At 53.8% G+C, this 95,297-nt stretch carries 116 protein-coding genes, 2 tRNA genes and 1 pseudogene; 55 read left to right on the top strand and 64 right to left on the bottom strand.

The features are described 5' to 3' along the window. The coding region (locus VGA14_RS09265; RefSeq protein WP_331003474.1) for a hypothetical protein at positions 1–190 on the top strand (190 nt) is incomplete at its 5' end. Position 191: 1 nt separating this feature from the next. Here VGA14_RS09265 and VGA14_RS09260 read toward each other — a convergent pair. Next, positions 192–1,025, bottom strand: coding sequence for a hypothetical protein (locus VGA14_RS09260; RefSeq protein ID WP_331003473.1), 834 nt, complete (start codon positions 1,023–1,025; stop codon positions 192–194). Positions 1,026–1,186: 161 nt separating this feature from the next. On the opposite strand from VGA14_RS09260, the gene VGA14_RS09255 reads away from it, so the two are divergent. From VGA14_RS09255 to VGA14_RS09240, 4 genes are read left to right on the top strand one after another with little or no spacing between them, the layout of a single operon-like run. Next, entirely contained in the window at positions 1,187–2,542 is a 1,356-nt protein-coding gene (locus VGA14_RS09255) for a nucleotide sugar dehydrogenase (RefSeq protein ID WP_331003472.1), read from the top strand. 33 nt (positions 2,543–2,575) lie between these two features. Continuing rightward, complete coding sequence (gene mtnA, locus VGA14_RS09250; protein WP_331003471.1) at positions 2,576–3,622, top strand: S-methyl-5-thioribose-1-phosphate isomerase; 1,047 nt, start codon at positions 2,576–2,578, stop codon at positions 3,620–3,622. Between the two features lie 40 nt (positions 3,623–3,662). Continuing rightward, on the top strand, positions 3,663–4,265 hold the full coding sequence (locus VGA14_RS09245; protein ID WP_331003470.1) for a PqqD family peptide modification chaperone: 603 nt from the start codon (positions 3,663–3,665) through the stop codon (positions 4,263–4,265). Next, a complete protein-coding gene (locus VGA14_RS09240) occupies positions 4,265–4,834 on the top strand; it encodes a methyltransferase domain-containing protein (protein ID WP_331003469.1) in 570 nt (189 codons plus the stop codon). The genes VGA14_RS09245 and VGA14_RS09240 overlap by 1 nt, the downstream gene beginning before the upstream one ends. Here VGA14_RS09240 and VGA14_RS09235 read toward each other — a convergent pair. Genes VGA14_RS09235 through VGA14_RS09225 form a run of 3 tightly spaced genes read right to left on the bottom strand, consistent with a single transcriptional unit; the run spans position 4,824 to position 7,130 of the window. Next, entirely contained in the window at positions 4,824–5,210 is a 387-nt protein-coding gene (locus VGA14_RS09235; protein WP_331003468.1) for a hypothetical protein, read from the bottom strand. The genes VGA14_RS09240 and VGA14_RS09235 overlap by 11 nt on opposite strands. Continuing rightward, positions 5,207–6,685 carry a glycine--tRNA ligase gene (locus tag VGA14_RS09230; RefSeq protein ID WP_331003467.1) on the bottom strand — a complete coding sequence of 493 codons (1,479 nt, stop codon included), beginning with the start codon at positions 6,683–6,685 and terminating at the stop codon, positions 5,207–5,209. The genes VGA14_RS09235 and VGA14_RS09230 overlap by 4 nt, the downstream gene beginning before the upstream one ends. A 37-nt stretch (positions 6,686–6,722) precedes the next feature. Beyond that, positions 6,723–7,130: an ester cyclase gene (locus VGA14_RS09225; protein ID WP_331003466.1), complete on the bottom strand. Its 408-nt coding sequence runs from the start codon at positions 7,128–7,130 to the stop codon at positions 6,723–6,725. Positions 7,131–7,192: 62 nt separating this feature from the next. On the opposite strand from VGA14_RS09225, the gene VGA14_RS09220 reads away from it, so the two are divergent. Next, complete coding sequence (locus tag VGA14_RS09220) at positions 7,193–8,371, top strand: aminotransferase class I/II-fold pyridoxal phosphate-dependent enzyme (RefSeq protein WP_331003465.1); 1,179 nt, start codon at positions 7,193–7,195, stop codon at positions 8,369–8,371. Here VGA14_RS09220 and pspAA read toward each other — a convergent pair. The 3 genes from pspAA to npdG form a co-directional block, all read right to left on the bottom strand. Next, entirely contained in the window at positions 8,368–8,766 is a 399-nt protein-coding gene (gene pspAA, locus VGA14_RS09215; protein ID WP_331003464.1) for a PspA-associated protein PspAA, read from the bottom strand. The genes VGA14_RS09220 and pspAA overlap by 4 nt on opposite strands. A gap of 184 nt (positions 8,767–8,950) precedes the next feature. Next, a complete protein-coding gene (locus tag VGA14_RS09210; RefSeq protein WP_331003463.1) occupies positions 8,951–9,262 on the bottom strand; it encodes a hypothetical protein in 312 nt (103 codons plus the stop codon). Positions 9,263–9,293: 31 nt separating this feature from the next. Continuing rightward, positions 9,294–9,968: an NADPH-dependent F420 reductase gene (npdG, locus tag VGA14_RS09205; protein ID WP_331003462.1), complete on the bottom strand. Its 675-nt coding sequence runs from the start codon at positions 9,966–9,968 to the stop codon at positions 9,294–9,296. Between the two features lie 77 nt (positions 9,969–10,045). Here npdG and VGA14_RS09200 point away from each other — a divergent pair, with 77 nt between their 5' ends. The 12 genes from VGA14_RS09200 to VGA14_RS09145 all read left to right on the top strand — a co-directional run bounded on the left by VGA14_RS09200 (position 10,046) and on the right by VGA14_RS09145 (position 18,336). Beyond that, on the top strand, positions 10,046–10,669 hold the full coding sequence (locus tag VGA14_RS09200) for a histidine phosphatase family protein (protein WP_331003461.1): 624 nt from the start codon (positions 10,046–10,048) through the stop codon (positions 10,667–10,669). Between the two features lie 44 nt (positions 10,670–10,713). Continuing rightward, positions 10,714–10,971 carry a heme transporter CcmC gene (locus VGA14_RS09195; RefSeq protein WP_331003460.1) on the top strand — a complete coding sequence of 86 codons (258 nt, stop codon included), beginning with the start codon at positions 10,714–10,716 and terminating at the stop codon, positions 10,969–10,971. Further along, positions 10,972–11,472 (top strand): hypothetical protein, encoded by a 501-nt coding sequence (locus tag VGA14_RS09190; RefSeq protein WP_331003459.1) that lies wholly within the window; start codon positions 10,972–10,974, stop codon positions 11,470–11,472. A 62-nt stretch (positions 11,473–11,534) separates the two neighbouring features. After that, on the top strand, positions 11,535–13,058 hold the full coding sequence (locus VGA14_RS09185; protein WP_331003458.1) for a cytochrome c oxidase subunit I: 1,524 nt from the start codon (positions 11,535–11,537) through the stop codon (positions 13,056–13,058). A gap of 12 nt (positions 13,059–13,070) precedes the next feature. Further along, on the top strand, positions 13,071–13,898 hold the full coding sequence (locus VGA14_RS09180) for a cupredoxin domain-containing protein (protein ID WP_331003457.1): 828 nt from the start codon (positions 13,071–13,073) through the stop codon (positions 13,896–13,898). 44 nt (positions 13,899–13,942) lie between these two features. Then, positions 13,943–14,344 carry a COX15/CtaA family protein gene (locus VGA14_RS09175; RefSeq protein ID WP_331003456.1) on the top strand — a complete coding sequence of 134 codons (402 nt, stop codon included), beginning with the start codon at positions 13,943–13,945 and terminating at the stop codon, positions 14,342–14,344. Between the two features lie 31 nt (positions 14,345–14,375). Continuing rightward, positions 14,376–15,398 (top strand): hypothetical protein, encoded by a 1,023-nt coding sequence (locus tag VGA14_RS09170; protein ID WP_331003455.1) that lies wholly within the window; start codon positions 14,376–14,378, stop codon positions 15,396–15,398. Between the two features lie 34 nt (positions 15,399–15,432). Then, on the top strand, positions 15,433–16,383 hold the full coding sequence (locus tag VGA14_RS09165) for an iron-containing alcohol dehydrogenase (RefSeq protein ID WP_349257160.1): 951 nt from the start codon (positions 15,433–15,435) through the stop codon (positions 16,381–16,383). 113 nt (positions 16,384–16,496) lie between these two features. Beyond that, positions 16,497–17,090 (top strand): SRPBCC family protein, encoded by a 594-nt coding sequence (locus VGA14_RS09160; RefSeq protein WP_331003453.1) that lies wholly within the window; start codon positions 16,497–16,499, stop codon positions 17,088–17,090. Between the two features lie 57 nt (positions 17,091–17,147). After that, positions 17,148–17,239: transfer RNA gene (locus VGA14_RS09155), tRNA-Lys, on the top strand. A 67-nt stretch (positions 17,240–17,306) separates the two neighbouring features. Further along, on the top strand, positions 17,307–17,594 hold the full coding sequence (locus tag VGA14_RS09150; RefSeq protein ID WP_331003452.1) for a hypothetical protein: 288 nt from the start codon (positions 17,307–17,309) through the stop codon (positions 17,592–17,594). 235 nt (positions 17,595–17,829) lie between these two features. Further along, positions 17,830–18,336 carry a hypothetical protein gene (locus tag VGA14_RS09145; protein WP_331003451.1) on the top strand — a complete coding sequence of 169 codons (507 nt, stop codon included), beginning with the start codon at positions 17,830–17,832 and terminating at the stop codon, positions 18,334–18,336. 23 nt (positions 18,337–18,359) lie between these two features. Here VGA14_RS09145 and VGA14_RS09140 read toward each other — a convergent pair whose 3' ends face one another. After that, positions 18,360–18,791, bottom strand: coding sequence for a hypothetical protein (locus VGA14_RS09140; protein ID WP_331003450.1), 432 nt, complete (start codon positions 18,789–18,791; stop codon positions 18,360–18,362). Between the two features lie 138 nt (positions 18,792–18,929). Between VGA14_RS09140 and VGA14_RS09135 the strand changes: the two genes are divergently transcribed. Then, positions 18,930–19,172, top strand: coding sequence for a hypothetical protein (locus VGA14_RS09135; RefSeq protein ID WP_331003449.1), 243 nt, complete (start codon positions 18,930–18,932; stop codon positions 19,170–19,172). A gap of 652 nt (positions 19,173–19,824) precedes the next feature. Continuing rightward, positions 19,825–20,412 carry a hypothetical protein gene (locus VGA14_RS09130; RefSeq protein WP_331003448.1) on the top strand — a complete coding sequence of 196 codons (588 nt, stop codon included), beginning with the start codon at positions 19,825–19,827 and terminating at the stop codon, positions 20,410–20,412. Between the two features lie 117 nt (positions 20,413–20,529). Here VGA14_RS09130 and VGA14_RS09125 read toward each other — a convergent pair whose 3' ends face one another. After that, positions 20,530–21,888 carry a dihydrolipoyl dehydrogenase gene (locus tag VGA14_RS09125; RefSeq protein ID WP_331003447.1) on the bottom strand — a complete coding sequence of 453 codons (1,359 nt, stop codon included), beginning with the start codon at positions 21,886–21,888 and terminating at the stop codon, positions 20,530–20,532. Between the two features lie 47 nt (positions 21,889–21,935). Here VGA14_RS09125 and VGA14_RS09120 point away from each other — a divergent pair, with 47 nt between their 5' ends. Next, the gene (locus tag VGA14_RS09120) at positions 21,936–22,061 is read left to right on the top strand and encodes a hypothetical protein (protein WP_331003446.1); all 126 of its coding nucleotides are present in this window, start codon (positions 21,936–21,938) and stop codon (positions 22,059–22,061) included. Here VGA14_RS09120 and VGA14_RS09115 read toward each other — a convergent pair. From VGA14_RS09115 to VGA14_RS09100, 4 genes are read right to left on the bottom strand one after another with little or no spacing between them, the layout of a single operon-like run. After that, positions 22,042–22,827 carry a uroporphyrinogen-III synthase gene (locus VGA14_RS09115; protein ID WP_331003475.1) on the bottom strand — a complete coding sequence of 262 codons (786 nt, stop codon included), beginning with the start codon at positions 22,825–22,827 and terminating at the stop codon, positions 22,042–22,044. The genes VGA14_RS09120 and VGA14_RS09115 overlap by 20 nt on opposite strands. Next, a complete protein-coding gene (cobA, locus tag VGA14_RS09110) occupies positions 22,808–23,581 on the bottom strand; it encodes a uroporphyrinogen-III C-methyltransferase (protein WP_349257164.1) in 774 nt (257 codons plus the stop codon). The genes VGA14_RS09115 and cobA overlap by 20 nt, the downstream gene beginning before the upstream one ends. Beyond that, on the bottom strand, positions 23,578–24,522 hold the full coding sequence (hemC, locus tag VGA14_RS09105) for a hydroxymethylbilane synthase (protein ID WP_331003444.1): 945 nt from the start codon (positions 24,520–24,522) through the stop codon (positions 23,578–23,580). Before hemC ends, cobA begins: the two co-directional genes overlap by 4 nt. Then, positions 24,519–25,799, bottom strand: a complete 1,281-nt coding sequence (locus tag VGA14_RS09100) for a glutamate-1-semialdehyde 2,1-aminomutase (RefSeq protein ID WP_331003443.1) — start codon at positions 25,797–25,799, stop codon at positions 24,519–24,521. Before VGA14_RS09100 ends, hemC begins: the two co-directional genes overlap by 4 nt. A 116-nt stretch (positions 25,800–25,915) precedes the next feature. On the opposite strand from VGA14_RS09100, the gene VGA14_RS09095 reads away from it, so the two are divergent. Then, on the top strand, positions 25,916–26,353 hold the full coding sequence (locus tag VGA14_RS09095; RefSeq protein WP_331003442.1) for a hypothetical protein: 438 nt from the start codon (positions 25,916–25,918) through the stop codon (positions 26,351–26,353). Here the strand turns inward: VGA14_RS09095 and VGA14_RS09090 are convergent. Both VGA14_RS09090 and VGA14_RS09085 read right to left on the bottom strand, forming a co-directional pair. Next, positions 26,346–27,050, bottom strand: coding sequence for a hypothetical protein (locus VGA14_RS09090; protein ID WP_331003441.1), 705 nt, complete (start codon positions 27,048–27,050; stop codon positions 26,346–26,348). The two genes, VGA14_RS09095 and VGA14_RS09090, sit on opposite strands and share 8 nt — an antisense overlap. A gap of 35 nt (positions 27,051–27,085) precedes the next feature. Next, positions 27,086–27,487 (bottom strand): EVE domain-containing protein, encoded by a 402-nt coding sequence (locus VGA14_RS09085; RefSeq protein WP_331003440.1) that lies wholly within the window; start codon positions 27,485–27,487, stop codon positions 27,086–27,088. A 66-nt stretch (positions 27,488–27,553) separates the two neighbouring features. Between VGA14_RS09085 and VGA14_RS09080 the strand changes: the two genes are divergently transcribed. Then, positions 27,554–28,801 (top strand): tRNA pseudouridine(13) synthase TruD, encoded by a 1,248-nt coding sequence (locus VGA14_RS09080; RefSeq protein ID WP_331003439.1) that lies wholly within the window; start codon positions 27,554–27,556, stop codon positions 28,799–28,801. Between the two features lie 37 nt (positions 28,802–28,838). Next, positions 28,839–29,495: a hypothetical protein gene (locus tag VGA14_RS09075; RefSeq protein ID WP_331003438.1), complete on the top strand. Its 657-nt coding sequence runs from the start codon at positions 28,839–28,841 to the stop codon at positions 29,493–29,495. A 6-nt stretch (positions 29,496–29,501) separates the two neighbouring features. On the opposite strand, the gene VGA14_RS09070 is transcribed toward VGA14_RS09075, so the two are convergent. Both VGA14_RS09070 and VGA14_RS09065 read right to left on the bottom strand, forming a co-directional pair. Then, on the bottom strand, positions 29,502–29,639 hold the full coding sequence (locus VGA14_RS09070) for a hypothetical protein (RefSeq protein WP_331003437.1): 138 nt from the start codon (positions 29,637–29,639) through the stop codon (positions 29,502–29,504). Between the two features lie 75 nt (positions 29,640–29,714). Further along, on the bottom strand, positions 29,715–30,257 hold the full coding sequence (locus tag VGA14_RS09065) for an LEA type 2 family protein (protein WP_331003436.1): 543 nt from the start codon (positions 30,255–30,257) through the stop codon (positions 29,715–29,717). A gap of 80 nt (positions 30,258–30,337) precedes the next feature. Here VGA14_RS09065 and VGA14_RS09060 point away from each other — a divergent pair, with 80 nt between their 5' ends. Then, positions 30,338–30,655: a hypothetical protein gene (locus VGA14_RS09060; RefSeq protein ID WP_331003435.1), complete on the top strand. Its 318-nt coding sequence runs from the start codon at positions 30,338–30,340 to the stop codon at positions 30,653–30,655. On the opposite strand, the gene pyrH is transcribed toward VGA14_RS09060, so the two are convergent. Genes pyrH through tmk form a run of 3 tightly spaced genes read right to left on the bottom strand, consistent with a single transcriptional unit; the run spans position 30,652 to position 33,200 of the window. Beyond that, positions 30,652–31,335, bottom strand: a complete 684-nt coding sequence (gene pyrH / locus VGA14_RS09055; protein ID WP_331003434.1) for a UMP kinase — start codon at positions 31,333–31,335, stop codon at positions 30,652–30,654. The genes VGA14_RS09060 and pyrH overlap by 4 nt on opposite strands. Next, the gene (locus VGA14_RS09050; protein WP_331003433.1) at positions 31,325–32,581 is read right to left on the bottom strand and encodes an HD domain-containing protein; all 1,257 of its coding nucleotides are present in this window, start codon (positions 32,579–32,581) and stop codon (positions 31,325–31,327) included. The genes pyrH and VGA14_RS09050 overlap by 11 nt, the downstream gene beginning before the upstream one ends. Before the next feature lie 28 nt (positions 32,582–32,609). Then, complete coding sequence (gene tmk / locus VGA14_RS09045; RefSeq protein ID WP_331003432.1) at positions 32,610–33,200, bottom strand: dTMP kinase; 591 nt, start codon at positions 33,198–33,200, stop codon at positions 32,610–32,612. Between the two features lie 168 nt (positions 33,201–33,368). Here tmk and VGA14_RS09040 point away from each other — a divergent pair, with 168 nt between their 5' ends. Then, positions 33,369–34,046: a hypothetical protein gene (locus tag VGA14_RS09040; protein WP_331003431.1), complete on the top strand. Its 678-nt coding sequence runs from the start codon at positions 33,369–33,371 to the stop codon at positions 34,044–34,046. Here VGA14_RS09040 and VGA14_RS09035 read toward each other — a convergent pair whose 3' ends face one another. Further along, positions 34,047–34,229 (bottom strand): zinc finger domain-containing protein, encoded by a 183-nt coding sequence (locus VGA14_RS09035; RefSeq protein WP_331003430.1) that lies wholly within the window; start codon positions 34,227–34,229, stop codon positions 34,047–34,049. It lies immediately after the preceding gene. 77 nt (positions 34,230–34,306) lie between these two features. On the opposite strand from VGA14_RS09035, the gene hsp14 reads away from it, so the two are divergent. Beyond that, positions 34,307–34,696 (top strand): archaeal heat shock protein Hsp14, encoded by a 390-nt coding sequence (gene hsp14 / locus VGA14_RS09030; protein WP_331003429.1) that lies wholly within the window; start codon positions 34,307–34,309, stop codon positions 34,694–34,696. Here hsp14 and VGA14_RS09025 read toward each other — a convergent pair whose 3' ends face one another. Together VGA14_RS09025 and VGA14_RS09020 are read right to left on the bottom strand one after the other, a co-directional pair. Then, positions 34,697–36,304, bottom strand: a complete 1,608-nt coding sequence (locus VGA14_RS09025) for an AarF/ABC1/UbiB kinase family protein (protein WP_331003428.1) — start codon at positions 36,302–36,304, stop codon at positions 34,697–34,699. A 6-nt stretch (positions 36,305–36,310) separates the two neighbouring features. Then, entirely contained in the window at positions 36,311–36,724 is a 414-nt protein-coding gene (locus VGA14_RS09020; protein WP_331003427.1) for a hypothetical protein, read from the bottom strand. 73 nt (positions 36,725–36,797) lie between these two features. On the opposite strand from VGA14_RS09020, the gene VGA14_RS09015 reads away from it, so the two are divergent. Then, on the top strand, positions 36,798–37,319 hold the full coding sequence (locus VGA14_RS09015; protein WP_331003426.1) for an NUDIX hydrolase: 522 nt from the start codon (positions 36,798–36,800) through the stop codon (positions 37,317–37,319). Here VGA14_RS09015 and VGA14_RS09010 read toward each other — a convergent pair. Further along, positions 37,305–38,291 carry a phosphosulfolactate synthase gene (locus VGA14_RS09010; protein ID WP_331003425.1) on the bottom strand — a complete coding sequence of 329 codons (987 nt, stop codon included), beginning with the start codon at positions 38,289–38,291 and terminating at the stop codon, positions 37,305–37,307. The genes VGA14_RS09015 and VGA14_RS09010 overlap by 15 nt on opposite strands. A 100-nt stretch (positions 38,292–38,391) precedes the next feature. Here VGA14_RS09010 and VGA14_RS09005 point away from each other — a divergent pair, with 100 nt between their 5' ends. Both VGA14_RS09005 and VGA14_RS09000 read left to right on the top strand, forming a co-directional pair. Continuing rightward, on the top strand, positions 38,392–39,435 hold the full coding sequence (locus VGA14_RS09005; protein WP_331003424.1) for an ABC transporter substrate-binding protein: 1,044 nt from the start codon (positions 38,392–38,394) through the stop codon (positions 39,433–39,435). A gap of 90 nt (positions 39,436–39,525) precedes the next feature. After that, on the top strand, positions 39,526–40,338 hold the full coding sequence (locus tag VGA14_RS09000) for an ABC transporter permease (protein WP_331003423.1): 813 nt from the start codon (positions 39,526–39,528) through the stop codon (positions 40,336–40,338). A 7-nt stretch (positions 40,339–40,345) separates the two neighbouring features. Here VGA14_RS09000 and VGA14_RS08995 read toward each other — a convergent pair whose 3' ends face one another. The 3 genes from VGA14_RS08995 to VGA14_RS08985 are packed head-to-tail and all read right to left on the bottom strand — an operon-like array spanning position 40,346 to position 42,292. Continuing rightward, complete coding sequence (locus VGA14_RS08995) at positions 40,346–40,546, bottom strand: hypothetical protein (protein WP_331003422.1); 201 nt, start codon at positions 40,544–40,546, stop codon at positions 40,346–40,348. A gap of 7 nt (positions 40,547–40,553) precedes the next feature. Next, positions 40,554–40,847: a 4a-hydroxytetrahydrobiopterin dehydratase gene (locus VGA14_RS08990; protein WP_331003421.1), complete on the bottom strand. Its 294-nt coding sequence runs from the start codon at positions 40,845–40,847 to the stop codon at positions 40,554–40,556. Between the two features lie 35 nt (positions 40,848–40,882). Continuing rightward, positions 40,883–42,292 carry a hypothetical protein gene (locus tag VGA14_RS08985; protein WP_331003420.1) on the bottom strand — a complete coding sequence of 470 codons (1,410 nt, stop codon included), beginning with the start codon at positions 42,290–42,292 and terminating at the stop codon, positions 40,883–40,885. Between the two features lie 398 nt (positions 42,293–42,690). Between VGA14_RS08985 and VGA14_RS08980 the strand changes: the two genes are divergently transcribed. Continuing rightward, a tRNA-Val gene (locus tag VGA14_RS08980) sits at positions 42,691–42,765 on the top strand. Between the two features lie 242 nt (positions 42,766–43,007). Here VGA14_RS08980 and VGA14_RS08975 read toward each other — a convergent pair. The 3 genes from VGA14_RS08975 to VGA14_RS08965 form a co-directional block, all read right to left on the bottom strand. Continuing rightward, positions 43,008–43,388: a hypothetical protein gene (locus tag VGA14_RS08975; protein ID WP_331003419.1), complete on the bottom strand. Its 381-nt coding sequence runs from the start codon at positions 43,386–43,388 to the stop codon at positions 43,008–43,010. A gap of 847 nt (positions 43,389–44,235) precedes the next feature. Then, a complete protein-coding gene (locus VGA14_RS08970) occupies positions 44,236–44,559 on the bottom strand; it encodes a DUF3574 domain-containing protein (protein WP_331003418.1) in 324 nt (107 codons plus the stop codon). Positions 44,560–45,325: 766 nt separating this feature from the next. Continuing rightward, positions 45,326–46,432, bottom strand: a complete 1,107-nt coding sequence (locus tag VGA14_RS08965) for a prohibitin family protein (protein WP_331003417.1) — start codon at positions 46,430–46,432, stop codon at positions 45,326–45,328. Between the two features lie 101 nt (positions 46,433–46,533). On the opposite strand from VGA14_RS08965, the gene VGA14_RS08960 reads away from it, so the two are divergent. Further along, positions 46,534–46,971 (top strand): hypothetical protein, encoded by a 438-nt coding sequence (locus VGA14_RS08960; protein WP_331003416.1) that lies wholly within the window; start codon positions 46,534–46,536, stop codon positions 46,969–46,971. A gap of 26 nt (positions 46,972–46,997) precedes the next feature. Continuing rightward, positions 46,998–47,183, top strand: coding sequence for a tautomerase family protein (locus VGA14_RS08955; protein WP_331003415.1), 186 nt, complete (start codon positions 46,998–47,000; stop codon positions 47,181–47,183). Here the strand turns inward: VGA14_RS08955 and VGA14_RS08950 are convergent, their stop codons facing one another. The 4 genes from VGA14_RS08950 to VGA14_RS08935 all read right to left on the bottom strand — a co-directional run bounded on the left by VGA14_RS08950 (position 47,184) and on the right by VGA14_RS08935 (position 49,582). After that, the gene (locus VGA14_RS08950; protein WP_331003414.1) at positions 47,184–47,708 is read right to left on the bottom strand and encodes a hypothetical protein; all 525 of its coding nucleotides are present in this window, start codon (positions 47,706–47,708) and stop codon (positions 47,184–47,186) included. It lies immediately after the preceding gene. A 49-nt stretch (positions 47,709–47,757) separates the two neighbouring features. Next, positions 47,758–49,080, bottom strand: coding sequence for a M20/M25/M40 family metallo-hydrolase (locus VGA14_RS08945; RefSeq protein WP_349257163.1), 1,323 nt, complete (start codon positions 49,078–49,080; stop codon positions 47,758–47,760). Between the two features lie 67 nt (positions 49,081–49,147). Beyond that, complete coding sequence (locus VGA14_RS08940; RefSeq protein ID WP_331003412.1) at positions 49,148–49,303, bottom strand: hypothetical protein; 156 nt, start codon at positions 49,301–49,303, stop codon at positions 49,148–49,150. 66 nt (positions 49,304–49,369) lie between these two features. Continuing rightward, complete coding sequence (locus VGA14_RS08935; RefSeq protein ID WP_331003411.1) at positions 49,370–49,582, bottom strand: hypothetical protein; 213 nt, start codon at positions 49,580–49,582, stop codon at positions 49,370–49,372. Between the two features lie 168 nt (positions 49,583–49,750). Between VGA14_RS08935 and VGA14_RS08930 the strand changes: the two genes are divergently transcribed. Then, entirely contained in the window at positions 49,751–51,853 is a 2,103-nt protein-coding gene (locus tag VGA14_RS08930; RefSeq protein ID WP_331003410.1) for an acetate--CoA ligase family protein, read from the top strand. Here the strand turns inward: VGA14_RS08930 and VGA14_RS08925 are convergent. Continuing rightward, the gene (locus VGA14_RS08925; protein ID WP_331003409.1) at positions 51,850–52,557 is read right to left on the bottom strand and encodes a zinc-ribbon domain-containing protein; all 708 of its coding nucleotides are present in this window, start codon (positions 52,555–52,557) and stop codon (positions 51,850–51,852) included. The genes VGA14_RS08930 and VGA14_RS08925 overlap by 4 nt on opposite strands. A gap of 103 nt (positions 52,558–52,660) precedes the next feature. Between VGA14_RS08925 and VGA14_RS08920 the strand changes: the two genes are divergently transcribed. After that, the gene (locus VGA14_RS08920; RefSeq protein ID WP_331003408.1) at positions 52,661–53,428 is read left to right on the top strand and encodes an ABC transporter permease; all 768 of its coding nucleotides are present in this window, start codon (positions 52,661–52,663) and stop codon (positions 53,426–53,428) included. Here the strand turns inward: VGA14_RS08920 and VGA14_RS08915 are convergent. Next, on the bottom strand, positions 53,425–54,363 hold the full coding sequence (locus VGA14_RS08915; protein ID WP_331003407.1) for an ABC transporter ATP-binding protein: 939 nt from the start codon (positions 54,361–54,363) through the stop codon (positions 53,425–53,427). The two genes, VGA14_RS08920 and VGA14_RS08915, sit on opposite strands and share 4 nt — an antisense overlap. A gap of 82 nt (positions 54,364–54,445) precedes the next feature. Here VGA14_RS08915 and VGA14_RS08910 point away from each other — a divergent pair, with 82 nt between their 5' ends. Then, positions 54,446–55,891, top strand: coding sequence for a hypothetical protein (locus tag VGA14_RS08910; protein WP_331003406.1), 1,446 nt, complete (start codon positions 54,446–54,448; stop codon positions 55,889–55,891). Positions 55,892–55,899: 8 nt separating this feature from the next. On the opposite strand, the gene VGA14_RS08905 is transcribed toward VGA14_RS08910, so the two are convergent. From VGA14_RS08905 to VGA14_RS08890, 4 genes and pseudogenes are all read right to left on the bottom strand, one after another. After that, positions 55,900–58,677 carry a DEAD/DEAH box helicase gene (locus VGA14_RS08905; RefSeq protein ID WP_331003405.1) on the bottom strand — a complete coding sequence of 926 codons (2,778 nt, stop codon included), beginning with the start codon at positions 58,675–58,677 and terminating at the stop codon, positions 55,900–55,902. Continuing rightward, positions 58,601–58,765 (bottom strand): hypothetical protein, encoded by a 165-nt coding sequence (locus VGA14_RS08900; protein ID WP_331003404.1) that lies wholly within the window; start codon positions 58,763–58,765, stop codon positions 58,601–58,603. Before VGA14_RS08900 ends, VGA14_RS08905 begins: the two co-directional genes overlap by 77 nt. Before the next feature lie 279 nt (positions 58,766–59,044). Beyond that, on the bottom strand, positions 59,045–60,022 hold the full coding sequence (locus tag VGA14_RS08895; protein ID WP_331003403.1) for a tyrosine-type recombinase/integrase: 978 nt from the start codon (positions 60,020–60,022) through the stop codon (positions 59,045–59,047). Positions 60,023–60,344: 322 nt separating this feature from the next. Beyond that, positions 60,345–60,755 (bottom strand): annotated as a pseudogene (locus VGA14_RS08890) (IS5 family transposase); the annotation flags it as partial. A 222-nt stretch (positions 60,756–60,977) separates the two neighbouring features. Between VGA14_RS08890 and VGA14_RS08885 the strand changes: the two are divergent. Next, the gene (locus VGA14_RS08885; RefSeq protein ID WP_331003402.1) at positions 60,978–63,206 is read left to right on the top strand and encodes a hypothetical protein; all 2,229 of its coding nucleotides are present in this window, start codon (positions 60,978–60,980) and stop codon (positions 63,204–63,206) included. A 20-nt stretch (positions 63,207–63,226) separates the two neighbouring features. On the opposite strand, the gene VGA14_RS08880 is transcribed toward VGA14_RS08885, so the two are convergent. From VGA14_RS08880 to VGA14_RS08835, 10 genes are all read right to left on the bottom strand, one after another. After that, entirely contained in the window at positions 63,227–63,577 is a 351-nt protein-coding gene (locus tag VGA14_RS08880) for a hypothetical protein (RefSeq protein ID WP_331003401.1), read from the bottom strand. A gap of 115 nt (positions 63,578–63,692) precedes the next feature. Next, the gene (locus VGA14_RS08875; protein WP_331003400.1) at positions 63,693–63,923 is read right to left on the bottom strand and encodes a hypothetical protein; all 231 of its coding nucleotides are present in this window, start codon (positions 63,921–63,923) and stop codon (positions 63,693–63,695) included. 3 nt (positions 63,924–63,926) lie between these two features. Further along, positions 63,927–64,538 carry a hypothetical protein gene (locus VGA14_RS08870; RefSeq protein ID WP_331003399.1) on the bottom strand — a complete coding sequence of 204 codons (612 nt, stop codon included), beginning with the start codon at positions 64,536–64,538 and terminating at the stop codon, positions 63,927–63,929. 865 nt (positions 64,539–65,403) lie between these two features. Further along, the gene (locus VGA14_RS08865; protein WP_349257162.1) at positions 65,404–66,438 is read right to left on the bottom strand and encodes an aldo/keto reductase; all 1,035 of its coding nucleotides are present in this window, start codon (positions 66,436–66,438) and stop codon (positions 65,404–65,406) included. A gap of 88 nt (positions 66,439–66,526) precedes the next feature. Then, complete coding sequence (locus tag VGA14_RS08860) at positions 66,527–66,991, bottom strand: hypothetical protein (protein ID WP_331003397.1); 465 nt, start codon at positions 66,989–66,991, stop codon at positions 66,527–66,529. After that, on the bottom strand, positions 66,988–68,034 hold the full coding sequence (locus tag VGA14_RS08855) for a tyrosine--tRNA ligase (RefSeq protein WP_331003396.1): 1,047 nt from the start codon (positions 68,032–68,034) through the stop codon (positions 66,988–66,990). The genes VGA14_RS08860 and VGA14_RS08855 overlap by 4 nt, the downstream gene beginning before the upstream one ends. A 24-nt stretch (positions 68,035–68,058) precedes the next feature. Continuing rightward, on the bottom strand, positions 68,059–68,772 hold the full coding sequence (locus VGA14_RS08850) for a SprT family zinc-dependent metalloprotease (RefSeq protein WP_331003395.1): 714 nt from the start codon (positions 68,770–68,772) through the stop codon (positions 68,059–68,061). Positions 68,773–68,782: 10 nt separating this feature from the next. Further along, entirely contained in the window at positions 68,783–69,889 is a 1,107-nt protein-coding gene (locus VGA14_RS08845; protein WP_331003394.1) for a hypothetical protein, read from the bottom strand. Next, entirely contained in the window at positions 69,890–71,812 is a 1,923-nt protein-coding gene (locus tag VGA14_RS08840) for a DNA topoisomerase VI subunit B (protein ID WP_331003393.1), read from the bottom strand. A 67-nt stretch (positions 71,813–71,879) separates the two neighbouring features. After that, positions 71,880–72,038: a hypothetical protein gene (locus VGA14_RS08835; RefSeq protein ID WP_331003392.1), complete on the bottom strand. Its 159-nt coding sequence runs from the start codon at positions 72,036–72,038 to the stop codon at positions 71,880–71,882. Positions 72,039–72,112: 74 nt separating this feature from the next. Here VGA14_RS08835 and VGA14_RS08830 point away from each other — a divergent pair, with 74 nt between their 5' ends. After that, the gene (locus VGA14_RS08830) at positions 72,113–72,415 is read left to right on the top strand and encodes a SemiSWEET transporter (protein WP_331003391.1); all 303 of its coding nucleotides are present in this window, start codon (positions 72,113–72,115) and stop codon (positions 72,413–72,415) included. Here VGA14_RS08830 and VGA14_RS08825 read toward each other — a convergent pair. Further along, positions 72,397–72,600, bottom strand: coding sequence for a hypothetical protein (locus VGA14_RS08825; protein ID WP_331003390.1), 204 nt, complete (start codon positions 72,598–72,600; stop codon positions 72,397–72,399). The two genes, VGA14_RS08830 and VGA14_RS08825, sit on opposite strands and share 19 nt — an antisense overlap. Positions 72,601–72,652: 52 nt before the next feature. On the opposite strand from VGA14_RS08825, the gene VGA14_RS08820 reads away from it, so the two are divergent. The 4 genes from VGA14_RS08820 (at position 72,653) to VGA14_RS08805 (ending at position 76,181) form a co-directional block, all read left to right on the top strand. Continuing rightward, on the top strand, positions 72,653–72,850 hold the full coding sequence (locus VGA14_RS08820; RefSeq protein WP_331003389.1) for a hypothetical protein: 198 nt from the start codon (positions 72,653–72,655) through the stop codon (positions 72,848–72,850). A 35-nt stretch (positions 72,851–72,885) separates the two neighbouring features. After that, positions 72,886–74,028 carry a hypothetical protein gene (locus tag VGA14_RS08815; RefSeq protein WP_331003388.1) on the top strand — a complete coding sequence of 381 codons (1,143 nt, stop codon included), beginning with the start codon at positions 72,886–72,888 and terminating at the stop codon, positions 74,026–74,028. Positions 74,029–74,155: 127 nt separating this feature from the next. Continuing rightward, a complete protein-coding gene (locus tag VGA14_RS08810; protein WP_331003387.1) occupies positions 74,156–75,838 on the top strand; it encodes a radical SAM protein in 1,683 nt (560 codons plus the stop codon). 37 nt (positions 75,839–75,875) lie between these two features. Next, positions 75,876–76,181 carry a hypothetical protein gene (locus VGA14_RS08805; protein ID WP_331003386.1) on the top strand — a complete coding sequence of 102 codons (306 nt, stop codon included), beginning with the start codon at positions 75,876–75,878 and terminating at the stop codon, positions 76,179–76,181. Here the strand turns inward: VGA14_RS08805 and VGA14_RS08800 are convergent. Together VGA14_RS08800 and VGA14_RS08795 are read right to left on the bottom strand one after the other, a co-directional pair. Further along, a complete protein-coding gene (locus VGA14_RS08800; RefSeq protein ID WP_331003385.1) occupies positions 76,178–76,798 on the bottom strand; it encodes an HD domain-containing protein in 621 nt (206 codons plus the stop codon). The two genes, VGA14_RS08805 and VGA14_RS08800, sit on opposite strands and share 4 nt — an antisense overlap. 81 nt (positions 76,799–76,879) lie before the next feature. Further along, complete coding sequence (locus VGA14_RS08795) at positions 76,880–77,419, bottom strand: methane monooxygenase/ammonia monooxygenase subunit B (protein ID WP_331003384.1); 540 nt, start codon at positions 77,417–77,419, stop codon at positions 76,880–76,882. A 135-nt stretch (positions 77,420–77,554) separates the two neighbouring features. On the opposite strand from VGA14_RS08795, the gene radA reads away from it, so the two are divergent. The 6 genes from radA to VGA14_RS08765 all read left to right on the top strand — a co-directional run bounded on the left by radA (position 77,555) and on the right by VGA14_RS08765 (position 81,091). After that, on the top strand, positions 77,555–78,535 hold the full coding sequence (gene radA / locus VGA14_RS08790; RefSeq protein WP_331003383.1) for a DNA repair and recombination protein RadA: 981 nt from the start codon (positions 77,555–77,557) through the stop codon (positions 78,533–78,535). A 65-nt stretch (positions 78,536–78,600) separates the two neighbouring features. Beyond that, positions 78,601–78,900 carry a hypothetical protein gene (locus tag VGA14_RS08785; protein ID WP_331003382.1) on the top strand — a complete coding sequence of 100 codons (300 nt, stop codon included), beginning with the start codon at positions 78,601–78,603 and terminating at the stop codon, positions 78,898–78,900. Further along, entirely contained in the window at positions 78,897–79,229 is a 333-nt protein-coding gene (locus VGA14_RS08780) for an RNA polymerase Rpb4 (RefSeq protein ID WP_331003381.1), read from the top strand. Before VGA14_RS08785 ends, VGA14_RS08780 begins: the two co-directional genes overlap by 4 nt. 57 nt (positions 79,230–79,286) lie before the next feature. Then, the gene (locus VGA14_RS08775; protein WP_349257161.1) at positions 79,287–79,874 is read left to right on the top strand and encodes a DUF655 domain-containing protein; all 588 of its coding nucleotides are present in this window, start codon (positions 79,287–79,289) and stop codon (positions 79,872–79,874) included. Further along, entirely contained in the window at positions 79,875–80,576 is a 702-nt protein-coding gene (locus tag VGA14_RS08770) for an rRNA adenine dimethyltransferase family protein (protein WP_331003379.1), read from the top strand. Continuing rightward, entirely contained in the window at positions 80,576–81,091 is a 516-nt protein-coding gene (locus VGA14_RS08765) for a HemK2/MTQ2 family protein methyltransferase (RefSeq protein WP_331003378.1), read from the top strand. The genes VGA14_RS08770 and VGA14_RS08765 overlap by 1 nt, the downstream gene beginning before the upstream one ends. Here the strand turns inward: VGA14_RS08765 and VGA14_RS08760 are convergent. Together VGA14_RS08760 and VGA14_RS08755 are read right to left on the bottom strand one after the other, a co-directional pair. Then, the gene (locus tag VGA14_RS08760; RefSeq protein WP_331003377.1) at positions 81,081–82,100 is read right to left on the bottom strand and encodes an isocitrate/isopropylmalate dehydrogenase family protein; all 1,020 of its coding nucleotides are present in this window, start codon (positions 82,098–82,100) and stop codon (positions 81,081–81,083) included. The two genes, VGA14_RS08765 and VGA14_RS08760, sit on opposite strands and share 11 nt — an antisense overlap. A 39-nt stretch (positions 82,101–82,139) precedes the next feature. Next, positions 82,140–82,709, bottom strand: coding sequence for a hypothetical protein (locus VGA14_RS08755; RefSeq protein WP_331003376.1), 570 nt, complete (start codon positions 82,707–82,709; stop codon positions 82,140–82,142). 157 nt (positions 82,710–82,866) lie between these two features. Here VGA14_RS08755 and VGA14_RS08750 point away from each other — a divergent pair, with 157 nt between their 5' ends. From VGA14_RS08750 to VGA14_RS08740, 3 genes are all read left to right on the top strand, one after another. Further along, complete coding sequence (locus VGA14_RS08750) at positions 82,867–83,613, top strand: metallophosphoesterase (protein WP_331003375.1); 747 nt, start codon at positions 82,867–82,869, stop codon at positions 83,611–83,613. 408 nt (positions 83,614–84,021) lie between these two features. Continuing rightward, positions 84,022–84,585, top strand: a complete 564-nt coding sequence (locus tag VGA14_RS08745) for a methane monooxygenase/ammonia monooxygenase subunit C (RefSeq protein ID WP_331003374.1) — start codon at positions 84,022–84,024, stop codon at positions 84,583–84,585. Between the two features lie 115 nt (positions 84,586–84,700). Beyond that, positions 84,701–84,832: a hypothetical protein gene (locus VGA14_RS08740; RefSeq protein ID WP_331003373.1), complete on the top strand. Its 132-nt coding sequence runs from the start codon at positions 84,701–84,703 to the stop codon at positions 84,830–84,832. Position 84,833: 1 nt separating this feature from the next. Here the strand turns inward: VGA14_RS08740 and VGA14_RS08735 are convergent, their stop codons facing one another. From VGA14_RS08735 to VGA14_RS08725, 3 genes are read right to left on the bottom strand one after another with little or no spacing between them, the layout of a single operon-like run. Beyond that, positions 84,834–86,084, bottom strand: a complete 1,251-nt coding sequence (locus tag VGA14_RS08735) for an ABC transporter permease (RefSeq protein ID WP_331003372.1) — start codon at positions 86,082–86,084, stop codon at positions 84,834–84,836. Beyond that, positions 86,081–87,820: a hypothetical protein gene (locus tag VGA14_RS08730; RefSeq protein WP_331003371.1), complete on the bottom strand. Its 1,740-nt coding sequence runs from the start codon at positions 87,818–87,820 to the stop codon at positions 86,081–86,083. Before VGA14_RS08730 ends, VGA14_RS08735 begins: the two co-directional genes overlap by 4 nt. Further along, complete coding sequence (locus VGA14_RS08725; protein WP_331003370.1) at positions 87,817–88,548, bottom strand: ABC transporter ATP-binding protein; 732 nt, start codon at positions 88,546–88,548, stop codon at positions 87,817–87,819. Before VGA14_RS08725 ends, VGA14_RS08730 begins: the two co-directional genes overlap by 4 nt. A 123-nt stretch (positions 88,549–88,671) precedes the next feature. Between VGA14_RS08725 and VGA14_RS08720 the strand changes: the two genes are divergently transcribed. Then, positions 88,672–88,812 carry a YHS domain-containing protein gene (locus VGA14_RS08720; protein ID WP_331003369.1) on the top strand — a complete coding sequence of 47 codons (141 nt, stop codon included), beginning with the start codon at positions 88,672–88,674 and terminating at the stop codon, positions 88,810–88,812. Here the strand turns inward: VGA14_RS08720 and VGA14_RS08715 are convergent. Genes VGA14_RS08715 through VGA14_RS08695 form a run of 5 tightly spaced genes read right to left on the bottom strand, consistent with a single transcriptional unit; the run spans position 88,804 to position 92,921 of the window. Continuing rightward, complete coding sequence (locus VGA14_RS08715; RefSeq protein WP_331003368.1) at positions 88,804–89,760, bottom strand: asparagine synthase C-terminal domain-containing protein; 957 nt, start codon at positions 89,758–89,760, stop codon at positions 88,804–88,806. The genes VGA14_RS08720 and VGA14_RS08715 overlap by 9 nt on opposite strands. 26 nt (positions 89,761–89,786) lie before the next feature. Continuing rightward, the gene (mce, locus tag VGA14_RS08710) at positions 89,787–90,194 is read right to left on the bottom strand and encodes a methylmalonyl-CoA epimerase (RefSeq protein ID WP_331003367.1); all 408 of its coding nucleotides are present in this window, start codon (positions 90,192–90,194) and stop codon (positions 89,787–89,789) included. Positions 90,195–90,226: 32 nt separating this feature from the next. After that, positions 90,227–91,801: an acyl-CoA mutase large subunit family protein gene (locus VGA14_RS08705; protein WP_331003366.1), complete on the bottom strand. Its 1,575-nt coding sequence runs from the start codon at positions 91,799–91,801 to the stop codon at positions 90,227–90,229. Between the two features lie 10 nt (positions 91,802–91,811). Next, entirely contained in the window at positions 91,812–92,735 is a 924-nt protein-coding gene (gene meaB, locus VGA14_RS08700; protein WP_331003365.1) for a methylmalonyl Co-A mutase-associated GTPase MeaB, read from the bottom strand. 36 nt (positions 92,736–92,771) lie between these two features. After that, positions 92,772–92,921, bottom strand: coding sequence for a hypothetical protein (locus VGA14_RS08695; protein ID WP_331003364.1), 150 nt, complete (start codon positions 92,919–92,921; stop codon positions 92,772–92,774). 109 nt (positions 92,922–93,030) lie between these two features. Here VGA14_RS08695 and VGA14_RS08690 point away from each other — a divergent pair, with 109 nt between their 5' ends. Then, complete coding sequence (locus tag VGA14_RS08690) at positions 93,031–93,444, top strand: cobalamin B12-binding domain-containing protein (protein ID WP_331003363.1); 414 nt, start codon at positions 93,031–93,033, stop codon at positions 93,442–93,444. Between the two features lie 8 nt (positions 93,445–93,452). On the opposite strand, the gene ilvC is transcribed toward VGA14_RS08690, so the two are convergent. Further along, positions 93,453–94,454 carry a ketol-acid reductoisomerase gene (gene ilvC / locus VGA14_RS08685; protein WP_331003362.1) on the bottom strand — a complete coding sequence of 334 codons (1,002 nt, stop codon included), beginning with the start codon at positions 94,452–94,454 and terminating at the stop codon, positions 93,453–93,455. A gap of 100 nt (positions 94,455–94,554) precedes the next feature. On the opposite strand from ilvC, the gene VGA14_RS08680 reads away from it, so the two are divergent. Both VGA14_RS08680 and VGA14_RS08675 read left to right on the top strand, forming a co-directional pair. Beyond that, positions 94,555–94,758, top strand: a complete 204-nt coding sequence (locus VGA14_RS08680; protein ID WP_331003361.1) for a C2H2-type zinc finger protein — start codon at positions 94,555–94,557, stop codon at positions 94,756–94,758. A gap of 74 nt (positions 94,759–94,832) precedes the next feature. Further along, positions 94,833–95,162: a hypothetical protein gene (locus VGA14_RS08675; RefSeq protein WP_331003360.1), complete on the top strand. Its 330-nt coding sequence runs from the start codon at positions 94,833–94,835 to the stop codon at positions 95,160–95,162. Positions 95,163–95,297 lie beyond the last annotated feature (135 nt).

Here is a 95,297-nt window from a genome sequence, read left to right as displayed (position 1 = left end):
GGTCGGCTCTGGAAGGTACGCTAGCGGCCAGAAGCGCTGTCAGATCTGCGAGATATTCATCAAGTGGGACGGCCTCTGGTGCCCATGCTGCGGCTACAGGCTTCGCACGAAACCGAGGAACCTGAAGTACAAGGCAAAGCTCCGTGCCAAGGTGGCGCCGGCTCCGGTCCTCACGGTCCGCAAGAGATAATCTACGACAGGGCTTTTTTTGCAGCCCGAGACAGATTTTTTTGCAGCTTTTCAAGCCCCTGCTGGTCTGCCGAAAGGTCGAGCGCAAGCTGCGCCAGCTTGGCATACCTGCTGTGGAACGCATTGTTTTTTGACGCGAGGCTCTCGCAGGTAGCCCTGCCAAGAAAATAGTAGCAGTCTGCAAGCATGCTTTTTTCAAGCAGCCAGTCCGCCTTGGACTGCACGAGCCTGGAGTCATAGTCGCCGCTTTTCAGTTCCGCGACTGCCTTGACCGACCTTGCTATCGCCGGTCTGGTAGCCCGCTCTATCCCTATGCATTCAAGCGCCGCCTGGACGCCTTCTGCCATGCCAACAAGCTCGGTCTGCCTCACCTGCCCAAGCTCGTGGACAGGCATCGGCCTTGCGCCGGCAAGGGCGAGCGCTCCTCTGACAAACTTGTACGCCCCAGCCTTGAGCCACATGGAGGCAAGCAGCGGCTGCTTTGCGTCCTTCATCCTCTGCTGGTACATCAGCGACGTGACAAGGGCCCTTCTGCCAGAGGCGCGGAGCGCCTTTCCGCGCTTTTCCTGCGTCGCCTCTTTTACCCTGGAAGAAAGGGAAAACGACTTGGAATCTTTGATGATTTCCATGTCGCCAAATTCAAGAACGTGACTCTTTTCCACGTACATCAGCTCCACCGCGTGGTCACCGATCTGCACCACGCTGTTTGCGCCCGGCCCGAACAGCGCGACGTCGTACTCGCAGCAAGGGAACGGTTGTCCGCCCGCCATGCACCCTACCAAGGCCGAGGGGCCCGGGAGGCTCTTGACAAAGTCCCTCACCACTGCAGGGATCATGGTACAGTTGGCAGGAAGCTTTGGGCATTAAACCTGTCTGTGCTAGAGTCTTTGTGTAAAAAGTCGCCTGCTTGTTAAGAAAGTATCGGTAATAACTGACTTTTTACACATAGCCTGTCACAGACAAGAGTTTATAGCCGAAATCACATCCTGACATCGTCATGAAAAAGGGCGGGACCCAAACGAGCGCGGTTTCGGACCTTGCCGGCAGGATAAAGTCGGGCAACGCCAGGATAGCCGTCTACGGCCTTGGCCAGGTGGGCTCGCCCATTGCCGCCGTGTGGCTCAGGTTCGGCGCCCACGTAATCGGCGTTGACAAGTCGCCCCCGGTCCTCGCAAGTGCAAGAAAGGGCAGGACGCGCATACAAGAGCCGGGAGTCAGTGAGGCATTCTCAAAGGGCCTGAAGGAAAAGCGGTTTTCCGTTTACAACAACCCTGTAAAGGCGTCGCAGGATTCTGCGATAAAGATGATCTGCGTGCCCGTGCTCACTGCCGGCCAGTCGCTCTCTCCGGACCTCGGGTCAGTCAGTCAGGCGGCCTCGTCGATTGCAAAGGGGTTGAAAAAGGGCGACACGGTTGTTTTGAACCCGAGCGTGCCCCCGGGCACGTCAGAAGAAGCCCTGATTCCCGTGCTTGAAAAGGAGAGCGGCCTGAAAGTAGACCGGGACTTTTTCATGGTCTACAACCCGGAGCGGATCTACGAGGGCAGAGCCATCAAGGATATTGAAGATCATTATCCGGCAATCGTGTCGGGCGCCGGCCCGGCGAGCCTTGCGGCCGGCTCAAGGCTGTTCTCGCTTGTTTTCGGAAAAGGCGTAATTGCCGTGAGCAGCATGAGGACTGCGGAAGCAGAAAAACTCCTTGAAGGCGTCTACAGGGACGTCAACATCGCCCTAGCAAACGAGCTTGCGCTTTTCTGCGAAAAGGCGGGCGTGGACTTTTGGGAGGCACGAGAGGCGGCAAACTCGCAGCCCTTCTGCCACATTCACAGGCCCGGAGTCGGGGTCGGCGGGGCGTGTATACCTGTCTACCCCCAGTTTGTGCTGCATGCGGCAGAAATGGTCAAGGCAGAGTGCAAGATCACTAGGCTTGGTCGGAACGTGAACGACTCGATGCCCGCCTACTGCGTGAGGCAGGCCCTCGCTCTTCTCGGCGGCTTGGAGCCTTCCCATTGCACCGTCGCAATCCTGGGCCTTGCCTTTAGGGGGGGAGTCTCTGACACAAGGCTCTCGCCCAGCTATGTTGTCATCTCCGAGCTGAAAAAAGTCGGCGCGAAAGAGATCCGCGTGCACGACCCTGTGGTGAAAAGCGACCCCGCGCTGCCGGCCGAAGTCACGCTCACGCAGGACCTTGCAAAGGCGGTCAAGGGCGCCGATCTCGTGATTTTGTCTACAGACCACGCCGAGTACCGCAACCTTTCGCGCAAGGAGCTCGGCGACGCTCCGGTGTACGACGGCAGAGGTATGCTCGACAGAACAAAGTTTATCAAGTTTGCCTCGATAGGGCGCAGAACATAGGTTTAATACCGCCACGATTGGGAATTTTTCTGCTTGGCACGCAAGAACCTCAACCTTTTGCTGACAGTCGAATGGAAGGATCATGCAGTGGTCATGATAGACCAGACAAAGCTCCCAAACAAACTCGTTTACGTAAAGTGCACCGACTACCAACAGGTTGCAGACGCGATAAAGAAACTGGTAGTAAGGGGCGCGCCGGCAATCGGAGTCACCGCGGCGTTTGGGCTTGCGCTTGCCGCGCAGTCGAGCAAGGCCGGCACTCTTGCAGAACTTATGACCGACCTTGACGCCGCGTTTAAGGTGCTCAGGGCCACCAGGCCCACTGCCGTCAATCTCTTTTGGGCGCTAGAGCGGATAATGGCAAAGGCAAAGGGGGCCAAGAGGCTCGATTACGCCCGTAATGCTGTGCTCTCGGAAGCGAAAAAAATGTGGGAGGAGGATGTTCAGGCCAACAGGCAGATGGGAGCGTTTGGCGCAAGCCTGTTCCGGGACGGCGACGTGGTGATGACGCACTGCAACGCAGGATCGCTTGCGACTGTCGCGTACGGCACGGCACTTGGAGTCATACGCGCGGCCAGGGAGCAGGGCAAGCGCCTGAGTGTCATTGCAACGGAGACAAGGCCGGTCATGCAGGGGTCAAGGCTCACCGCGTTTGAACTTCAACACGACGGGGTGGACGTTTCGCTGATACCCGATACCGCGGTGGGGCATATGATGTCAAGGGGCGCTATAAAGCGCATCGTAGTTGGGGCCGACAGAGTGCTTCGCACCGGCCACGTTTTTAACAAGATTGGGACATACCAGGTGGCGACGCTTGCCAAAAGGCACAAGATCCCGTTCTACGTTGCGGCGCCGCTTTCGACTTTTGACTTTGAGAGCAGCCCGGAAGATGTGGTCATAGAGGAGCGCTCGGTAGACGAGGTCGTCAAGGTGGGCAGAAAGAGGGTGGCGCCAAAAGGCGTCAGGATATTCAACCCCGCGTTTGACATGACGCCTCCGGAGCTGATAACCGCCATCATCACGGAAAAGGGCGTGCTAAAGCCGCCCTTTGAAAAGAACCTGAAGGCGATGCTTGGCTAGACAAAGTATTTATCGTGTTGGCATCAACTTTATCACGCCCATGTCAACTGCAAAGCAGGTCACAGAGGACAAGGTTTACAGTGCGCTCCGCAAGTGCATGGACCCAGAGATCCCGGTAAACGTCGTGGATCTGGGCCTGATCTACGGAGTCAAGGTGGCCCAAGGCAAAGACGTTGACATCAAGATGACCATGACCACCCGGGGATGCCCGCTCCACGACACGCTTGTCAGCGATGTCAAGCGCTACGTGGGCAAGGTGCCGGGGATAGGCAGCATAAACGTCGAGATAGTGTGGGACCCGCCCTGGAGCCTCGAAAAGATGAACCCCGGAGTACGCGACCAGCTTGGCTTTGGAAAACCCAAGCTCCGCTTCCAGATTGACTATGAAAAGTCGATGCCCCTGAAGCAGGGCAGATTCATCAAGCAGGAGGACGGGTCGATGATCCTCGCAAACGAGAAGGAGCAGGGTTTCATGGTAAACGAAGCAATCGTCGAGTTCTGGAAGACCTGCGACGGCACCAAGACCATAACGCAACTTACAGACCAGTTCTCGGCCAAGCTTGGCATGCCTAGGCAGCAGGTGGAGCAGGAAGTCGTGCAGCTCGTCCAGCAGCTGCTCGAGTCAGAGCTTTTGAAGGCGTAATGTCCAAGCCCTTCATAGTTCCACCACATACGCGAACAATAGTGGAGCTTGGGATGGGCGACGGAAGGGTGCTGGGGGCGCTTGCAGAAAAAGACCCCGAGACCGTCTACATTGGCATCGAGCTTGACGAGGCGCAGTGCGCGCAGGCGAGGTCGCGGCTCAATCTGCAGAACGCCTTTGTAATACAGGGCTCGTTTGGAGACATCGTCCCCCGCTTCCCCGACGATTCGATAGACGGGTTTATCGCAATCCTGCCCGACCAGTCTTTCATCGACGAGAAAAAGGAGGGGCAGTGGCACCCATTTTACGAGGCGGTGCACGCCAAGCTGAAAAGGCCGGGGGCGTTCAGGCTCGTGACGGAGATGACAGATGAATTGCTGCAGCCTGTAGGCGACGATGCCGTTGACCTGTGGACTGTTTGGCTGGTGGAGACGTTCCGGTCGATGGGATTCAGGGTCGCCGAGCTGAAGGAAGGGTCGCCGGCGGAATATTCGTCGCGGTGCTTGGACCAGTTCCGTGGCGACCCAGAGCGAATAAGGATAATCACGGTTGACTTTGTCAAGTCCTGACCCTGTGCTTGAGCGTCGCATGTTCGTCCATGCAATCTCTGGAGCAGAACTCTGACTCGCAGCCGTCGCTTGCGCATGGCACGGGCTCGTGGCCGAATTTTTTGTTGCAGTACGTGCACCTTGACTCAAGGCCGGGGTAGTTGCGGTTCATGTAGGGGCCGCAGCTGTGCTTTTCCCGAAACCAGATCACCTCGAGGTTCATCCTTTCTGCATGCGTCAATACCATATCGTAGGCCTCGTAATAACCTGCCGCGTAGAACTGCCTTACAAGGGTCGAGCCTTCCGGCCTCTTGTCAGACGACGGGTTCCTGAAGGCGGCCAACCACTTTTCGGCAGGCAGGTCTTCCTCTTTTGCCTCCTCTTTCTTGCGCGTCATTTTATCAAAAGCGAGTCGCGCAGAAACTGCGCAAGGTCTGCCGCCTTGACGCGCACTTGCAGCATAGAGTCGCGGTAGCGCACCGTCACCGTGTCGTCCTGCATGGTAGTCTGGTCTATCGTAATGGCAAAGGGCGCGCCAGCCTCTTCAAGCCGCCGGTAGCGCCTTCCAATCGAGCCGGACTCGTCATAGAACGCGTCAAAGTCGCGCTTAAGGTCAGAGTGGATCTTGCGTGCCTTTTCGCCAAGGCCGTCTTTTGTCATCAACGGCAGTATCCCGACTAGCACCGGCGCCAAGTACGGTTTTAGCCTCAGGACGGTCCTCGTCTCGTCCTTTGCAGGCTCTTCGTAGTACGAGTGCTCCAAGATGGTGTAGATGCTCCTGTCAATGCCCATTGATAGCTCAAACACGTGCGGAAGAACCTTTTGCTGGTCAACAGGATCCACCACTTCGAGTTTTTCCTTGCTGATCTCTGCGTGCCCTTTCAGGTCATAGTCGGAGCGGTAGTTGCACGCCACAAGCTCGAGCCATCCTGTGCTCGTTTCAACTTCAAAGTCAAACGCGACCGACGCGTAGAATGCCTTTTCCTCGTCGGAGAGCCTCCTGAACCTGCTCCTTGAAATGTCGACGCCGGTTTTTTCGTAAAATTCCGTGAGGAGCGCAAGGTAGTACGCGACCAGCTTGCTAGGGATGAGGCCCTTTGCCACTGCTTCATCCGCAGTGACTGCAGTCACCGTTCCGTCGCCATCCTTGAACAATCGTAACGTCGTGCCCTTGACTTCGTCAAATCTGGGCATGTCGTCAAGGCGCTTTGGGTTGCAGAACACTTCAATCTCTGCCTGGTAGAACTCGCGAAGTCGAAGAAGGCTCTGCCTTGGAGCTATCTCGTTTCGAAACGACTTGCCCACCTGCGCGATGCCAAGCGGCAACCTGCCGCGCATGGTCTTGAACACGCGGGAAAAATCAACAAAGATGGACTGGCAGGTCTCAGGGCGCAAGTACGCCTCTTCGCCTGCAGGCCCTATTCCAACTCGGAACATCATGTTGAACCTGCTGACGGCTCCAAAGTCGCCCTTGCAGTTCGGGCACTTCAGGTCGTGAGTCTTCAAGAGCGCATCCATATCTTCATTTGAGAGCCTCTCCGGCACACGCTGACCGGTCTTTTCCTCGATGAACCTGTCTGCGCGAAAGATAGAGTTGCACTTTGTGCACTTTATTATGGGGTCCGTAAAGTTGCTGATGTGGCCGGACGCGACAAAGACGCTCTTGCTCATTATCTGGCAGCCGTCGACTTCCATCATGCCGTCCCGGCGCACGAGCTCCCGGCGCCAGAGGTCGATGAACTTGTTCTTTATGGCGACGCCTGTGGGCCCGTACTCCCAGAACCCAGCAGGCGCGTCGTGGTAAATCTCGCAACTCGGAAAGTATAAACCCCGCTCAAGGGCCAGCTTCATTACCTTGTCGTAGTCTGACATTTGACACAAGCAGGGTGCGCTGACATGCTTTTTATTGTTACTTTGTGCCCAGCTGCTGCATGAGAGACAGCATGTCCGCCACGTTCCAGCGCTCAACGCATTTGTCGCCGACAAAGCGCAGGATGGTCATGCCCGTTACTTCAACGCGCTTGCCAGTCGCCGGAACGCCCATGAACTCGCCCTGATGCGTCGCAGTGAACGCGTACATCGTTGCGACCCTGTCGCCCTGCGCCACCACGTTGCTCAGCTCAAGCCGGCCGTCCGGGAACGCCTTCCACAGCCCGCTGTAGAACGCCTTCAACCCCGCCATGCCCGGGAGCAGACCTGCGGGAAAGCCGTGGAGCAACACGTTTTCGTCGTACAAGTCAAAGTACCCTGTCCTGTTATCTTTATTGTTGAACGCGTCTATCGCGCGCTTGACGGCCGGCCCGATTTCTGAAGACATGAGATGGTAAACAGTACCGTGATACATAACAATTTATCTCGGTAGGGCACCCAAGCTTGCAATTGAAAGTCTCCGACAGGACACACGGCGTCGAGTACGCGATTCGCGATATCACGGCCTTCGCCAACAAGTACTTGGCGCAGGGCAAGGAGATAATCTACCTTAACATAGGCGACCCAGTCAAGTTCGACTTCAAGACGCCCGACCACATAAAAAAGGCGCTAGTAGACGCCGTGAACCGTGACGAGAACTTTTATGCTGATTCAGAGGGGCTGCCGGAGCTTCGCAAGGCCATCGTAGAAAAAGAGTCGGAGAAAGGCCTCTCCGTGACTGAAGATGATGTTATTGTGACAAACGGCGTGTCGGAGGGCCTGGACATGACACTCGCGTCTATAGTCGACCCGAACAGCGAGGTGCTTATGCCCGGCCCATATTACCCACCGTATGCGTCGTACGCCAAATTTTACGGAGGAAAACCCGTCGAGTTCCACCTGCACGACGACGGCCGGCCCGACCTTGAGGACCTGCGCAAAAAGATAACTCCCCGCTCAAGGGCCCTCTGCATCATCAGCCCGAATAACCCCACCGGCGAGGTGTTCGACAGAAAAAGCCTGCAGCAATTGATAGACATCGCGACGGAGCATGACCTCTACGTCATATGTGACGAGATATATGACAGGATAACCTTTGACTCGCAGTTCACCGGCATAGGCAAGGTGGCCAAGGACGCACCGGTGGTTCTGTTGAACGGCTTTTCCAAGGCCTATCTGATGACCGGGTGGCGTTGCGGCTACATCTGCATGAACAGCCAGTCAAGGAAACTCGATCAGTTCAGGGAGGACGTGCCCAAGCTTGCAAGGGTCAGGATAGCCTCGAATCTGCCAGTACAGCATGCAGCAATCCAGGCATTGAGGGGGCCACAGGATCACATACCGGCAATGGTCGACGAGCTGCGCAAGCGGCGCGACTATGTGTTAAAGCGGCTGGCCGGTATGGGGATACAGTGCAGGAGTCCCCGCGGCGCGTTCTACGCGTTTCCGAAAATAGACCTCCGGGGCCGTTGGAAGGACGACAAGCAATTTGTCATTGATCTCTTGAACAGCACCGGCGTGCTGACCGTGCATGGCTCGGGCTTTGGCTCGACCTACGGTTCTGATCATTTCCGCATAGTCTACCTTGCCAAGGAAGATGTCCTTGAAAAGGCAATGGACAGGCTAGAGGGCTTTTTGCGCATGGCCTAGTTCGGTATTACTCCCTCGCCCCTGAACAGCTTTTTGGCTTCATCAACGGGCAGGTCGGCGCTTGGCAGTATGATGTCAGACCTCACTATCTCTCCACGCTCGACTGCCTTGCCGCGCTTTGCGGCAACGTGGTTGAGCTCGGCAAGCATGGCCCGAAATTCGCCGTCGTCTGCCTTTTCGCTTGCGACCAGCTCCACCAGCGAGTCGTCTATGGCGTTGAGCTTCTTGAGCGTGACTGAATCAATGTAGAATTGGCCTTGGCCCATTATCCGGACAACTTTTTTCATGCCAGCGGAAGGCGTTTCCTTGCGAACCCGCGCAACCTTTCGGACTTTTCTTGTAGTTTTCGTTTTTCCTGCTGCCTTGGCCTTTGATTTCGCGTGCTTTTTCTTCATAATCCGGACTTTTTCTCCAGCTTGTACTGCATCATGCAATCCCTGACTTTAACTTTGCTAATTCCTTCTCAAAACGGCCCGAAAATGCGAAATTCTTTTATTTAAGTGAGATTTCTCGATTTTTTGATAGGGAATTTATATAATATTGAGAGCATATTATTCGACAATCGACTTATTTTAGAAATTATTTGTTGAACCTGCGCCATTCGTGCTCGTCGGGCGGCCCATACTCCTCCTTCTTTTTGAAATATCCCCAGTAAAGCAGGAACCCGCCTATCGCAAACATGGCAAGCACGAATTTTTCGTTAGTAAGTTCTGCGTTTACAAAATTGTCGAAAAAGATCTGCGTGCCGCTTTCCACCAAACCAGACGCCGCTCCAAGGCTGTAAAGCACAAGGTTCCTTATCGCGATTATTCCTGCGGCTACAAAGAACAGTATGCCCATCGCGGACATCCAGTTGTGCCCGCGCCCCGGCCCTCGCTCCTGCCGCCGCATGGTCTTATGCCAACACCAGTGCTCATAACGTTTACGTCAGTTTCACGCCGGGGTGCTTCATCTTGTTGTGCTTGGCGGCGTTTAAGAGCATTGGGGTGAGTACCTCTGCTTGGTAGGTGAGTGAGAGCGGCCCCAGGTAGATGGGCCTCAAGCCCTGTATTTCTGACACGAGCTCGCTCAGCTTTGCGACGACATTTGCGTCGTCGCCGCAGATGAACGTGTCTGCGTCGAGGCCCGCGCCGACGTTTTTCAGCTTTACTTCAGATATCGTGTGGAAAGCAGAAACGACCCTTGATCTTGGCGCCATTTTCTCGGCGACAAGTTCGGCTGCCGGCTTTTTGCCATGCTCGATAGGTATGTAGACAAAGCCGCTATCCGTCCGTGTCATGGGGACGATTGGCGACACCACTATGCAGTCGCTTTTTGCCCGCGCCGCCAGTTTCGAACACATGTCGTCGATGAACTCGTACGGGATTGAAAGTATGAGCACATCAGAGTTTTTTGCAAGGGAGATGTTGTCGTCGCCGGTGATGCTCCCGGCGATCGAGCTGCCATACGCCTGCTTTGCAGCGTTTGCATAGTTTGCGGCTGCCTCCTGCGCCTTCTTTGCCTCCCTCGAGCCAACGATAACGTCATGCTTGACACACCACCTGAGGGCAAAGCCCTCGCCCATGCCGCCGGTGCCGCCTACTATTCCAATGTTCATGTACCCGGTTGCGAGAAGTTTGAATATTAACTTTCACATTGTAAATAATTAAGTAGCGGCCAGGCAACTCCATCCCTGTGCGGCTAGTCATCTTTATGCGCCACGGGCAGGCCGACAACAACGTCAACCGCATGCTCGTAGGCCGCCACCTGGAGTCGCACTTGACTGAATTCGGCAGGGAGCAGGTGGCCGACGCGGCGAAGCAGCTGAAAAACGTCCCCATAGACAAGGTGGTAGTGTCGCCTGTCATGCGCGCGCTGGAAACTGCAGAGATTGTCTGCGATGCCGTCGGGGCCTGCTACGAAGTTGACGAGCGCCTGTACGAAATAGAGCTTGGTAAGCTGGTGGGGATGAACTATGAAGAAGTAGTGACAAAGTACGGCAACCTATTTTTGAAGTTCTACGCCGAGCACGACCCGGTCCTTGAGAGCTTTGGGGTCGAGCCTTTTCTGGAAGTGAAGAGACGGGTCAAGAGCCTGCTCGACGAAGTCGCCCACAGGCACGCGGACAGGAACGTGCTGTGCGTCACGCACCTTGATCCAATAAAGGCCGCGATTTCTACTCTTTTGGATCTAAAGCCGGAGGCGCTCTACCGGTGGCACATCCGCAACGCGTCGATGACTATTTTGAAACAGGAAAGCAGAGAGTATTCTCTTTCGGGCGTCAATGTGATGGCGATGCACCGCTACCCGCATGAATAAACTCCCAAAACCTTAAATAACATATCTTGTCCAAATCGACGCGTATGGGAATCTCTCTACGGCATGCCGTACTCCTGATCGTTCCCGTGGTAGTCTTTTCTATAATTCAGCCTGTGTTCGCGCAAGAGTCAGACAATATAATCATCAATCGCGTTGAGGTGTGGGGCCTGTTCTACAAGGGCATGGTAGTCGCGTTCACCATAGGCGCAGTCATCATGGGCGTTATCGCTTATGTCGTTTTCCGTTTCCGCGAGTCAAACCCCAAGAACATTCCGAGGGGTCCGCAGGAGGGACACCGCTAGATGGGCCACGGGATGATAGAGTGGGTCTACGTCGGCGTCGTCATCATGCTCTTGGTGTATCTTGGCGCCGCGGCTTGGGACGTCGAGCGTCTCCTAGACCACCCTCCAAAGGACTCAAAGGTGGTGAGGGTCATCGCCCAGCAATGGTTCTGGACCTTTGAGCACGAGGATGGGACTCGGGAGGTAGGCGAGCTCCACCTCCAAAAGGGCGTCCCGTACAAGTTCGAGGTCACCGCAAGGGACGTGAATCACGCCTTCAACATACCTGACCTGACAGTTCTCATAGACGCCATACCCGGCAGGATAAACACCGTCTGGGTCATGCCTGATGCAACCGGCGAGTACCTTATCCAGTGTAGGGAATATTGCGGCTTTAGCCATTACCAGATGCGTGCCAAGCTGATCGTTGAAGAGGGAGTATCAAACGTTAGCGCTAACATAGACGCAAAGGATATACCGGTCGTTCTGCCAGAGACAAAAGCAGCGGTCGTGAGCAACTAGATGATTGCCAAAATCCTTTTATTTGCAACGAGCGGCATAAAGCAGCAAGCGAGGGATTTTGATTGGTTCTAGAAGTTAAGAAACCTCGTCCAATGTGGGAGATACTCTTTTCGACCCACCACACAGACATCGGGCTTCTCTACATCATACTCAGCCTCGTAGCCTTCATGATAGGAGGCGCGCTTGCGCTTGTCATACGCACAGAGCTTTTCCTGCCCGGCGCGCAGATAATCACCGACCCGAACACCTTCCACAGGATCTTCACCACCCACGGGACCAACATGCTATTCTTGTGGCTGCTCCCCTTTGCGGCCGGCGTGGGCAACTACCTGATCCCCATAATGGTCAAGTACAAGGACATGGCCTGGCCGAAGCTGAATGCAGTCGCGTTCTGGATGATACCAGTAGGCATGGCCTTGGTCTGGCTTGGCATGGCCGACTTTACCTGGTACGCGACCCCCCCGTACTCCATCCTGAGGGCGCCCGGGCCGGCGGCCGAGATGTGGATATTCGGACTCAAGATACTCGGACTTTCGTCCATACTTGGGGCCATCAACTTTATCGTGACAATACTAAAGATGAAGCACCCTGACCTGCCGCTCATGAAGACCTCGCTGTTTGTCTGGGGCACGCTTGTCACGTCAATCATGATACTCGTCGCGCTGCCGACATTCACAGCCGCGCTCATCATGCTGTTTACGGACAGGCTTGGCGTCAGCGGGTTCTTTAACCCCAACATGGGAGGCGATCCCATAGCGTACCAGCACCTGTTCTGGTTCACGTTCCACCCTGAGGTGTACATATTTGCGATACCTGCCATCGGCATGGCGTACGAGTTGATACCTAGGTTTGCAAGAAAGCCGCTGTTCAGCTACCAATCAGGGGTTACGGCGTTCGTACTCCTGGCCATAGTCGCGTTTGCATCATGGGCGCACCACATGTACGCGACAGGCATGGACTTTACGATGAAGACCACGTTCATGGTAGGTACGCTCGCAGCAGTGCCTGCGTCTGCCCTGCACGTCTTTAACTGGATAGCCACGATGTGGGGAGGCAGGATCAAGTTCTCGACTCCGATGTCGTTCGTGGTGGGCGGCCTGGTGTTGTTCTTCTACGCGGGAGCTGGAGGAGTGGTTAACTCCATGATGCCGCTCGACTTTCTCACGCACGACAGCTACTGGGTCGTGGGACACTTCCACCTGTTCGTCATGGGCCTCATCACGTTCGCATTCCTCGGCATGATACACTACCTGTTCCCGCTGATAACCGGCAGGATGTACAACGAGAGGGTTGGCATGATCACATTCTGGCTGCTGTTCGTGGGCGTGTCCATGGTGTTCCTCACGCAGCATGTGCTGGGACTCTACGGTCAGCCAAGGAGGGTCTTCGACTACGTGCCGGTGGAGCCGCTGATAATCATGAACCAGATAGCGACAGTTGGGGCGATGATCTCAGGCTCCGGAGCCGCGCTGTTCATGGCCAACATGATCTACAGCGCCGGAAAGGGCAAGCCTGCAGACATGCGCGACCCGTTTAAACTGGGCGAACAGTACTTCGACTACACGCGGAAGGAGCCGCACCACTAGGGGGCCCTGAAAATGACAGAGCATGAACACGGAGAGGAGCCAGTGGTGTTGACCTCGCCGGGAAGGATGGCGAGGGGCATTATAATAGTGGCAGTTACGCTTGCGATAGGCGCGGCGGTAGTCGTGACGCAGTTTGAGAACTTTTTCTCAAACGCGCCGCCCGTGACAAGGCTCCAGACTGGCCCCCCGCCTCCTCCACCGCCTCCAGCTGCAGGCGTCACGACGATAGCGATACTTGCCGGCGCGGCTGGGCAGGGCAACCCGGATTACGATCCCGACGATGACGCGACCGTGCCCATGGGCAACAAGGTCGTGTGGATCAACCATGACAACGTCCCGCACACCGCGACTTCGGGCACAGGCACAGACGACCAAGACTCGGGCGTGCTCTTTGACACGGGCATCGTAAACGACGGCGAGTCGTCAGACGAGATAGAGATTGACGGCGAAGTGGGCGATACAATCCCATATTACTGCTTCATTCACCCCTATATGATCTCGCAGCTGACGATAGTAGAGGCAGAAGAAGGTGGAGGTTCAGGACCGACGCTGACTATACTTTTAGGCTCTTCAGTTCAGGGCAACCCAGACTATAACCCCGACCCGATGACCGTAACTGCTGGCGACGTGATAACGGTCTTTAATGCAGACAACATCCCACACACGGTAACATCTGGCACGGGACCTTCTGACCCTGACACGGGGGCACTGTTTGATTCCAGCATACTCAACGGAGGGGATACAGCCACGATAAATACAGCGGGACTCGGCGCAAGAGAATACGACTACTATTGCATCATCCATTCGTACATGACTGGCAAGCTGCAAGTGACAGAATGATCCTGAGATCGCTCTCATTTACAACTCTCGCCGTCCTCTTTTCTTTGATTTTTATTGGTGGTTACGTCAGCGCGTCGGGAGTCGGGCTCACGTGCCCCGATTGGCCGCTGTGCCCACAGGGGTTCTTGCCACACGAAGATTTCATCATAGAATACATACACAGGTCGGTGGCCGCAACCACAGGCCTCCTTGTAATGGCAACTGCGGCGTTTGTCCTAAAGTCAAAGGACGCGCCCAGAGGAATGAAGATAGCATCGCTGATAGCCACCGGCGCGGTAATAGGCCAGATAGCACTTGGCGCAGTCGTCATAGTTGAGCGTCTGCACTCATTACTGGTCACCGCGCACCTAGGACTGGGCCTAGTGCTGTTTTCGATGGTGCTCATGACGGTGGTTTACTCGCACAGGATGCCCGCGAAAATGGCCGTCCCCGCCGTAAGGGATTAGGTTTATACTTTCAATCGATGGCTTTACCCACGTGGCTCCGTGGCCGTTCCTGCTGGCTGTTGCGGCTCTTCTTGCGTTTTCAGCGCCGCAAGTGTTTGCCCATCTTGACCACCTTCCGCACTACAACGGGATGCAGAGGGGTGTAGAAGACTACATCATCCACCAAGCGCTAGAGCCGGAATACGCCGGGCCGGGCCAGCTGACCGCCATAATCTTCAGCATCCAAGACTACGACGGAAACGACGTTCGTGATGTCGAGACTATGGCCGAGATCTATTCAAGCACGGGTGAGCGCGTAAAGGCGTTCCCCTGGACAAAGCACGACGTCGGCGATTTTACGCTCTACTACACGTTCCCGCAGGCCGGCAACTACCACCTCATATTCAGCGTGGCAAACGGCCCCGTCAACTCCAACTCAATCGACTCCCCGAGGGGCACGCTCTTGAGCACACTTGGCTGCAACTGCGAGCGCGTGGTCTCTAACCTCAACATCTCGGTGAGTTTTGGCGACATATTCACATACACGGTGCTTGGCGCCATCTTTGTGCCGCTTGGCGGCCTCGGCTCGGTATTGTGGCTCAGCTACCGGAAAAAGAGGAACATAGGCCAGCTGCGCGACACAAGCGAGATAATAAAATACGCGGTGATGCTCTCCGCGGTCGGCGGCGGCATAGTGCACTTTGCCGTGTTTTCAGAGCACGCCTCGCTCAGACTAGAGTATCCGATATTCCTGATTACGGCAGGTGGCATGCAGGTGAGCTACGGCATGCTCTACATCATGCTGACCCTAAAGTCGGAAACAGGCCTAGAGAAATCGCAGTACTACCGCAAGACGGTTGCGCTCAACCTTTTCGGCATGGCCGGGACCGCGATACTGGTCGGGCTCTACACGTATTCTGTCATACTCCCGCCGCCGCTCTCGCCTACCAACCAGCCTGAGGCAGTGTCTATCGCAGGGATACTTGCAAAATCGGTCGAAGTGTTCCTGGTAGGCGGCATAATCTACCTGATGCGGTACGAGAAAAAGAAGCTGCAGGCGCAGGTAACCCAGTAAGACATAAAACCCCCTGCAGGGACATGGCTTTTCCATGTGGAAAGTATTGATGCCTAGGAAAATAGCCTTCGGCGAGAATGCCGCCAAAGAGTTCCAGTATCCGAAAAATTCTCTCGTGATAACGACCACGACCCCCGACATCTACGACAAGTGGCTCGACTACATGGGGATAAAGAACTATGAAGTCTACGACAAGGTCACGCCTGACCCTGCCATCGAATCAATCGAGGCGATAAAGAAGCAGTACGAGGGCAAGGAGATCGGCGCCTACATCGGCCTTGGCGGCGGGAGCTCGATGGACGTTTGCAAATATCTAAGCAAGCTGACCAGCATCCCCAAGATACTCATCCCCACCACGTTTGGCACGGGCGCGGAAATGACAACGTATGCGGTCATCAGCTTTGACCACAAGAAAAAGCTCCTGCAGGATGAAGCGTTCCTTGCCGACGCGGCTATTGTTGATCCGTATTTTCTACCCGGCACGCCGTTTAACATCATGCGTAACTCTGCCTGCGACGCCGCGGCGCAGGCGTCGGAGGGCTATGACAGCAGGGCCGGCAACCCGTTCACCCAGCTCTTCTGCAAGGAGGCGTTTGACATCCTCTATGATGCTATAATAAACGACAAGCCCAGCCTGCTCCCGTACGGCGCAATGCTTTCAGGCATCGGCTTTGGCAACTCGTCGACAACACTGGGACACGCGCTGTCGTACGTCTTTTCAAACGAAGGTGTGCCTCACGGCTACGCGCTCTCCTCGTGCACGACCGTCGCGCACAAGTTCAACAACTCAATCTACTACAAGCGCTTCAAGGAAATAGCGCAAAAGCTAAAGTTCGAGCCACTGAAGCTGAAACAACCATTGGACGCTGCCGCTGACGTCATCATGCCGGACAAGGGGCACCTTGACAACAACCCGATACCTGTCACAAAGCAGGACGTCATAAAGTGCCTCGACGAGATAGTGAACGCAAACCCGCTGGCCTAAAAAGCCGCGGGCTGCAAATATTTCACAGCAGGCGCGTTTCCAGTAATGCAATGCAAGACTGAAATCTTAGAGCCCAAAACCTTTAAATTCAGAATGCCAGCGTCATTTTCACGATGACCGTTATCAGAAAGAGTGTGGAAATCAATGCTCCTGTCACCGAGGCATTCACTTATTTTGCAAGGCCGGAGCACATGGCCGACCAGTTCCCGGAGAACATGGGATTGAACATCGTGCCGGTTAAAGTAAAGGAAGCCTTTGGCGTCGGCACAATATTCAGGATTAGCGGTGATTTCGACGGCAAGAGGCTCGAGTGGGACTGCGAGACCACCGAGTACGTGCCCATGCGCAAGATAGTGGCCAAGATGATAGAGGGCCCGTTCAAGCGCTGGGCGATAACGGTCAACTTTGAGGAACTGGGCGAGAAAAAGTCCAAGGTGTCGCTCGACGTCGACTATGACATGCCGATGGGTCCGCTTGGCGGATTCCTCGACAAGGTCAAGCTCTCCAAGATCGCCGAGCGGGGAATGGAAAACGGCCTGCTCCGCGTAAAAGCGTTGCTTGAGGGCACCGGCTCCATCCCTGTCTACATCACCCTTGACGCCTACAGACACATCCTGAAGGAGAAGCAGGTAATGAACTGCTCGACTTCGGAGGCAATCGTCAAGATAATCAAGGACAGGCAAGAAGCTCTGGCCAAGACGGCCTGACTCTTTTCCATTCCCTCTTTTACGTTTAAATAACGCATTTCACACGAGAAGTTTTGCGGGTTCGTAGCTCAGCCAGGCAGAGCGTTTGGCTCTTAACCAATCAGTTCAACTGGGTTAAAATGTCGTGGGTCCGAATCCCACCGAACCCGCTACTTTAACCAGCTTTATTTTGGACTACAACCGTGAGGTATTGGGAAGCGGGAACAGGCAGTCTCAATGAGGGACCCACTCGGGCTATTTCTTGGCTCTATTGCGAGTCCAGAGACTAGACGACAGTACAGAAGCAAACTGGACCTTTTCCTGACCGGTATTGGAATGCAAGGCTCTCTAGAAGACAAAGCCAGGCTATTTGTTGAAAGGGGCAAAAAGGACATCGATTGGGCGTTTGATATGGCCTTCAGGTTCATGGCCTATCAAAAGATGCGATGCTCTCCGCTCCTATCTGACTGGGGTAGGAATCAGTCTGTACCCAGTAATTCTAGAATTTTGAAAAATATTGTGTAGGGTCCAGTCCTTACGTGCGATGGGGCTCTTTTGGGCACAGTTAACTCCCATCTTAACCTTAACCGGCACCCTTTTGGCAGGATCTGGGAGTATAGGCCCCCTGGGAGGAGCCAAAATTTTGAGGGGTCTTACTTTATTTCGCGAATGGAGTCTTTTCGGGCTAGTATCCTTTATTAGATACTTCATATGTTACTTTAAAGATAGATTTAAATGATACCACTACCTATAGAGCCTAATGAAGACCGAGCAAAAGGATATCTTGATTGAAGAGGAGACCGTTGAATCGAACGTAGAGACCCCGAACAACGCTCCCAGGTCAGGGTATGAACTCCTGCAAGAACTGCAGAGGCTTGGAATCAACGTCGGAGCGCTCGGATCCATGTCTATTGAGGCTCTTGAACAATTCCTGGTCGGTGTTCGGTCTATGGTTGCTACCCACTCAAATGTTTCTTCCATGGTCCTCTCTCGCGAGAATGTGGCGGGAGTGTCCGACGTATCGGAAGAGATGCGCAAAAAAGGTCCCAGTAGGTCAAGAATAGCAAGAGGCTTGGCAGCCGAATATCTCAAATCTGGAAACTCTGGTACCGGAGCCTTTGCCGAGGTATGTCACGGTTGGACATCTGAATGCAAACAAGAGATATTGCATCTTCAGAAATCTATGGAAATGATCGACGATACATATTTTGAATATCTCAATCTGGGCCACAAGGAATTCATCAAAAAATACTGCGAGAATTGCTAGATCATTCACGTGGATGCTAGGGCCTAGATTAACAGTAGCACCTGTCTCAAATTCTTGAGACCCTCAATGCATCCATTGGACACCATCGAGTTAGCAATTATAGAAGCTATGGAACTGGTCATTCGGTCAGGGTCCCTTATATCGGCTATTGCAAGTTCTATGGATACTATCCCTGCGACGGCCACATCCCTTGAGTTAAGAATGCTCTTGCCTACCACTTTAGTCAAAATATCTGCAGCCCTTTTCGCTTTCTCTGGGTCAGTACCGGGCTCTGAAAAAGCGAACTTCAGAACAGCGGCATTAAACTCGGTTAGCACTTCGCGCAACTCGACCAAGTCCTTTTTCAGTTCTATTATAGGTGTTTTGTCCGTTTCTTTTCGAGTAACGTCAATATGAATCTCCAACAATCTATCGACTGTAGCAATAAGGGAATCTTTGGGGCTATCCCTACTCAATCAGGCGAGTTATCTGGCTTGCAAGTTAAAAGGATATCTGACCTAGGCTTTGTTAACTTGATGGGCGATAAATGTCCGTATTGACTGGCAGGTGATAGGAACGAAAAAGGTAAATCCCTGATAGATAATCATGTTGTAATGGTTAAGAAAGAATTTAGCACGTTAGAAGAGGAATTTCGAGCGAAAAGAAGCGAGCTGGAGAAATACCAGAAAATACTAGAAGAATTTGCCACCAGATATCCCCGAGATGAATTTCTAGGGTCTAACGCAAGATTATTTGTAAGCTATGCGACTATTCTAAAGGACGTTTACGGCTACATCGAGGACCTGTATGTAGAAAACATAGCATTGAAAAAACAGATTCAATCACTGAAGGATTGACCAAATACATCATTTACAGAATTATGTATCTGCTTAGAGAGGTCCACAAACTCTAGAATAGCTTGTCCGCTTGCGGTTAGCCCCATCGTTTCATAGCGCTCTGAATTTTTGATAGCCATTTGTTCTTACCCTCTACTGTTATCCCACATGTTTCGGAGGGTGTCTTTCCTTTCAACCCTTCATGCGGTCTAACGTAGTTACGGTATGACTGATAACCCGCTAATATAGAAGTTTCTTAATTAGAAATCCTTACAGATCTGTTTTGTCTATCAACATACGATGATTAAATCCAGCGCCAGGTCTTCCAAATAACCCCGAATCACCAAATCTGCTTTCTGATGTGTGCTCTCACTGGAAGGGAAAGAACAGAAAAAGAATACGCGGTATTGCTAGAGAAAGCAGGGTTAACATATGTACAGACGCATGTCCGCAGTCAAAATCGATAGGAGTGGTTGCAGGGAACAAGCGATGACTTTATAGCTACATTTATTGTTGTAACGTTCATGGTAACAGAATCCAGAACGTCACGCTCTGGAGATGTACTAACCGTAGGACCATGTTTATCTGATTCATAGTTTTCAGGGTCCAGCCTAGTCAACTTTTGTGCTATCTGGAGCGCAAGAGATAATAGTTCACGCCATGAACGAGCGTTATGAAGCCTGGTATCCCTCTTCTCATTATTGGCGGAGTATTGTTGGCAGTAGGTCTAGTCATTGCAGGAGTCTCAACCTTTAGCGTTACTAAACAAGTCTTGGAAGGATCGACCATCATCGACAGTACTTCACTGGAACCTAATCTTTCAATTGTAGCAGTATTAGCGGATCTTCCAGCAGGTCAACAGCTCTTACTCTCACTTTCAGGTGATCCTACCGATGTACCCCTTCAGGCTCGGCTAACCCAGCCAGATGGGACGGTGTTGACGACATACGACATAAATGAGACTCCTTTTACTGGCCCAGCAACAACCGAGATTTCTGGCGACCATACGCTAGAAATAAAGAATGTCGGTTCGCGCTCTGTTACCATTAGCGGCGCACTGCTGAACTTGCCAATCGGTCAACAAGGTGGTGGTGTTAGTGTACAAGATAATCCAACAATCCAGAATCTTATCGCCTATGGTATTGGAATATTGGTGGGAATAGTGCTTATTATTGCCGGAATTGTGTGCCTAATAATTGGAGCAGTAAAGTATGTCGGAGCAAGAAAGACTCCGCAGGGAACCAGCAGCACGACTCATTAACTGCCTATATATCTAGAAGCTATCAACCTCGTGGTAAGGCTTATAGATCTGTCTGCCTATTCAGAATCAATGACTGATCCAGAGAACAATACTCAGGAAAAGTACCAGAACCCACTATCATTCAATAGAATACGACGCTCTTGCAACCACCTCCGATAGCGCGGGGTGTATGTGCACCGTGTTGGCAATGACATCTACTGTTAATCCAGCCTTTATGACCACTAACACCTCGTGTATAAGCACCGACGCGTCGCTCCCGATTATGTGGCAGCCTAGGATCTTGCGGTCGTGAGACACCAAGAGCTTGACAAAGCCGTCCCTGTCCTCTAGCGCCTCGCCCATCGCCGTATTAATGTAAGGGTAAACGGCCTTGGAATAGTGCACCCCTTTTTCCTTCAGCTCCTGCTCGGTCTGCCCTACTCCGGCTACCTGCGGCGACGCAAACACCGCGTGGGGCATAGCCGTGTAATCCACTGCTACCTTTTTCTGCCTTGCTAGGTTGTTGTACGCGTATTGCGCCTCGTGGTTTGCAGAGTGTTTGAACATGTACCGTCCGACGGCGTCGCCAAGCGCAAATATCCCCTTAACATTTGTTTCAAGATATTCGTCGACTTTGACAAACCCTGCCTTGTCGGTCCTGACGCCGGACTTCACAACGTCAAGCGTGTCAGAGTTTGGCACCCTGCCGGTAGCAATCAGGAGCTGGTCCGACATTAGCTTTATCTCCTTTCCTTGCTCGCCCTTTGCACTCACCACAAAGTTGCCGCTCTTTTTTGAAACCGACGTGGGGTTGTAGCCGGTGTAGACTCCATGCTTCATTGCAAACACCTCGGTGAACCTCTTTGAGACTTCCTCATCTTCGTCTGCTAGGAGTACGTCTCTGTGCTGTATGATATTCACCTTGGTGCCAAGCGCGCCGAAAAAGTGCGCCAGCTCGCAGGCGATGTACCCTCCGCCAATTATGGTCAGGACCTTCGGTTGTTTCTTTATCCTAAGAGCCTCGTCGCTTGTTATGAATCCCAACCCGTCAAGCCCCTCTATCTTGGGCACGCCCGGCCTCGTACCGCTTGCAATCAGGATCCTGTCTGCGGTTATCGTCTTGCCTGCGACTGCTATTTCTTTTTTGCCGACGAACTTGCATTCTGCGTGGAAAAGCATCGGGTTGTCGATGCTGCCAAACGCCTGGCGTATTCCTTCCGCGTCGGGATCGACGATGCCGTAGGTGCGCCGCATTATCTTTTCAAAATCTACTGCCACGCTCCCGACGTTTACGCCAAAAGTGCTGGCGGTCCTGATGGTCTCCATCACGTCTGCGCTGTGCAGCAACAGCTTGGACGGTATACAGCCCCTGTTGAGGCACGTGCCGCCCATCCTGTCCTTTTCTATTATGGCCACCTTCATTCCTCCCCGCGCAGCCGCGTTTGCGACGTCAAGGCCGGAGCCGCTGCCGATTACGATGAGGTCAAACCTTTCCAACGGCCCTTATCGCGCAACAGGAAAGATAAAGCTGGCGGTAGCTTTTAATGAACCGGCGCGAAATCAAGCGCATGGTCCCGGCCAAGAAAAAGTTCCTGCTTGCAGCGGCAGCAGGCGCGGCCATCATAATCTTTGCTGTAGTAAAGCTTGTCTTTACTTTTGCCGGCTTGTAAACAGTTTCCTTGCCGCTTCGACGGTTCCCTTTATCGTGTGGTCCTTGGCCTCGTGGCAGCCGACGCCCTTTTTCGCAAGCTCTGCCGTCGTGAAGGGGCCGATTGAAATCGCCCTGACGCCCCCTGGCAGCTCTGCGCCCATTCTGCCCATTATCTCAAAGAACGACCTGACGTTTGAGGCGCTTGTAAACACCACCGCGTCTATTTTTTTCTGCGCCAGCAAGTCGCCAAATTCCTTCCACCTAGGCGTCACGCCGGCAGTGCGGGCGCTGTACAGGAAAACCTCGTCCACCCTTATTCCAAGGTCTGACAGCGCCTTTGCGGCAAACTCCTTTGCCTCGCCCGAGCGCGGTATGATTATCTTTTTACCTTTTGGCTCCTTTTTTGATAGCAGTTCTACAAGGCCGATGGAAGAAAACCTGCCGGGCATCATGTCTGCCTTTATGCCGTGTTTTTCAAGCTCCTGCCACGTCTTTGGGCCCACAGTTATCACTGCAGTCTGCTTCAGCGCGCCGGCGACCTCCTTTTCGCCTACAAGGCCAAATAGCACCCTGACTGCCTGCGCGCTCATGAACGCGCAATAGTCGTGTTTTTTCTTTTCCAATAATGCGATGAACTTCTGCGCGACCTCTGGGCCTGCTGACACTATCTCAATGGCCGGTATCGCGACAGCCTTTCCACCTTCCGTGCTTACAAGCTGGAAAAACTCGCGCGCATCTTCCTCGCTTCTCGTTATCGCTACGGTCTTATTTCGCAGACCTAGCATCCCTGTCACCTTTAAACCACGCAATCTTGTTGTGCAACGAAGCAACGTTGCCGATGACGACTATGGCCGGCGGCCGGACATCGTTATTCTTGGCCGCCTTTGCTGCCGTTGCAAGCGTCGCCGCAAAAACACGCTGTTTGTCAGTCGCGCCGTTTTCTATTATCGCCACCCTAGTCCTTGGCTTCATGCCACCCCTTATCAGGTCCTTGGAAATCTGCTCCAGCTGACCTATGCCCATCATCACGACGATGGTCTCAACCGCTCCGGGCAGCTTTTTCCAGTTGACCGCGGCCTCGCCCTTGTTGTCCACTCCTTCGTGCCCAGTCACTATTGCGACTGAAGGAGAGTAGCGCCTATGCGTGAGCGGTATGCCCGCGTACGCAGGGCCGGCAATGGCAGAGGTTATCCCGGGCACTATCTCAAACCTGATGCCGTACTTTAGCAGGTATTCCGCCTCCTCTGCCCCCCTGCCGAAAATGAAAGGGTCGCCGCCCTTGAGCCTGAGCACACTCTTGCCTTTCAATGCGTATCTTGCCATCAGCTCATTCGTACGCCTCTGGTGCGTGGTGGGGTCGCCCACGGCCCTCCCGACGTAGACCTTCTCGACACCGTCAGGGAACTTGTCTATTATTTCCTGCCCAACGAGCCTGTCGTACAGTATAACGTCGCATTTCTTCAAAAGCTCCATTGCCCTGACCGTCATCAGCTTGGGGTCGCCCGGGCCGGCGCCGCAGATGTAGACCGTGCCTCTCATGCCTTCTTGTTCCACTCTTCCACGGCGTTGCGCCATCCTTCGGCAAGCTCTGCCGCTCCCTGCGACAAAAGCTCGTCCGCGACTTTTATCCCGAGCGTCTCCGGGTTTTTGGCGCTGCCTGTAGTCTTTGTCCGGATACCCCTTGAGCCATCGGCTGAAAAGATGCTTGCGTAAAGTGTCATCTCGTCGTCTTTTGATATTGCGACTGCGCCAAGAGGGAACCTGCAGCCTCCCTCGACCTTTTCGATGAGTGCCCGCTCTGCGGTTATCTCTGCCCTGGATCTAGGATCCTCAATGCTTCTGAGGATCTCCACAGTCTTGGTGTCGTCGCGCCTGCACACGATGGCGATCGCTCCCTGCCCTGGTGCCGGCACGAACTCGTCGACTCTGAACCGCTCGACTATCACGTCCTTCATCCCTATCCTTGTCAACCCTGCCTCCGCAAGCACGATCGCGTCAAACTCGCCTGAAATGACCTTTTTTACGCGAGTCTCGACGTTACCCCGGATCGGCTTGACCCTCAGGTCCGGCCTTGCCTTCATCAGCTGCACCGCCCTGCGCAGGCTGCTGGTGCCTACAAGCGAGCCTGCCGCCAAATCCTTTAACTTTCGTCCTTTGTCGTTTACCAGCACGTCGTTCGGGCTCGCCCTCTTGGGTACGCAGGCGACTACAAGCTCGGGAGAAAGGTCAGAAGGGACATCCTTGAGGCTATGCACTGCAAAGTCGACCTCGCCCTTCCTCACGGCCTCGTTGATCTCCTTTTCGAAGATGCCTTTTGCGTCCATCGTGAAAAGCGGCCTCTTGTCAACGTCGCCCTTGGTGCTTATCATGAGTATCTCGAATTTCGCGCCGGGGTGAGCTTTCCTTAACGCGCCAAGCGCAAGCTCTGTCTGGGCTACTGCCAGCCTGCTGCCCCTCGTGCCTACCCTGATTGTCATCATTTCTGTTCCTTTATCTTTTTGAAAGCCTCACCGTACGCCTCGATGGTTTTGTCGACGTCTTCTTCCTCGTGCGCATACGAGACAAAGCATGTCTCAAACTGCGACGGGGGTATGAACACGTTGCGCTTCAAAAGCTCGTCGAACAGCTTTCTGAATTTCGCCACGTCGGCCTTTTTCGCGCTCGCCTCGTCGCGGACCTTGTCAGGAGTGAAAAAGAGCTGGAACATCGAGCCTATCGAGTTGATTGTGCATTCGATGCCGCCCATGTCCTCGATTTCCTCCTTCACGCCTTCCACTATGCTGTCGCACGCCCTGGCGACCTTTGGATAGATGGCCTCCTTGCCCGATGCAAGAAGTTCGAGCGCCGCAATGGCTGCTGAAACTGAAACGGGATTGCCGGCAAACGTGCTTGCCTGGTAAACGCCGCCTGAAGGCGCAAGCTGCTTCATTATCTCTTTTCTGCCTGCTATGACGGCGATGGGAAAGCCGCTCCCTAGCGCCTTTGCGAACGAAGCCAAATCCGGCTTTATTCCAAAGAACTCGCCGGCACCTCCGGGCGCAAGGCGAAAGCCGGTCACCACTTCGTCGAATATGAGAACGACATCATTTTGCTGCGTTATCTTTCGGACGTTAGACAGATAGCCCTTGTCGGGCAAAACGAGGCCGATGTTTGCAATCACCGGCTCGATTATTACGCACCCAGCGTCACGGTTCTTTTCAATCGCGCGCTCTAGCGCCGGCGCGTCGTTGTACGGGACGACGGAAGTGTGTGCGGAGGCTTCGGCAAGCACGCCCTCTGACGCCGGGGCGCTTACCGCGCCCGAGCCGGCCTTGGTAAGCACGTAGTCGTGCGCGCCGTGGTACCCACCTTCAAACTTTATCACGCCCCTCTTCTTTGTGAACGCCCTTGCGAGCCGGATCGCGTGCATCGTGGCTTCAGAGCCCGTGTTCACAAGCCTGACCATCTCGGCGCAGGGGACCATCTTTGTAATCATCTCGGCAAGTTTCACCTCGCGCTCCGTGGGGACGCAGTAAAGCGTGCCCCTGTCTATCTGTGATTTCGCGGCTTCTACCACTGATGGGTAGCCGTGGCCAAGCAAGAGCGCGCCGTAGCCCATGCAATAGTCTATAAGCGTCTTGTGGTCAGCGGTGACCAGCTTGCTGCCCCTTGCAGACGCCGCAAAGAACGGGTACGGCTCGTAAAAGCGCACCGGGCTGTTTACGCCGCCGGGGATAACCTTGCCCGCCCTGCCAAAAAGCTGCTCCGATCTGGTCACAGATAGATGTCACTCCACGAGGCGCTATAATAAAGTCACGCTAATTAGTCCGCACGTGCATTTCTTGTGCGTTGGCGACTACGTTTTCTGCGCTAATGGATGATTTTCGCTTAAACGTGGCGCAAAACCGCGACGTGCTGCTGGCCATTGCGAAAAAGAATCCACACGCGGCGTACCAGAAGGTGAACGAGCTGGCGCTCTTTGTGGGCTCCCGCCACGGCGTCAACCTACAGCTGCACTTCCCGGTGCCGGCCAAGATAGCAGACGTCGACGCGTACGGTACGGAGAACATCGGCATCATCGTTGACAAGTGGCGCAAGACCTTCCCTGTTTCCCGGGAGCAGGTCAAGCAAAAAGCTGCAGAAATGCTGCCGGGCGCAAAGGCGCAGGACGCTTACATGTACGAGGGAAAGGAAGGAGTCAAGGTCGTCATGGAAGGAAGCAGGCTCGAGGTGCTGCCCGGCTCGATACACCTCTGGTGCAAGGCCGACGACAAGGTACGCCAGTACGCCGACTGGCTGATGGAGAACGTGTATTTCGCCCGCACTAGCTGACAACCCGTCCAAGGCCGACTAGCTCGTACTGGTACAGCAACTTGTCGCCAGGGTCGTACACTTCTGCCTTGACGGGGAACGGCAGGTTCTTGACCACCCATATGATGCTGGTTTTTTCGCCGAGCTTGTAGCTCAGCACGAAGGCGTCAAAAGTACCCGCCGGCGTCTGTACGGCCTCTTGCGCAGTGATGCGGACTATGGTTGACGACGAGGAGTAGAATATCGTGTTCCACGGTGCGCCGACCACCAGGTACTTGTCGGCAGCTTCGTAGGTCATGTCCCTTATCGCAAGTATCGACGACTCGACGGGCTCTAGGAACGGCCTGACCTGCGCGTCTACCTGGCCCTCCTTTGTCAGCTGGCTTGAAAGCATCATATCAAAATCTGACCGTGTGCCCGTGCCGTTTACTATGGCAAAAGAGGTGCGCCACGAATCTTCCTGCCTGTCAAACGCTATCGTGACGTCCGCGTTGACAAGCGAAGTGCTCGGCCCCATGCCGGTGAGAGTGTATACAAACTCGGCGCCGTCCTCGACCTGCGCGCCGACAACATAAATGTCAGAGTCAGTCGGCGGGTTGAACAAATTTCCGCCGGTTCCGGAAAAGCCCCCTCCCAAGGCGATTATCCCAATGCTCACGCCTATGCCGAGCGCGGAAAATCCCCCTATCATGACTGCCACCTGTCGCTTTGGAGTCACAATTTTACCAAGCTCCAGACCTTATTTATAGAATCTCACTTGCCAGACATCTCCATTATCCTGTCCCACAGCTTTTCCGGCACGGGCATCACAGACAGCCTGGAAATCCGTACAAGCTCCCACCCTGCAAAGGTGGGGTCAGCCTTTATCTGCCCAAGTGTCACGGGTCTGTCCATCCTCCCTGCGGGTTTTACGTCCACTACAACAAGCGACCTATCCTTCGGGTCGGGGTACGGGTCAGACGTTATATCCATCGTGCCTACTGCCTGCTTTTCATCGCCTGTGTGGTAAAATATGGCTCTGTCACCCGTACTGACTGCGCGTAAGTGCTTGAGCGCCAGGTTGTTTGAGACCCCGTCCCAGACTGTCTTGCCGTCCTTTTCAAGCTGCGAGTAGCTGTATGTGGATGGCTCTTGCTTGAACAGCCAATATGCCATGCGCAGAATCAGTGGGCCGGCAAATATAAGTTACAAAGATAAGCAGGGCCGGGCCAAGCAGAACCATTGAAGCCAGTCCCCGATATAGACCGCATGGCCGGGATAGAGTGCTACTGCACCGACTTTTCGGGAACCGGAGGCTCGATAAAGCAAGAAAGCGGGGGGTTCAAGGTGTCAGAGCTCGTGGAGGGCTCGTTTCTTGCCGGCGTGTCGCCCGCGTTTGGGGGCGCGCACCGCTACCCGCTCTATGTGCTTGAAAAAGAAGGCCTGGACTCGAACCACGCGCTGATGGAGATAGGGAGAGTCCACAGGCTGAGGCTTCGTGTGATGGGGATAAAAGATGCCAAGGCAGTGACAAAACAATACGCCGGCGCAAGCCACGCGTGGAATGACCCGCCCAAAAAACTCCAGACGCGGCATACCGTGCTTTTCCTGCAGGGGTTCACAAAAAGACCGCTTGGAAAAGAGTCTCTTGCCGGGAACGAGTTTGATATAACAATCCACGATGCAGCCGGCGACACCGGCTGCTTTGCGCAAGAAATAAGCAAGATAGCCAACTTTTACGGCCTGCAGAGGTTCGGGAGCGAGCGACTGGTCACACACCTTGTAGGCAAAGAGATGGTCAGGCGGAACTTTGTCTGTGCAGTCCGGCTCTTGCTGTGCCACACGACGCAATACGACTCGGAGTCAAGTAGGGAAATAAGGAAAAAATGCGAAGACCCTGCAAACTACCGAAAAGCCTTGAAGGAGATGCCCCGGGGCATGGACATCGAGCGGCAACTGCTCGGCGCGCTGGTAGAGGGCAGAGAACCAGTCGCGGCGTTGCGGGCAGTGCCCATAACAATCCGCCGGCTCTTCGTGCAGGCCTACCAGTCATTTCTTTTCAACAGGTGCCTGAGCCTGGCAATAGCGGCAGGGGAGGACATCGCCAGCCCAAGGGAGGGCGACCTATGCTTTGAGATGGAAGGGCCCGCCACATTTGGCAGGATAATTAAGTTCAATTCCTCAGGCAAAAAGATGGTTCCGGCCGTCAGGATGGCCGGCTACACTTTCCAGCCGGGGAAGGGCAGGTTTGAAGCCATAACAAAGGAGCTCCTGGAGCAAGAAGACGTGGTCGCCCAAGACTTTTACATAAAGGAGATGCAGGAGCTCAGCCAGCAGGGCGGCTTTCGGCAGGCGCCGCTCTGGTGCAGGGACTTTGCGTCTGCGCAAAATCCACTGCGCGTGTCGTTCAAGCTGCCCAAGGGCTCGTACGCGACCACGCTTTTGCGCGAGCTGATAAAGCCCGAAGAGCCGATAAGAGCGGGTTTCTAGCAGTCAATATATACCGCCGGGTGGTACAGCGCGCGAGATGCTTGGAGACCGCAACCTGCGCGACATAATTGAAAAGACGTTTGACAGGTTGTACCAGGACTTGGACGTCAAGATAGACAAGGCAAACCCTGACCAGATCCACGCAATCGAGGCATCGCTGTGCATGAGGCTTGCCTACTATGAGCGCCGCGACCCTCTACCTGCAGACAACATAACGAAAATGTCCATACTCTTGAGCCACGGGATGCGAAAGGCTCTGAATAACGCGCACGGCGAGTACAAGATGGACAGCCTCGCGCTGCAGGTGGACGCCGACATGATAATCGCCGACGAGTTCGTAGTCCGCTTTGAAGTGGTGCCCGAGCTCCCTGAGGTTCCGCATCCGAGGCACATGCTCTACCTGAACGCATGCCTGTTTGCGCTTGGCAAGCAGGACGGGTTTTTGATATACATGACGGGCGACGGCAAGACCGCCGAGTTCTCAATAACCAAGAGCAACAAGATGTTTGAAGAGATTGTCCGCCGGGCAAGGGTGCTCAGCACGTTGCTCAAGGAAAACAAGGTGCCCATAGTGGAGCCGTCAGACCTGTGCCTGAACTGCAAGTATTATTCGCGCTGCTACGCGAGGGAAAAGCTAAAAGAAGGGAGCGGCGACTTGCTTGATGACCTGTTCGGGAAGCTAAAAGGCAAATAAAAAAGATCAGCCGCCGTGGCTTTCCACGGACGAAGTGTATCCACCACTGTACCGCCTTGCCCTCGATCCAAAGAGGATGGCAGCGAGGAAGATGAATACTCCGACTGTCGAACCGAATATTATTGCAGCTGCTGTTTCCGCCATGCCGATGCGTTTTTTCCCAAACTTATTATCCTTATTGGTATGGGAAATGGCAGCAAGTGATATTATCATAAAACGTTATGGAAATGTCAAATCAAACGTCTCTGCATTGGCAGTAGTCTGAAGGTTTGCCCCAGTCAGCCTGTACGTGGACCTGCCGCTTATAGTGTACGTGGCAGTCCCGTCAACCATGCTATCCCACTCGTCCGCGTTCAGGTTGCTCCTTGTCACAGTCGTTGGATCTGGCCTTAGGGAAGGGACACGCCCTTCTGAGGGGATAAGTGTCAACGTGTCTGAGCCTGCCAAAAAGCCCTCCGGGATGCCTCCCCACTGGCCCAGCCCCATGGGCTTGTCATTTACAAGCAGGTCGTACTGTATCTCCTCAAGGTACATCGGCCTCTGGTTGGGATTATCAACTGTAAACACCACCCGCACTTGCGCCCTGTCACCTTCGCTTGTCACCGACACGTCCCTGACTGCCACGACCGGCGGGATGACCTGTGCCTCGGGACGCTCCTGCGGATCAGGCAATGCTATTCCCGGTCCAAGAAGGAAAAACACTGCGACTGCCGCGACGGTGATGCCGCCTGCTGCGGCGTAGACGAGCATGTTCACTGTCAAGCTCTGTTCAATTTCTTCTGTTTAAATCTGTCGATTGCCTGCGCAAATGCTTATACTCATCCAAGTTGTCACAGCTTTTGTTGCAGTACCACAAGGCCGCGCACCTTGGCAAGCAACGCGCGCAAAAGGCGCAGATGCGACTGTTCGACTACGCAGGCTTTGCCATGCTCACCTACACGATAAAGCAGTCGGGGGACAGCTTTGAGCCGGTAGGCGAGGAGGAGCTTGCTGGCAAGATGACCCGGGGCGACGAGGCGATGCTCTTTGTCTGCGACAGTCAGGGGTACGCCAAGGCCCAGTCAAAACCGATGGCCCTGCAGCAAGGAGAGGAGATATTCAAGAAGATGCTCGCCGACGGGATGCCCGAGTACACGGGCGAGATAAAGACCGTCTCTTAGGCTACTATCCTGGTTCCGAAAGCCTTGTTTTTCAGCACCGCGTCCTTGATTTTTGACGGTTCTGACATTATGACCACCGTCGGGATTTTTGAGCGCTCTATCACCTTGAGCGCGACAATGTCCATCAGGTCGTAGCCTCCTGCCATCGAGTTCTCGCCGCCAAGAAGCGCGCGGCACTTTTTGACTGTTATGTCTTTGAACATCCTGGCCTTCTTGTTCGATCTCGGGTCAGAGTCGTAGATGCCGTCGATGTCGGTCGCATTCACAAACCTGATAGCGCCAACCTTCTCGGCTATGAGCGCGGCAGTCGCATTAGTGCTCTGTCCAGGGTGCAGGCCGCCTGTCACCACTATCCTGCCGGTGGCCGCCGCTTGAGTGACCTGCTCGAGGTCCTCCGGAATTGCGGGGTGGGCCTTTTTGCCAAGTGCCGCCACCAAAAGCCCTGCGTTGAGCCTCGATACATGTATGCCAATGATGTCAAGCGACGCCTCATCAAGCCCAAAGCCCCTAGCAATCCTGATGTAGTGGCGCGCCATCCTGCCGCCGCCTGCGACGACGACTGGCTGCACTCTGGAAGATATCTCAGCAAGCATCTTTGCATATTTCTTTATCTCAGAGCCCGTGTCGCCGGAAAACACCCTGCCACTTAATTTGATGACGACACACTCCTTATCGGCCAAGCCTTCCCGCCCCCATTCCCAGTGTCTCCTTTTCCCCCAGCACCTTTTTAACAGATCGCTCCACCTTGTACCGGTTTTCAACCGTCGTGTATACTCTGAGCATGTCAAAGAACCCCGATATCGAGTCGACCAGCGGGATTTCCGACACTGGCACCTCCTGCACGCCGCTCTTGTCGGCTACGAGCACAAAACTCATCTCCTCCTTGCTTGGAGTGAGGGGCATCGACGACGCCCTGGACGCATCTGCAAAAACCAGCGACCTGTCAACGCCGGCAAGGTGAGCTATCTCGTCTTCCATTTTCGACAGCGCCTTTCGGTCCATACGCTTATTCCGGTCGCGCTTGTGCAGGAACTTTTCGTACACACACTTCAAAAGCCGCCTGTCGCGGTAGTCGCAGGCCAGCATGCCTGCTATTCCTTGCAGCGAGCAAAGCCTTTCAAGCGTCGCCTCGTCAGTCAGCGAAAGGTAGTTTTCAAGCGACGTGTCGGCAAGCCCGAGTGCATCGTCGCCGGCTATCATGGACTGCAAAAGCATGACCTCTGCAGACCTGACCGTCTTGTGGAAGTAAACGGCCTTGAACATCTCGTACCTGGATATGAGCATCGACTCCAGAGAGTTGAGCGCAGACCTGTCGATGGCAAGCTTGCCCTTTGCGACTTCAAAGGAGCTTACCAGCCTATAATAGTCCACCTTGCCGTATTCTGCCCCGGTGAAATACGCGTCGCGGGGGAGATAGTCCATGATGTCCGCCGAATGCCCGCCCGATATTATCTCGTTCAAAAAGCCGGTCTTTGACTGCCCGAACGAGAGCCTTGCGATGTGGTCCGGGCTGTAGCCGTTCTTTGCAAGCGCGTCGGCCAGCTCGCTCTTTGCAATGATGCGCCTGCCTATTTCTTCGTGGCTCGTGCTCGTCTTTGTTTCAAGCACTTCTTCAAACAGATGCGAAAAAGGCCCGTGGCCAATGTCGTGCAAAAGCGCTGCCAAACGCAATTCCTGGACGACTTCTGCGTTGTCGATGTAGCCCTTGGCAAGCAGGCTCTCGCCTGCAAGGCCTGCTATGTGCATGGCCCCAAGCGAGTGCTCGAACCTAGAGTGCTGAGCGCTTGGGTAGACTAGGTGCGCGCCTGCAAGCTGGCGGATCCGGCGCAGCCGCTGGAACACCGGGCTGTCGATGATGTCCCTTTCGGCCCCTGAAAACCGGATGGAGCGGTGGATGGGGTCGGTTATTTCACCTTCAAAATCCAAGAGTAAGATGCAGAAGGGAGGGGTCGAATTAAACTTTCACTACTTTCCTGACAAGCTTCAGGATTTCTTGGTGGACCTGCTCCTTGCTCCTAGAGCCGTCAATGACCTTCCACTTGAAGGCCTTTGCGTATTTGATGTAGTTCTTGTACGCAGCTATGGCGAGTTTTTCGTCGGTCTCAAAGGCGTCGGGCACTTCTACCCTCTTTCTCGAGGTGGCCGGGTTGACGAGAAGCACTATCACCACGTCCTCCTTTGGCAGGCCCTTGTCAAGACGCTGGAGCCACACGGCGTCCATACCGTTTGACACGCCGTATACCAGGTTTGACTGCCAGTACCTGTTCATGATGACGATGGTGCCATTTTCCACCATACTCTCTATCTCCTTCTTCTTTTCCCACCTGTTTGCGGAAAAGAGCAGGTGCTTGGCCTCGGCAGGGTAGTCTCGTCTGCCGTCAAGGAACGCCCGTATCTCCATGCCGATGGGCGTCGTGTAATCGGGAAAGTCGATAACCACGCATATCTTGCCGAGCGCCTTGAGCGCCTCCTGGACCATCCTTGACTGGGTAGTCTTGCCTGCCTTATCCGTGCCTTCAAGGACTATTACTTTGCCTTTTGCCACCGTCGAAGGTCAACGCATGCATCAATAAAAAGCTGTTGAATAATTGACACAAGAGGAGGTTAGTGAGATTTTGCACGGCGTACTGGTTGAGAATTTAATCCATAAAACCAACAAATTAAAATATTATCTGCTTTATAAAGAGGTGAACGTGCTTGGGGGGAAGCTTTTATGAAGGATGACAAGTCGAACATCGCGATATTTGACACCTTCAAGACGCGCCGGAACAAGTTCACCGGCGAGGCCAAGAGGCAGCGGGGGATAATAGCGCACCTTGCGACCGAACAGAGCCCCGAGCTCCGCACCAGGACGTCCATCGCGCACGCAATCGCGGAGCAGCACGGCATACTGTGGCAGAACATATACTCGGGGATCTTCCGCGACCTTGACGAAGTCCTCATACCTGCGGGTGTGGTCAAGGAGGGCGGCCGGCTCCCTTTGAGGCGCGGCCCAAAGGCGCTCCAGCTAGAGGGAGTCCCATTCTACGAATTGACTGACACCGGACTTTTGGTGGCGTCGTCGATAGAGGAGCTTGGCGACAAGCGGATGCAGCTGTTCAAGTCCTACGTCTCGTCGCTTCCTTCGTCCGACACCCAGTGCCGTGCCATGAAGGAAGGCCTGCTTTTGATGATAGACCGAGCACCTTCGTTTGTTGCAAAGATGATAAACGAATACATCTACGCCTACAGTACGGGCGAGATAAACAACATAGCACCCCTTGAAACGAAAAAGCTCAGGTCTGTCATCTCCAAGCAGATAGCGGTTGAAAAGGAGCTTGTAGAGGCGTTCATATCTTTTGCGGATGAAGAAAAAGACCTGGTAAGGAACTTTTTCAAGGTCCTGACCTAGTCACTTGCCCCTGTGGCCGCATGCAGGGCACTTGTATTCCTTGGACCTCCCCTTACAGCCCTCGCAGCGCCAGATCCGGGCGTTCTTGCACTTGGGGCACGAAAAACTCTCTGACATCTCGCCAGGATGGACGTCCCTACCGCACGCGTTGCACTTGGGCATGTCGTACGAGCCGGAGTACATGTACATCCGCTACCCTATTGGATTATTTTTACTTTGTTGCAAATAAAGGATTTATACCGAGTGCACGGATTTACGCCATGGGCATAGGAAGGTATATGGTCCGGGAGCTTGCGCGCGAGCTTGACAACAAGTCAAGGGAGTTCTACGAGTTTGCGATGCCTGCAATAGACATGGTGGCAGAGGACAGTGAGCTTATCGTGACCATCGATTTGCCGGGATTTGCAAAGAAGAACATCAACCTGCAGATTAAAGGCAACATACTTGCTGTAAGCGCCAAGAGGGACGCTCCCGAGGCAGCAGGCACCGTCTACCAGAGGCACAGGCCGCAAAAGATAGAGAAGAAGGTCGTGTTGCCGCTGCGCGTCAAGGAAGACGAGAAGGTACTCGGCAAGGCCACCTACGTGGACGGCGTCGTTACGCTCAGGATACCGATGCCTTCTGGTGCAACCAACATACCCATATCGTAACTACCTTCTTGCCGCGCCGACGGCTATTGCTACAGCGGCTGCTGCAAAGCCGGCGTACGAAAAGAGGGAATTATGTGGGAGCATCAGCGCAGAGCCGACAAATAGCGCGGATGCAAATATGCTCGCCGCAAGCATTGGGCTTTTCCTTTCCTGCCGGAACGCCTGCTGGTTCTCGAAAAACGACTTGACCATCGGCGCCACGTCGACTGACGCCTCTATGCCCTTTGCTATCCTCTTTGCCGATGCCTTCACTTCCTCAATGTAGGCGTCGCGGATGAGGCCCTCTTCCTCGAGCAGGTTTGCTAGCACCCTGACGAACTGGAAGCTGACCTTGTGGTGCTGGTAGATCCCTTCCAGCAATGATGCCATGCGCATGTACAGCGCAAGGTTCTTTGGCAGCCTGAACGGAAAGCGGCTCATGGTCTTGTTCGCCAGTTCCATCAGTGCCTTTACCTCCATCCTGTCGACCTGCTTGCCAAACATCGACTGGATTGAAAGGTCGATGCCCTTTTCCACGACGTAGCGGTTGACAGCAGGCTCGAGCGTCCCAAGTTCTATGAGTACGTTTACCGTGCGGGCGGGGTCCTTATCCAACAGTGCAAGGTAAAGCCGTATGAGCTTTAGCCTCGTCTCGTTGTCCAGCCTCCCTACCATCCCAAAGTCGTACAGTATCAGCCTTGCGTCCTCGCTGTCTTCGACAGAGATGTTGCCCGGGTGGGGGTCGGCGTGGAATATGCTGTGGCGCAGGAGCATCTTGAAGAACAACCGGTGAGCGCGCATTACGAGCATCGATCTGTCGATACCTCTTGCGTCAAGTGCCTGCACATCGGTTATCTTGATTCCAGGCACGTACTCCATAGTCAGGACGTGTCTTGACGTCCTCTCCGCTATCACGTCGGGGATTATGACTGAAGGGTCGCTGGCCAGGTTGCGCTTTATAGTTATCAGGTTCTCTGCCTCGATCCTGTAGTCCATCTCCTCGCGTATCGTCTCGGCAAACTGGGCAAGCATCCCTTCCGCAGAAAAGCGCAGGTTCGGGTCGATAAAGCGGGTTGCGACCGGCATTATCTTTTTCAGGACGTAAATGTCGTCTGCCATGACGCGCTCGATGTTGGGTCTGCCCACCTTGACTATGATCTGCCTGCCCTGGTGCCGGGCAAGGTACACCTGCCCTAGGCTTGCCCCGGAAAGCGGCTCTTCGTTGAACTCTTCGAACGCTTCATCAATCTTGCCGATCTCTTTTTCGATGGTGGGCTTGACCTTGGAAAAGGGCGCAGGGGGAACGTCGTCCTGCAGCCTTGCAAGGACCTCCAGGTATGGCTCGGGAAGCAGGTCCGCCCTGGAAGAGAGCCACTGGCCAAGCTTTATGTACGAGGGCCCGAGCGAGATGAAGGTCTTTAATGCGCGCTCTGCGTGGCGACGGTACTTGTCCTCGTCGACGCCCCTGCCTTCTTTTCTTACCCACTCGCGCCTGTCGCGCCGAAGCGCTAGCACCACAGGCAATAGCCTGAGCATAACCTTGGCGACATGCAGCCTTGACGGGCTTGGGTAAACTGGGGCTTCTTCTGCAACGCTTTGGGCCTGCTCGCCAAACCGGGGCGCCGACAAATTCAATCAACCTCCATTTTTTGCAGCATTTACTGCCCCAAAGAAGATCTCGCCTGCGGTGGACCCTGCAAGGCAGCCTGCAATGATGGCGTCAATTGCTGCATCTTTGCCGGTCTTGCCATCCTGCTTGCGCTTCTTGTATACTGTTTTCCCGACGTGCCGACCCACCAGAGCGACAGCTGCCGCACCCACCAGATATTCTGGCGCGTCGACAAGCAGGTGGCCCAGTGGATTTTTCCTCGGGTCCACCTTGTCCACGTGGACTGTGTAATGGCTATCGTAATCGCGTATGTGGAGGTTTCCATAGCGGTACTGCCTCTTGGCACCCTTTTTGCTTCCAAGCGCCGTCTCGCCCATATCTATTATCGGCCTGACTGCCCTTGGGACGACGATGTTGCCGTCGCCATCGACAAACTCCACGGGAAAAAATAGTGCCAGATCGGATATAAAACTAGCGAATCGATAATTAACCCGCGCCTCATGTACAGCGGCGTTGCGGGTAAAACTGATTGAGAGCAGAAAGGTGTACGACGGTGAGGTCTCGATGCGCCTTGAAAGGTTCTCGATAAACGGCAGGACAGTGGACAAGGAGATAGTCGAGCACAGGCCGTCAGTCGGCATAATAGCTGTCGAAGACGACCGCATATTTCTGGTGAGCCAGTACAGGCGGGCTGCAGACAGGGCGCTTTTGGAAATACCGGCAGGCAAGATAGAGGAGGGCGAGACTCCGGTTGCCGCGGCAAAAAGGGAGATGGACGAGGAGATAGGGTATTCGGGCACGCTGAAGCCGTTTCTGAAGTGGTACCTTGCGCCCGGCTACGACACGGAGCTCATGCACCTGTTTGTCGCAAAGAACCTGCACAGGATACCGAGCAGGCGCGAGATGGATGATGACGAGGACATCGCCGTTAAAAAAGTCAGGCTGGATGCTGCAGTCAAAAAGTGTTTTTCAGGCGAGATAACAGACGCCAAGACAATTGCCGCGATCCTAGCGTACAGGTTAAAGCCAATCTGAGTGGACCGGCTGATACACCTTTTTCCTCGCGTCCTCGAGGCTGTTGCGCTCGACTATCAATCCCTGCCTCTTCAGGTCCTCGACTGCCGCCTGGACTGTCCTCCTCGGCAGGTGGCTCAGGCCCATCAACTCGCCCTGCTCTACGGGATGCTTGGTCTTGATTATGTAGTAGATGAACTTGGACGCCGGCCCGCCTTCCGGATCTTTGCGCACGTACGAGACGCCAAAAGCCGACTTTGCCAGAAATCCCCGTCGCTGGGACTCTACCGACGTAATGGCGTCGGGCTGTACTTCTGCAAGGTTTACGCGCTGGCCAAACTCGGCCATGAGCGCGGATTGCTGGGATTCAAGCGGCGCCTCGAAAATGAACGTGCTTGGCGGGTGCTCGTTTGTCATGGCGCCGACAAAGCTCCACTTAACCAGCCCCTTCTCGTCGTATATCCCGACGTTGTACCCCTCGTTTGCCTCGATAACGACCTTCTTGGAGCCCAGTTTCACCGCCTCGTCCACCTTGTGCAGCGTGTCGTCGAGGTCCAGCTGGTGGCGGGGGTCCTTCTTGCCCACCTTCCACTGGGATTCCAATCCCGCGGCTTCGACGACTTGTGTCACCTTTTTCTTTTGCGCCATTGATAGGCTAATGCCGCTCTCGCCTATCTCGACCACATCAAAGCCGGCCTCAGCGGCCTCTTTTGCAAACCTCTCAAGCGAGCTCTCGGCAATCGCAAACTCGGTTATCGTGCTCCCTGTCGAGACTCTAATGCCAAGATCGTGGTAGAACTTTATCTTTCTCCTTAGCGCTTCGTCGGATACGAGCATCGGCAGCGCCCCATACACCTTGACAACGTCGATGAACGGGGCAATTACCTTCAAGTTCTCGCTGTCGACGCCCTGGAACTTGTCTATCGTGCACGTAAGGCCCTCCTTGCGAGGCTTTTTTGCGTCTATTCTGTTCCTTGCAAGGCCGTCCAGCATAGATATGATATATGCAGGATTTGCGTATATTTCTAGGTTGTTGCCGCCTTCCCTGCACCTATGCCGTCAATTATATTGCGCCCCCGGCCCAGAATAAAAAATGGACTTTAGGGTCAAGCTGGGCATAGCGGCGTCCCTTGTCGCGTTTGTAATAGGCACGTCGGCCGCGCTTGGCGACGGTCACCTCTTTTCCCGGGACGTGGGCGGCTCGGAATCCGACACGCTCAGGCTTGGCTACTTTCCTAACATCAACCACGCGCAGGCAGTCATCGGCTACGGGAACGGGGACTACCAGGCGGCGCTCGGGCAGATAAGACTTGAGAGGCAGATATTTAACGCCGGCCCCTCCGCAATCGAGGCGCTCTTTGCCGACAGGGTAGACTGCACCTACGTGGGACCAAACCCGGCTATCAACGGCTTTTTGCAGTCCGAAGGCTCGCTCCGGGTCGTTGCCGGGGCGTCAAGCGGCGGCGCGGTATTCGTAGTAAGAAACGGAGCAGGCATAAATTCCGACTCAGACTTCGCAGGCAAGAGGCTTGCCTCGCCGCAGCTTGGAAACACCCAAGACGTGGCGCTGAGGCACTATCTGCAAGAGCGTGGCTACGACGTCAGGATAACCGGCGGCAGCCCCGAGATACTCCCGGCAAAGCCTGCCGACATCGCAGTGCTGATATCCAAGGGCGAGTTGGACGGCGCGTGGGTGCCCGAGCCGTGGGGCGAAAGGCTCGTGCGGGAGTCAGATGCGCGCATTTTCCTGGACGAGCGGGACCTGTGGCCGGACGGCAAGTTCTCCAGCTCGTTAGTCGTGTGCCGGACCGACTACCTCGAGGCCAACGTCGAAACGGTCCAGAAACTCCTCCAGGTGCATGTCGAGATGACTGCGTGGATAAACGACAACAGCGACGAGGCAGTGACTGTTTTCAACAGCGAGATTGAAGAGCTGCTTGGCTCGGGGTTTAACGAGGGTGACCTGAGGGCGGCGCTTGGGCGCATGGAGTTCACCTACGACCCGCTCAAGGAGACGGTAGAGCAGTCGGCGCAGGACGCGTATGAGCTCGGGTTGCTTGCCCGGGAGCCGGACCTTTCCGGCATGTTTGATTCAAGCTACCTTGACGATGCCACACGCGGACAGCTGAGGGAGTGAAATGTGCCAAAAGATCGCCTAACGCCCGCCAATTGCGCATATGGCGTCAGTTATATTGCGTGCACAGCCCAAGTGTCGTAATCCACAGGCATGATGCTAAAGCCACTTGTACAGACGCGGGGGAAAAGCGGAAGCACCCTAGAGGACGTCGCAAGCATCGCGCTCTTTTTGGCGGCGTTTGGCGCGGCGTGGCAGGTAGTCTATCTTGCCGGTGTCTTTCCGGAGCAGTCGCTCCCGTCACCCATAGCGGTGGCCCGCTCGTTTGCCGACCTTAGCGCCGAAGGCTCGCTTGGGATAGGCGTTGCAGTCACGATGAGCAGGCTTGCGGTCGGCTTTGCAATAGCAGTTGCACTCGGCGGCGCGGTTGGCCTTGCGATGGTGCGCTTCAAGGATTTTGGCAAGACCATGAGCTCGTTCTCAGTGGGCCTACAGTCGTTTCCAAGCATAGCCTGGGTGCCGTTTACAATCCTGCTCATCGGCTTTAACGACTTTGGCATCCTGTTTGTCATGGTGATAAGCTCGGTGTTCTCGGTGATGATGTCGACGTACAGTGGCATACGCAACATACCGCCGATATACATGCGCGCCGCGCGCAACATGGGCGCAAGCGGGTCCATGCTCTTCCGCCACGTGATGATACCGGCGGCGACACCTACTCTGATAATCGGCCTGCGGCAGGCCTGGTCGTTTGCCTGGCACGCGCTTGTGGGCGCCGAGATCCTAATTTCGCTTGTAGGCCTCGGGCACATACTGAGCGTGGGAAGGGAATTTCTGCGGATGGACTGGATAATGGCGACTATGATAGTGATATTTGTGATAGGCATGGTGGTGGACAGGGTGATATTTTACAAGCTTGAGGAGCGCATCCGCTCAAGATGGGGCCTCAATCAACACGCGGAGTAAGAGATACTTACTTGCACCTGTACAGCGAACCTAAAAAGCGCCGGCCGCAAGAGGAAGGCATGGCAGCCGAGCCGCAACTCACGGCTGCCCGGGGGAGGGCCAAGCACTTCATTATCTGCGACTCGTGCTTCTGGTGCGCCTCCATTATCACCACGAAATTCGTCAGGTCGTGCCCTGCCCTGCCTGCAAGAGCCGCAGGCTGGCGCACGTGCAACCTATTTGCCGTAGATCTCGCTTATCTTTCCCGCAAGGGCGGCGTCAAACGTGCTTATCTTGTTTCCAAGGTCGTGCGTCACCAAGCTGATGCTCACGCGGTTATAGACGTTTGACCACTCTGGGTGATGCCCAGCCTTTTCTGCCTCTATCGCTACGCGGGTCATAAAGGCAAACGCCTCGGCAAAGTCGCCAAATTCAAAAGTCCTGCTCAACTTGCCGCCTGCGACGGCCCAGCCCTCGAGGTCAGACAGCGCCTTTTCAAGCTCCTGCTTTGATAGTTCCCGGCGTTTCATACGTCCTTTTCAAAGGCGCAACTAATACGCTTTGCCTAGGCCCTGCTGAACAGCCCACGGAACCTGCCGTAAGCTACTGCGCCGGCGATGCCAAGCGACGCGGCAAGGGCTGCGACCGGGAACTCGGGCACCACCTGTATGCTCGACTGGACCGACTCGTTGGAAGAGTTTATCTTTTCCACTCTGACTGTAAACGAGCCCTGCGCATCAAAGGTCACGTCCTGCGACGACAGGCCCTCCGGCGTCGTCGCGCCGCCGCTCCTTAACAACACGCTGCCGTTGCTATCCTCTATGACTAGTTCATAGGTTGCAGCAGACATGGGGTTGCCCTGTCTGTCGCTTATCCTGACGCCAAATGGCGCCGGCTGCTCGGGGAATATCGATTCAGGTATCGTGAGGCTGACAGAGTAGCTGGCAGATTCTGCTTCAAACTGCATCACGCCTATCTCGCCTTCCGGGTCGGGCGGGCTCAGCGCGAACATCGCCTCGCCGGGCGACCTGTTCTCTGCCCTTATCTTTCCCGCAAGGTCTTCAAGGTTCTTTCTTGATATCGTGAAATGGACTACTGTTTCTTCCTCTCCATAGTTGTCCACGAACACGGGGACGCCAAAGCCGTTGACGGTACCCTTTAGTGATTCGCGGTCAAAGTCGGACAGCTCTTTTGGTATGAACACTTCGGTGTGCAGCATGCCTATCCTGCTTGCTAAATCGGACCGCCAGTCAAATGGCATGGAAAAGTGTATGGTCTTTGTGGACTCGTCGTAGCTTGACGAGTCGATTGCGCCGTAATAGTTGCGCACTATTATTTCCTGCATCGTGTCTGTCACGAATAATGTCTCTTCCCTGCCGGGAGTCACCCACACGTCGTATGAGATTATTGGCTCGACCTGCGTCCTTGTCGTCCCCACGGTGTGTATTTCCACAAACAGGTTGTAGAGCCCCGGCTTGTTGAATATAGGACCCTCGACAACTACCGGCTGCCCGTAGTTCCAAATGCCGCCGTACTGGATCTCAGATATACCCTTTGCAGTTGCAACCGCGGTATCCTTGGGCATTATTTTTATCATGAGGTCGCCTTCCGGGTCGTAGAACAGACCCTGACCCCCAAAGGCGTCGCCGCCTTCAGTCTGGATGGGTATCTCCTGGCCGTCCTTCTTGAAAAAGATCCTGTACGTTACTTCTTTGAAATTCTCGTTGGTGTTTTCGTCAAAGAACCTCGCGCTGATGAACACCGGCTCGTTTGCGCTTGTCACCACGGGCGGGTTGACGCTCAAAAATATGCTGGCCTTTTTGCCACCAAAGTCTGCAGCAGGTGGCTGGTGGCCTCCGTGGGCAGACGCGCCCGGAAGCGCCGGGATAGCCAGCATCATTGTTGCAAAAAATACGAATGCAAAAACCGCGCGCAGGGAACCCTTCCCAGTCGAGCTGGAAAACATCTCAAGCATGATTTTCGTCCGCCGTATATAATCCTAATTTCAGATTCACAAATACTATTGATACCGTCCAGCCGAACTGTCCGGCAATCGCCGGAGGGGTTGTCTAGACTGGTAGGATACCTGTCTTGCACGCAGGTGGTCATGTTTTTTTGTGCTCAGCTTCGCTCGTCATTGCTTTTTTTGCATGCGTTCTGTGTACGTTTCGCATCCGTCTCGTGTACGGTTTGTATGTCTGCAGCATGCGCTGTGTTTGTATCAAGAGCGGCTAACATCGTATTACTAAAACGCATGCGGTCAATAAAGCTTGTATGGTTACGAGCCTTGCCCAACCATTATTTGCCGGCACATACGTAGTAAAGAGCTGCTATCGTTTGCAATTTATAAGGCCATACGAATTTGCAATCATCGGGCGGCTGGTCTAGCTCGGTTATGATACCGCTCTTACACAGCGGTGGTCGGGTGTTCAAATCACCCGCCGCCCACTTATTTCATATGCGTTCTGTAATTAAATACCATATGCGTGGCTTACGCTCCATAACACGGCCAGCCAATTAATCTGCACCTGTTACCTGTAGCAAGCATGTCCGCCTCTGCGCGCTATCAGGTAAATACCGCCTTTGTCAGAAAGGCGAGCTGCACCAATCTTTGAACATGAGCAAGGCACAGTGATGCGAGAAACTTTGCCTTAACAAAGTTCCCTGCAATCAAGCACTGTTGCCTTATACTACATAGCAAGCTGTTCTAATTCTGGCAATATCTTCGTAAGAATAATCGGCTCGTGGTCTACGTTTATGTCAAAAGACGCCATGAGAATGTGAGTAATTTTAGACGACCTTCTTAGTGGTACCGCCACCCTCTTGACTTTCTTGTACATCGCAAACGCATAGACAGTTTCACCCAGCTTTTTTTCGAGTGTTTCGCGAGTGCCCATTCTAATTATAGACTGCAAAATTGACATTTCAGTCTCACTAGGGTTCAATAATGGTCTCAAGCCCTCTCGGTAGGCACTACCAATCATCTTGGCTTCTTTGTTTGCTACGCCAACAAACCTTATGCCCTTGTCTAGGGTTAACATGCGAGCACAGAAATTGTCAATGTTTGTCAAAGTTCGTGCAGAACTGCTTAGATAATGCTATTAAAGATTCTGTAGTTCGCATCGACCGCTAGCGGCGCGCCGGGTATTGATACATTATAGTATGTCTTTACTACATCATAATGTTTTTTTACACAATATACTGCTCTGAATTGACATAATTTGCAACACTGCCCTTTGACTGAATTGTGCCGAGGTTTAGTTCATGGCTGGTAGATCATGTAGCTGTGGTATTTGTGGGCGCCTTTTTGGCTCTTTGAAAGACCTAAAGCTGCACAAGAGCGAGATGCACCGAATAGCCGATGAGATGATGCAAAAACGTTTCTGTATGATATTTTCAATAGCAAATACTCATTGCACAAATACGGTCTGAAGAATAGCTTAACTCGTGCCCGCTTGTGGGTAAAAGACCCCGCGCGCAAGGTTATGGCTTCGAATGACTTTATGCACGTCGAAATACCGCATAGCGCATAAGCACAGATGTTGTATAATTAAATAGCATATGCATTGCTCATGTTCAATTGAGGCCGTAGCCGCTTCTTAATGTCATGACAAGCGGGATACTTTCAAATGCAATTATCATTAATCTGCCGGTGACGTCGCGCGACGTCTTTTAATGTAGTTCATTAAATCGGTGTTGGCTGAATCTTCGACGTTGTAGTACCGCTTCAATGATTCTACCGTGTCATCGTCAAATTCGTTATAGTATTTGCGTAGAATGTCATTCTCTTTAGATTTGTTGGCCTTTTTAGACGACACATTGAGAATTACAAGTTCATGATAAATAAGTGTTATAGCTGACCTGCAATTTACAACCTACGAAATTATGCACGGCGGGCGAAAAGCTACGGCCGCTAATTCAGCAAACTTCTTCTACATAATGCCAAGTTATTAGCACCGCCTCTTGATGCAATTCTTCTCTTATCTTTTGTTTAAAATGCTGTAAGTGAAGATTGGTTGTTTTATCATGTTCTGTAATTATTGACAGCACATAACTATCTGTAATTTCATCTTCGCCTGACTTTGAACGGAAATAGCCAGTGCCCCTCACTTTTGTAGCGCCTTGGTACTTGGGCCAAATCTGATCTATAATCTTGTCAACCCTCTTGGGGTCTATGTCTTCGCCGCTTTTGGTTCTTGTTGGTATGTAAAAATCAATTTTTATCGCTTTAGAGTTGCCCAACTTATGCACGCAATAAGGCGGTACTTGTCTATAAATTTGCATAACCTACTTTCTTGCTTTACCTATCTAGACATTGTACAGTGGGCTAAGGCGCTGCAACACGGCATAAGACATCTCTGCTCATATGTATTGCCTATAAGAAACACCTAGGCCAACCTGAACGTGGATTCTGTACGTAATTTGAAACTTATCAGGGTGTTTTGACGCTCGATTCTTGCAGAGAGGGATCGTGCCACGGTTGCCAGTGTGTCTAAGAGCGTGTATGTATGCACTCAAACATATTTATCAAGATGACAAGCGAAGCATGGGGCCATACGATTTACTAATTTAATCACGTGGGTTGTGTGGGCGGCTTTGCCGACATGGGGGAGCATAATGGTACCAACTTCATTTCACCTTTTTGCCCGTTAGCCTCATTTAGTACTTCTGAGAGAATGAGTCAATGACCGAATACGAAGGTCAATGTGAAAAGTGCAGCGTCAAGTTCACAATCACCACAGATAGTCAAATTCAGTTATTTAACGAGAAGGGTGGTATGCGTAGGTGGCCGTGTTACAAATGTGGAAACTGCGGTACCATAAACAGATACGCTCGGTTTAACAAACAAGACAACGTACTAGTAGTATTCGCTGAATCGCTCTAGCCGTAAAAATTGGCAGATTTTACAAGAATGAATCAATCGTGATTTTAGACTTCTTCTTACACGCAGGCGGTAATGGGTTCGAATCCCAACCCCTTCACCTTTCCAAAAAAAGAGAAAGGAGGATTACTGTTCCTGCCGATCTTCTGTCGGTATGGAGATGAACGGCGTTCCTCCCTCTCCAACCACGAGCGGTAGCCTGCCGTCCCACTTCTGGGCCTTGAGCCACTCTAGGTAGCTTGGGCTATCCCTGAGCCGCTGGTCGATTATCTGTATCGCCTGGGCCTCGCCCTCTGCCTCCAGTATGTTTGCCTGCCTTAGGCCTTCAGCCCTTGCGATGTTGGCCTTTTGCTGGCCTATGGCCTCTGCCTCTGCCTGCTGCGCTTCAATCTCTATCCTGCGAAGATCGTTCGTCGCCTGAAGCGCCCTCTGCTCGGCCTCCACCTTAGATTCTACTGCCCTGGTGAACTGATCCGAGAACTTGAACTCGGTTATAGATACAGCCTCGGACACGACGTTGTAGACTGCCAACCTCGCCTTGATCTGTTCTTCTATCTCGGTCTTGACCGTCTCCCTTCTCGTGATGAGCTCTTCCGCGTTGAACCTTGCAGTCACCTGCTTGACCGATTCCTGTATTGCAGGGCTGATTACTCTTTCGGAATAGCCAAAGCCAAGCTGCTGGTACAATATCTGCGCCGCGTCGGGATTGATGTGGTAGTTGAGCGCCACCTGCGTTGATACGTCCTGCAGGTCCTTGGACGCCGATGCCGCGTTTTCAATGGTTTTTTGCGTCCTAACCTCCATCTGTATCACGTTGTCTTTGAACGGCGTGACAAAGTGCAGCCCTTCTCTAAGAGACACGTTTGTGTCTACAGCGCCAAATTCCAAGAGCACGCCCCTGTATCCTGCCTCCACTAACTTGATGCTCGACGTGACGACAACGACGAGCACTATGAACCCGATGATCGCCGGTATAATGATGCGCGTAATTCGCCTAGGTATCACGCCGCCGGGCCCACCAAAAGATCCCGGGCTTTCGAGCGGCTCGCCCTCGGGGGTCACCCTGCTGCGGCCAAACGACGGCCTCTTGTAACCCCTTGCCTCCGAGATGCGCCTGTACACGACAAGCCCGACGATGCCGAGGATTATCACGGTGAAGACGATGCCAATTATTGTGCCCACTTCGACTTGTGGTGCCTGCCTCATTAGTTCTCCTACGAGTATGCCTGCCATCGGTTATGATAATGCAGGAACCCTATATAGTATTTTATATTGAGAGGGCATTTTCAGCAGCTGATCGGTAGGTTTACATCGGAAATAGCCGTCGCGCACTTGTGACCGAGACCCTGATCATTTCCGGCGACGGAATAACCGCCAAGATAGCGATATTCCAGTCAAACATAAGGAACAGCTGGTGCGCCTGCGTTGACTCGTCCATTCCCGCGTTTTCGATGAGCGACGCCGTAAAGAAGGGCTACGCCGACGCGAAAAAGCGTGGCGTCAAGATACGGCATATCACGGAGATAACCACCGGCAACATGCGGCACTGCAAAGAGCTGATGCAGTATGCCGAGCTGCGCCACCTTGGCGGCGTGCGGGGCAGTTTCGCGGTGAGCGAAGGCGAGTTTGTGGCCGGCATCCGTGGGCAGGGTTCACTTGAGAAACTTGTCTACAGCAACGTTCCAGAAGTCGTGTCGCACCAACAGGATATCTTTGAGACGGTGTGGGCAACAGCCGTGCCAGCCGAGGAAAAAATGAAAGAGCTTGCCTGAAATACCTGCCTTTTGCATAACAGTGCATGCCAGTCATACAGGTGACGATGAGCCAGGGCAGGACAGTCGAACAAAAACGCGAGCTGGTGAAGGTCCTGACAAGGGAATCTGCGCGCATACTTGTGACAAAGGAGGACGCCGTCAGGATACTCATCTACGAAGTTTCAAAGGAAAACTGGGGCAACGCCGGCGTGCTCGGGCTTGACACGTAGCTATTTTTTGTGCCTGTCTAGCACTGTTACGACTATGCCCCCGACCATAGCCATAACGCCTATTATGATTATTGACGCGCCGGTGATTACGCCACTAAATGCGCCTACGTCAACCGTGTCCTCGCCCACACCTGGTATGTGGCCAAACACGACGTCGACCGTCGTGTCAGTGCTGCTCTCGTTTGTTATGGTAAGCTCATAGGTGCCGGTGGCGGCGGGCCTGGCGCCCTCGGCAAATGTCTCATTGAACTCTCTATTCATGATCTCCCTGCCGTCCGGGTCGACTAACACCGCGCTCATGGCGATGGGGTTACCTGCTGAAATGACAATTGACAGCGGCTTTGCCGTGTCGGTGACTTCAAACTGAATAGTGGTCGACTGGCCGGTCACAAGCGGAAAACCTTGAAGGATCCTGGTGTCCCTCTGTAGCTGCTCAGCTATGGGAAGTGCCCAAACTAATGTAAGCGCGATGCCTAGTGCAAAAATCACGGCACCCGCTATCAGGATGTAATAGCCGCGTTTCAATGGCCGATATTTGCGGTCATCCGTTATTAATCTAGTGTAGGTAAGTGGCCTATGCAGCAAACTTCTCTAGTATTCTTGCCATGCACTTGGTGCACCTGTTCAGGAATTCAATGCGGGCAAACTCGTTTGGCGAATGAATCCTGGCAAACAGGTACGTGCTGCCGATGGAGATGCAAGGCGCCTGCAGCACCTTGACAAAAGAGTACATGGGGCCCGTGCCTGCCGCAGACACGCTCAAAACATAGTTGCCGAAGGATTCTTTTGCCGCTTCCTCGACTACTTTTACGAACGGGTCCGAAAGCGGCGTCCTTGCGGCCTCCTCACCATGGATGAATTTCACCTCAATGTCAGAAAAGCCCCTGTCTTTCAGGTGTTTTTTCAGGCGCGCCAGTTGTTTTTCTGGCACCATGCCCGGGACCAGGCGAAAGTCTATCTTGACCCTCGCCTTTGCTGGCAGCACAGTCTTTGCGCCTTCGCCGATGTAGCCAGAGTCAAAGCCGGCGATATTGCAAGTAGGCATGCCTACAAGGGCCTTCTTCACGTCGGTTCCAGTGGCGTTGTTCACGAACCTCTTGACGCCGTACTCCTGCTTGAACTCCTGCACGTCAAAGGGCTCCCTTGCAATAGCCGCAAGCTCCTGCTTTGCAAACGGCCTGGCTTCCTTGTACCAATCCTTTATCAACACCCTGCCTTTACTGTCACGCATCGTGGCAAGCGCCTGGACGAGGCGCCACGCCGGGTTTTCGATTAGGACCGCAAGGCTCGAATGGGCGTCCCTCACAGGGCCAGCAGCCAATAATTCGACGTAGAGCAGGCCCTTCATCCCCAAGGATATCACCGGCCTCTCCTTTGCGTCGATGTAGCCAAACTCCCATATGACGCCGTCGCACGCAAGCTTCTCTTTGTACTTTTCAAGGTACTGCTCGACGTGGATACTCCCGATCTCCTCCTCGCCTTCGACCATGAACTTGACGTTGCACGGCACGTCGCCTGTCGCCTTCAGGCAATACTCTACTGCCTTTATCCTGGTTATCAGCTCGCCCTTGTCGTCTGCTGAGCCCCGACCATAGACCTTGTTGTTTTCGACCTTGCCGGAGAACGGGTCGTCATCCCACAGCTCGACAGGGTCTTCCGGCTGCACGTCATAGTGGTTGTAAAACAAAAGCGTCCTGCTCGGGTTTACCTTTGACCTCACCTCGCCGTACACGATTGGTGGTATGCTCTGGTCGTCAAGATACAAAACTCCTGAATTGATACCGGACCTCTGCATCATCGAGGCCACCAGGTTTGCGCACTCGACCAGCCCTGTTTTCTTCGCAGAGACGCTTGGCTGCCTGATCAATGTCTGCAGGTCTGATACTAGGTTATCCATTCCGGCGTCGACGAGGGAGTCTATCAACAGCCGGTAACACTTTGGCTAGCGGAAATAAAGGTTGCTTTCAACCTCCGGGCACGCCTAGCCTTACACGGTCGGGGAAGCCGTAGTAATAATCAAGGCGTTCCTCCACGTCGGCAAACGCATAGTACGCCACGAACACCGCAAAGATGAACGCAAGCACCGCCGGTATCACGACGAGGAAAAGTATGCCCGACATAGCATACGTCTGCACGCGGGCCAATAAGAATTCATCCCAAGCCGATGTACTTTTGTGAAGGATGCGTTAGGGAACAGGTATTCCGCCAAATAGCAGGATCATCAACACAACAGCTATCACGACCGCTATTATGAGCGGTATTAGGAATCGGAAGATAGCGAGCGCGACGATAGCTATCGCCGCTATTATCAATAGAGTGAGTGTTGACCCTTCAAATGGCAGAATATCGACCATCGCGACCAAGAATAACAGTACAGCAAAAATTGCGAGCTCGATCATGGCTCTGATGCACTACACAATGATGTTATTTAGCCATTATGCAACCACTTCTGGTATCATTCACTGAACTGTCCGGGGCATAATAGATCATCTCGCAGTTGCACCGGCAACGAGTCTCCTGTCTCAGGCAATGAGCTATTTATAAACACCCAAGCTTTTTTCATTCTCATGTCCAACTCGATCTTCTTTTCGCCCAGGTCCATAGCAGTCATCGGGGCTTCTGAAAAGCCCGGCATAGGCAAGACCATCTTCAGCAACATCGCCAAGCACTTCAAGGGCAAGATATTCCCCATCACCCCGTCAAACCCCTCGGTGGGCGGGCTTCAGGCTTTCAAGAGCGTGCTTGACGTGCCGGAAAGCATCGACCTCGCAGTAGTCGCCGCGCCAAGCAGGTTCACGCCAGCAGTCATGGAAGAGGTTGGCAAGAAGGGCATCAAGGGAGCTATCATCGTATCTGCGGGCTTTAAGGAGGTGGACGAAGCAGGCGCCAGGCTGGAAAAGGAGGTCGGCGAGATTTCCAAAAAATACGGCATCAGGGTCATCGGCCCAAACTGCCTTGGCATCATGAGCTTTTCAAAAGAAAACATCATGAACTCGACGTTTCTAAAGATAACGCCCAAGTACGGCAACGTCGCGCTCGTATCTCAGAGCGGCGCCATCTGTGCGGCCACTGTGGAGGATGCAGAAGCTCAGAACATCGGCTTTTCGAAGGTCATCAGCATGGGCAATAAGGTGGACATGGACGAAAGCGACGTGCTCGAGCTCCTTGCCGAGGACGATGACACGCGGGTAATCGTCATGTACCTTGAAGACATTCGCAACGCGCGGCGCTTCATGGACGTAGCAAAGCGCATAACGACGGAAAAGCGCAAGCCGGTCATCGTTTTGAAAGCGGGCAGGAGTGTAGAAGGGGCCAGGGCAGCGGCCTCGCACACGGGGGCACTTGGTGGCTCTGATGCAAACTATGAGGCCGCGTTTGCGCAGTGCGGAGTCATCAGGGTGGACACTATGGGCGAGCTTTTTGACCTTGCCACAGCATTTTCAAAGCAGCCGCTGCCTGAAGGCGGCGTGGTGATAGTGTCAAACGCCGGCGGGCCTGCCATCATCTCGACTGATGCCTGCTCAAAGTACGGGTTAAAGATGGCCGACATCTCGTCGATACGCGACTCGATAGCAAAGGTGATACCAGCATACGGCTCGCCGAGAAACCCCGTGGACATCGTCGGCGACGCCGACTTTAACAGGTTCGAGCAGGTCCTGGTGCAGGTGCTTGCGCACCCTGCCGTCGGCTCTGTCGTCACGATGTGCACTCCGTCGGCGACTTTGAACTACGACGACCTTGCGCACGTGCTCGTGAAAATGTCTACGCAGTTCCCGAACAAGACCTTGCTTGCGTCGCTCATGGGCCTTGCCGAAGGCGTGGAGAACAGAGCCATAATGTCCGAAGGCGGCGTGCCTTATTACCTTTATTCAGAGCCTGCAATAAGGACGTTAAAGGCCATGTACGAGTTCAAGGCGTGGGTTGAAGGCGCAAGGACAAGGGCCGGAACGCTCCAGTTCTCAAAGGACGCTGCAAAGGTCAGGTTGATATTTGAAGGAGTGAAAAAGCAGGGCAGAAACAACCTGCTTGAAGAAGAGGGCTATGAAGTCCTGAAGGCGTACGGCTTTCCCACTCCAAAGAGCATTCTTGGCGTAACGGAGGAAGAGTGCGTCAAGGCGGCAAATGAAATCGGATATCCTGTGGTCCTGAAGATAGCATCGGCGGACATCATCCACAAATCTGACGCCGGCGGCGTGCGCGTGGGGATAAAGGGCGATGACGAACTGAAAGCGGCGTTTCGGGCAATAATAGAGAGCGCGAAAAAGTACAAGGCCGACGCCAAGATAAAGGGCGTGCTTGTCCAAGAGATGGTCAAGTCCGCAAAAGAGACGATACTTGGCGCAAGCCAGGACCCTACCTTTGGGCCCGTTATAATGTTCGGGCTTGGGGGCATCTATGTCGAAGTTCTCAAGGACGTGGTGTTCCGCGTAGCCCCCATAGACGAGCGGGAAGCCGCCAAGATGGTCGAGTCGATAAAGACCATAAAACTGCTAAAAGGCGTCAGGGGCGAAAAGCCGTCCGACCTGAAAGCGATAGCGGACTCGCTGCAGCGCCTGTCGCAACTGGTCGTGGACTTTCCGGAGATAAAGGAGTTTGACATCAACCCGCTCCTTGTGCTTGAAGAAGGCAAGGGCGCCAGGGTGGTCGACGCCAGGATAATCCTGAACTAGTGCAGCTTGCTACCGCATTCTTCGCAGAACAGCGCCTCTGCTTCGTTCTGGTGGCCGCAGGACGCGCACCTGGCAGCTGCTGTCTTGCCTGTAGAACTCAGGAGTATGATGTCGCCTATCTTGGAGATGCCGTTCCAATCGACTTCCTTGTGGCCCGAGTCGGAGGCTATCCTGACCGATATCTGGGCGCTCCCGCCGGATCTATGCAACCCCACTTTTTGCACCTTGCCTACAAGCATCGCGTCGCTGTCGTATGCAGCCATTCCAATCAACTGATCAATTGCTACAAAGCCGTCGTCAGTAGTTGCCGCGGGCGCGTCTGTCTGCTTTTCTGCTGCGGGTCTGGGCTCGGCTTTTGCCGGAGCCTGCTTTTGCTCCTGCGCCGGCGCGTCAAACTTGCGGTACTGCGCTATCGTCGCACTGCAGGCCTTACACTTGTATTCGCCCTTTTCGACAAGAGTAACCCCCTCACCCAGGTCTTCGTTCGGATTCTCGAACTTGAGCCCAGGCGCCCCTTCGAACTCTTTTTCGCACCTGTTGCAGAAATACTTGGTGAACCTGTCCTCGTCGAGCCTGCCAATGCCGGCAAGGAAGAGTTCAGGCCCGCCCAGGTTAGCCATCTTTTGCTCGTCGTCTGTAACCCTCGCAATAGCAAAACCGCCTGAGCCGCGCAACTTTTTCTCGGCCATGTCTTCTGCCATCATGATGACAGTTTGCCGCTTGCTAGTTATTTAAATCGTGCACGTGCGATGATGGTTAACGTGCGATGATGGTTAATATACCAAAACTGGTCATCTGCCAGCGTACTTGAACGCCGTTACGATGCTGCTTTACAGGAACCTTGTAGCGTCCATCGACAAGGTGTTCCTGATATGGCAGATTGTCTTCCCGATAATCTACATCTTTGTCGCCGGCTATGCGTATTCGGCGCTGATAGGCGAGGGAGGTGTCACGATAGGCACTGCCGCAGTTTCGTATCCCGCGTACCTTGCAGCCGGCATGATAGGCTTTAACATGATGAACTCGAGCACCGCCGCCGGGAGCATCATCTGGAACGACAAGAAGAACGGCATGCTCAGGCAGATACTCGTGATGCCTTTCGCAAGAATGGAGTACATCATCGGCAACATCCTCACGGTAATGCTGATGGGGCTTGCAAGCGCCGGCCTCATACTGCTCGCCGGCTCGCCCACCTTGGTGGGCAATGCACAGCCGACGATAATAGGCTCGCTTTACGTTCTGTACGCCTTGATAGTCGGCGCGATATTCTTTGGCTCCATCGCAGTCATCATATCTACACGATTGAAGAGCAGCGAGGGCTTTAACGTCATCGTGAACAGCGTATTCCTATTCTTTTCGTTTGTCAGTTCTGCATTCTACCCTGCAGAAGGTGTGCCGGGGCCCCTTGGCGCGGCGTTTTACGCAAACCCGCTGACTTACATTGTCGACATTACACGCGCCGGCATATTCAACCAGATAACGTTCTTTACAAACGTCGAGGTAGGGGTGATAACCGCCCTTACGGCCGGGACTTTCATGCTTGCGACGTTCTCGCTTTTGCGCATGAGGATCTAACTTCCGCCGTTAACGACCGTCAGGAAAACTTCCTCAAGGGTGGGCGAGTTGACAGACACGCTCTCTATCTGGACCGAGTTTTTCGCAAGCGCCTGTATCATCTTCACCAGCATGTCCTGGGCCTCCGCTGAGCTTACCCTTATCGTGTCTTCTGCCGGGATTTCGATGGCAGAGCCTTCAGCAAGCGGCTTTACTATTTCCATCACTGACTTCGCCTTTGCCCCACGCAGCTTTATCTCGACTGCTTTCACGCCGCCGTACTTTTGCTTCAGCCCTGCCGGGGTGTCGATGGCCATTATCTTGCCCTTGTTGATGATTGCCATCTCGTCGCACAGGTATTCCACCTCTTCCATGATATGCGTCGTGAAAAACACCGTAAGGCCGCCGTGCACGTGCTTTTTCACGTAATCAAGCAGGGTCCTCCTTGCGGCAGGGTCAAGTCCTACCGTCGGCTCGTCTAGGAATAGCAGATCCATGTCGTGCATGAACTCTCGGGCGACCTGCACGCGCCTCCTCTGCCCTATCGAGAGTTCGTCGTTCTTCTTACTTCTAAGTTCCGCAAGGTCAAACCTGTCGAAAAGCTCCCGCGCCCTGTCGCGCCTGCGCTCGCCTGCAACTCCCCACATTATGCCGTACAGGTCAAGCGCCTTCTCTACCGTCAGGTTGCCCTCAAAACTCGGCTCCTGCAGGACGACTCCAATGCGCTTCTTTATCTCCCTTGCATTCTTTACGACGTCCTTGCCAAATATGCTGACGTTGCCAGATGTTGGATGCACGAGCGTCGTCAATACTTTGATGGTCGTAGTCTTGCCGGCGCCGTTTGGGCCCAGAAATCCAAAGACCTTGCCGTAGTCCACGTCAAACGACACGCCATCGACTGCGGCCACATGCCCGTAGTTCATGTGCAGGTCAGAAACGATGATGCAAGTCTCCACCTTTGTTACGGTGTCAAAGCCGGCTAATATTCGCTCTCAAGATATATTAGCAAGTTCTCTCATTGAGATTAGGGGACTGCACTTGTCGCTCAGCTTTATGGACATGGTCAACGTGCTGCTGAAGAAAAAGCCCGACCTTACTGCCGAACAGGTCCGCGACCTAGTGGACGAGAAAAAACGCAAGGTGGGAGCCGGCTATTTGACCGACCAGGGCGCGCTATTCCTTGTAGCCGCGGACCTTGGCATATCCTTTGACAGCGCGCCAAAGCCGCAGTCTGGATTGAAGGACCTGTACGTGGGCGCCAAGGAAATCACCGTTACGGGCAGGATAATGAACATCTACCCCGTCCACAACTTTACCAAAAAAGACAGCAACGAGCAGTCTTCCACCCGCACAATAGTCGTGTTTGACAAGGACGCAAAGGTGCGCGTGAAACTTTGGGATAAGCAGGTCGGCGCTCCGGACGAGATGGGTCTTCAGGCCGGCGACCTTGTAAAGATAATCAAAGGGTACGTCAGGGCGGGGCTTGACGGCAAGCCCATAATCAACCTGGGAAGCTACAGTGCGCTCGAGGTGCTGCAGGACGAAAAGGACATCCCCGGCATCGACTCTATGACGATCACAATAGACGACGTGAAGGATACCCAGGACAGCGCCGTTATCTCGGGGTTCGTTAATGCAAACCCTCGCATAAGCGAATTCGTGAACCAGCGTGGTGAACCCAGCAAGTCGCTCCAGATGCAGGTGTCAAGCGAGGCAGGCACCCGGACGCTCAGGGCCGTGATATGGAACGTCGACGAGACGCGGATACCAAAGGTTTTCAGGACGGGGACAAGGGTGCGCCTCATCGGCGTGCGGGTAAAGCAGGGCAACCCGCAGTATGGCAACGGCGACTTTGAGCTGCACGGCGACGAGGGGACAATATTAGAGTTTGCCGGCTCGCAGGAAGATGTCGAAGTGATGCCGCTCCGCATAATATCGGTGGGCGAGGAGACCGGCAGAGGCCGTTTCGTGTGCCTTGCAGTAGACAGGGGCGGGCGGTCATTGACGCTGACGGTGGACAGCTCGCTTGCACCTTCCGGCACGCTTTCGCCGGGCATGATGGTCGAGTGCATTCCGTCGAGGGTATTCGGGAACGCAATTACGCTTTCAAAGGAAGACTCGTACGTCCGCGTAATCGACGATGACCCGTCTTTTCCCAAACTCGAAAAATTCGAGACCAAGATAAAGGACATCGTTGCAACAAGCGAACCAACGCCGGTGGTAGTCGAGGCAATAGTGCTTCAGGCTCCCGAAAGCGCTGATGTGAGCACGAAGACAGGCGAGATGGTGCCGGTGTCATCGACGCTTCTGGGAGACGACACAGGCGAGATACGCCTAGTTGGGTGGCGCGTCCAGAGCTCGCAGGTGGGCAAGCTGAGCGTCGGCGACAGGATACGGGTCATCGGCGCGACCGCGGGCGCGGGCAGAGAGAACAAACCCGAGCTTACCCTGCGCTCTTACTCCTCAATCGCGCACTTGGGCTGAGCGCAATCCTAGTCGTTCCAAAAGCCCCGCGTAATGACGTACTGCCTCTCGGCCTCGTAAATGCTGCGGTACAACTGCTCGTCGTCGATGTAGTTGCGCAGTATCCTCGCTGCCGTGTCAGCGCCGACGCCGTGGCCTGCCAGGACTATCACAGCTTTCCTTCCAAAGTTGTTGACAAGTGACGCCACTTTCCACGCGCGCTCAAACCGGTGGTTCTCTTCGTCGCTCAGCTTGCCGCCGGCAAGCCTGCGCTGTATCACTTTTGACAGGTCGTAGTCTGACCAGAACGTCGCCGTTATCAATTTTGACCTGCACGACGGGCATGTTATGACCTCTGGCACCTCTCTGGTTTCCATGACACGCTCCCACTTGCCGCACCTTATGCAGACAAGCCTGTGCTTGGTCTTCTCAAGCCTCTCTTTTACAAGTTCGATGACTCCCTTTTCTATGCTCTGGGGCGCCGCCGCGGATTTTGCGGAATGCTCCATGATGGGCTTTGCAAGGTCGGAGAATTTCTCCACTTCAAGCCAGTGGAGCTTTATCGTGCCGTCCTTTATCCTTGTAAGCACTTTTGCTGCCTGGGCCATGTCGTACTTGTCGTGCGCAAGCTCGCGGATAGACTCTGAACTGACGGGCGTCTTGGCGTACCTGTCGTATATCATGCGCGCTATCTTCTTGTCGTATACAGCCTCCCTTGCTATCATGCCAAACCTCTTGGCCACCATCCACACCCTCCAGTTTATCTGGTGCGTGCCTGCAAGCGAGGCTATTATCACCGGCTCGAGGTCGTAGACATCGTTCAACGCTGCTTCGATCCTACCCCTTGACATCCTCGCGCTTGAGGTGAGCATTATCCTGTAGGCATCGGCCCTGGACTCGACCATGTAGCCGAGCTGCGACGAAAGTATCGTCGACAGAAGGGATGCAAGCGTGTTATTCACCTTGGAGCCGAACGCGACGTGCACGACTAGCATATTCCTTGCCAACACACTTTCTACCACGATGTTTTTCGCGTCCGGTATGACGCCAAGAGCGATTTTCGTATCGTCCATTATGGTTGTTGATAATGTGACGTGGCCTTTTGCGGCCCGGTCGCGGATTATGCCGACTTGCTCTGCAGTCTTGAAATCTACCGGTATCATTTCGCCCACCCAGTAGGGGATGTTGATTGCCGCGCCGCGCAATGGCTCGACATTTACCACCATCCTGCGCTCGTCGACTGCAAGGACGCGCCACTGCGAGCCCTTGAGAACAAAGACGTTGCCCCGCTCGCCATAGTCGCCGACAAACTGCTGGTCAAGCGTCCCTATCCTGCGCTTGCTTATCGAGTCGACGACTTCGAACTTTAGCACGTGCGGTATCATCGAAAGATTCTCGAAATAATACTTGTAAGCCTTTATCTTGCGGCTATACGTCCTTGCGTCCCTGTCATATCTTATCACGTTGTGCCCCGCAAGGATGTCCAGGCAGCTTTCGACGTCAAACAGCGTCACGTTGCGGAACGGGTGCGCCCGGGTGACAAGTTCATACGCCCTGTCGACGCTGACAGGGTCGCGGGTCTGCATCGCAAGCCCTACCAGGTGGTGCGCCATAGCATCGAGCGCGCCTTCGTGCATCTTTTGCTCTTCAATCGACCCGTGCTTCATGCGGTTGATTATGGCAAGCGCCTCAATCTCGTCGTCGGGGTTGTTTGTCACTATCAGCCCCTTGGCAAACTCGCGCTGTTTGTGGCGGCTCCGGCCTATCCTCTGCATCAGTTTCGAGACCTGCCTTGGCGAGCCGTAGTGGATGACAAGGTCGACTGCGCCGATGTCAAGTCCCAGCTCTAGCGAGCTGGTGCACACGACTATGCCTGCCTCGCCTGCACGCAATGTATGTTCTGTTTCTTCGCGCATCTCCTTTGACAGCGAGCCGTGGTGGATGTCGACTTTGATCTCCGACTGGTCGTTCAGCACGGTTCCAAGGTACTCAGCCTCGTCGCGTGTGTTCGTGAACAGGAGCACCGAGCCTTCCACCTTGCTTTTCTTGATGTACTCGACCACGAAGTGCGCCACGTTGTTCAGCGACCCCTTGACGTATTTCACCTCAATGTCGTAGCCCCTGGCGGCAGTGTCTACAAGCACGGCATGCCGCCTGCCCGCACCCGCCACAAACTTTGCGGCCTCTTCCAAGTTGCCGACGGTTGCGGAGAGCCCTATCCTTGTCAGCTCGTGGCCTGAAACTGCCTGCAGCCTCTCCAGGCTTATCGACAGGTGCGACCCGCGCTCTGACGGCACAAGCTCGTGCACTTCGTCGACGATGACGTAGCGCAATCCCTTGAGCGCGGCAAGCATCTTGTCGTTTGTAAGCACCACTCCAAGCGACTCGGGCGTGGTTATCAGCACGTCGGGCGGGTTGTCAACTATTCTCTTCCTTGCTGCGACAGTCGTGTCGCCGTGGCGTATCTCGACCCTCAGCCCTTCAGACTCTGCGTACCTCACAATCCTTCTGAGCACATCGTTGTTAAGCGCGCGAAGCGGCGTGATGTAAATCGCGCGTATGCCGTTTCTGCCCTCCTGCGCAAGCGCCGTGAAAACGGGCATTACTGCCGCCTCTGTCTTTCCAGAGCCGGTGGGCGCTACTAACAGGCAGTTGACCTTCCTTGCAATTACTGGGAGGGCCTTTTTCTGTATCGTAGTTAGCCTGGCAAAACCTTCCCGGGCAAACTTTTCATTTACCAGCCAGTCCAGAGCCTCGCTTGTCTTCTGCAGACTGGGGCTGCTTGGCTCTTGAGCTTGTCTTTTCATAAACCATTACTGCAAACAGGCCGGCCACGAACAAACCGACTGCGACGTAAACATACGAGTCAAAGTTTGCAATCGCCTCGCCTACCATGCAAGCGTAATTTGCCCTGCGTCAATAAATACGTTTAATGCGCATAATACAAAATCATTGCATCTAAAAATCGACATATGTCGAGATTCATGCGTGCTTTCGTACCAGACTTGGTAGACTAATGCTGAATAATAAGTTTCAACTGCATTGTTGCATGATTAGCCAAGATTCCGTTTTCCATATTCAGAATAAGCAACGTCGATCTCACACCCGGCGAAATCTGGATTTCCGGATTTGAGCCGGGCTAGTCGAAATGACCAAGCACGATCTTACAGACAATTAGGACGTATTCGTGCCCGTAGTGTCTCGCTGGAATTTTATTACAAGACTCGGCTCAACTTTCAAGAACAGTTCTAACTTCTGAACATCGTCCTTTCTGTCATACATATCAAGATACGGTGTGTGACCCACCATTGCATGCGCTATGTCTGTATCATGCACTCGTCTCGCTCTTGTGAAGAAATACGATCTGAACGAATGAAGCGTAATATGATGACGATTTGCGGATGAGTACTTGTCCCTCAGCCCTGCACTGTCTCGACATCTTGTAAATGCCTCGATCTCAGTCATCGAAGCATGATAGGGATTTTCGTTGGTGGCAAAAACAAGATCATCTGATTGAAGCGAATCTAGATACGGAATAAGAGATTTTGATGCTTCCTTGCTAACGAATGTCGTGTGCGCGGCCTTGGTCTTGGTGTTTTGGGCGGGAATGTCTATCTTGATTCTTTTCGAAAAGTCTAGATCAAAGTCCTTCTTCCGTAAAGACACAGATTCTCGAATGCGCATACCGCTCCCAATCAAGACGAGATAGAGCATCCTGCGTTTTGGGGTGGAACAGGAAAAGAGTCTGTGAATCTCATCTAGTGTTAGGGGATGCAGTTTTTCCTTGATTTCTTTTGGTCTATTGACATTCCGCCGCAAATCTGCCGGAAAAGCCCTAATTCCATGAAAGTTGAAGTAGTGATTTACTATCTTGAAGTGATTGTTTACTGTCTTATGTGATAAATTGCGTTTCAAGAGCCAGTTTACATAACCTTGCAATACTCCGAAATATGCATCATCCCTATGCTCTATGGGAATAGATTTAAGTTCAGTGACGATTTTATCCGAAGTTCTTCCCTCGTAAAAAAATGCGCAAAATTCTTCAAATCGATTCAATGCAGACTGATAACTCGCTCTTGAAGAAGCCGCGTACGACAGCAATGATTCAAGATATGTCTTTCTTGTCTTGTTTCTTAGAAGAAATGACTGCAACAGCGCTTTTGACTAACTAATCATAAAACGATTCATGTTGGTACTTACAGCGTATTAGGCTTTCTAAGTTCCGCCTGCGAATTCGATCTTGCTAACATTTGTTGGAAAAACGACTATCAATTTGCCAACTTTCGAGTATCTCTCCATTTGATTGACTAATGTCGAACCGCTTTTCTCCTTCTCTACAATTTCGACAAGTACTATGTCTCGCCTGTCTATTGGATATAGCCTACGCAATTCGTCTCTTGGCGGATCGCGCTTATTCGTAAGTAACCGCTTAAGTAGATTCTCATATGTCTTTGAACTTAGCGCGAATAAGAGCCTATCCCAAAATTAACCTCCTGTAAACAATGATGCAGCAGGCCAACTGCACCAGCCCCAGGTAGTTCTCCGATTTCTTCTCGTACCTGACAAGCAATTTTCTAAACCTGTTATGCCAGGAATTGGTCCGCTCTACGACCCACCGCCTCCTTTTGTATCGCCGCTTCTTTCTCTTCTCACCTCTGTGGCGGATGTGCGGCAGGTACCTTCTTTTGACAACCTCCCGGGCTATCTCTGGAAAGTCGTACCCCTTGTCAAGGCACAGGTTCTGCCTCCTGTACTTCCTTGGACGTGGCCTCTTCACTACAATGCTGTCCAGCGTTTCCACAGCTGCTTTCATGTCATGTGTGTTGGCAGCCGTGATAACGGCGGACAATGGAACTCCTTTCTGGTCGGTCAGTACATGCCTCTTGGTACCTGACTTTGTAGGTACATTCTATCAACGTCTGCGATCTTATGCGCATAGCGATAGAATGTACGTTTGAAATGTCTAATGAACGCAGAATATCGTCTTTAGACTGACCTTGATACAGTAGCTGACGAATCTGTGTCAGCAATGAACCATTCGTTTTGCATTCTAGGCTGCGAAAATCGGATCTTAGCTTTATAAGCAATTCATGGACCGTGAGGGTTTATGCACAAAGCCAAGATCACCAGCGGGACCCTGCTGGCAGCTATTCTTGTCTTCTCTATAGCATCGATAGCCATGGCCGCCAGGCCAGCGTTTGCTCAGGGCGAGACTAGGGGTCAATCCTGGAGCTCGATAAACACCGCAGTAGGGGACGCTGAAAAGACTTTTGAAACGGACGCAGCGGGGGCGCTTGCAAAGGTTGACCAGGCACAGGTAAAATACGAAAGCGTATTTCGAAGCGTCGCGTTTGAAGTAGACCAGGCAACAGGCGAGGCAATAGACCAGGCCTTTGTCGACATTCGCGCTGCTATCAACAGCAATACCAAGATAGACGTGGTCTTGAACAAGCAGGTAATCGACAAGCTCATCTACAAAATAGCTTTCATGAAGATAGAAAAGAGCCTAGACGAGGCGACCTCGGAGGTTCTCAGGCAGTCAAAGGTGCAGGAAGCCGGCCAGTGGTTCACAGTCATGACTGTCAAGTTCGGCTACACCCAAAACCCATCAGCTTCTTCGCAGGCGATGGCGGGACTCCAGGCCAACCCGAGCAGGGTGCAGGAGCTGACGCCGGTCATACTCGACAGCCTGAAAGCGCAGTTCCTCATAAAGGTAAGGGAGGAAGTCATAGAGGCTGTCGGCGCGCTTGAAAAGAGCCCAGCGGACACGCTGAACGCGCAAAAGTTCAGCCAGGAAGGAACCATGTACTACCGCACGCTCCAGCCAGATGTCGCGGCAAAGATTGGTACCGAGTACGAGGCCGACCTGTCCCACGAGCTTGAGGAGCTGATGGAAGCGTCAGCCGCAGGTGACCTTGCAAACGCGAACGAAGTGGCGGCAGAGATAAGCGCGCTTCTTGACGCTTACGAGGGCAAAGAGTCGACGGGCATAGCCGGTGCGCTCAACACGATGAAGGACATGCTAACGCTTGTCGACATCGAGTACACCGACGCCGTGGCAAACGGACAGATAGTGGACCAGACAGAGTATGATGAAACAATCCTGTTCCTGCAGAGAGCGACTGACACCTTTAAAGCGGCCAAAGCCGCGCTGATGGAAGTCGGCTCGGGCGCGGCGGGCGAATTGGAAGAAGATCTTGCAACAATTGCGACATTGGTGCAAAACAAGGCCGATCCTGCAGAAGTGAGGACAGTTGTCCAACACGCGTTCGTTGAAATCGAGGCAATACGCGCCGTGGCGGGAGGCAGCGCCGACTTCGCTACAAATATCGAGTTCATACGCGGGCACCTTGAAATGGCGGTCGCAAACAAGAACGCCGGCAACATAGAGCTTGCACTCGCACACGCAGGCCATCCTGTTGAAGAAGTGTATTCGCTCATCACGGTGCAGCTGACAAGCGCCGACTTGGAGCTTGATGCAGAGCTCGAAAGCGCGATGACAACGCTTGCAAACCAGATAGACACCATGTCGGCATCGCAAGTAGAAAGTACGGTGGAAGACATCAACGTACTTCTGGATGACGCGATTGTTGCAGTCGTCGGAGGCGAGGTCAGCGACCCCGTGTTCGCCGCGATGGTGATGGTGCTCCTGCTCCAGACGGCCGGGGTGGAGTACAGCGAGGCTGTTGAGAAAGGGCAGATAATCGAGATGATAGAGTACCAGGACGCAAGCGCGTTCATACACCGAGCAGAGGCGATGTTTGAAGGAGTCAAGGACGACATGACCGCGCACGAGGCCGAAGAGGTGACAGAGTTCTTTGAAGAACTGAACTCGGCCGTTTCTTCAAACGCGGAGCCGTCGCAAATAAACATCCAGCTTGGCGGCATTATACACGAGCTCGACGAAGTGTTTGCCCTTGAAGTAGAAGGTGCTGGAGAACTCGACGGCTGGGGCTACATAGACCACATTCACGAACTCCTTGACGAAGCCTTGGAAGAGTACCGGGCAGGCAACGGTCCGGAGGCCAGAGCACTTGCGATAGAGGCCTACCTTGACAACTATGAGTTCATCGAGGCCGACATCGCGGAGGAGGACAGGCCGCTCATGGAGAAGATAGAGATAGACATGAGAGTCGAACTAGTCCAGATGATCGACCAGGACAGGCCCGTATCAGAAGTTGAGGCACATGTTGAGCAGATAAAGACCGATCTGGAGACCGCAAGAGCTGTCGTGACGCCCGAGTTCCCGGTGGCAGCAATAGCGGCCGCGCTCGCGGTGGCCGGCACCGTCGCATACACCCGGGTCAGGACTTCAGCCTTTGGCCACAGGGACTAAGGTCCCCACTTTTTTTGAAACTACTTTACAGAAAGCGAAGCGCGCGAGTCATTTTTCTCAATATGAAGCAGAACTTGATCGCGGGAGAGGTTGAACTTCATCGACTTTATCCTGCTCCTGTAATAGACGACCTTCCTGCCCTTGCCGTCAAGCTCTATCCTTTCCACCGACAGCATGCCCGCCTCCTGGAGTTTCTTGATCTTTTTGTAGGTGGAGCTTAGCGGGAGGGAATTTTCTAAAGACAGCTGCGCGGCAGTCTTGGCGGCGTCTATCGTGGACATTATTATCCGGTGTGAGACGCCGTCGACAAGCTCCTGCAGAAGGGGCATCGCGACGTCGTGGTTGTTAAATGTGAGAGCGTTCATGGTCAATTAGGTAGGCCTAATTAGGTAGGCCTAATAGAACATATTTAAACAGTTTTGTCGGTTCTGTAACGTCAGCGTTTGATCCTATCATTGTAACAAGTCGTTTGATCAATCTTGGTGGTTATCCAAGTTTCGATACCAACCATCTAACCAGCCCAGAATCAATAACCACTTGCGCGAGATTATCAGCCAACATTACTTTGATATGACCTTCACGATTCCGAAGTGTTTTCAGGGATTCATCAGGGCTGTGAACAACATAAAAGAACTTGTCATAACCCTTCATAGCTTCAAATTCCTTGCAGTCTTCCTCATATGAGGCAAGGTCCGATTGTGATTTTACCTGTACCATAATTCATTCACCGGTTACAGGCGAAATCAAGTCCAAGTCGAAAGTCTTCTGAGTTTTGCCCACATCGCTTGTCCTATTGTATCCTGCCTCTCTGAAAATGAGATCAATTAGCGTTTCAAAATCTTGCCAGCGAAGCTTTGTGATTAGGGTAGCCACCCTACTTTCAAGCTCACGCATTGCTTCGACAGTCGCCTTTACCTCCTCTGGTTCCTTTCCGTTGATCTTGTTGATTACGTATTCTTTGATTTTCACATCGCAAATGGTGCCCCTAAATCCTTGGGTCTTGAGCAGATCACCCCGCAAGCTTTCTGTGACTAAAGGGGTCTTTTCATCAATTGTTGTATCATGCCATTTACCTATGACAGGCCGAATCTTTGATTTATCGCCGAGTTGAGTTATTTCCGGTTTTGAAAAGCACCACCACATTTCGTTACCATAGAATGTAATCCAAAGTACGCCTTCATCTGACTGGTAGAATTTCTTTATTTGATTTAAAAAGGATGTAGCTACAGATGGAGTTTTCTTGTTCTTTCCCTGTAGAAAGGTTCGATAGACGGAATCCCACTTCCCGTTTAAACAATCCTGATGATTCGCTTCCATAAACCCGAGCCGCAAGGTTCCCTCATCTTCAATACATTCCCTTTCCCATTCTCCTTTCCTCCCCAGTTTTATGTAGTGAATTGCGGAACATTTTATGGGCTCCAGACGGGGTCATATAGCGATGCAACCACACATTCTTAAGCCTTGCAGAGATAGATACTGTTCGATTAAGGGACATGACTAGGAGTGAAAGAGGATGCCCCTATGTCCTGAACAAGGCAACATAGAGGTCGATCCTTTCCACTGCCATAAAAGCATGATGTCATCGTTTTAATTGATTTGTCTGTAATGAGAGTAGACATAGGAAAGAAGCTCCTGAGCTAAAGCTGGCTGAATAGTGATTATCGAGTCCATACTAGAAGTGTACGGCATCGCGATTGCGGTCTTCTGTCTATTAGTATACTTAAAGTGGCGTCACTGGAAAGCTTTTGCTTCTGCAACATACAGTTTGTTCTTTATCGCAAATACAAATCCCAAGCTCATGAAGGTAATTTGGATAATATAGTTTGCACCGTGACAGCAGCCCTGCCATGCTGGAACGGAAATCCGGGAACAGGTTCCCGCGTACAGCCGGAGGAATCACGGTGCAGGATTCCTTGAGCAAGCGGTGATATAAGCTCTAGTTCAGAGCATTTGATCTGTTGCTATCGCATTTCCTAGTGGTCAAGCGTCCCACCGTGCAGCAAATAGGCGCACATGATGTTCCTGTCAAGAGACATGACCTTCGCCCAAAGGTCCGGCTTGGCTAACTCACAGAGAGATACCCTTTACTCGGTCTAATTCGATTTTGAATTGTACTTCTACTTTTTGAGATCTTGCTTTCAGTCTTTCTTTCATTTCTGGCTAACTAACTTCAAAATGATGTCGGGCCTTCAGGCGTCTAGCGGTACTCGTCACCGCAGTCCCCTATCAGCTGGTAAAGGTCGCGGGACCTGGAAGTGACTGTGCCTATCTTTTCCATGTCTGCGCTATCGAGCGAAAATCCAAACACGCGGGCGTTGTCCTGCCTGTGCTCCGACAGCCCAAGGCGAGCGCCTATTATCACGCCTGCAACCGACGGCCTGTCAAGCACATAGCGCGCAGCCACGTTTGCGACGCTGGCCTTGTGCTTGTCGGCTATGCCCTTGAGCGTTGCAAGCAGTTCCTGGAAAAGCTCCCAGCCGCCCCAGGCGTCCACCATCTTTTTGTACTTGCCAAGGCTCAGCGTGTCAAGCTCTGCGTCCCCCGGCTCAGGCCTGTTGAGGTACTTTTCTGACAGCAGCCCGCCGCATACAGTGCCGTACGCAAACAACACAACTCCATTCTTCTTACAAAATTCAGCCATCTTGACCGCCGGCCTCTGGTCGATTATTGAATACTGCACTTGGTTTGACGCTATCTTGATGCCCGCGTCTGCCATGTCATGCATATGGGCGGTGTCGAAGTTGGTGAGCCCGACGTTGCGTATCAATCCCTTATCGCGGAGTTCAGACAGATGGACAAGCGCGTCGAGCCACGCCGGGTTGTAATAGTCCCACCAGTGAAACTGTATCAGGTCAATGGAGTCGACGCCCATCCGGCGGCGCGAAAGCTCGACGCTGCGCTCCACAAACTGCCTGCTCATGCTCTTTGGCTCTGGGACGAACTTTGTAAACGCCTGCACCTTGGCGAGCTCGCCCTTGCCTTTTTGAGACGCAAGCAGCCGCCTAAAGTCGCCGATGAATTCTTCTGCCGGGCCGTAAATGTCTGCAAGGTCCCAGCTGGTAAAACCTGCCTCGTGATACTTTATCATCTCCTCGACCGCCTTTTTCGGGTCTATCCTGCCATGGCCGCCGGCCACCTGCCACATGCCGTTTACGATTCTGCACGCCGACAACCCACCAAACTCTGCCCTTTCCATGTCGATGGTAGCAACCAAGCGGTTTATTTCTGTAATTATCGGCAAAAAGCGAACCTGCGGCGATAAGCTACCTGGAGTTTGTTGAATTCGTAAGTTCATCAAGAAAGCAAATAAGTCCGCAAGGCTAGTGTCTGAACAGCTTTACCAGCTTGGCCATCAGGTTTATCGCAACGAAAAACACAGCCCACGCGACCACCGAGCTTGCCATCGACGCTTCGTATGCTTCTGCGCCTAATTGCAGGAATTGGTAGTGCAGGCCAAACCTGGTGACCGCAAATATCGCCTCTGCCACGGAAAAACTCGCAAGCAGCTTTTTGATGTCGTCGCCAATCTTTTTTGAGTTCCTTTTGCCGTTCTCATCGACATACTTGCCCCTGTTGTCTAGGTAGAACAGGAGAGCAAACACAGGTATGTAGACGCCGTACTCGGTCGCAAGGGCTACCGCAGAATTCCCAAGGTCTCCCGTGCTTTCGTAGGATGCCTGCGCGACATAGGTGCTTGTCAGGAACGCGGCGAAGCCGGCTATGATGATGTTCCTGTTGAACTTGGCGGCGTCACTGTATTTTTTGAGAAAGTCGGGGCTGCTCAAGCCAGCTTGGGCTCTCTGCCCTTGAAATGTTTGTAGACTGGCTCGATTATCCTGTTGACGTACGTCGCAGCCGCGCTCTTTAGGTCCATCGGGTGGATTTTTTTTGCGACAAAGTCCCGCTCGACTTCGGCGTAGCTTGCGTACGTCATGTTACCGCCGTATTTGGTGGGTCGCTCTATCACAAACTCGGAAAACTCATGGAAGACAACGTGGCGCACAAGCTCCAGCACGGGGTTGCCTTCTTTGATGCCTACCGGGCAGAACGCCTTTGAAACCTTGTCGCGGATTGCCTTCTCGTCGTCGTGTATCCGTATGCCGCTAGCAGGCTTGGTCTTGCTCATCTTGCTTGATATCTTGGCGTCCTCGTCGGCGTTCTCGTCAAGGCCCAGCTTGACCGGCTCTGCGAGCCCGGGCAGCAAATGATGGTGGACGCACACCGGCGGCTTCCAGCCCATCTTGGGAAACACCTCTCGTACAAGCATGTGGATCTTGCGCTGGTCCATCCCCGAGTGCACGATGTCAAGGTCCAGCGCCTTGATGTCTACGGACTGCATCGGCGGATACAGCAACTGCCCGAGGTCCATGCCTTCCGTCTCCTTCCTCCCCATTATCGTGAGCGAGCGCACAGTCCTTGCAAGAGTCATGTGCTTGGCAAAGCGCACGAAATTCTCCCAGTATTCCGGCGTTTTCTTGTACAAGTCACTGCCCGTGACAATGTTGACGCCGGGGCAAAAGAACTGGAACGCGTCGGCGTAGTACCGCGATATCTCGCGGATCTTGTCCCAGTCGCCTCCGAGCTTATCGTTGATGTAGGTGTGCCAGTCAGCCAGGAACACGGTGCAGTCGATTCTTGCCTTGATAAAGTCGTTAATCTTAAACCCTGTCAGGATGAGGCTGCCAAGATGCAGGGCGCCGGATATCTCCAGGCCGATGTAATGGCGCGGGCGCGACTTGGTCTTGAAAAGCCCTTCAAGCTCGCCACGCGTGATGACCTCCTCGGTCGGGTCGCGCAGCACGAGGTCGAGGCGTTCCTGTACATCCATCCACAAAAGGGCGGTGCCGACTGTCTATAAACTTTCTATCCCTATCGCCGGCGAGCGGTCCTCAAGCCACGCCCTGTGCTCCCTGTATCCGGGGTCGCGATCCTGCACCACCTTCCAGAACCTCGTGGAGTGGTTCAATTCGACCGTGTGCGCAAGCTCGTGCACGATGACATAGTCGATGACTTCGACGGGCGCAGCGGCCAGGAACAGGTTAAAGTTCAAGTTGCGCTTTTTGGAGCAGCTAGCCCACCTCGACCTTTGCTTCTTTATCGAGACTTTGTTGTATGCAAGGCCGGTTCTTGCGCTTACTTGCGGCAGACGCTCGGAGATTATCCGCGCGGTCTGAACTTTATACCACTGCTCGATTTCCTTCTTGTAGCTGCGCCTGTCAGTCACGTGGAACGTTATGGTCTTTATCGCGTCAGAGACAACGGCCGACGGACACCTGTCTTTTATGATGTGATAGTGGTATTTGCCGCCAAGGTAGTAGACGGCGCCGTCTTCGTGGCCAGAGCGCTCTTTAATTTTGTTGTAGTGCTGCGCCATCTTGGTTATCCAGCCGCGCTTACTTTCCACAAATTCGTGCAGCTTTTCCGCGCTGCAAGTGGCTGGAATCACCGCCTCTACGCCCCTGATGCTCGCCACAAGCCGCATCTGCCTAGCGCGCCTGCTTGCCCTCACGGAAATCAAGAGCGAGTTGTCGATCAAGAGCGACTGGAGAGAATCTCGAGAGCTCAAAGAAGATTGCCTAGATGACGCCTGCCTCGCGTAGTTTTCTTGGCAAATAGACTTCTGCCAGGTACTTGAAGCCGTGCTTGAAGAACGCGTCCAGCTCACACTTTTCCTTTTTCTGCAAGAACAGGTTAAGCTCCTTCTGCCATTGCTTGTCCTGGAACCACGGCTTTTTCTTCATGTCCGACGCCCTGTTTATGTCCTCGTCGGTGGCTGCAAGTCTTGCGACTTCGGGTATGTTGTACTCGTAAATATCTGAAAACATCATGCCAAGCACCTTTGCGTTTGGAGCGACCAATCTGTCACTATCATAGGATAGCGATTCGCTTCCTATTTTGTAGCGCAACGCAATACCGAGGCCCCACGGGTCTGCGTCGGCAAACACCACAACGGGCATCTTCCACTCCTCGTTGAGGGTCTTGACCATCATCCTCGTTGCACGGTCGGGCTCGCCTGAACCAGTCAGCAGGATCGCGTTGTATTTCTGGATAAATCCTGACTTGCGTATGTTGTTCAGCACCGTGTCCTTTTCCACCACCATGACAAAGTCCGCCTTAACCTTGACTATCTCCACGTCGCGGATGTTCGTCGGTATCAGCTGCGAAGTCGCCCTGCTCCCCAAGTTGCAGTCGATGATGTCGCCACCGACCCTGAGCGTTATCGGTCCTGAAATCATGCCTTTTGGCTTTGACGTTACCGAAAACTCTTCCCTGGGAACGCCAGTCAAAAGTTCAATCGCCTTGATGGCGTCGTCAGAGTCCTCCTGACCGTTCCAGAATTTCTGCTTGTTCTTCTCGTCGCCGATGGTGCTCAGCGTGGCATAATACATACCCCTTATCGTGCTCTCCATCTCCTCGTCGAGCAGCTTGCGCACGGCGTTTGCCATCACAAGGTACTGGGCAAAAGTAGGGATCTTTTTCGTGCTGTCTGGGCTTATCTTGACCATCTTGTCGCCTATGGTGAGCATCCTCTTTTCTTCGGACCAGACGGTGTTGTCGTAGCCCACTTTTTGCAGTTCGAGCACCGGCATGGTCTTTTCAAGCAAGAGGTCGGCGCTCACGTCCTTCATTATCGTCTTTATTTTCTTGGTAACTTCCTGGTGGCGCTTGTCCTTTATGGGCATCTACTTTTTCCCCGCCTTTTTGGAAAACTCGGCAAGCGTGGTCTGGCCTTCCTTCTTGGACCTGGGCCTTGCGCGCTCGCCCTTTTTCCTGGCCGCGTTTATTGCTATCTGCGCCTTGTCGCGCTTTACCACCTCGCCGTCAATTTCCGCTTCAACGACCTCTTCCTCGAGACGCTCGCTGGTTATCTCGTCCTCGCGCTCCGGCTGCTGGTTTGTAATTTCGCCGGAAACGTGCTTTTCGGCAAGCTCAGTGAACGCGTGTTCTAGCTTTTTGGCATCGACCGTTATCGACTCGGATATGGCCTCGACTATGAGCGGGATGTAAAACTTGTAAAGCGACAGCCGGTTCTGGGCATTCTTCATCTTCAGCTCCTTGCGTATCTGCGCGCTCACCTTGCGATATAAATCCGACAAACATGCTTTCATGTACCGCTTCAAGTCGCCCTCGGAAGCGATGCTCTCCTTGCCTGCGGTCTTGTACGGTATCTTTGTCGAGCAGATGTGGAAAAAGATGTGCAACGGCAGCAGTTCGACAGCCCTGTCAGACTTTGCATCAGGGTTTGCAAACTGCTCCTTGACCTCCTTCTTGGATATGCCCATCTTGTTTATCTCGACTTCCGAGACGACTTCTTTCGCAACATCAGATCCCTCGTCGTAAAGGAGCGGGATCTTGTTTGCAAACCTGTACATCTTGAACGAGCCGATGTCGCCGCCGTACGCTATGCCGCATTCTACGACGGTGGGCCGGTTGTTGATGACGCAAGTTCTTGATGAATAGGCGGTGAGCGACGGCTTTAGTATCTTTACCGAAAGCTGTGGCTGCTGGTTGGCCTCGTCTTTGCCGGTGATTATGGCGTATTCAGAAGTCATGCCGGCGGTGAGAATCTCCTCGCCAATGGGGCTCAGGTGGTCCGTGTTTGGCATGTGGAACTTGGTCTGCTTGCAGATGTTGACTATTTTTATGAGCTCGTGCTCGTCGTACTGGTCGGCAGGCCTGTTCTCGAGACTTGCTTCGGCAACTATCTGCTTGGCTTTCTCGCTTGACAGCTTCTGGAACGATCCTGCAAGCACGCCCTGCAACGTTGTTTTCTGGTTCATGAAGTTCATGATGGCCTTTTTGAGCGTCTTCAAGTCCATGTCGGCCGGGTGCGGCAGCACTTCTTTCGCAGGTTCTGGCATCCTCTCCGTCCTGCGCTCAAACGCCACCTTGCCCTCGTCCGTCTGGAACTCGAAATGGGCGTACGGGTTGACGACGGACGTCTGGCTGATGTAGTCGTATATCCTGCTCTTTGTTATGGGCGAGAGCCTCGCCCTGAGTATGGCTTCAACCCGAAAACCGGACTCGCCGGGAACAGCCGATTCTGAGCCCTTTAGCTGTTTTCTGGCAAGAACTATCGGCCTGTTCGTGCTGATGTCTGTTCGCAGCTCAAAATAATATTCCGAATCTTCCTCCGCGGACTTGCTCCACACCTTAAGCGGGTGGTCCGTGTCCTTTGTGGAAAACGCGGCTATCATCTTCAGGCCGACGCCGAAAAGCCCGCGCTGCTGCTTTTCCACGTACTTGCCCGACGTTAGAAACGAGCACACCGCTACCGGCACCTTGTCCGCCGGTATTCCGATACCGTTGTCCTGGCACGTGACAGCCCACATCTCGTTAGCGGGATCGACATTCTTTAGCGACAGCGATACCCTAGGCAGGATGTGGCTGCTCTCGCACGAGTCAAGCGCGTTTTCGATAAGCTCGCGCACTGCCATGTATAGGATGCGCTCGCCGGTAAACCCTGCAAGTGCCGAGTTGTCTACGAAGAACTCGGACTCGGCCTTCTTGTCATATTTCACCCTGCCCCTGTGCACGGCCCGGGTCTGTGAAGCCGGTACGTCGGCTGGCCTGGCCGCTACCTCAGCGGTAACCTTTTGCGTCAAACGTTGAGAAGTGGCGCCGTAACTCAATTTAACTTTTTACGGAATTTTTGTTGACTTGGTACTAAAATCAATCGAATTGTGAGCCGTACGGCGTGCCGTGGGTCTTTAATTCCTGCAGCTTGAAGCCCGGGCATTCCAGCAGTATCCTCTTCTTGCCCTTTTGTACCACGATATAGTCAGAGCCGGATCCCACAACCGCGCCGTCGACAAGGTCTTTAAGCTGCATGCCGTTATTTGGTTCCGGCCATTATTAAACTGGCGGAGCAGACGTTTAATAGCTGGGCCGGCAAAAGTGCCCTCATGTCGTCGTCGCAGCTACTGATGCAGATAATATTCGACGGCATTTTCGTGACAGTGGTAGGCTCGCTTGCAGCGGCGCTTACCACCGGCAGCTTTGTGCCTCAGCTTGTCAAGGCCTACCGCACCAAGAGGATGCACGACGTCTCGCAATACCTCATGGCGCTCTTTGCCTCCGGCACGATGCTGTGGCTTGCCTACGGCGTTTTCAGAGGAGACTGGGTGATAATCGGGGCAAACGTGACAGGCACCGCGCTCAACCTCGCGCTCCTGTATTTGAAACACCGCTACAGGCGCTCGTCGTAGCTCTGATTGAACGGATTTGTCCGCTCGGCCTGGTTGACAAGGGCAACCGTGTTGCGCACGAGCTGATACATGCTGTCGTGGCACGGGCAGGCGCAGACCCGTGTCACTTGCGACGAATCAACTTCTTCCTTGAACCACCCCTTGCACGTGCCGTGGTTGTTCTCGACGCAGTCGGCCGACTTCATCTAGGAAAATATGCGCAAATGCATTTAAAAATCCTACCGGCGCATAATGGGCATGGCAAAGAAAAAGGAAGTCAAGATTGCCGGCAGCGCCTCCGCGTCTATGGGCGACAGGTCTATCTCGATAAGCGAGGACGGCTCCCTTGTTGTGACTAACGAGTACGGCAACTCGGCAAGCTACGAAATAGGCGTGCATAGCTTTGACGCCCTCTGGTCGCAGCTGTGGCAGTTCGTGAAGGACGGCCAGCACTAGCCATATATCTTGGCGCAAGGAAAAACCTGTAACCCGTGCTCGTAGACACCTTCAAGGCATCCCTCGACCCATCGCTTTTCAAGCTCTACCGCAAGTATCTCTACTCCCGGCACAAGGCCACTGCAGAGTTGTCGCAGGCCGAAGTGATACATGAAGTCGCAAAGGAGCACCTTGCAAGAATGGCTGACAAGTTCCGCAAAAACGAGTCCTACTTTGACCCCGGCCCGCAGCTTGAAGTCAGGGTTGCAGGGCACATGCTGAAGAGCCCCGTCGGCATGGCGGCAGGCTTTGACAAGGACTGCGAGATGCTTGAGGCTACCTCGTACGTGTTTGGCTACCTCAATCCCGGAAGCGTGCTCAAAGACCCACGGGCTGGCAACGCCCAGCGCCGGCTTGCGGTCGACGACGAGCGGGAGGCCCTGATAAACGCGCAAGGTTACCCGCACAAGGGGCTCGACAACACCGTCAGGAACCTGCGCAAATTCGCGAAAGAGCCAAGGGGGCGCGCAAAGATACTGCTGAACTTTTCCGGCATTACTGAAACATACACGGAAGACGCCGTCCTGGACACGTGCAAGAAAATAATCAAGCAGACCGCGCCGCACGTCGATTTCGGGTTTGAGGACAACCGGACCTCGCCCAACACCGACTTCAACAAAACCCTGCAGACGCCCGAGTTTACAAAAAAGATGATCGACCTCATGAATTCGCACGTGCCAAAAGGCCTGGTAAAGGCGTCCAAGGTCGCGCCATACAGTTCGCTGCCTCCAACCGACGACGAGCGCAAGGCGCGCCTAAAGTCGATAAAGGTATTCTACGAAAACGGGGGCCAGGCAATAGTCCTTGGCAATACCCGGCCGGTCGACACCGGCAAGAGCCGGCTCACGAAGGACTTTGCTAGGCCGGTCGCCGGCGAAAGTGGCAGGCCGTTGCTTCCATACATGCTCCGGATGGTCGAGGACGTCCACAGGGAATTCCCGGACCTTACCATAATAGCGTGTGGCGGGATATGGGGTGGCGAGGACGCGTGGCAAGCGCTCCAAAAGGGGGCCACTCTTGTCCAGCTCTACTCGGCACTGACGTTTCGGGGTTTTGGCGTTGTAAGGGAGATACATGACACCCTTAAGAAGAGGCTGGAAGGCGGAACGCTCCAGGGCTTTCTCGAGGAACGCAGGTGAAATCTCAAAACACACCCTGATATTATTGGAAAACTTTTAATTTATCTTCATTATATTTGCCTTTAAATAGGGATTTAGGGCATTGTCAAAGCACCCAAAGGTTGTTCTTACTGCCGACCGCACACTCATGTCTCCATACCGGGGGATATCACTTGCCTCGTTTTTTGGATGCGCTCCGGCGCTTGACATGAACAGGAGCCACGATACGTTACTGTACCGAGTGCTTGGCAACCAGGTAACTCCCAGAGTGCTTTTCGACTTTATCTGCAACCCGATTGAACAAACAAATGGCTACGCCAACTTTGCGCCTTACGGCCTGAGGAAGGTAGAAGCGGCGTTGCTCCGCGACGGCTATGCGCGCGAGGAGGTGGTCGTGGCACACCCGGACTATGTCGAGCAGTTCATCGGCCCCGAGACCCAGGTGGTAGGCACGTACGAAATGGACCCCCTTGGCATGGGCCCAGTAACCATGACGTTTACCTACGGCCGCAAGCAGCAGTCCTACGACGAGTTCTACAACGCAGACTTGCACCGCAGGATATCGGCCGCAAAGAAAAGGACCGGCAGCAAGGCCAAGGTTGTTGCGGGCGCTTCTGGAACGTGGCAATACAACTACGACCCTGCCAAGATTGAAGAGTATGACCTCTATGGAATCGTCGAGGGTGAGCTTGGCGGCATCGGCCCGGAAATAGACGGCGCCGCAGGACCGTTCTTTGATGCCCTGATAGGCGGCGAGTTTGACATGGCAAACCCGTTCAAGAAGAGCCAGTTCAAGGTAGAGATAAAGGAGTTTGTGAGGAGCGACAGGACTTATCACGGCAGGTTCATCCACTACTGGAACGAGCCGTCGGTCGACGAGATACCGAACATCGTCAACCCGAGCATGCACGGCATGATAGAAGTCATGCGCGGATGCGGCCGGGGCTGCAAGTTCTGCGACGTGACTCTCAGGCCGTTGCGCTACTATCCAGTTGAGAAGGTCCAGAAAGAGATAGAGATAAACATGAAGTACGGCGGGCTAAAGAACGCCTGGGTGCAAAGCGATGACATCTTTGTCTACGGCCTCAACCCGAGGACGACCAAGAACATGCAGCCAAACAGAGAAGCTATCGAGGAACTGTTCAATGGCATTATGGCCACTGGCATCGAGCACGCCAATCCGACGCACGGGACGCTCGCCGGCGCAATCGCGGACGAACGTCTGATCCCCAACGTTTCAAAGATAATCAAGTCCGGCCCGAACAACCACATCGGAATCCAGTGCGGCTTTGAGACCGGCAGCATCAGGCTGATAGGCAAGTACGCGGACCGCAAACTGTCGCCATACAAGCCGGAGGAATGGCACTGGGTGGTCAAGAACGGCGTCAAGGTCCTCAACGAGAACTACTGGGTGCCTGCCTTTACGCTCATCATGGGCCTTGACAACGACGAGACCCCTGAAGACAGCTGGGAGACGATACGGCTCATCCATGAGCTGGAGACGGAACAGCCGGACTCGAAATTCACGGTGACGCCTCTCACGTTCGTGCCGATTGGCCTGCTAGAAAAGTCAGACTTTTACGACATCGGCAACACGATGGACCCTGCCAAGCTCGGCGTGATGTACAAGACTTGGCAGCACAACTTCAAGCACGGCATACAAAAGTTCATGGGCCAGATTGGCCGGGACAACCCGATAAAGAACTGGTTCTTTACGGCGCTTGCCGGCTCGCTTGGCGGAGTCCCACTGACTGCGATGGAAAAGCACGCGCGCAGAAAGGGTCCAGAGCATGAGCGTGTGATTGACAAAATAAAGGCGAACTACTGGTAAGCTGCGTTTATAGATTGCAGATACGTAAAAGCCGGCCGTGCGCGACGAGTTTTTTGAAGTCGACAGGCTGATAGAAGAACACGCCAAGTTATATTCAACAGCGTGCGCGACTGCGTGGTTCAGGATTGAAAAGAAGAAGCCTGATTTGCACGAGTACCGCGCCAAAGTGGCCCAGTTCATGAGGCATTTTGAATACACTATCTCGATGTTCCCGGAAACCCCAGACGCAGAAACATTCAAAGAGCACGCCAGAAAGGCGCTGGAGGCCGAGATAGCAAAGGTGCTTGCCGGCGAGAACAATGACGTGGAAAAGCGCCACAAGTATTTCGTCGACTATTCCTAGATCTCTTTTGCAAGCTGCCTGATAAAGTCGCTCATGAACCGGGTTCGTTCCCTTGCAACCCTGCGTCCCGTCTTTGTGTGGAGCGTGTTTTGCAAATTCAGCAGTTTTGCCTGGAAATGGTCGAGCGTCCACACCGTGTCGTCGGGTTCCCTGCTTGACTTCCAGAACGGGTCTTCCGGGTTGTAGAACTTGCGGTTCTCCGAGCCCCCAACGCTGAACGTGCGCGCAATGCCTATCGCGCCCAAGGCGTCGAGCCTGTCTGCGTCCTGCAGTATCTTGGCCTCAAGCGTCACTGGCCTTATCCTCTTGGAGTAGCTGTGGGTGCGGATGCAGTAGCTGACCCTGTTGATGATTGCCTTTGGCCACCCGCGCTTTTGCAGTATCTTCTCGGCTATGTCTGCGCTGTCGTCAGCGGACTTGGACCTCTTTGCGCTCCCCTTGGGGTACACTACCAGGTCGTGCAGGAGCACTGACGCAAGGAGCACTCTCATGTCTGCGCCCTCCTCTTCGCCTATTTTCTGCGCGTTCTTGTAGACGCGCATGACATGCTCAAAATCGTGTCCTGGATCCCGCCCGTCGAGCATCTTTTCAACCTGGCGCTTCAGGTCGTCGAGCATCCTCACACCTAACGCCTGATGCGGTATTAAGCAGTTGCTATAATGTGGAAAATGAAAAGGAAAAAGGGGGAGCTTGCGCTCTTAGATAACTTGCCACGGTCTTGTCGCGAAGGTCACGCCGAGGCCTGAGCCGATGATAATGCATTGGTACACAATGTTACCATACGGGATTGGCTTCAGAATTCCATCACCTGTGACGACGACTGTCTGTCCCCTGCCGAGACCTGGACCAATGTGCTCAACGTTGAGCTGTGTGTGGACGTGGTACGTCGCTGGTTCAAGCGCCTTGACAGTTATGGCGTAGGGCACTGTTGCACCTGCCGGGATGTCGAATATGTTACCTGGTGGGTCTCTGGCCAAGAACTCCCATCTGTTGCCAGCGTTTTCAGACTCGCTAAACAGAGAAAGCCAGCCTCTAAGATCCCTGTTGACCAAGCTTTTCAGTTCGCCACTTACGGTGAGCTCTTCGCCTGTCTGGAGGGTGTTGTCCGAGAACTGCTCGTTGTCAATCCTCACGAACCTGCTCTGCAGCTGCGCCTGGACACCGTGCGCGTTGGCGACCGGTATGTAGGCGACGATTGCAGACAGCACCATGACCGTTGCAAGAGCCAGTACGATCAATGTCTTGCTTTGCATCATCCCTCTATCTTAGGCATAGCAGAATGAACAAAGATATATACTTTTTTGCCCCCGATTGCGCCTCTCTCGCACCTCCTAATACTAATTAGTCAGCAGGTCGTCTTTCGTCAGTAACCGATGTTAGAAGAAGAAAACTCGCCGCTTGCGCTTGGCGTCATAGAGGCCATCGGGCCGTCCACAGAAAAGCGCCTGAGGGCGGCGGGGTTTTGCTCCATAAAGGACCTGCTCGTGAGGGGGCCGGTCGACGTCGCGGAGGCGACCGGAATGGAGATAGACGCGTCTGTGGAAATATGCAACAAGGCCCGGCTCATGCTGGAAGAGCTTGGAGTCATCGACAAGAGCTTCGTCACGGCGGCCAGCCTCTACGAGAGGCGCAAAGTGGGCCAGCGGATATCAGCCGGCGCTAGGAACTTTGACGACCTGCTTGGCGGCGGGGTCGAGACGAGGGCCGTGACCGAAGTCTACGGCGAGTTTGGCACCGGCAAGACGCAATTATGCCATACACTGTGCGTCATGGTCTCGCAGGAAAAATTGCAAGGGGGCCTTTCCGGCAGGGCGCTTTACATAGATACCGAGAACACCTTCCGGCCCGAGCGCATCGTTTCAATCGCCCGGGCGCGGGGACTGGATCATGAAAAGGCGCTTGAAAACGTGATTGTAGCAAAGGCGTACAACAGCGCCCACCAGGAGCTGATAATCGAAGAGACGGGCCCTGTCATAGAGGAGCAGGGGGTAAAGCTTGTCATTGTCGATTCTGCCGTTGCCCACTACCGCGCCGAGTTTCTGGGTCGGGGCACGTTGTCGGAGCGCCAGCAGCGCCTCAACAAGTTCATGCACGTGCTTGTCAGGATGGCCGAGACGTACGAGGTGGCGGTGGTTGTGACGAACCAGATACAGTCATCGCCAGACGCGTATTTCGGCGACGCGGCAAGGCCCACCGGCGGCAACGTGGTGGCGCACACGAGCACCTACAGGATACACCTGAAGCGCTCGTCTGGCAAAAACAGGATAGCAAGGATGGTCGACAGCCCATATCACGCCGAACGGGAGATTCTGTTCACCCTTGCGGACAAGGGGATTTCCGATGTTGGAGACTAGAACAGACCAGACCAGACCAGACTAGACTAGACTTAAATTAAGGCTTGACCGCCAAAATAGCTAATATGCCAAGATCGCACGGCACCCGGAGAAAGTCCCGCTCAATCCTGACAAAGGACAACGTAGCCAGGGGCATATCGTACCTTCTTCACGATTACAAGGTTGGCGACAAGGTCATAATAGACATTGACCCGAGTGAACATACGACAACCCCACACAGGCGTTTCCATGGCAGGATAGGCGCGATAAGAGAAGTCCGCAAGCGCACCCTGAAGGTGTCTGTCATGTTTGGCGACAAGGAAAAGTTCCTCCAGACGCGGCTTAACCACGTAAAGCCAGTTTCAGCACCGGGGGCAAAAACATGACCGAGACTCTAAAGCGCGAGATAATTACCACCGCCCAGGTTAAGGACATACTCGGAGAAGTCAAGGCCGACGACATGGACCAGATCCAGCGCTGGACCTTTGACTACGTCACAAAATTTTCAAAGGCTGAAGGCAAAAAGGCGCACAAGATGGTCAAAAAGCTGGTTGAAGAGTGCGACCTGACACAAGAGGAAGCGGTCGAAGTCGTAAACGTCATGCCGACCACGCTTGAAGAACTCAGGGCGTTCACATTTGGATGGAAAAAGCTGATACTCACAGAAACACTCGAAAAGATTCTTGCCATCCTCAAGGCCGACAGCGAAGGCTAAATAGCCTGCACAACATTATAGGGCGGAGACAGATTGTCAGGAGCACCACCGCAAGATCTGGGTCACTCTCACTCGAAGGAAGGCGGCCACGACCACGGACAGAGAAAATACGAGGAGTACGCCTACGTGCTCGATTATACCCCCCGCGGAAAATCGACGACGGTCAGGGGAAGGGAAGGAGTGATCGTCCAGGCCATCGGCGAGGAGCGCCTGACGCTTCTGGAACTTTTAGGCGTGCAGAACTCTACCTTTGAAGTCGGAGAGCGCCTTTACATTGGCCGGGAGGGCCGGAACAAGGTCATGAGCGTGCTTGGCCGCATGGACTACCACGACATCACACAGTCCGCCAAGAACGAGCTTGCGGTCATCGTCGAAAAAGTGGTGGTGGCAAACGAAAAGCGCTTTGTGGATTATGTCAACATTTCACAGCCTATAACGCCGCGCATCCACGCGCTTGAGCTGATACCCGGGATCGGGAAAACGTACATGATGACGATAATCAAAGAGCGGGAAAAAAAGCCGTTTGAGAGCTTTTCCGACTTGCAGGCGAGGGTGGGCGTGAGGGAGCCGGCAAAGCTGATGGCAAAAAGGATAATCGAGGAGATAATGGGACAGGCCCGCATGAACCTTTTCGTGCGAAAGTAATTGCCGCGCAGCAGGACGCAAAAGCTTGGACAGCATTTCCTTGTTGACCAGTCGGTTTTGGAGAAAATAGTGCAAGCTTGCGTCCTTGGAAAGACCGAAACCGTCTGCGAGGCCGGAACCGGCACCGGCGTCCTTACAAAGGAGATGTGCAGTCGCGCAGGTCGCGTCGTGTCGTACGAGGTGGATGGACAACTTTTCAGGCAGGCAAAGTTGATGCAGATTGCAAACCTTGAACTTGTCAACAGGGACCTTTTCCGGGAGCACGACATAGAGTTTGACGTGTTCGTCTCAAACCTGCCGTATTCTAAAAGCCGCGACGCGTTCGAGTGGCTTGCTGCAAGAAAGTTTGACCGCGCCATAGTCATGGTGCAAAAAGAGTTTGCGGAAAAACTGTGCTCAAGGCCGGGCGACAAATACTATAGGGCAATAACCACAATTGCATCATACTGCTTTGCGATAGAGCCACTGTTTGACGTGGGCAGGGACGCGTTTGAGCCTAGGCCAAATGTCGAGTCGACAGTGCTAAAGATTACGCCTATTCGCCGGGTCACGGAACAGCATATAAAGAATGCAAACCTGCTCTTTTCGAAGAGGAACAAAAAGGCATCGACAGTCGCAGCAAAAATGGGCATCGACGCAGACTTTGGTCAGCGGCGCGTCTTCCAATTGGAGCCGGCGGAAATAATGGGGCTTGCCGGATAATGTACACGCCTGCCCCAGACACGTTTCTTCTTGCAGAATGCGCCTTCAAATACCGCGGCGCGTGGGCGCTTGAGATAGGCATAGGCTCGGGCGCCGTTGCAGAATCTCTTGCGGCCAATTTCAAAAACGTGGCAGGCACGGACATCGACCTTGCGTCGCTTGCGTACTGCAGGGGCAGGAACAAGAACCTGATGCTTGTCTGCTGCGACGCGGCTTCTGCATTTGGCAACGTCAAGTTCGACCTTGTCGTCGCAAACCCGCCCTACCTGCCAGACGACGATGAAAAAGACGCGAGCGTACACGGCGGGCCCACCGGCGTCGAAACCACCATTCGTTTCGTCAAATCGGCGCTCCCGCTCCTGTCAACGCGGGGCGCGATGCTCGTCATAGTTTCTTCAAGGGCAGACCAGTCCGCGCTGGACGCGTTTTTGACAGAGAAAAAACTAAAGAAAAAAGTAATTAAAGAAAAAAAGCTGTTTTTCGAGCGGCTGGCAGTCGTCGAGCTTACTTCTTGAGGAGCTTTGCAGCCCTTGCCGCTATCTGGTTGGCCATCTGCGAGAGCGACGCCTTGCCGCCCAGGTCGTAGGTGACGTACTTGCCCTCGTTTATGACGTCCTCTGTAGCGCCAAATATCGCCTTGCATATTGCCCGCTCGCCAAGGTAGTCGGCCATCCACGCGCCCGAAAGGATGGTCGCGACGGGGTTGACCCTGTCCTTGCCGGCGTATTTCGGGGCGCTTCCGTGCGCTGGCTCGAACATCGCGTAGTCGTCGCCGTAGTTGCCCGAGTACACGTTTCCTATCGAGCCCACGTTGCCCGACGCGCACTCGGAAATCACGTCCATGAACAGGTTGGTGCTCACAAGGACGTTCTTGTTAAAGCGCTCGGGGTTCTTGACCAGCTGCTGGGTCATGTTGTCAATGTAGTATTCCTCGTATTCAATGCCCTTGAACTGCTTGGCGGCGTTTTCAATGGAAGACCAGAATATTCCGTCAGTCTCCTTCAGAATGTTGCGCTTTGTTATAGCGACCACCTTCTTCCAGCCCGCGTCCTTTGCGACCTCGAACGCCTTTTTGGCGATGCGGTCGCAGCCTTTGCGCGTCGTCTTGCGGATGGCTATTGCAGAATCGTCAGAAGTCTTGAATTCGATGCCTGCATACAGCCCCTCAGTAGCCTCGCGGACGCAGATGAAATCAAGCTGCTTTTCAGCGTTCTTGTAGGTCTTTATCGGTCTGAGGTTGCAGTATAGCTGGAACTTTATTCTGATGCTGACTGCCACGCTGCGCGGCGCGTTTGGCACCGGGACTGTGGTGGTCGGGCCCTTGAAACACGCGTCGGAGTCTTCGAGCAGCTTCCACACCTCTGGGGAAATGTACGAGCTCCCGCCTCTCTTTTCCCACCATTCAGAGCCGGCGTCGCACTGCACGAGCTCTATCTTGGTGTTGCAGGCGTTCAGAACCTTGATCATCGCGTTGACAAGCTCAGGGCCGGTGCCGTCGCCCCTGATAATAGCAGCAGTTTTCAAATCTAATCAGATGCCAAGCTTGGGATTCTCTATTTATTCCTATTTGGACGTGAGTTCCGTCCTTATGAGCATGTTTTCTCTGAACGGCGGGACCTCGGCTGCGGATGCCACGGGGGTGAACTCGTTCCTCTCCGAATAATACGAGTACTGGACATTGTAGTCGTCAAGGTTCAGGACCTGCTCGACGTTGACGCCGGTAGAGTTGTTGACTACGGTTATCATGCCAGTGTTGTTGGAGTAGACGTTCATGAAGTCGGCCATGTTGAACCGGATGGGCCTGATGTATTCGATATGCACGGTTGTGCCCACTTCATCCGTGTGTATCGGGCGCAGGCAATCCTGGCCGTCCTTGAGCTGTTTGCCCACAGTGTCTGGCAACATCATGTGCTGGCCGTCTACGATGACTTCGACCCTCGGGTAAAGCTGGAACGTCTCGACGTTGTGCGATTTTAAACATACCTCGGTCGGGTTCGGAGGAGGGACTATTTGCGTCAGGAGCAGAGCAACAAGCGTAGCGCCGCCCATGATGATGGGGACTATGAGGACTTCCTTTTTGCCGAGTCTCTTTTTGGGCTTTTCCTCCTTTATCTTGCGCTTCGGCACTTCCATCTCTAAAGAAAAAGGTGCTAATATAACATTGCCTTCCCGCTGGCTTTGTCAAATAAGTGCCTCTTGTTAAGAAAGTCCAATTAATTGCCGACTTATTTAACAAAGACTTTCCCGCTTGCAACGTTATATACCGCCAAAATGCAATGGTGCTAAGCTCATGCTTCTTGTGCAGCTTTCAGACATACACGTCGGGAGCCTCTTTGTTCAGGGAGTATTTGACGCAGTTGTCGACGAAGTGAACAGGCTAAAGCCTGATGCCATCGTGATAACGGGCGATCTGACCGACGAGGGGATATTGCCCCAGTTCGAGAAGGCGAGCAAAGAGATCAAGCGGTTTGACTGCGCAAACATCATTGTAGTTGCCGGCAACCACGACTACAGGCACACCGGCTACCTTCTCTTCAAAAAGTTCTTTCCAACAAAACACGTCTACGAGTTTGACGAAGTGGTGCTTCTGACGCTTGGCACCGCAAGGCCGGACAGGGACGAAGGCGAGGTGGGCTACAGGCAGAACCTCTGGATGGAAAAGGCGCTCGCAAAATACAACGACAAAGTCAAGATAGTCGCAATGCACCACCACCTAGTCGGGATACCCGACACAGGAACGGACAAGATCCTCATCCTTGACGCAGGCGACACCCTGCGCACCTGCCTCCATTCAAAGGTCAACCTCGTGTTGTGCGGCCACAAGCACCGGCCGTGGGTGTGGAACCTAGGTCCTCTGGAGATAGCCTATGCGGGCACCGCGTCTTCAACGCGCTTTAGGGGCTTTTTCGAAAATTCGTTTAACATCATCGAAGTGGAGAAGGGAAAGGTGCGTATGGACATCAAAATAGTCGGCAAGAAGCGCTTCCCGCTTGCAGACCTGGTGCAGCAGTACAAGCCATTTCTGGAACAAGCATGATTATTAATCCCAAAGTACAAAGCTTGCAAGGCAGCAGTGACGATTCAGAGTTAAGACTGAAGTGTGAAGAGAAGGCATTTGACCGAGCTGCCGTTCCTTATTTTCGCCCACGCGGATTCCGCATAAAGCCAAACTTGGGCGGCAAAGTCAAAATACCCCCTGCCATAATATCATGCGTGGCCCTCGTGTTGGGCGCCCGTCTTGACGGTTTCCGTGCGTGTAGACATACGATTATCATATATGATAAGCATAACTGCTCATTATCATGACTATGTTATATCTATAATTCATCAAACTATTTCATGATACATATATATGTTTACAGCCAAGCAAGTTAAAAGTTTTTCAATAAATATGACTGATTGTTAGAGTGCGGGTTAATATACCAGATCGTTACCAAGGTAATTCATGGCGCAGATGCCAGCACTGATCCCGAAAGAAGTCGAAATCCAAAGACTGAAGAAGATCTACATAATGGTGATCATGCTCGGTTCGATAGCAGCTTCCGTCGAAGTGGACAACTTCGTAGATGGCTCGCTGCACCAGACTGCAATAAGAGACAGCGCCTTTACACCAGCTCACTGGTGGCTATACAGCCACTTCGTGGCGCTCCCGGTAGGCTGGGGTATGGTAGCCGTCTACGACAGAAGGGTACCGATCCTTAGGGGTCCGGGCAACTCGATGAACACCGGTCTAAAGATAACCATCATCGGTTATCTTGCAACGATGTTCACAATCGGTGTCAACGAGATGTGGCACTTCTGGTTCGTGGAAGAAATCTTTGCAGTCCCCAACCACTGGATGTTCAATATGGGTGTCGTCGTGGCATTCATGGGCGCTCTGGCGTACGTCGTCAGGGTGTACGCACGTCTGGTAGAACTGGGTGCAGAAACACCGGCAAAGAACCCGTATGTAGCAGAGATGTACAAGCTCGCACTCGAAGGCAAGCTGTACAGCAGGTCCATCCCATAAACTGGGATTCTCGACTCATGCCGGTCCGCAAGGGTCGGCCACTGCTCTTTTTCTTTCTTAATTTCAGCCCACTGCAAAGTGTTAATTCCTCGAACAGCGGATCATTGCTATGGACATGTCTTCGACATGCGGAGTGTGCGGCAAAAAGACCCAGGACTACCCGCTGTTCTGCTACATGTGCGACGACTATTTTTGCTCCGAAGCCTGCCACTTGACCAAACACGCAAAGCCCTGGCAGAAATACTGACCTACTCGCGCCTAAGGGCCACTATGGGCGGAGTCCTCGAAGCCCGCCATGCAGGGTACATGCCGGCAAGGACAGAGAGCCCTACAGAGAGCCCCCAGACAGTTGCCATGTCCTGCGCCAAGAACACGGGTGTGAGGCTCTGCGAGCTCGGGTCCTGCGACGCAAAGCCCGCTATGAGCACAAAGCCTCCCATAACACCTACCCCCATGCCGGCCGACGCCCCCAAGACGCCAATCATCAGCGCTTCTGTCAGGAAAAGTACGAGGATAAAGCTCTTCTGCGCGCCGATTGCCTTCATCGTCCCTATCTCCCTTATCCGCTCTGTCACGGATGTATAGAGCGTGGTGATGATGCCCACTGCACCCACTAGGAGCGCCACAAGCGCGATGCTGGTGGTAAACGAGCTAAAGCCTGCAATGAACTCGTTTATCGTCTCAAGAATCGCCTCCGGCGTCGTGATGCCGATGTCGTTGCCGTACAGTCGACGGATCTGCTCCTCCACCGCGTCGACAAAGTCCCCCGACTGGGCCGCGACTAGGAGCGCGTCGTACTTGCCGGCCTTCTGGAGCATCGCGTTGCCGGCTATGCGGTTGAACACCACCGAGTTGTCGATAGTGGGGTTGCCGGTCGGCTCCATGATTCCAGACACGACAAAACTCCTGCTCTCGCTTTCCTGCTTACCGGTGTCAGGGTCTACGAACGTGTATGTGGCCCTCACGGTCTGGCCGATGACTGCAAACGGCGTGCTCTCGCCCGCCGGGTTTGCGACCCTGTCTGACAGCAGTATCGTCGACGGGTCGTTCTGGCGTATGCTCGAGCCCTCGACGAATTCTATCGTGGGCGCAATTACGTACAGCTTTTGCGGGTCTATTGAAAACACCGTGGTGTCGGTCTTTTTGCCTCCCGCTTGAAGCGCTATCCCCGCCTGGTACGACGGTATGACGTCGTCAACAAACGGCAGCGAGCGTATCCGGCTGACCACCGCCTCGTTGAGCGTTATCTTGGGCGCCGGGGGCGGGCCTCCGCCAAATGGGTCGTTACCGCCGTCGCCTTGGGCGCTTGTCACAAAAAGTATGTTTGGCGCTAGCTTGCTGAACTGGAAGTTGATAAAGTTGGAAAAGCCGGCGGTCATGCCATTCAGGGCAACCATCAGGCTGCTCCCAACGACGACCATCATTATGGTGAGCGCAGACCTAGTCTTGCGCTCCCTGAGCGCGTCAATGGAGAGCGCAAAGATCTCCCTGATGTTCATTTGCTTTCTTCCGGCTTGCCCAGCTGGCTGTCAAGTACCGACTCGATGTCTTTGCCACCGTTCTGCTTGCTGAACTGGAGCTTGCGCTTGAGCTTTGACCTACTCCGCATGCGCATGACCACAAACGCAATCACCGCCGCTGCTGCGACGCCGCCAGCTATGATTATCAGCGAGGGGTCAACCGCTGCCTGGGGGCCGTTTGCAGATGCTACCTCCGGCACAAAGTCAACATTGGCCGCTACGTCAAGCGCGTGTAGCTCCCTCAGGCTGTCCCTGTACTGCACGCGGAGCTCTACAGGATACGTCCCCGCGCTGGCCCCAGATGAAACGTTTATTGGAATGCTGAATGGAAGGGGCGAGTTTTCTGTCAGGTCGCCTAGGTACTGCTGCGGTGGGAGAGCGTCTACCAGGTTCTCCGCGCTTACGACTTCCACCGTGGTAAAGAGCGCAAGCACGTTGCCCTCGTTGAGCAGGTTGCCCGTTATGTTGGGCCTGTCGCCTATGTAGGTTACGCCTATCTCGTACGCCTTTATGCTTATCTCTCCGTCGACGTAGGTGCCAAGCTCTATGGCCTCTATCTCGGGTTGGCCTGCCGACAGATGCTGGACCGTGAAGATAAACGTCGCCGCCCTGCCTATCATGTCTTCGGACGCAAATACCTTGGTGGATAGCTTTTGGCTGGAACTGGGGGCCATATCGCCTACAGTCCAGCTGGTGCTTCCAAGCACTTCTATCGATTCTGACTGTGAGCTGACTGAGACCACGACGTCTGACAGCTCTTGGTCCCTGTTGTTTGCAAGAGACACCCGTAGGTCGGTTATCTTTCCGGCAGTAATTATTGAAGACTCGCCTACCGGCGTCACGCTTACAAGCGAATTTGCAGACTCGGGCAGCACCACCAGGCCCACCGGCACGCTTGCAGCTTTTCTCTCGCCATAGGCGTTGCCGTATGTCACATTGAGGCTCACGACTTGAAGGGCTTCGCCCGACGTGTTGGCCACGTAGAACGTTGGCGCGATGGTTTTGGACTCGCCCGGCGGGATTGCACCAAGCTCGAACGTCTTTTGCCCGAGACTAACAAGTGCAGCCTGCTGGGTGGTGGTGTTTATGCCTGACGAACCCGGTACTGCGACTACGACACCCGTGGCAGGCGCGCTGCCCCGGTTGGTTATCTCGATAGGCACCCTGCTTGAAGCTCCGGATGCCACGCCGCCTTGAGACGACGCGTCGATGATGGCCTTGCCCGTCACTTTGAACGGGATGCTGAGATCTGAAGTCCTCGGCGCGCCTGCCTCAATGGTTCTGGAATATTCAGCCTTGAGTGAGGCGGTGTATTCCTTCACTGAAGCGCTGCTTGATACGTCGACTTGGAAAAACAGCGTAAAGGTGTCCCCTGCGGAGACTATGCTATTGTGCGTGGCAACCGCCTGACTTCCACTGGTCCCCGCCGCCTTTAGGCCTGAAGGGAGCGTTAGGCGCCCCGTCACGCCGGTAATGTCGGAGAATCCCCTGTTGACAAGCGTGACTGCAAGCACCGAGGCGCCGTCGCCGGGGGCCACCTCGACCTTCTCAAGCGACGTGCCCGTGGGAGGCAGTGTGGTTCTATCGGTCCAGAAAGCGTCCAGGAAGACCGGGCCGCTCAGGGTCGCGTTGATTATTTCTGACTCGCTCAGCTGGGCATAAGCGCTCAGCGGAAGCAACAACATGATAGCGACTATTAGTGCAAGAAACTTCAATGGGATACCTCCTTTTCTACCCTGCCGTCGCGGATGTATATCGCTCTGTCGCTGCCCCCCACAAGCTCGGGGTTGTGCGTGACCATCACAACCGTCCTTCTGAACTTGCTTGAGAGCATCCTCAGCAGGTCGAAAACCTCACTGCCCGTCTTGGTGTCCAAGTTGCCGGTCGGCTCGTCTGCAAGGATTATCGCGGGATCATTCATGAGCGAGCGGGCGATTGCGACCCTCTGTTGCTGGCCGCCGCTCAAGTTGACGGGCTTGTGGTCTGCTTTTTCGCCTATGCCGAGCACCTGCAGCAGTTTCAGGGCCCGCCTGTGGCGGTCGTCGCTTCCCATTCCTGAAATGACGCCGGGGAGCGCGACGTTCTTGAGCACAGTTGTCCTGTTTATCAGGTTGTAAGACTGGAAGATGAAGCCTATGAGGTGGTTCCTCATGGTCGCCATCTCAGAGTCATCAAGAGAAAAGATGTCTATGCCGTTGATGAACACCTTGCCAGAAGTCGGCTTGTCAAGCGCGCCGATGATATTGAGTAGAGTCGACTTGCCGCTGCCCGAAGGCCCGACTATCGACACGAACTCACCCCTCTTGATCTCTATGTCGATGCCCCTAAGCGCCGCCACCCTGCCCGCGGCAGAATCAAAGACTTTTGTAACGCCGTCGACTTTTAGCACCGCCTGGCTGTCAGCCCCACCGTTTTGCAAGGCAGACTCTTTTGTGCTGTTCAATTATTTATAGGAAAGGACACGTTGTTAATAAAGATAACTGACTGGTCAGTCAGTTATTCCCTACCACTAGCTGATTCACTTTGGTAAAAAATAAATACGATTCAGATACGTATATCAATGTTAATGCCAGTCGACCCAGTCTGCGGCATAGAAATGGACCAGGAGCTTGCGGTGCCGCACGAGCACAACGGCAAGACGTACTTTTTCTGCTGTGAAGGGTGCAAGCGGATATTCGTGAAAAAGCCCGGCAAGTACTCAAGGTGAGATCGGGGTAACGGGGAACGCGCCGCAGGTCCGGCAGAACCTGCCTTTTGAAAAACACGCGTGGCATTCCGGGCACACTTTATAGCAGTCGCCGGACTCCTCCTGCGGCGGCGGGAAATAACTGCGGAAAATCGCGTAATAATTTAGATGCTCCTTGTTCCTTATCCTGACGCCTTCTGACATCGCTATCATGCTCTTATTAGCAAATGTGGCGTCGTCTATCATCTTTTCAATGAAATTGCAGAACATGTCGGTCGCTGCACCTTGCTCCTGCGCCATCTTGGGCCTCCATGCAAGCGCGCCAATCTCGGGCTCGAAGCAGCGCCTCAGTATGAACTTGCCGTACTTGTGGCCACCGTACTCGCCCACCTTTTCGCCCGCGTCTATGGATTTGGCAAACTTGGCAAATTCGGTGTCCAGAAAAGGCGTGGCTATTTCCACTCCTATTTTCTCGCCCAAGGGTTTTGACGAAAAGTGCATGACCTCCCAGAGCCTTTCAAGCTCTTGCTCCAGCTCATCAAAGTCGTTGTAATAGCGCGACAGGTAGTTGTAGCCGGCGAAAAGCTCGTCGCCGCCGTCGCCCGTCATGACTTTGCTGTAGCCATCGTGCTTTGCCCGCTCAAGCCCCGTAAGGGCAACGCACGAGTTCCGTATTTCAATGGGGTCAAAAGTCTTGAACGCCTGCACAACTGCATCGACCATTTCAGCCATCCTCTCCTCATCGAAAATCTCTTCAACGTGCGTACTGCTGTATTTCTGCCCCGCCTGCCTTGCGAACGCAAGGTCCGGCGCGGCGGTGCCAAGGCCGGCCGCCACTGAATACTCGGGGCGCAGGATGCTTGCTAGGATTGTGCTGTCAAGGCCGCCTGACAGTAAGAGCGCGTCTGCGCGGTTTCGCGCGACGCTTGCCTCCAGCTTCTCGAGAAGCTCGCCGCACGTTGGTTTCAACAAAATTGTAGTGAGAGGGACGGGTATTAGTCCTTGTGCTTGGGGGGCGCCTCGCAGAACTCCGTGAGCACGCCGTGCAGGGACTTGGGATGTATGAACGTAATCCGCCTGCCGTACGAGCCGGTGCGCAGGTCTCCGAGCATCCTCATCCCCTGCGATTTTGCGCGCTCGACATCCTCCACGATGCTATCCGCGGTGATTGCGATGTGGTGTATACCCTCTCCTCTTTCCTGAAGGAATCTTGATATCGGGCTGTCAGGAGCTGTGGGCTCCATAAGCTCTATCCTGGTATCTTCGAGCATCAGCATGGCGACTCTGACCTTCTCGCTTGGGACCTCTTCAATCTCCAGATGGTCGACCCGCAGGATCTTTTGGTAGTTTTCTAGCGCCTCCTCGACGCTATTTACCGCAATCGCGATGTGGTCTACTCTCACGGCCTAATTCTGCTCTCCCAGTTTATTAAGTATCAGAACGAGACCTTGGCCTCGTATTTGCCAAAGACCGTGCCCAAGGTGTTGCTTATCTCGCCCAGAGTTGCGTAGCCCTTGACGCAGTTGATGATGAGCGGCATAAGGTTGTCGTCCTTTTCGGCGCCTTTCTGCAGTGCAGCGAGGGCAGACTCGGCCCTGCTTTTATCTCTACTTGCCTTAAACTCATTTAGCCTGGCTATCTGCCTCTGCTCTATCTCCAGGTCAATCTTGTTGAGCGCCGGCTCGACGTCGTGCGCGTCCTGGTACTTGTTGACGCCCACAATCACCCGCTTGTTTTCGTCGATCTCTTTTTTCAAGCGGTACGAATTGTTGCGTATCTCCTCCTGGAAGTAGCCTTTTTCTATCGCGGCCATCGCGCCTCCCATCCTGTCTATCTTTTTCAGGTACTTCCACACCCTCTCCTCCATCTCGTCTGTGAGCGACTCGACATAGTACGAGCCTGCCATCGGATCCACTGCTTTTACGATACCGGTCTCGCTCGCGACTATCTGCTGGGTCCTAAGTGCCACCTTTGCCGACTGTTCAGTCGGGAGCGCAAGCGCTTCGTCGCGCGAGTTCGTGTGCAGAGACTGGCAGCCGCCGAGTACCGCGGACATGGCCTCCGTCGCGACCCTGACAATGTTATTGTCCACCTGCTGCGCGGTGAGCGACTCACCGGAGGTCTGGACATGGAAGCGCAGATGCATGGATTTCTGGCTGCGCGCCCTGAACCTCTCCTTCATTATTTTTGCGTAAATGCGCCTGGCGGCCCTGAACTTGGCAATCTCTTCAAAGAACTCCATGGTACAGCAGAAAAAGAACGAGAGTCTAGGGGCAAAGCCGTCCACCTTGAGGCCCCGGGCGGTGCACGTTTCAATATATTCGATGGCGTCGGCAAACGTGAACGCCAATTCTTGAACCGCGTTTGAGCCGGCCTCGCGTATGTGGTAACCGGAGATGCTTATTGGGTACCATTGGGGCACCTTCTTTGAGCAGTGTTCTATCATGTCGCCTATCAGGCGCATTGACGGTTTGGGCGGGTAGATGTAGGTGTTCCGGGCGATGTACTCCTTCAGGATGTCGTTCTGCGTCGTCCCGCGCAGCTGGTCGGGTTTTACTCCCTGCGACTCGGCAACGGTGATGTACAATGATAACAGCGTCGATGCAGTCGAGTTTATCGTCATCGACGTGCTCACTTTGTCAAGCGGGATACCCTCAAAGCAGGTCATCATGTCCTTTATCGAGCTGATGGCGACGCCCGTGCGCCCGACCTCGCCTTCGGACATCTGGTGATCGGAATCCCTGCCTGTCTGCGTCGGCAAGTCAAAAGCAAGCGACAGCCCCGTCTGCCCCTTGTCCAGCAAGAACTTGAAGCGCTTGTTGGTCTCCTCCGCGCTGCCAAAGCCGCTGTACTGGCGCATAGTCCACAGCCGCTCCCTGTACATGTTTGGATACAAACCGCGGGTGTACGGAAATTTTCCGGGGTCTTCGTGCCTGCGGCCCTTGATGTCTGATTTCTTGTAGACGCGTTTTACGGGGATGTTCGAGTCCGTGACTATTTTCTCAGTCATCTTGTCCAACTCACCTGAAAAGGCTCTCAGCCACCTGCTCTGCCGCAGTGTAAGGGTCCATTTTTTTTGCGGCGAGCTTGTCAATAAAGGCCGAGTGTTTCTTGTCCCCGGCAAGCGTCAAGGCGACCTTTCTTTCGACAATGTCTGAAACCATGTCCTTCAATTCCTCTTCAAGCATTTTCCTTTCCCGTTCTTTATAACTACTGCTTCTCTCTTTTAGCAACTTCTCAATGGTCTTGGCGAGTTCCTTTGTGCCCTTTCCGGTCTTTGCTGACGTTTTAAGGACAGCCGGCTTGCGCTCCGTGTCACCTATCAGGTCTACAATCGTGTTGTAGAGCTGCCCAGCCCCTTCGATGTCTGACTTGTTGGCCACGTAAATGTCGCCCACCTCACTCAGCCCTGCCTTCACTGCCTGCACGTTGTCGCCGGTGTTGGGTGTGAACACCACCACCGTCAGGTCCACCGCCTTTGTTATCTCGATCTCTAGCTGCCCTGCTCCGACGCTCTCCACCAGTATGAGGTCGTAGCCGGCGGCGTCAAGCACCCTGATGGCGTTTCGAAGCGACTTGGACACTCCCCCAACCGCGCCCCTCGACGCCATGCTCCTCATGAATACGCCCTCGCTTTCCAAGCTGGCTAGCATGCGCAGCCTGTCCCCCAGTATCGCTCCCCCCGTTATTGGGCTCGTGGGATCGACTGCGAGCACCGCAACCCTGTAGCCGAGGGCCTGGCACTCGGGTATCAGCCTGCCCAAAAGCGAGCTCTTCCCGGCGCCCCCCGGCCCGGTGAAACCTACAGTCTTTGCCTTGCCGGTCTTTTCAAATATCTCTTTTATTATCTGCCTTGATTGGGGCTCTCTGTTATCGACAATGGATATGGCCCTTGCAAGCGACCGCCTGTCGCCCTTTAGAAGGCCCCTGACTATAGGAAGCACAATAAGGCTGTAGGGAGGAATATTATATTAAAGCTGTTAGGCCGCGACCGACCTTGCGATGATGTCTGCAAGCTCCATCTTGCCGTCCTTGCGGTATCGCCTCATGCCCGCCATCAGCTGCTCTTTCAGCTGCCTGTAAATGTCTACTTGCTTTTTCACGGTCTCCCGTTCGACATCTAAAGCCATGCAATGTAATATTCACGTCTTTGTTATATATGGCTTCTAAACTGCGATTGATAGTTGTCGCTTCTGGCAGTGAATAAACATTTTAAGAGGAAATCCAGATACCCGTATTATGGCAGCAACTGCGCAGCAGCGAAAGCCGATAAGAGTGCTCGTGTCAAAGCTCGGCCTTGACGGCCACGACAGGGGCGCGCTCGTGCTGTGCCGCGCATTCCGCGACGCCGGCATGGAAGTCATCTATTCCGGGCTTTTCTGCACGCCGGAGCAGGTGGCAAGAATGGCCGTCGACGAGGACGTGGACGTGGTTGCGATGAGCCTTCTCAACGGCGCGCACCTCACGCTCTTTCCAAAGGTTGCAAGGCTGCTGAAGGAAAAGGGTGCTGGCGACATACTTGTTGTGGGCGGGGGCATCATCCCCGAATCTGACAGGAAGGAGCTGGAGAGCAAGGGCGTGACCGGCAACTTTGGGCCGGGGACGCCGCTGTCAGTGATAATAAAACACATCAACGAAAACGTGAAAAAATAAAAGAGTTGCTAGGACTCTTGCTTGGGCCACATCATCTTGCGCAGGTCCCTGCCCACCTTTTCCAGTTGATGGTTCTCTATCTCTCTCATGTAGCGGGCAAACGAGTTCTTGCCCTCCTTTTTGTAGATGCTGACCCATTCGTCGGCAAACTCGCCTGATTGTATTTCCTTCAGCACTTCCTTCATCTTGGCCTTGGCCTCATTGTCAACTACGCGTGGCCCCCTTGTGAGGCCGCCATAGCGCGCAGTCTCGCTGACGCGGTTGTACATCCCGGTCAGGCCGTACCTTTGCACTAGGTCGGTGATTAACTTCAATTCGTGCAGGCACTCGAAATACGCGACCTCCGGCTGATATCCAGCCTCTACAAGCGTCTCAAATGCGTTCATGACAAGCGCATGAGTTCCGCCGCACAGGTCAACCTGCTCGCCAAACCAGTCAGTCTCAACCTCTTCTTTGAAATTGGTCTGGAGAACGCCCGGCTTGGTGCTCCCTATGCCCTTTGCCATAGCAAGAACGCGGTCCCACGCCTTGCCAGTGTGGTCCTGCTGCACGGCGACAAGCGACGGGATGCCAAATCCTTCCTGATACAACTCGCGGACGCGCTGGCCCGGCCCCTTTGGCGCGACCATTATCACGTCAACGTTTGCGGGGGGTTCTATCCACTTCCAATGAATCGCAGCGCCGTGCGAAAAGCTGAGCGCCTTGCCAGCAGTCACGTGCGGGGCGATGTCGCGCTTGTAAGTGTCAGCCTGCTCCATGTCCGGGATGAGTATGTGGATGATGTCGGCAGCCTCGCAGGCGTCTCCAACTTCCATGACCTTGTGGCCCTCGGACTCTGCCTGCTGCCACGTCTTGCCTCCCTTTCTCAGACCCACGATGACTTTGAGGCCCGAGTCCTTCATATTGGACGCCTGGGCGCGCCCCTGTATTCCATAGCCGATAACTGCTATAGTCTGATTCTTTACCGGCTCAAGCGATACCTCGCTGTCAAGCCATTTCTTGGCAGGCATACGTCAACATCTTCCCCGCAAGTATATTATTGTATGGACAACCTGGAATTTCGGCACTCGCAGGATCAAATCTTATTGTATGGGAACAATTACCGCTCTCATGGGTTGGTTTGGGAAGAAGATCAAGTGCGAAGCGTGTGGGGCCAAGTTCAAGACTGAAGCCGAGCTGGCAGACCACGCCAAGAGGCACAGGACTGCGGCAAAGGAAAACGACACCGGTAGCGGACTAGTTCCGTGCGAAACTTGCATGGAAGAGCTTGAAAGCCAGGCAGAACTTCAGGAACACATCAAGCAGTTCCACTAACAGCTACTCATTATTCATCGCTGCTTAACTTTATTTACTCCGCTCCAATGCTTCTACTCCATGGAGCCAAAACAATGGGTTCGCAAAACATTGACTCCAAAATGAGAGCACATGATGCGTACAATGCTGCGCAGACGTACATACGAGCGAGCGCGCTAGAGATCAAGGAAACTGAGGTAGACAAGAGAATCGTAGCTGGGGGAGAGAGGGCTTATGACACGACTATCTTGATAATATTACTTATAATTGTGGGAGTTTTTGCCCTCATCTATTACTTTACGAGAAAGAAGAACGCCCTGTCGCTGACCATTACTTCAAAGGAAGAAGGATGCTCTGTCAGTATAGAAGCAACAGGGCCAAAGGGTGAAGCCGTGTTGCACTTCCTTTCTGACGTAATTCGCTGAGCAGGCAATAAATAATAAAACCGACAGAATAACTTCGTGATCGGCGCAAGACAGATCGCGTGGACCTTGATAACCGCAACGGCCGCAGTGATAGCTGTAGGATCCTTCGTACAAGAATTTGGACTGGCTCTGGCG

Source organism: Nitrososphaera sp. (genome assembly GCF_036397675.1).
Taxonomy (GTDB): Archaea; Thermoproteota; Nitrososphaeria; order Nitrososphaerales; family Nitrososphaeraceae; genus Nitrososphaera.
The sequence above is the reverse complement of the archived record's forward strand: the minus strand, read 5'-3'. Positions and strand labels throughout refer to the sequence as shown.

Excerpts from the sequence above, each read along its gene's own strand:
- VGA14_RS09005 (WP_331003424.1), top strand. The coding sequence starts at position 38,392 with ATGGACTTTAGGGTCAAGCTGGGCATAGCGGCGTCCCTTGTCGCGTTT.
- VGA14_RS09135 (WP_331003449.1), top strand. The coding sequence starts at position 18,930 with ATGGTTAAGAAAGAATTTAGCACGTTAGAAGAGGAATTTCGAGCGAAA.
- VGA14_RS08955 (WP_331003415.1), top strand. The coding sequence starts at position 46,998 with ATGCCAGTCATACAGGTGACGATGAGCCAGGGCAGGACAGTCGAACAA.
- VGA14_RS09225 (WP_331003466.1), bottom strand. The coding sequence starts at position 7,130 with ATGTCTTCAGAAATCGGGCCGGCCGTCAAGCGCGCGATAGACGCGTTC.
- VGA14_RS09150 (WP_331003452.1), top strand. The coding sequence starts at position 17,307 with ATGAGGGACCCACTCGGGCTATTTCTTGGCTCTATTGCGAGTCCAGAG.
- VGA14_RS08900 (WP_331003404.1), bottom strand. The coding sequence starts at position 58,765 with ATGGTAGGCGAGGCGATTGCAAACTTTGACTCGTATGTTTACGTCGCA.
- radA (WP_331003383.1), top strand. The coding sequence starts at position 77,555 with ATGTTAGAAGAAGAAAACTCGCCGCTTGCGCTTGGCGTCATAGAGGCC.
- VGA14_RS09235 (WP_331003468.1), bottom strand. The coding sequence starts at position 5,210 with ATGACGCGCAAGAAAGAGGAGGCAAAAGAGGAAGACCTGCCTGCCGAA.
- VGA14_RS09070 (WP_331003437.1), bottom strand. The coding sequence starts at position 29,639 with ATGGCGGAAACAGCAGCTGCAATAATATTCGGTTCGACAGTCGGAGTA.
- VGA14_RS08875 (WP_331003400.1), bottom strand. The coding sequence starts at position 63,923 with ATGGTACAGGTAAAATCACAATCGGACCTTGCCTCATATGAGGAAGAC.
- VGA14_RS09130 (WP_331003448.1), top strand. The coding sequence starts at position 19,825 with ATGAAGCCTGGTATCCCTCTTCTCATTATTGGCGGAGTATTGTTGGCA.
- VGA14_RS08800 (WP_331003385.1), bottom strand. The coding sequence starts at position 76,798 with ATGCTCGACGACCTGAAGCGCCAGGTTGAAAAGATGCTCGACGGGCGG.
- pspAA (WP_331003464.1), bottom strand. The coding sequence starts at position 8,766 with ATGAAGAAAAAGCACGCGAAATCAAAGGCCAAGGCAGCAGGAAAAACG.
- VGA14_RS08680 (WP_331003361.1), top strand. The coding sequence starts at position 94,555 with ATGGGTTGGTTTGGGAAGAAGATCAAGTGCGAAGCGTGTGGGGCCAAG.
- VGA14_RS08825 (WP_331003390.1), bottom strand. The coding sequence starts at position 72,600 with ATGAAGTCGGCCGACTGCGTCGAGAACAACCACGGCACGTGCAAGGGG.
- VGA14_RS08830 (WP_331003391.1), top strand. The coding sequence starts at position 72,113 with ATGTCGTCGTCGCAGCTACTGATGCAGATAATATTCGACGGCATTTTC.
- VGA14_RS08940 (WP_331003412.1), bottom strand. The coding sequence starts at position 49,303 with ATGTCGGGCATACTTTTCCTCGTCGTGATACCGGCGGTGCTTGCGTTC.
- VGA14_RS09075 (WP_331003438.1), top strand. The coding sequence starts at position 28,839 with ATGCTTGGAGACCGCAACCTGCGCGACATAATTGAAAAGACGTTTGAC.
- VGA14_RS08765 (WP_331003378.1), top strand. The coding sequence starts at position 80,576 with ATGTACACGCCTGCCCCAGACACGTTTCTTCTTGCAGAATGCGCCTTC.
- VGA14_RS08855 (WP_331003396.1), bottom strand. The coding sequence starts at position 68,034 with ATGGATGTACAGGAACGCCTCGACCTCGTGCTGCGCGACCCGACCGAG.
- VGA14_RS08905 (WP_331003405.1), bottom strand. The coding sequence starts at position 58,677 with ATGAAAAGACAAGCTCAAGAGCCAAGCAGCCCCAGTCTGCAGAAGACA.
- VGA14_RS08820 (WP_331003389.1), top strand. The coding sequence starts at position 72,653 with ATGGCAAAGAAAAAGGAAGTCAAGATTGCCGGCAGCGCCTCCGCGTCT.
- VGA14_RS08785 (WP_331003382.1), top strand. The coding sequence starts at position 78,601 with ATGCCAAGATCGCACGGCACCCGGAGAAAGTCCCGCTCAATCCTGACA.
- VGA14_RS08990 (WP_331003421.1), bottom strand. The coding sequence starts at position 40,847 with ATGAAACGCCGGGAACTATCAAAGCAGGAGCTTGAAAAGGCGCTGTCT.
- VGA14_RS09230 (WP_331003467.1), bottom strand. The coding sequence starts at position 6,685 with ATGTCAGACTACGACAAGGTAATGAAGCTGGCCCTTGAGCGGGGTTTA.
- VGA14_RS09190 (WP_331003459.1), top strand. The coding sequence starts at position 10,972 with ATGGGCCACGGGATGATAGAGTGGGTCTACGTCGGCGTCGTCATCATG.
- VGA14_RS09260 (WP_331003473.1), bottom strand. The coding sequence starts at position 1,025 with ATGATCCCTGCAGTGGTGAGGGACTTTGTCAAGAGCCTCCCGGGCCCC.
- ilvC (WP_331003362.1), bottom strand. The coding sequence starts at position 94,454 with ATGCCTGCCAAGAAATGGCTTGACAGCGAGGTATCGCTTGAGCCGGTA.
- hsp14 (WP_331003429.1), top strand. The coding sequence starts at position 34,307 with ATGGGCATAGGAAGGTATATGGTCCGGGAGCTTGCGCGCGAGCTTGAC.
- VGA14_RS09035 (WP_331003430.1), bottom strand. The coding sequence starts at position 34,229 with ATGTACTCCGGCTCGTACGACATGCCCAAGTGCAACGCGTGCGGTAGG.
- VGA14_RS08705 (WP_331003366.1), bottom strand. The coding sequence starts at position 91,801 with ATGACTGAGAAAATAGTCACGGACTCGAACATCCCCGTAAAACGCGTC.
- VGA14_RS08930 (WP_331003410.1), top strand. The coding sequence starts at position 49,751 with ATGTCCAACTCGATCTTCTTTTCGCCCAGGTCCATAGCAGTCATCGGG.
- VGA14_RS08735 (WP_331003372.1), bottom strand. The coding sequence starts at position 86,084 with ATGAACATCAGGGAGATCTTTGCGCTCTCCATTGACGCGCTCAGGGAG.
- VGA14_RS08845 (WP_331003394.1), bottom strand. The coding sequence starts at position 69,889 with ATGCCCATAAAGGACAAGCGCCACCAGGAAGTTACCAAGAAAATAAAG.
- VGA14_RS09245 (WP_331003470.1), top strand. The coding sequence starts at position 3,663 with ATGTCAACTGCAAAGCAGGTCACAGAGGACAAGGTTTACAGTGCGCTC.
- VGA14_RS08755 (WP_331003376.1), bottom strand. The coding sequence starts at position 82,709 with ATGGAAGTGCCGAAGCGCAAGATAAAGGAGGAAAAGCCCAAAAAGAGA.
- VGA14_RS09120 (WP_331003446.1), top strand. The coding sequence starts at position 21,936 with ATGAACCGGCGCGAAATCAAGCGCATGGTCCCGGCCAAGAAAAAGTTC.
- VGA14_RS09210 (WP_331003463.1), bottom strand. The coding sequence starts at position 9,262 with ATGCGGCGGCAGGAGCGAGGGCCGGGGCGCGGGCACAACTGGATGTCC.
- VGA14_RS08925 (WP_331003409.1), bottom strand. The coding sequence starts at position 52,557 with ATGATGGCAGAAGACATGGCCGAGAAAAAGTTGCGCGGCTCAGGCGGT.
- VGA14_RS09000 (WP_331003423.1), top strand. The coding sequence starts at position 39,526 with ATGATGCTAAAGCCACTTGTACAGACGCGGGGGAAAAGCGGAAGCACC.
- VGA14_RS08690 (WP_331003363.1), top strand. The coding sequence starts at position 93,031 with ATGGCAGCAACTGCGCAGCAGCGAAAGCCGATAAGAGTGCTCGTGTCA.
- VGA14_RS09115 (WP_331003475.1), bottom strand. The coding sequence starts at position 22,827 with ATGCTAGGTCTGCGAAATAAGACCGTAGCGATAACGAGAAGCGAGGAA.
- VGA14_RS09085 (WP_331003440.1), bottom strand. The coding sequence starts at position 27,487 with ATGGCATATTGGCTGTTCAAGCAAGAGCCATCCACATACAGCTACTCG.
- VGA14_RS08720 (WP_331003369.1), top strand. The coding sequence starts at position 88,672 with ATGCCAGTCGACCCAGTCTGCGGCATAGAAATGGACCAGGAGCTTGCG.
- hemC (WP_331003444.1), bottom strand. The coding sequence starts at position 24,522 with ATGATGACAATCAGGGTAGGCACGAGGGGCAGCAGGCTGGCAGTAGCC.
- VGA14_RS08780 (WP_331003381.1), top strand. The coding sequence starts at position 78,897 with ATGACCGAGACTCTAAAGCGCGAGATAATTACCACCGCCCAGGTTAAG.
- VGA14_RS09195 (WP_331003460.1), top strand. The coding sequence starts at position 10,714 with ATGGGAATCTCTCTACGGCATGCCGTACTCCTGATCGTTCCCGTGGTA.
- VGA14_RS08985 (WP_331003420.1), bottom strand. The coding sequence starts at position 42,292 with ATGCTTGAGATGTTTTCCAGCTCGACTGGGAAGGGTTCCCTGCGCGCG.
- VGA14_RS08935 (WP_331003411.1), bottom strand. The coding sequence starts at position 49,582 with ATGATCGAGCTCGCAATTTTTGCTGTACTGTTATTCTTGGTCGCGATG.
- VGA14_RS08750 (WP_331003375.1), top strand. The coding sequence starts at position 82,867 with ATGCTTCTTGTGCAGCTTTCAGACATACACGTCGGGAGCCTCTTTGTT.
- npdG (WP_331003462.1), bottom strand. The coding sequence starts at position 9,968 with ATGAACATTGGAATAGTAGGCGGCACCGGCGGCATGGGCGAGGGCTTT.
- VGA14_RS08945 (WP_349257163.1), bottom strand. The coding sequence starts at position 49,080 with ATGGATAACCTAGTATCAGACCTGCAGACATTGATCAGGCAGCCAAGC.
- VGA14_RS08745 (WP_331003374.1), top strand. The coding sequence starts at position 84,022 with ATGGCGCAGATGCCAGCACTGATCCCGAAAGAAGTCGAAATCCAAAGA.
- VGA14_RS09240 (WP_331003469.1), top strand. The coding sequence starts at position 4,265 with ATGTCCAAGCCCTTCATAGTTCCACCACATACGCGAACAATAGTGGAG.
- VGA14_RS09010 (WP_331003425.1), bottom strand. The coding sequence starts at position 38,291 with ATGCTGGACGGCCTTGCAAGGAACAGAATAGACGCAAAAAAGCCTCGC.
- VGA14_RS09255 (WP_331003472.1), top strand. The coding sequence starts at position 1,187 with ATGAAAAAGGGCGGGACCCAAACGAGCGCGGTTTCGGACCTTGCCGGC.
- VGA14_RS08695 (WP_331003364.1), bottom strand. The coding sequence starts at position 92,921 with ATGGCTTTAGATGTCGAACGGGAGACCGTGAAAAAGCAAGTAGACATT.
- cobA (WP_349257164.1), bottom strand. The coding sequence starts at position 23,581 with ATGAGAGGCACGGTCTACATCTGCGGCGCCGGCCCGGGCGACCCCAAG.
- VGA14_RS08675 (WP_331003360.1), top strand. The coding sequence starts at position 94,833 with ATGGGTTCGCAAAACATTGACTCCAAAATGAGAGCACATGATGCGTAC.
- VGA14_RS09040 (WP_331003431.1), top strand. The coding sequence starts at position 33,369 with ATGAAGGATGACAAGTCGAACATCGCGATATTTGACACCTTCAAGACG.
- VGA14_RS08740 (WP_331003373.1), top strand. The coding sequence starts at position 84,701 with ATGTCTTCGACATGCGGAGTGTGCGGCAAAAAGACCCAGGACTACCCG.
- VGA14_RS08885 (WP_331003402.1), top strand. The coding sequence starts at position 60,978 with ATGCACAAAGCCAAGATCACCAGCGGGACCCTGCTGGCAGCTATTCTT.
- VGA14_RS08965 (WP_331003417.1), bottom strand. The coding sequence starts at position 46,432 with ATGGCAGGCATACTCGTAGGAGAACTAATGAGGCAGGCACCACAAGTC.
- VGA14_RS08810 (WP_331003387.1), top strand. The coding sequence starts at position 74,156 with ATGTCTCCATACCGGGGGATATCACTTGCCTCGTTTTTTGGATGCGCT.
- VGA14_RS09145 (WP_331003451.1), top strand. The coding sequence starts at position 17,830 with ATGAAGACCGAGCAAAAGGATATCTTGATTGAAGAGGAGACCGTTGAA.
- VGA14_RS08835 (WP_331003392.1), bottom strand. The coding sequence starts at position 72,038 with ATGCAGCTTAAAGACCTTGTCGACGGCGCGGTTGTGGGATCCGGCTCT.
- VGA14_RS09165 (WP_349257160.1), top strand. The coding sequence starts at position 15,433 with ATGTGGAAAGTATTGATGCCTAGGAAAATAGCCTTCGGCGAGAATGCC.
- VGA14_RS09160 (WP_331003453.1), top strand. The coding sequence starts at position 16,497 with ATGACCGTTATCAGAAAGAGTGTGGAAATCAATGCTCCTGTCACCGAG.
- VGA14_RS09180 (WP_331003457.1), top strand. The coding sequence starts at position 13,071 with ATGACAGAGCATGAACACGGAGAGGAGCCAGTGGTGTTGACCTCGCCG.